Raw genomic sequence first — 115,343 nt, forward strand, 5'->3', positions numbered from 1 at the left:
CCGGAACCCGACGCCCCGGCTGCGCGCCTTGCGCTGGACAGCAAAGCGCCGCTCATCGTGCTGAACGACGGTCTGGTTTCATACAACGACCGCCCGATCATCAATCGCCTCAGTTGGACGGTCAATCCCGGCGAACACTGGCAGATCGTCGGCCCCAACGGCGCCGGTAAATCGACGCTGCTCAGCCTGATTGCCGGCGACCATCCCCAGGGATACAGTAACGATCTGACCCTGTTCGGCCGCCGCCGCGGCAGCGGTGAAACCATCTGGGATATCAAAAAACATATTGGTTACGTCAGCAGCAGCCTGCACCTTGAATACCGCGTCAGCACCAACGTGCGTAACGTGATTCTCTCGGGCTACTTCGACTCGATTGGCATCTACCAGGCCGTTTCCGATAAGCAGCACAAGCTGGTGCAAAACTGGCTGGATATTCTGGGTATCGACAAACGCACCGCCGACGCGCCGTTCCACAGCCTCTCCTGGGGGCAGCAGAGGCTGGCGCTGATCGTCCGCGCCCTGGTCAAACACCCGACCCTGCTGATTCTCGATGAACCGCTGCAGGGGCTCGACCCGCTCAACCGTCAGCTGGTGCGTCGCTTTGTCGATGTGCTGATTAGCGAAGGGGCGACGCAGTTGCTGTTTGTCTCCCACCACGCCGAAGACGCCCCGGACTGCATTACCCACCGTCTGGCCTTTGTGAGGAGTGGAGACGGTTACACTTACCAGCAGGGGCCGCTGCAAATTTAAGCCTGTACAGGGGTCTGCGGATCCCTGATTTTTTCAGAATAATAGCTATCACTCACACCATCACCCTGTTTTTACAATGAAAAAACCAAAACGGCCGGATTGAAAGTTTTAGTGTAAACGATTCCACCAATTTGGCCTGTGTCACACTTTTGGCTTCTTTGGTATGCTATCTTCTTCTCACACGATAAGCCTATTGGAGCGAATCATGAAAGTACTGGTTACAGGTGGTAGCGGTTACATTGGAAGTCACACCTGCGTTCAACTGCTATTGCAGGGACACGAAGTGATTATTCTCGACAATCTCTGCAACAGTAAACGCAGCGTATTGCCGATCATTGAACGTCTCGGCGGGAAAAGCGCCACCTTTGTCGAAGGCGACATTCGTAATGAAGCGCTGATGACGGAAATTCTTCACGATCACGCTATTGAAGCGGTGATCCATTTCGCCGGCCTGAAAGCCGTCGGCGAATCCGTCGCCAAGCCGCTGGAATACTACGACAACAACGTAACCGGCACACTGAAACTCGTTTCCGCCATGCGCGCCGCGGGCGTAAAAAACTTTATTTTCAGCTCCTCCGCCACCGTGTATGGCGACCAGCCAAAAATCCCTTATGTCGAAAGCTTCCCGACCGGGACTCCGCAGAGCCCGTACGGTAAAAGCAAGCTGATGGTCGAGCAGATCCTGACTGACCTGCAAAAAGCGCAGCCGGACTGGAGCATCGCGCTGCTGCGCTACTTCAACCCGGTCGGCGCGCATCCGTCGGGCGATATGGGTGAAGATCCGCAGGGCATCCCGAACAACCTGATGCCGTATATCGCGCAGGTCGCAGTCGGCCGTCGTGAATCGCTGGCGGTATTCGGCAACGACTACCCAACCGAAGATGGCACCGGCGTGCGCGACTACATTCACGTCATGGACCTGGCCGACGGCCACGTCGCGGCGATGGAAAAACTGGCTGATAAAGCCGGCGTGCATATCTATAACCTTGGCGCAGGCGTCGGCAGCAGCGTGCTCGACGTGGTCAACGCTTTTAGCAAAGCCTGCGGCAAACCGATTAACTACCACTTCGCGCCGCGCCGCGAAGGCGACCTCCCGGCCTACTGGGCGGACGCTGAAAAGGCCGATCGCGAGCTGAACTGGCGCGTGACGCGCAACCTTGACGAAATGGCGCAGGATACCTGGCACTGGCAGTCCCGTCATCCGCAGGGTTATCCAGACTAAGGAACCTTCATGAGCGTATTTAACCCCGTCGACCATCCACATCGTCGTTATAACCCGTTAACCGGGCAGTGGATTCTGGTTTCTCCACATCGCGCCAAGCGCCCCTGGCAAGGGGCGCAGGAAACGCCGGCAAAACAGAGTTTGCCCGCGCACGATCCGGACTGTTTCCTGTGCCCGGGTAATACCCGCGTCACTGGCGACAAAAACCCGAACTACACCGGTACGTTTGTTTTTACCAATGACTTTGCGGCTTTGATGACCGATACCCCAGACGCCCCGGAAAGCGACGACCCGCTGATGCGCTGTCAGAGCGCCCGCGGCACCAGCCGGGTCATCTGCTTCTCGCCAGATCACAGCAAAACGCTGCCAGAACTGAGCGTAGAGGCGCTGGAAGGCGTGGTTAAAACGTGGCAGGAGCAGACCGCCGATCTTGGAAAAACCTACCCGTGGGTGCAGGTTTTTGAAAATAAAGGCGCGGCGATGGGCTGCTCCAACCCGCACCCGCATGGCCAGGTGTGGGCAAACAGCTTTCTGCCTAACGAGGCGGAACGCGAAGATCGTCTGCAAAAAGCGTACTTCACCGAGCACGGCGCGCCGATGCTGGTGGATTACGCCCAGCGCGAATTAGCCGACGGTAGCCGCACCGTCGTCGAGACCGAACACTGGCTCGCGGTGGTCCCTTACTGGGCAGCGTGGCCCTTTGAGACGCTGCTGCTGCCGAAAGCGCACGTACAGCGCCTGACTGATTTAACCGACGACCAGCGCAGCGACCTCGCGCTGGCGCTGAAAAAGCTGACCAGCCGTTACGACAACCTGTTCCAGTGCTCATTCCCCTACTCGATGGGCTGGCACGGCGCGCCGTTTAACGATGAAGAGAATAATCACTGGCAGCTGCACGCGCATTTTTATCCGCCGCTGCTGCGCTCCGCGACGGTGCGCAAATTTATGGTCGGCTATGAAATGCTGGCCGAAACCCAGCGTGACCTGACGGCCGAGCAGGCTGCCGAACGTCTGCGCGCTGTGAGCGACGTCCATTTTCGCGAATCCGGAGTATAACCATGAGTCTGAAAGAGAACACCCAAGCCCTGTTTGCTGAGAAATTTGGCTATCCGGCCAGTCATGTTATCCAGGCCCCAGGCCGCGTTAACCTGATCGGCGAGCATACCGACTATAACGACGGGTTCGTACTGCCCTGCGCCATTGATTATCAGACGGTCATCGCCTGTGCGCCGCGCGACGATCGTACCGTCCGGGTGATTGCCGCCGATTACGCCAATCAGACCGATGAATTCTCTCTCGACTCGCCGATTACCAGCCACGACACCCAGCAGTGGTCGAACTACGTTCGCGGCGTGGTCAAGCACCTGCAGCAGCGGAATAACGCTTTCGGCGGCGCGGATCTGGTCATCAGCGGCAACGTGCCGCAGGGCGCAGGGTTAAGCTCCTCGGCTTCGCTGGAAGTCGCTGTCGGCACCGTGTTCCAGCAGCTGTACCATCTGCCGCTCGACGGTGCGCAGATCGCGCTGAACGGCCAGGAAGCGGAAAACCAGTTCGTCGGCTGCAACTGCGGCATTATGGACCAGCTGATCTCCGCGCTCGGTAAAAAAGATCATGCCCTGCTGATCGACTGCCGCACCTTAGGAACGAAAGCGGTGTCGATGCCGAAAGGCGTGGCGGTAGTGATTATCAACAGTAACTTTAAGCGCACCCTGGTCGGCAGCGAGTACAACACCCGCCGCGAGCAGTGTGAGACCGGCGCGCGTTTCTTCCAGCAACCCGCCCTGCGCGATGTGACTCTGCAAGAATTCAATGCCGTCGCCCACGAGCTTGACCCGGTGGTCGCCAAACGCGTTCGCCACGTGCTGACCGAGAATGCGCGCACCGTAGAAGCCGCCGTGGCGCTGGAGCAAGGCGACCTGCAGCGGATGGGCGAACTGATGGCGGAATCTCACGCTTCCATGCGCGATGATTTTGAAATCACCGTCCCGCAGATTGATACCCTGGTGGACATCGTCAAGGTGACCATCGGCGATAAAGGCGGCGTACGCATGACCGGCGGCGGTTTCGGCGGCTGTATCGTCGCGCTGGTGCCGGAAGATTTGGTCGATACCGTACAGCAGGCCGTTGCCAAAGAGTATGAAGCGAAAACCGGTATCAAAGAAACCTTCTACGTCTGCAAACCGTCTCAGGGAGCTGGACAATGCTAAACCCAACAACGGAGCTGGCGCCGGACGGCCAGCCGTGGAATCTTCTTACCCTGCGTAACGACGCAGGCATGACGGTCACGGTGATGGACTGGGGCGCGACGCTGCTCTCCGCGCGCGTGACGCTGGCTGACGGCAGCGTACGCGAAGCGCTGCTCGGCTGCGCGAACCCTGGCGACTATACCCGACAGGCCGCCTATCTCGGCGCCTCCGTCGGCCGTTACGCTAACCGTATTGCCAACAGCCGCTTTACCCTTGATGGCCACACCGTCAATCTGACGCCTTCCAACGAGGCGGGGCATCAGCTGCACGGCGGTCCGGAAGGGTTTGACAAGCGCCGCTGGCAGATTGTCAGCGCCGACGATCGTCACGCGCTGTTTTCACTCTCATCCCGCGATGGCGATCAGGGGTTTCCCGGCAATCTGACGGCAACGGCAGACTACCGCCTGACCGACGATAACCGGATCGCCATCGAGTATCGCGCCACCGTTGACCAACCGTGCCCGGTGAACCTGACCAACCACGTCTATTTTAACCTGGATGGCGTGCAGAGCGACGTGCGTAATCATAAGCTGCAAATCCTGGCCGATGTTTACCTGCCCGTCGAGAGCGATGGCATTCCGGGAGGCGATCTGCAAAACGTCACCCTGACCAGCTTCGATTTCCGCACGCCGAAGGTGCTGGCGGACGATTTCCTGCGCGATGAAGACCAGCAGAAAGTGAAAGGTTACGACCACGCCTTTCTGCTCCAGGCGCTGGGCGATGCCGGCAGACCGGCGGCTCACGTCTGGTCGCAGGATGAAAAGCTGCAGATGACGGTTTATACCTCCGCGCCGGCCCTGCAGTTCTACTCCGGCAACTATCTCGCCGGTACGCCGTCGCGCACGGCGCAGCCGTACGACGACTGGCAAGGCCTGGCCCTGGAGAGCGAGTTCCTGCCGGATTCGCCAAACCATCCGGAATGGCCGCAGCCGGATTGCGTGCTACGCCCCGGCGAAGAGTACGTCAGCCTGACGGAATATCAGTTTATTGCGCTATAACCCCCCCGCCCTCCCGATGGAGGGCTTTTTTTATCCTTTCGCTGAAAATTACGCCACTTACAGACAAAAATATAACCTCTGTTTTACAAGCACCTTACACTGAGCGACTATTTTCGCTATGGTTAGGGATAAGCATTGCCGTGAGGTAAATCACGGCAATATAATGAGAATAGTTATCAATCAATAAATATATACACTACCGCATTCGGGTCGCATCAAGGCGGCACTGGAGCGAATCCTGAGAGCATAGTCAACTATGTCGTCAGGGTGAGTAAACGTAGCCAACGATGAAGCGGCGCGAAGGATGACGTGTATTGAGGAGTAAGTGTATGGCTGTAACTAAGCTGGTACTCGTTCGTCACGGCGAAAGCCAATGGAACAACGAAAACCGTTTCACCGGTTGGTATGACGTTGACCTGTCTGAAAAAGGCGTGGGTGAAGCAAAAGCGGCCGGTAAGCTGCTGAAAGAAGAAGGCTTCAGCTTCGACTTTGCTTATACCTCTGTGCTGAAACGCGCCATCCACACCCTGTGGAACGTGCTGGACGAACTGGATCAGGCCTGGCTGCCGGTTGAGAAATCCTGGAAACTGAACGAGCGTCACTACGGTGCGCTGCAGGGTCTGAACAAAGCTGAAACCGCTGAAAAATACGGTGATGAGCAGGTTAAGCAGTGGCGTCGCGGCTTCGCGGTAACGCCGCCGGAGTTGACTAAAGACGACGAGCGCTATCCGGGCCACGATCCGCGCTACGCAAAACTGACCGACGCTGAACTGCCGACGACCGAGAGCCTGGCGCTGACCATCGACCGCGTCGTACCGTACTGGAATGAAACGATTCTGCCGCGTCTGAAAAGCGGTGAGCGCGTGATTATCGCCGCTCACGGCAACTCCCTGCGCGCGCTGGTGAAATACCTCGACAATATGGGGGAAGCAGAGATCCTCGAACTGAACATCCCGACCGGCGTACCGCTGGTGTATGAGTTCGACGAGAACTTCAAGCCTATCAAACATTACTATCTGGGTAATGCCGACGAAATCGCTGCGAAAGCCGCTGCCGTTGCGAACCAGGGTAAAGCGAAGTAATTTTCGCCGGATGTAAAAAAAGCGTGGAGATATCCACGCTTTTTTATTTTGACACTTGGCGTAAAGCTTAACCGCGACGCGCTTTTACCGCATTCGCCAGCTGACGAAGAAGCGTATCGGTATCTTCCCAACCGATGCAGGCATCGGTAATGCTTTTGCCGTAGACCAACGGCTCGCCGCTGTCGAGACTCTGATTGCCTTCCACCAGATGGCTTTCGATCATCACGCCCATAATCGACCGCTCACCGCCGGCAACCTGCTGGCATACGTCTGCACCGACCTCCATCTGCTTTTTAAACTGCTTGCTGGAGTTGGCGTGGCTGAAATCGATCATGATCTGAGCGGGCAGGCCTGCTTTCGCCAGACCGACCTTCACTTCGGCCACGTGCTGGGCGCTGTAGTTCGGCTCTTTACCGCCGCGCAGGATAATATGGCAATCGCTATTACCGCTGGTATTTACAATCGCCGAATGCCCCCATTTGGTCACCGACAGGAAACAGTGCGGCGCGCCGGCGGCGTTGATAGCATCAATCGCGACTTTGATGGTGCCATCAGTGCCGTTTTTAAAGCCTACCGGACAGGAGAGGCCGGAAGAGAGCTCGCGATGCACCTGTGACTCAGTGGTACGCGCCCCAATCGCGCCCCAGCTCATCAGGTCGGCAAGATACTGCGGGGTGATCATATCGAGGAACTCCCCGGCAGCGGGCAGACCGCTGTCGTTAATATCCAGCAGCAGCTTGCGCGCGATCCGCAGGCCATCGTTGATGCGGAAGCTGTTATCCATATGCGGATCGTTAATCAGCCCTTTCCAGCCCACGGTGGTGCGCGGTTTTTCAAAATAAACGCGCATCACGATTTCCAGCTCCCCTTTAAGCTCCTCGCGAAGCTTGAGCAGGCGTTCGGCGTACTCTTTCGCCGCCGCCGGATCGTGGATGGAGCACGGGCCAATCACGACCAGCAGCCGATCGTCGTTACCTTTCAGGATCTGGTGGATCGCTTTGCGCGCATGCGCAACGGTATTGGCGGCATTTTCGGTAGCAGGGAATTTTTCCAGGAGCGCAACGGGAGGTAATAATTCGTTGATCTCTTTAATGCGTAAATCGTCGTTCTGATAATTCATCTTATTTCCAGCGTTGCCATACTTATCTAGTTAATTGCAATCCCTCCAATCTATCTCTTCGCTCAAAAAGTGTAAACGTGATTTTACAGTAGCGGCAGAATATTCCTGGAAATAGGCTAAAAAACACCATAAAGTCGCGGAATAATGGCCACGAGCTATAATTTTTAACTGTTAGAACTTAATTTTCTTTAGCATTCAGCATTATATATTAATGCCGTTCGCTAATACCGAAGCTTTAACCACAACGAGTGGAACCTCCGGCAAATGCACTATTGGAAGAGGTAATCCGATAAATCGACATAACAGGAGCATCCAATGAAAATGAACAAGCTAACCAGTCTTCTCCTCGCAGCAACCCTGGGTCTGGCCAGCGGCGCGGCACTGGCCGCCGATACCGGGGCACAGTCGAATAACGGGCAAGCGAATGCAGCAGCTGACGCCGGCCAGGTCGCCCCAGATGCGCGTGAAAACGTGGCACCAAACAACGTCGACAACGGTAAAATCAACTCTGGTTCCACCGATACCGGCGGCACCATGCTCCACCCTGACGGCTCGACCATGAATCATGACGGCATGTCGAGCGATGAAGTGCACAAAAACTCAATGTGCAAAGATGGCCGCTGTCCGGATACTGATAAAAAGGTCGGTCAGGACGACGCAACGAAAACCGACGGTACGACCCAGTAAGCTGAGTGCCGAACACCAGGGAGGAGAGCTAAGGCTCTCCTTTTTTCATTTTATTCACCCCAAAAAGGGAATCATGTCATAAAGTAATCATCAAAATAATAATGTAGGGAAGGCACCATGGGGCAACCACACTCGCATAATTCTGCGCAAACCACTGAAGATAAAAATGCCCGTCGGCTACTGCTGGCGTTTTGCGTCACTGCCGGGTTCATGTTGGTTGAGGTAGCAGGCGGACTCATTTCAGGTTCACTGGCGCTGCTGGCCGATGCCGGACATATGTTGACGGACGCGGCAGCGCTGCTGTTCGCCTTTCTGGCAGTGCGTTTCGCCAGTCGGCCGCCAAATGCGCAACATACTTTTGGCTGGCTTCGGCTAACCACGCTGGCGGCATTTCTCAATGCCATTGCTCTGGTGGTCATTACGATCCTCATTGTCTGGGAGGCCATTCAGCGCTTTCATCATCCGCAGCCTGTTGCCGGTAAAACGATGATGGTTATTGCAGTTGCCGGGCTGCTGGCCAATATTCTGGCCTTCTGGATCCTGCATCGCGGCAGTGAGGAGCGCAACCTCAACGTGCGCGCCGCCGCCCTGCATGTGCTGGGGGATTTGCTCGGTTCGGTTGGCGCCATTATTGCCGCGATAGTGATCCTCACCACCGGCTGGACGCCTATCGATCCTATTCTGTCCGTGCTGGTGTCGTGCCTGGTTCTACGCAGCGCCTGGCGTCTGCTGCAGGAGAGCGTCAATGAACTGCTGGAGGGCGCGCCGCGTTCGCTTAACGTCGACGCATTAAAACGCGATTTGCGCCGCTCGATACCGGAAGTTCGCGACGTACACCACGTTCATGCCTGGCTGGTAGGAGAAAAAACGATGATGACGCTACACGTGCAGGTGGTACCGCCGCACGATCACGACGGTCTTCTGGACCGGATCCTGAACTTCCTGGAGCATAAGTATGAGATTGAACATATTACGGTACAGATGGAGTATCAGCCCTGTAGAGGCCCGGAGTGCCGTCTGAACATGACGCACGCCGGGCATGGACATCATCACCACCATTAACGGGAAAACGCGTGAGAACCGCGCTCACGCGCGCTGTTAATCCACATGCGGCTGCCGTTGAGCGCGATAAATGTCAGCAACAGGTATTCGAGTGACATCGCATAAACGCCCTGCAGGGCGAAAATCACCACGCTAATAACGTTAATCATCACCCACAGCAGCCAGTTTTCGACGTATTTGCGCGTCATCAGGATCATCGCCACAACGGAGAGCACCATCATGCAGGAGTCCCAGAACGGGAATGCGTCCGGCTGCAGCTCCGGCATAGCGACCTGCAGGCCCAGAATTTGCATCAGCGCCACGGCAATCCGTGTCAGAAACGCGAACACCGGGTTAATAAATATCGTCATCAGGCCAATCGCCACCACGCAGGCCGCCAGCCAGCCTAACGCTTTCGGCAGCGGCAGCCAGCGGATTTGCAGTTCCGCCTGGTTATCACTGGTTTGCCGCGACCAGGCGTACCAGCCGTAGACGTTGGCCGCGAAGAAAAAGATCTGTAGCAGAAGGCTGGCATAGAGCTGGATCTGAAAAAAGATAATGGCAAACAGCGTGACGTTGATCAGCCCGAAGGCATAGTTAGCGATCTTCTCCAGGCTCGCCAGCCAGATGCACAGCAGGCCAGCGACGGTGCCGACCGCTTCAATCCACGACAGGTCATATCCCCCGGCGCCGATAGGTATATGCACTAATATGTTCTGCGTACTAAAAAAATCCATCTTATCTCCAGCGCGTTCTGTGACGCAGTAATGATCTATCCCCGAAGTGTAGCCGCAAAATCGAGCATTCTGTTTAGCGGAACCAGCGCCCCGGTCCGCAACTGCTCATCAACGTGAATTTCATGTTGAACTCCCCCTTTCTCCAGCCCTTCAGCAATCGCCTGCAGGCCGTTCATCGCCATCCACGGACAGTGCGCGCAGCTCCGGCAGGTTGCTCCTTCGCCTGCCGTGGGCGCTTCCAGTAGCTCTTTTTCCGGTACCGCCTGCTGCATTTTGTAGAAAATGCCGCGGTCGGTGGCGACGATGAGCTGCTTGTGCGGCAGCGTTTTTGCAGCATTGATCAACTGGCTGGTCGACCCCACAGCGTCAGCCATATTAACAATCGCCTGCGGTGATTCCGGGTGAACCAGCACCGCGGCCTGGGGATAAAGCGCCTTCATTCTTGCCAGCGCTTGAGTTTTGAATTCATCATGAACTATACAGGCGCCCTGCCAGCACAGCACATCGGCGCCGGTCTGTTTTTGCACATAGCTGCCTAAATGACGGTCAGGCGCCCAGATGATTTTTTCACCTAAGCTATCAAGATGCTCAATGAGTTCCACGGCGATGCTCGACGTCACAACCCAGTCGGCGCGCGCCTTAACCGCCGCTGAAGTATTGGCATAGACCACGACTGTACGATCCGGATGAGCATCGCAGAAAGCGCTAAACGCCTCGATCGGACAGCCCAGATCGAGCGAACACTCCGCATGCAACGTAGGCATCAGGATGGTTTTTTCCGGGCTGAGGATTTTTGCCGTTTCTCCCATAAAGCGCACGCCGGCAACCAGCAGCGTTGAGGCGGAATGTCGGGCGCCGAAGCGCGCCATCTCCAGGGAATCGGAGATACAACCGCCGGTCTCTTCGGCCAGCTGCTGGATTTCGGGGTCGGTGTAGTAATGAGCCACCATCACCGCATCGCGCTCGCGCAGCAGGCGTTTAATTTTTTCGCGGTAAAAGTGTTTCTCATCGCGGTTTAACGGCATTGGCTTCGGAGGAAAAGGATAAATCGCCGCTTCCGGGTCAAACATTACGCTCATCTTGCAGTCTCGTTTCGCTGGCTTAACTTTCAGACCGTGATAATGCCTGTAGAGAGGTATTAGTCGGCCATGGTGTTTTATATGCTAAACAAGATAGCCGATTGTGGGGAAAATGTCGTGAGGAATTTTGCCCCTCAGGGAGCATTTCCCGGAGGCGATGCTGCGCATCTATCCGGGCTACCGGCCCATGCTAGCGGCGCCTACGGTGCGTACAACGATTAAGTGAAATGGCGCAGCTTGGGATGGTTGTAATAATTTAAGCAAAGGCTGGATAGCAAAAAAGCGCCTTTAGGGCGCTTTTTTACATTGGTGGGTCGTGCAGGATGACTCGCTTCGCTCGCCCTTCGGGCCGTCGCCGCAGGCGGCTCCGTTGTCTCTCTTCGTTCGACTCAAACCTGCGGCAGGTTCGAATCTTGTATATCGCAGATAGTAAAAAAGCGCCTTTAGGGCGCTTTTTTACATTGGTGGGTCGTGCAGGATGACTCGCTTCGCTCGCCCTTCGGGCCGTCGCCGCAGGCGGCTCCGTTGTCTCTTTTCGTTCGACTCAAACCTGCGGCAGGTTCGAATCTTGTATATCGCAGATAGTAAAAAAGCGCCTTTAGGGCGCTTTTTTACATTGGTGGGTCGTGCAGGATTCGAACCTGCGACCAATTGATTAAAAGTCAACTGCTCTACCAACTGAGCTAACGACCCCTTGCGGGTTTACTGCTAACTGGAACGATTCAGGATGGTGGGTCGTACAGGATGACTCGGCTTCGCCTCGCCCTACGGGCCGTTGCTGTCGCAACGTTATCCTTTACGCTTGCTACCAGTGCTCACCTAAGCATTGGTGGGTCGTGCAGGATTCGAACCTGCGACCAATTGATTAAAAGTCAACTGCTCTACCAACTGAGCTAACGACCCGAGTGGTGGGTGATGACGGGATCGAACCGCCGACCCCCTCCTTGTAAGGGAGGTGCTCTCCCAGCTGAGCTAATCACCCGATACTGCGCTGGATACATCTTTTCGCGGTGGGTCGTGCAGGATGACTCGGCTTCGCCTCGCCCTACGGCCGTTGCTGACGCAACGTTATCCTTCACGTTTTACTATCGCGTCCCACCAGAACGATTGGTGGGTCGTGCAGGATTCGAACCTGCGACCAATTGATTAAAAGTCAACTGCTCTACCAACTGAGCTAACGACCCGCTATTTTCGCCGCTTTGGGCTTGTTCGATATCCCTTGGCAACGGCGGCATATATTACTGATTTCAGAATTCAGCGCAACAACAATTTAGATAAAGATCGCTTAACTGCTTAGGATTCATGCGACAAGACCAGAAATGATGCGATTTCTGGTCATGCCATAATCATCCGAGTGCGTTAAGGCGTTTTTGCGCTTGTTTGGCCCCATCAGTGCCAGGAAATTTACTGACCACCTGCTGGTAAACCGCCTTCGCTTTTGCGGTATCGCCTTTGTCCTGCATGATAACGCCGACTTTAAACATCGCATCGGGCGCCTTCGGGGATTTAGGGTAGTTTTTCACCACGGAAGCGAAATAGTACGCCGCATCGTCTTTTTTACCCTTGTTGTAATTCAACTGACCGAGCCAGTAGTTGGCGTTCGGCTGGTAGGTTGAATCAGGATACTTTTTGACGAAGTTCTGGAAAGCCGCCATGGCGTCGTCCTGGCGGGCAGGATCCTTCACCAGCGCGATAGCCGCGTTGTAATCGGTGTTGGCATCGCCGGTTGACGCCGGAGCGCCTGACGAAGCCGCTGGCGCGCTAGCCGCAGCCCCCTGATCGCCCGTTGACGTCTGGGTTTGCGCTCCCGTTGCGCCGCCGCTGCTCAAACCATCGATCTGCAGCAGGATCTGCTTCTGGCGCTCAACAACCTGATTCAGCTGATACTGGCTTTCCTGAATTTGACCGCGCAGGGAATCAATATCGGACTGATTATCGGAGAGTTGTTGCTGGAGTTGGGTTAAAAGCTGGCTGTGCGCATTGGAAATACGCTCGAGTTGAGTGACGCGGTCTTCGACCGAGCCTGAGCCGACACTACTGATTGGCGCCTGAGCAAAAGCGGCCCAGGGGGCCGCTATGCCAACCAGTAACGACAGACTCAACAGATGATGTCTGAAGTTACTGCTCATGCAATTCTCTTAGTAAACCAGTACGGCGCGACGGTTTTTGGCATAAGCCGCTTCGTCGTGGCCCAGTACTGCAGGTTTTTCTTTACCGTAAGAAACGATGGAGATCTGGTCAGCAGAAACACCTTTGCCCTGCAGATACATCTTAACGGCGTTAGCACGACGCTCGCCCAGAGCGATGTTGTATTCCGGCGTACCACGCTCATCCGCATGACCTTCTACGGTCACTTTGTAAGACGGGTTGCTACGCAGGAAGTTTGCGTGCGCGTCCAGCATTGCAGCGAAGTCAGAACGGATATCGTATTTGTCCAGATCGAAGTAAACGATATTGTTCTGCTGCAGCTGTTGCATCTGCAGACGAGCCTGCTCTTCGGAAGACATGTTGCCGCCGTTAGCGTTACCGTCCATACCAGTGCCGGCACCCAGCATGCCTTCACCGCTCTGGTCGTTGCTGGCGTTCTTGTTAGAAGAACACGCCGCGATTGCCATAACCGGCAGAGCGATCAACAGCCCTTTCAGCACTTTGTTCAGTTGCATTTCTTTGATTCCTTTAATAATCAATTATTTATTATCACAGATACGGCGACCAGGCAGGTGATTTTACCTGTCCATCAGTTGCCGGAAGACGCGCTTTGAAACGCCCATCTGTAGAAACCAGATTCAGCACGGATCCCATCCCCTGAGAAGAGCTGTAGATTACCATAGTGCCGTTAGGTGCCAGACTTGGCGTTTCATCTAAAAACGTTGATGACAGAACCTGCACACCACCCGCTTCCAGATCTTGTTTGGCAATGTGCTGCTGACCGCCGGCCGAGCTTACCATTACCATAGTTTTACCATCAGCGCTCACGTCAGCATCCTGGTTTTGTGAACCTTCCCAGGTAATACGCTGCGGCGTGCCGCCGTTAATATTGACTTTGTACACCTGCGGACGACCCGCCTGGTCGGAAGTAAAGGCCAGGTTCTGGCTATCCGGGAACCAGCTTGGTTCGGTGTTGTTGCTACGACCGTTGGTCACCTGACGAATCTGACCAGAGCCCAGATCCATCACGTACAGGTTCAGGCTACCGGTTTTCGACAGGGCGAAGGCCAGTTTGCTGCCGTCCGGCGAGAACGCCGGCGCGCCGTTGTGCTGCGGGAACGAAGCAATCTGACGAACGGAGCCGTTAGCCAGCGTCTGCACAACCAGCGCAGAACGACCGCTTTCGAAGGTCACGTAGGCCAGCTTCGCGCCGTCCGGAGACCAGGCCGGAGACATCAGCGGCTGGGTGGAACGGTGAACGAGGAACTGGTTGTAGCCATCGTAGTCGGATACGCGCAGTTCGTACGGGAACTGGCCGCCGTTGGTCTGTACCACATAGGCGATACGGGTACGGAAGGCACCCTTGATGCCGGTCAGCTTCTCAAATACGGCGTCGCTGGCAGCATGCGCGGCATAGCGCAGATACTGTTTTGTGACTTTAAATGAGTTCTGCGCCAGCACGGTGCCCGGCGCGCCGCCGGTATCAACCAGCTGGTAGGCCACGTTGTAGGAGCCGTCAGGGTTTTGCGTCACCTGCCCCACCACGACGGCGTCAATGCCCAGCGCAGACCATGCCGCTGGCTGCACTTCCTGAGCGCTACCCGGCTGCTGAGGCAGACGCGAGCGATCGAGCGGGTTAAACTTGCCGCTGTTGCGCAGGTCAGCCGCCACGATACCGCCCACATCTTCCGGCGCAGCACCCTGCCCCGCCCACTGGAACGGCACAACGCCGATTGGGCGTGCCGAGTCGACCCCTTGGGTAATCTCGATACGTACTTCTGCGTGCAGCACTGCCGCCCACAGCATTAAAAAACCAAATGCTACTCGTAATGCCTGCTTCATCATATCTCCCTTATCCAGGCGGAAAGCCCACGATAATTTAGCAGAATGTTAACAAACTCAAATACACAAAACTACCAAAACCCTGGGACTACCGAAGTTTGTTTTCCCCGCATAAACGGGGAAAACGATTACTGAGGTTTGAAGTCCAGTGGCGCATTTTTGAATGTTTCATAAACAGCCTGCGACGGCGGTTTAGGGAACTTCGTCATCCGGCTCGTTGCCGCCAGCATTTGCTGACAGAAAGCCGGATCGCCGCCTTCCGATTTCACGCTTAACAGCGTTCCATCCTGAGCCAGATTCACACGTAAAGTACAGGTTTTACCCTTGTAGGTATCCCAGTCGTAGAGATGACCTTTAATGGCAGCCTGAACCTGTGAAATATAGCTGTTAATCTCAGCCTGGGATGCCCCACCCTGCCCCTGCTTACTTCCTTTAGCAGGAGATGAGCCCCCAGCGCTACCGCTGGTATTACCTTTCGGCGCATTCTTACCGGAGCTCAGGTCGCCGAGCAGATCGTCAACGCCATTGGCCTCTTTGGCCGCAGCGGCTTTCTTCGCGGCGGCGGCCTTAGCGGCGGCGGCTTTCGCCGCTTTGTCCGCAGCGGCTTTCTCTGCTGCTGCAGCTTTGGCTGCCGCGGCTTTCTCGGCGGCGGCTTTTTCCGCTGCAGCGGCTTTGTCGGCTGCCGCTTTCTCAGCAGCAGCTTTCTGCGCGGCGGCTTTCTCTGCTGCAGCAGCTTTGGCTGCCGCCGCTTTTTCGGCGGCGGCTTTTTCAGCAGCAGCCTGTTTCGCCGCTTCCTGCTGCGCTTTTTTCTCTGCCTGCTGCTGCGCTTTCTTCTCAGCTTCCTGCTGAGCTTTCTTCGCCGCATCGGCTTCGGCTTTCTTCTGCGCGTCCGCGGCCGCTTTCGCGGCTTCCGCTTCTGCCTGTTTCTTCGCATCCGCCGCTGCTTTCGCCGCGGCCGCTTCGGCTGCTTTCGCCTGAGCATCGGCCTTCGCTTTCGCGTCAGCGGCAGCTTTGGCGGCAGCTTCCTGCGCCTCTTTCGCCTGTGCGTCCGCTTTGGCTTTGGCCGCTGCGGCAGCTTTCGCCGCGGCTTCTTCCGCCTGTTTCCGTTGCTCTTTCGCCTCTTTAGCCGCTTCCTGCGCCTGCAGACGATCCTGTTCCAGCTGTTTCAGCCGTTCCTGCTCGGCGGCCTGTTTTTCACGTAGCTCTTCCGCCTGCTGCTGAGCCTGCTTTTCACGCTGCTCGGCGGCGCGTCGGGCGCTGGCCTGCTGCTGCTGTTGGCGGTCATAATTCTTCACAACCGCCCCCGGATCGACCATTACCGCATCAATAGAGGACCCCCCGCCGCCACCGGCAGAAGCATCCAGATGCTCGTCAAACGAACTCCAGATCAGCAGCGCTATCAATACGATGTGCAGCGCGACTGATACTATGATCGCTCGTTTAAGCTTGTCGTTTTGTTCGGTTGCCTTTGACACTATCGGTTCCCAAAAACTGTTCGCCTGTTCCCGTTATATGACGTTGGCCACGAGACGCTGTTGTCCCAAAGCCGACATGCTGGCGGGCGTGCATATTGCGAGCGATTAGATCGGCTTGGTCATCAAGCCAACCGATTTAACCCCTGCGCTATGCAACAGGTTAAGCGCTTTAATAATCTCATCGTATGGCACCTCTTTAGCGCCGCCGATCAGGAACACCGTTTTCTCATTCGCCTCAAGTCGACGCCTGGCTTCCGCAATAACCTGTTCCGGCGGCAGCTGCGATAGCGTTTCCGGGCCAACTTTCACGCTGTACTGTCCGACACCGGAAACTTCAACGATCACCGGCGGCTCATCATTGCTTTTCACCGCCTGCGATTCCGTTGCGTCCGGTAGGTCGACCTCTACGCTCTGCGTAATGATCGGCGCTGTCGCCATAAAGATCAGCAGCAGCACCAACAGGACATCCAGCAGCGGAACGATGTTGATCTCGGACTTCAGTTCGCGACGCCCGCGTCCACGTGCTCTGGCCATGGCTTACCCCTTATTGCTTTCGCTGCTGGTAAACGCCTGACGGTGCAGAATAGCGGTGAACTCTTCCATAAAGTTGTCGTAGTTCAGCTCAAGTTTGTTCACGCGCTGGTTCAGACGGTTATAGGCCATAACTGCCGGAATAGCGGCAAAAAGACCAATTGCCGTTGCGATAAGCGCTTCTGCGATACCCGGCGCCACCATTTGCAGCGTCGCTTGTTTTACCGCGCCCAGCGCGATAAAGGCGTGCATGATCCCCCAAACGGTGCCGAACAGACCGATATACGGACTGATAGAGCCGACCGTACCGAGGAACGGGATGTGGGTCTCCAGGGATTCCAGCTCGCGGTTCATCGAAATACGCATCGCGCGCGATGCCCCTTCGACAATCGCTTCCGGCGCATGGCTGTTCGCACGATGCAAACGGGCAAACTCTTTGAAACCGCTGTAGAAAATTTGTTCCGAACCGGTCAGATTATCGCGACGGCCCTGGCTTTCCTGATACAGGCGAGAAAGCTCGATACCGGACCAGAACTTATCTTCAAACGCTTCGGCTTCACGTGACGCCGAGTTAAGGATACGCGTTCTCTGAATAATGATGGCCCAGGAGGCGATGGAAAAACAAACTAAAATCAACATGATAAGTTTAACCAGAAGGCTCGCCTTCAGGAACAAATCAAGGATATTCATCTCAGTCACTGCTTAAACTCCGCGACAATAGACTTGGGAAGCGCACGAGGCTTCATTAAGAGTGGATCAACGCACACGATAAGAACCTCGGCTTCATTCAAAACGACGTTCTCGGCGTTGACGATTCGCTGCGTGAAAACCAGAGTAGCACCGCGCATTGCGGTTATCTCCGTCTGAATTTCGAGCATGTCGTCGAGTCTGGCGGGCGCAAAATACTCGAGAGTCATTTTGCGAACCACAAAGGCAACTCGTTCAGCCAGCAAAACCTGTTGGCTGAAGTGATGATGGCGCAGCATCTCTGTGCGTGCTCTTTCATAGAAAGCGACGTAGCTGGCGTGGTAAACCACACCACCGGCGTCGGTGTCTTCATAATAGACCCGAACCGGCCATCGAAACAGCGTTGTATTCACTTTACATCCCGGTAATGCAACAAAAGGTTAGTGCTTTCAAACTTCGCTACTATACGCGCGGGAATCGTGGTTTGGAATGGGGGAAAGTAAACGAGGAGTAAATTTTTATGGGCTTATGCAAGCCCATATGGTTAACAGAGATTTCTTATTCAAAAGAAGAAAAAGAACAGGCCCAAAACGAGCACAATATCAGCGATAAGCGGACAAAAAATTCCCTGCCAGTGAATGGCGCGCGGACGGAAGCCCACGCCGTGGATAACGCCGGTACAAACCGCCCACATCAGCAGGAAACCGTGCCAAATTTCCAGCTCGCTGGTTTTGGCCGCAAAGCGCGACGGATCCCAGAAGATGCAGCCCGCCAAAGCCAGCGCCATCAATAAGGAAAGCGCCCTTAACGGGCGCTTGTCCATTATCGCATACATATACTTTATCATTCACGTCGCCTCTTTGTTGGCTACGCCTGCTTACCCCAGTCACTTACTTGCGTAAGCTCCTGGGGATTCACAGACTTGCCGCCACGATGCAACCCGAATGATTTCGTATATCGCATCACGATAATACTCATCAGTGTTCTTCTTTACCTGCTTTGGTCGCTTCCACGTGTTCGAGCGCCAGCGCGGTAATCACCCCAAAGGCACAGGCAAGAAGCGTTCCCAAAATCCATGCGAAATACCACATATATAGCTCCTTACCTTAGTACAGCGAATGGGTGTTCTTTTCGATGTCTTCGCGCGTAATGCGACCGAACATTTTCCAGTAACACCAGGTGGTGTAGGCCAGAATAATCGGTACGAAGACAATCGCTACGTAAGTCATCACGTTCAGCGTCAGCTGACTGGAGGTCGCGTCCCACATGGTCAGGCTCGCGTTCATCGCCGTGCTTGACGGCATAATGAACGGGAACATGGCGATACCGGCAGTCAGAATGATGCACGCCAGCGTCAATGAGGAGAACAGAAACGCCCACGCGCCTTTGTCCGCTTTGGTCGAGATGACGGTCAGCAGCGGCAGCGCCACGCCCAGAGCAGGAATCGCCCACAGCGCCGGCATGTTATTAAAGTTCACCATCCACGCACCGGCTTCACGCGCGACTTCTTTGGTCAGCGGGTTAGACGGGCCGGTATGATCCATCACCGATTTCACCACATAACCGTCGATGCCGTAGTAGACCCAAACGCCCGCCAGCGCGAAGCAGACCAGCGTCACCAGCGCCGCTACCGTAGAAACGGAGCGGGTGCGCAGGTGCAGTTCACCCACGGTTCGCATCTGCAGGTAGGTCGCGCCCTGCGTCAGGATCATCGCCACGCTGACAATACCGGCCAGCAGGCCAAACGGATTCAGCAGCTGGAAGAAGTTACCGGTGTAGTACAGGCGGAGATATTCATCAACGTGGAACGGAACGCCCTGCAGCAGGTTGCCGAACGCCACGCCAATCACCAGCGGCGGCACGAAGCTGCCGACGAAGATGCCCCAGTCCCACATGTTGCGCCAGCGGTTGTCCTCAATCTTCGAGCGGTAGTCGAAACCCACCGGGCGGAAGAATAAAGACGCCAGCACCAGGATCATGGCTACATAGAAGCCGGAAAACGCGGCGGCGTAGACCATCGGCCAGGCGGCAAACAGCGCGCCGCCGGCGGTAATCAGCCACACCTGGTTTCCATCCCAGTGCGGGGCAATGGCGTTGATCATAATTCGACGCTCGGTGTCGTTACGACCGAGGAAACGGGTGAGCATCCCCACCCCCATGTCGAAGCCATCGGCGACAGCAAAACCAATGAGCAGAATGCCAATCAGCAGCCACCAGATAAAACGCAATACTTCATAATCGATCATTTGACGACTCCTGTCTTAGCGTGCCGACTGAATAGCCGCAGAGGGCTGTTCAAAGTGATAGCGACCGGTTTTCAGGCTGCTTGGTCCTTTACGGGCAAACTTGAACATGAGGAACAGTTCAGCCACCAGGAACAGCGTGTACAGGCCACAAATCAGCACCATTGAGAAGATCAGGTCGCCTGCGGTCAGCGACGAGTTCGCGACAGCCGTTGGCAGCACCTCACCGATAGCCCAAGGCTGGCGACCATACTCGGCAACAAACCAGCCTGATTCAACGGCAATCCACGGCAGCGGCAGACCATAAAACGCGGCACGCAGCAGCCATTTTTTCTCACCAATGCGGTTGCGAATCACGCTCCAGAAGGAGGCACCGATAATCAACAGCATCAGTACGCCGCACGCCACCATGATACGGAAGGCGAAATATAGCGGCGCAACGGCAGGAATAGAATCCTTGGTCGCCAACGCAATCTGCTCTTCCGTCGCGTCAGAGACGTTGTCGGTATAGCGCTTGAGCAGCAGACCGTAGCCAAGATCTTTCTTCACGTCGTTAAACCGATCGCGCACGGCCTGGTCGGTTGAACCGGCACGCAATTGCTCCAGCAGCGCGTACGCTTTCATCCCGTTACGGATACGCTCTTCGTGCTGAACCATCAGGTCTTTCAGGCCGGTAACCTGTTTATCCACGGAGCGGGTCGCAATGATGCCCAGCGCGTAAGGGATTTGAATCGCGAAGCGGTTCTCCTGCGCCTTCTGGTCAGGAATACCAAACAGGGTAAAGGCCGCCGGAGCAGGCTGAGTTTCCCATTCTGCTTCGATAGCCGCCAGTTTGGTCTTCTGGACGTCGCCCATTTCGTAGCCGGATTCATCACCGAGAACGATAACGGAGAGAATCGCCGCCATACCGAAGCTGGCTGCGATAGCGAAGGAGCGCTTGGCAAAAGCGAAGTCGCGGCCTTTGAGCATATACCAGGAGCTGATGGCAAGAATGAACATCGCGCCAGTCACGTAGCCTGACGCCACGGTATGAACGAACTTAACCTGAGCGACCGGGTTCAGAACCAGCTCGGAGAAGCTGACCATCTCCATACGCATGGTTTCAAAGTTGAAGTCCGACGCAATCGGGTTCTGCATCCAGCCGTTAGCGACAAGGATCCACAGCGCCGACAGGTTGGAGCCCAGCGCCACCAGCCAGGTGACAGCCATGTGCTGAACTTTGCCCAGACGATCCCAACCGAAGAAGAACAGACCTACAAAGGTAGATTCGAGGAAGAAGGCCATCAAACCTTCAATGGCCAGCGGCGCACCGAAGATATCGCCCACGTAGTGAGAGTAGTAAGACCAGTTAGTCCCGAACTGGAACTCCATGGTCAGACCGGTTGCCACACCCAGAGCAAAGTTGATACCAAACAACTTGCCCCAGAACTTGGTCATATCTTTATAAATCTGTTTGCCGGAAAGGACGTAGACCGTTTCCATGATGGCCAGCAGGAACGCCATACCTAGCGTCAGTGGCACAAAAAGGAAGTGGTACATCGCGGTCAAGGCAAACTGTAAGCGCGACAGTTCGACTATATCTAACATCATGACTCCTTGCTCATCGCATGAAGACTCCGAGAGTGAACCCCGTTAGAAAGGGTCACACGCATGCCCCAATACAAATTTATTTGCTTCTTCTCGCTACGCCCGTGTTCTCTTTCAAGAAAACGGAAGCACTGAAAAGTTACAAACATGTTAACAAAACACCCAAATTGATCCCGTGATTATATTACGCTGCAAAACCCTTACAATAAATAGGTTTTTATTGTGATAAATTTGCAGTTTTCGACAGCGATCAATTTATAGCGAAAATACCAGATTTCGGTCAATTTGATCCGCGACAATTTAACTCCTTTTCGCGTTCTTTTCCAAGTTTTAAACATTGATTTAAATCAATTTTCATTTTAAATGTTAATTATGTATACCGTGTGCCTCACAGGTAAACGTTAGGTTAACAATATGTTTTTCAACAGTATCATCGGTTACTGAAAATGATAGTCCATTTATTTCGTCGCTGAGGGGAATTTAATGAGATTAACGCTGACCACGTAAATGTGGCTATCAGTCGATAATGCCGCGTAGCTCACAGATTTTTTTTATCAAGTTAATGTCATAAATTTTTTCCTTATTAGATTTATCATTGCGTTTACTTTCGATTAACACAACTGCGCAACTATCTCATTATCAAGTAAATGCAGCGCCGCTCCTCTTTTTTCTTTTGGTGATGCAAAGCGCCCTCCTGTTTCGCGGCATCACTTACATCGCGCTCTTACCCTCGCCATGAGGCGCTTGCCGGCCCCTCTTTCCTCAACAAAAATGAAATATAAAACGCACAAATCACTATTTTATATCTTTAATCTAACAAATCGCCCGCGCCACATATAAAAACCAGCACATAAATTCCGTTACTACGCTCACAGAAAAATTTAAAGAAGTGTATTGATCGCTTATTAGCGAAGGAAAAATCAAGGCGAAATATAAAATAAGACCTTGCTCACAAACATCGCAATATATTTATTATCAGGATTCAAACGGAAATAAACCCAGACAGTGAATTAAAAATTAACCACTTGATATAAAAGAAATTTTTCAAGAAAAATCAAAAACGAGAGTTTTTTGAAAGATATTCTGAAAATAGATCAATTGCTTCCCCTGGGCGAACCACAGACACTCCAGCCCTATTAACAGGCGGCCATCTTCAACGCTGCAAATATTAGAAAATCGTTTTTATTTTTATACCATCAGCCTTACAGAGGATTACCCATGAAGAAATCAACACTTGTTATTGGCGTCATTGGTGCTGACTGCCATGCAGTAGGCAACAAAGTCCTGGACCGCGTTTTTACTGCCCATGATTTTCGCGTAATCAATCTGGGCGTGATGGTCAGTCAGGATGAATATATTGATGCCGCTATCGAAACCGGCGCGGATGCCATCGTCGTGTCGTCTATTTACGGCCACGGCGACATCGACTGCCTGGGGCTGCGCGAACGCTGCATCGAGCGCGGTATCGGCGACATCCTCCTGTACGTTGGCGGCAACCTGGTGGTGGGTAAACATGATTTTGCCGACGTCGAGGCCAAGTTCAAAGAGATGGGTTTCAATCGCGTCTTTGCCCCAAGCCACGATCTGGAAGACGTCTGCCAGCTGATGGCGAACGACATTAACCTGCGCCACGGCGTTGAGCAGCAGTGTCTGGAAGAGGCTATCTGATGCAAACCGTCTCTGTCGATATCGGCTCGACGTGGACCAAAGCGGCCCTCTTCGCACAGGAGGGGGATGAGCTGACGCTGGTAAACCACGTTCTGACCCCGACCACTACCCATCACCTGGCGGAAGGTTTTTTTGCCAGCCTGAACCAGGTGCTTAACGTTGCCGATGCGCGCCTGCTGCTGAACCGCGGTGACGTGACGCTGAAATATTCTTCATCGGCAAAAGGCGGCCTTGCCGTCGCGGCGATGGGGCTGGTGCCGTCTATTACCCTGGAATCAGCGAAAGTCACCGCCCATTCAGCGGGGGCCAAAATAGCCCAATACTACGCCTACAAACTCAACCGTCATGATATCCAGGAGCTGGAAGCCACACCGCCGGATATCCTGCTGTTTACCGGCGGAACCGACGGCGGCGAGGAGAGCTACGGCCTGGCCAACGCCCACGCGCTGGCGGAGTCAAAGCTTGACTGCGCCATTATCTATGCCGGAAACCGCGATATTCAGGACGAGGTTCAGGCCATCCTCGGCCACAAAGATTTGACTACGGTAGACAATATTCTGCCCGACCTCGATCACCCGAATCCGTACGCTGCCCGCAAGGCGATTTGCGATGTCTTCTTATCCCGCATCGTCAAAGGCAAAGGGCTGGACGTTATCGTCGCTGAAACCGGCGAAGAACCGATGCCGACGCCGTGGACCGTCTACGAGCTGGTGAAAACCATCAGCCATTACGACAGCGCGTGGAAAGAGTTCATGCTGATTGACATGGGCGGGGCAACCACCGACGTCTACTCAGCCTGCGCCAACACGCTCTCCCCGGATACCGTTCTGCACGGGGTGCCGGAACCATTTGTGAAACGGACGGTGGAAGGCGATCTCGGCATGCGCGTTTCGGCGGTCGTGGTCGGTGAAAGTACCCGGGAGCTGGTGAACGCGGTGTTTGCCCACCAGCCCCAACGTCTGGAAGCCTTTTACGGCTATTTACGCCATCTGGTCGCGCAGCCGGATTACCTGCCGGCCAACGAGGAAGAAAAATATTTCGACACCGTGCTGGCCGGGCTGTGCGTTGGCTACGCCAGCGAACGCCACGCGGGCACCAAAAAGCAGGTGTGCACCTGCGTGGGCAACGTCGATTTACAGATGGGCCGCGATCTGACCACGGTGCGCAAAGTCGTGGGTTCCGGCGGATGGCTCTCCCGCGCCAGCCGCTTCGACATCCAGAGCTGGCTGAAATATCGCGAACTGGATGACGACGGCCGACGCATTCTCTTACCGACCCGGTTTGACTATTACCGCGATGCAAAAGGCCTGCTTCCGCTGCTGGCAAACGTTGCCAGGCTCTACCCCGAGCTCGCCGCTCGCACCAGCATTCACTGTTTAACCCTATAAATGAAGGCAGCTACGAATGGAACTTCGAAATAAAAAATTAACCCATGACGAATTCATGACCGAGCGGCATCAGGTATTACAGACCTGGCATACCGGCAAGGACGTTGAGCACTTCGAAGATGGCGTGAAGTACCAGCAAACCATTCCTGAGAAAAAACGCTTTTCTCACGCTCTGCTGAAGGCCGACCAGGAAGGTAAAACCCTGAGCCAGCCGCGCGCGGGCGTGGCGCTGATGGATGAACACATTGCGCTACTCAAAACCCTGCAGGAAGAGTGCGATCTGCTGCCGAGCACCATCGATGCCTATACCCGCCTCAACCGTTATGAAGAAGCGGCGGTCGGGATCCAGAAATCTATCGAAGCGGGAACCTCCAAACTGAACGGTTTGCCGGTGGTTAACCACGGCGTCGCGGCCTGCCGGCGGATGACTGAAGCGCTGGAAAAACCGGTCCAGGTACGCCACGGTACGCCGGACGCGCGTTTGCTGGCGGAAATCTCCATGGCCAGCGGCTTTACCAGCTACGAAGGCGGCGGTATCTCCTACAACATTCCCTATGCCAAGCGCGTCACCCTGGAAAAGTCGATTCGCGACTGGCAGTACTGCGACCGCCTGATGGGCCTGTATGAAGAACACGGTATCCGCATTAACCGCGAACCGTTCGGCCCGCTGACCGGAACCCTGATCCCGCCGTTTATGTCCCACGCGGTGGCGATTATCGAAGGCCTGCTGGCGCTGGAACAGGGCGTCAAGTCGATCACCGTCGGCTACGGCCAGGTCGGCAGCCTGACCCAGGACATCGCAGCCATTCGATCTCTTCGCGAGCTCTCCCACGAGTATTTCGGCAATTACGGTTTCGACGATTATGAGCTGAGTACCGTCTTCCACCAGTGGATGGGCGGCTTTCCGGAAGATGAATCGAAAGCATTCGCCATTATCTCCTGGGGCGCGGCGGTGGCCGGGATGTCCGGCGCCACCAAAGTGATCACCAAGAGCCCGCACGAAGCGTTCGGTATTCCCACCGCGGCGGCCAACGCGCAAGGGCTGAGGGCATCCCGCCAGATGCTCAATATGGTCAGCGATCAGAAATTCCCGCCCTGCGCCGGCGTTGATCAAGAAGTGGAACTGATTAAAAGCGAAGTCCGCGCGGTACTGAAGAAAGTATTCGAGCTGGGCAACGGCGATATCGCCCGCGGTACGGTGCTGGCCTTCGAGGCGGGCGTTCTGGACGTGCCTTTCGCGCCGGCCTCCTGCAACGCGGGCAAAATTCTGCCGGTTCGCGACAATTCCGGCGCTATCCGCGTGCTTGAAGCCGGCGCGGTACCGCTGCCGAAAGACATCCTCGCCCTGCACCACGATTACGTCGCCGAGCGCGCGCAATTTGAAGGACGTAAACCCTCATTCCAGATGGTTGTTGATGACATTAACGCGGTATCCCACAGTAAATTAATAGGAAGACCATAATGAAAATTAAACAGGCCCTTTTCACCGCTGGCTACTCTTCATTCTATTTTGACGATCAGCAGGCGATTAAAAACGGCGCGGGTCATGATGGATTCATTTATACCGGTGCTCCGGTAACGCCAGGCTTCACCTCGGTACGCCAGGCGGGTGAATGCGTGTCCGTCCAGCTGATTCTGGAAAACGGCGCGGTGGCGGTCGGCGACTGTGCCGCCGTACAGTACTCGGGCGCGGGCGGCCGCGACCCGCTGTTCCTGGCGGAGAACTTTATCCCGTTCCTCAACGATCATATTAAACCGCTGCTGGAAGGTCGCGATGTCGATACGTTCCTGCCGAACGCCCGCTTCTTCGACAAGCTGCGCATCGACGGCCATCTGCTGCATACCGCCGTCCGCTACGGTCTTTCCCAGGCGCTACTTGATGCGACCGCGCTGGCCAGCGGTCGCCTGAAGGCAGAGGTGGTTTGCGACGAATGGCAGCTGCCCTGCATCCCGGAAGCGATTCCGTTATTTGGTCAGAGCGGCGACGATCGCTACATCGCCGTGGACAAAATGATCCTCAAGGGCGTTGACGTCCTGCCGCATGCGTTGATCAACAACGTCGAAGAGAAGCTGGGCCTGAAAGGCGAAAAGCTGCGTGAGTACGTGCGCTGGCTGTCCGATCGCATCCTGAGCCTGCGCGCCAGCCCCCGCTATCGCCCAACGCTGCATATCGACGTATACGGCACCATCGGCCTGATTTTCGATATGGACCCGGTTCGCTGCGCCGACTACATCGCCAGCCTGGAGAAAGAGGCGCAGGGTCTGCCGCTCTATATAGAGGGCCCGGTGGATGCGGGTAACAAACCGGACCAGATCCGCATGCTGACCGCCATTACCAAAGAGCTGACCCGCCTCGGTTCCGGCGTAAAAATTGTCGCCGACGAGTGGTGTAACACCTACCAGGATATTGTTGACTTTACCGATGCCGGCAGCTGCCACATGGTGCAGATCAAAACTCCGGATCTCGGCGGCATTCATAACATCGTGGACGCGGTGCTGTACTGCAACAAACACGCGATGGAAGCCTATCAGGGTGGTACCTGTAACGAAACCGAGATCAGCGCCCGCACCTGCGTTCACGTCGCGCTGGCCGCGCGTCCGATGCGCATGCTGATCAAGCCGGGGATGGGCTTCGACGAAGGTCTCAACATCGTGTTTAACGAAATGAACCGCACCATCGCGCTGTTGCAGGCTAAGGATTAAGAGATGGCTCGTACCTTTAAAATCTTATCGCCGACGGCAATCCTCGGCTACGGCTTCCCGGAAGAGAGCTTTCGTAAAGCCATGGAGGAGTCGCCGGATCTGATTGCCGTTGACGCCGGTTCATCCGATCCCGGCCCCCACTACCTGGGGGCAGGCAAACCCTTTACCGACCGGGCCGGGGTGAAACGCGATCTGCGCTATATGATCGTGGCCGGCGTGAAAAACAATATCCCGGTGGTGATCGGCACCGCCGGAGGATCCGGCGCCGCGCCGCATCTGGAGTGGTGCCGGCAGATAATCCATGAGATTGCGCAGGAAGAACATCTGTCGTTCTCCATGGCGCTGATCCCGTCTGATGTCGATAAAGCGATCGTTCATCAGGCGCTGGATAACGGCAAAATCACCGCCCTGGACTTTGTGCCGGAGCTGACCCACGAGGCCATCGAAGAGAGCACCTATATCGTCGCCCAGATGGGGATCGAACCCTTCCAGCGGGCGCTGAAGGCCGGCGCCCAGGTGGTACTGGGCGGGCGGGCGTACGATCCGGCCTGCTTCGCGGCGCTGCCTATCATGCAGGGCTTTGATGAAGGACTTGCTCTGCACTGCGGCAAGATCCTCGAATGCGCGGCCATTGCCGCCACGCCGGGCTCCGGCTCCGACTGCGCGATGGGGATTATCGACGACAACGGCTTTACGCTGAAGGCGTTCAATCCAAAGCGTAAGTTTACCGAAACGTCCGCGGCGGCGCATACGCTGTACGAGAAGTCCGATCCCTACTTCCTGCCCGGTCCGGGCGGCGTGCTGAACCTGAAAGGATGCACCTTTAAAGCCGTCAACGAGGGCGAGGTTTACGTCAGCGGTTCTCGTCATGAAACGACACCGTACGCGCTGAAGCTGGAAGGCGCGCGGCGGGTCGGCTTCCGCTGCCTGACCATTGCCGGAACGCGCGACCCGATCATGATTGCCGGAATCGATAATATTCTTGAAGAGGTACAGACCAGCGTCGCACGCAACCTCTCCCTGAACGATGACAGCATCCGCATGACCTTCCATCTGTATGGAAAAAACGGCGTGATGGGCAATCACGAGCCGATGAAAACCGCCGGGCATGAACTGGGCATTTTGCTCGATGTGGTTGCGCCCACCCAGGATATCGCCAACAGCGTCTGCTCGCTGGTGCGCTCTACCCTGCTGCACTACGGCTATGAAAACCGCATTGCCACCGCGGGCAACCTCGCCTTCCCGTTCTCGCCGTCCGATATTCAGAGCGGCCCGGTATATGAGTTCTCAATTTATCACCTGATTGAAGCCAGCGACGCGCTGCGCTTTGACTTCCATATCGAACAGGTGACGCCAGAAGGAGTTCAGGCATGAAACAATCCCTATGCTCACTGGCGCAGGTGATCCGTTCCAAAAACGCCGGACCGTACGAACTGGTTTTAGATATTTTATTTAAAACCCGGGAGGATTATCAGCGGGTAAAACGTTCTGAACTATTAACCCCGCAGCTCATTGCTGGTTTATACAACGTGAAGCCTGATTTTATTCATCGTATTGTCTGGTTCGATCCGGCCAACGCGGTAAAAATTGTCATGCCGCGGGATATTATTTCCGGCAACGTCGGAGACAATGATGTTTATGGTGCTCAGCAGCATGCGCCGCTATTAAGTATTGAGTTCGATTTCTAATTCTATATCCAATAGATTTCGAGTTGAGTTGAGGCGGCAACTGAGAGACAAATTCGTCAGGAACGAATTTGAACAGCCGGAGGCTGCCTTCGGTGAGGGACATGGATGTCCCTCATTCATCCCCAGGAGCGTACATCCGTACCTGACTGGGATGAGCAAAAGCAGCCAACAAAAATGCAGCTTGAAAGACAACGGATATAAAAATACAACAACATCCATTGGGGTACAGGATTTCGCTGTATCACTGTATTCCAGACAATTTATGCGGTTGGTCACCACAGGCGTACGTCTGCGCTGTTAGCTGGCGCAGGCGTACGCCGCCCTACACCCCTTCACCGACTAACCCTGTTCCGATGGAGTAAATATGAAAAAAATAAGTTTAACCAAAATGATCATATTAGGCCTGATACTCGGCATGATTGCCGGGGTGATCATTAATAATATGGCATCAGTAGATACAGCAAAATCCTATGCGCAGGATATCTCCATTTTTACCACTATATTTTTACGCCTGGTAAAAATGATTATCGCCCCGCTGGTAATATCCACGCTGGTAGTCGGCATCGCCAAAATGGGCGATGCGAAAACGCTCGGGCGTATATTCTCTAAAACCTTTTTCCTGTTTATTTGCGCCTCGCTGCTGTCAATTGCGCTGGGCCTGGTGATCGTCAATCTGTTCCAGCCAGGCGCGGGGATCAACTTTGTCCCCCACGATGCCGGAGCCGTGGCCGCCGTTCAGTCCGAACCCTTCACGCTGAAAGTGTTTATCTCGCACGCGGTGCCAACCAGCATCGTTGATGCCATGGCGCGCAACGAAATTCTGCAAATCGTGGTGTTCTCCATTTTCCTCGGCTGCAGCCTGGCGGCGATCGGCGAAAAAGCCGAGCCCATTGTGAAGGTGCTCGATTCGCTGGTCCACGTGATGCTGAAGCTAACGGGATACGTGATGCTGTTCGCACCGCTGACCGTTTTCGCCGCCATCTCCGGACTGATTGCCGAACGCGGTCTGGGCGTGATGGTCAGCGCCGGGATCTTTATGGGCGAGTTCTACCTGACGCTGGGCATGCTATGGGCGATCCTCATTGGCCTGTCGACGGTGATTGTCGGACCGTGCATCAGCCGTCTGACCAAAGCGATCCTCGAGCCCGCGCTGCTGGCTTTCACCACATCCAGCTCAGAAGCCGCTTTCCCTGGCACCCTCGATAAGCTGGAAAAATTCGGCGTCTCTTCAAAAATCGCCAGCTTCGTCCTGCCCATCGGTTACTCCTTTAACCTGGTGGGTTCCATGGCCTACTGCTCGTTCGCCACGGTATTTATCGCCCAGGCCTGCAACGTCCATCTCAGCATGGGCGAGCAGATCACCATGCTGCTGATCCTGATGCTGACCTCCAAAGGGATGGCAGGCGTACCGCGCGCGTCAATGGTGGTTATCGCCGCGACGCTGAACCAGTTCAACATTCCGGAAGCGGGCCTGATTCTGCTGATGGGCGTCGATCCGTTCCTCGATATGGGTCGCTCCGCCACCAACGTAATGAGTAACGCCATGGGCGCCGCCATCGTTGGCCGCTGGGAAGGCGAGCATTACGGTGAAGGCTGCCGCGGTACCGCCCCGGTCAAAAAACCGGAACAGGAGCGCCCTGCCAGCGAAACGTCCGAAGTGGCGATGTCCTAACAGCAAAATGGCTATGAGCCCCAGGCCGGATACGTCCGGCCCGGTTCCCTCCAATCATCCCAACAGGACACACCATGAACGTAAAATTTTTCGGCGCCTGCATCTTAACCGCCAGTTTGCTGTTTGGCGCCGCCGCGCAGGCGCAAAGCGGGCCGGACTACGCCAGTATTATCGAGCAGGCGCATCAGAAATATAAGAGCAACCACGATGGTAAAGTCGCCGACTATATCCCTGCTCTGGCGAGCTATAGCCCGGATAATTTCGCCATTACGCTCGCCACGGTCGAAGGCAAAATTTACCAGACCGGCGACGTGAAAAAAGCCTTTCCGATGGAATCCCTGAGCAAAGTCTTCACCCTGGAGCTGGCGATGGAACAGCGCGGGCCGCAGGAGGTGCTGGATAAACTTGGCGCCAATGCCACCGGCCTGCCCTTCAACTCCGGTTTAGCCGTGGAGCTCACGCAAGGCGCGCCAGAGAACCCGTTAGTCAACGCCGGCGCCATGAGTACCGTGAGCCTGATTGCGGCGAAAGACAAAACCGAACGCTGGAACAACATTCTCAACAACCTCAACGCCTGGGCCGATAGTTCGCTGCACGTTAATGAGCCGGTATTTCAATCCGAAATGGAGACCAACCAGCATAACCAGGCGCTGGCGATGCTGATGAATTCATACCACAGCTTTTATGGCGACCCTCAGGAAGCCGTTGAAATCTATACCCGCCAGTGTTCAGTGGATATCACCGTCGAGCAGCTCGCCAAAATGGGGGTCGTACTCGCCAATAAGGGCAAATCGCCGTTCAACGGCAAGCAGTTGCTTAATGAGCGTTACGTCCCGCAGGTGCTGGCGGAAATGGCGATTGCCGGACTGTACGACGGCAGCGGCAAATGGCTCTACACCGTCGGTATCCCGGCGAAATCGGGGGTTGCCGGCGGAATGGTCGCCGTCGTTCCCGGGCAATACGCTATCGCCGTCTACTCCCCTCCGCTGGATGCAGCCGGTAACAGCGTCCGCGCCCAGCAGACCATCGAGTATGTCGCGCATGCGACGCAGGCCAATCTCTTTATAGCGAAATAGTGAGAAGTAAAATGTCGAAACCCTTTGTCTGGCAGGAACTTTTTGTTCAGAGTAACGATAATACCGAATATGAATTACTAACGAATCAACATGTTAAAGTGACAGAGTTAGATGGGGAAGAGGTTATCAAGGTTGCGCCGGAGGCGTTAACATTGCTGGCTCAGCAGGCATTTTATGAGGCTTCATTTTTCCTGCGCGCCGGGCATTTAAAGCAGATCGCCAGCATCCTGCACGACCCGCAGGCCAGCGGCAACGATAAATACGTTGCGCTACAGCTGCTGCGCAACGCCGAAGTCTCAGCAAAAGGCGTGCTGCCAAACTGCCAGGATACCGGGACCGCCACCATCGTCGCGAGCAAAGGCCAGAACGTCTGGACCGGCGGTAACGACGCGGAAGCTCTGAGTCAGGGCATCTACACCACCTTTCAGGAAAACAATTTACGCTATTCGCAAAATGCTCCCCTTGATATGTATACCGAGGTCAACACCCAGACCAACCTGCCCGCGCAGATTGATATCAGCGCGGTGCCGGGCAGTGAATACCGATTCCTCATCGTTAATAAAGGCGGCGGCTCGGCGAACAAAGCCGCGCTATTTCAGGAAACAAAATCTATTCTGCAGCCGGAAAAACTCACCGCCTTTCTGATTGAAAAAATGAAGGCGCTGGGCACCGCCGCCTGCCCGCCGTACCACATCGCCTTTGTCGTGGGGGGCCTGTCGGCGGACCAGGCGTTGAAGGTGGCGAAGCTGGCTTCGACAAAATATTACGACAATCTGCCCACCAGCGGAAACGAACTGGGCCAGGCGTTTCGCGATACGTCGCTGGAAGCAGCGCTGCTCAAAGCCAGCCGCGAGTTCGGCATCGGCGCACAGTTTGGCGGCAAATACTTCGCCCACGACATTCGCGTGATTCGCCTGCCGCGGCACGGCGGCTCCTGCCCTATCGCAATGGCGCTTTCCTGCTCCGCCGACCGGAACATCAAAGCCAAAATCAACAAACACGGCATCTGGCTGGAGAAGCTGGAGCATAATCCGGGCAAGTTTATTCCTGATTCTCAGCGTATCGAAAACGGGGCGCAGACCGTTCGACTCGATCTGAACCGGCCGCTGCGCGACATCCTCCGCGAGATGTCAACGCTGCCCGTGGGCACCCGGCTGTCGCTGAGCGGTCCGATTGTCGTCGCCCGCGACATCGCCCATGCCAAAATCAAAGAGCGCCTCGATCACGGCGAGCCGATGCCGGAGTACATGCGCAATCATATCGTTTACTACGCAGGCCCGGCGAAAACGCCGAATAATCTGGCCTGCGGCTCGCTCGGCCCGACCACCGGCGGACGCATGGATGGGTATGTCGATGCTTTTCAGGCGGCAGGCGGTAGTCTGATCATGCTTTCCAAAGGCAATCGCAGCCAGCAGGTAACCGACGCCTGCCATAAACACGGCGGCTTTAATCTCGGCAGTATTGGCGGCGCGGCGGCCCTGCTGGCGCAGCAGTATGTGAAAAGTTTACGCTGCCTTGAGTATCCGGAGCTGGGGATGGAAGCGGTATGGATGATGGAAGTCGACAACCTGCCGGCGTTTGTGCTGGTTGACGATAAGGGTAATAACTTCTTCAGCCAGTTCGAGCAGCAGCATCGCTGCGCAACCTGTCCGGCGGGGCATTAAGGAGGGTTTATGCACGCGCGTGGAAATCCTGACCGCCACCGTCAGCGCCAGCAAAAGCTGAAAACGCAGGTTGATACCCGCGTGGCGGCGGCTACAGAGCAAAAAGGTATTCTGATCGTCTTTACCGGCAACGGTAAAGGCAAATCCACTGCCGCCTTTGGCACCGCAACGCGCGCCGTCGGGCATGGTAAAACCGTCGGTGTCGCGCAGTACATCAAAGGCCAGTGGGATAACGGTGAATACAACACTCTGCAACCGCTCGGCGTAGAGTTTCACATTATGGGGACCGGCTTTACCTGGGAAACGCAAAACCGGGAGGCGGATATTGAAGCGGCGTCGGCCGTCTGGCAGGAAAGCAAGCGGATGCTAGCCGACCCGGGCTACGATCTGGTGGTGCTGGATGAACTCACCTATATGCTGGCGTATCACTATCTGGATCCACAGGAAGTGATTGCCGCTATCGTCAATCGTCCGCCTGGGCAGAACGTGATTGTCACCGGCCGCGGCTGCCACGCCCGATTGCTTGAGCTTGCCGATACGGTCAGTGAGTTGCGTCCGGTGAAGCATGCCTTTGACAAGGGCATTCAGGCGCAGGTAGGAATTGACTGGTAGTTTTACCCGGCTCGCGCTGCGCTTAGCCGGGCTACCGGTTCACCGTCGGCTGCGGGCCGGTAGCCCGGACAGGTGCGCCAGCGCCGCCTCCGGGGAATGTGCCCGGCCTGATACATCGGCGCGGTTTCTTCCCGGTGGCGCTGCGCTGACCGGGCTACGGGCTCACAGTTCTCTGCAAAACGCCGTCAGGCAGCCGACACCACCGATTTTTGCAGCAGCCACTCGCGGAATACCTGTAGATGCCGGGATTCCGTTTTATCCTCCTGCCACGTCATAATAAAGCGGTTTCCGGTACGAATCGGCACATCGCAGGGGATCACCATCTCGCCGCTATCCAGGTCATGTTGAATAGCAAAACGCGGCAGCAGCGCAACCCCCAGGTTCGAACGCACCGCCGCAATCAGCATCGAGAGCAGGTCAAAACGCGGACCAATGTTGATCTGAGGGCTGGTGATGTTCGATAACGCAAACCACTCCTGCCAGCCGTGAATTCGCGTGCTTTGATGCAGCAGCGGAAACTCGCTCAGCAGTTCCTCCACCGCCAGCTTCTGCCCGGGTTCGGGCAACAGCCCGCAGCCGCACACCGGCAGAATTTCCTCTTCGAACAGATACTCAACCTCCGCCCACGGAGAGCAAAAATCCTCGCGCATAATGGCGGCATCGTACTCGCGACTAAGAAAATCGCCAATATTCGCCAGCGAATGAATATTAACGATAATGCCCGGATGTAATTTATTAAACTCGCGCAGATTGGGGATTAGCCAGTGGGTGCTAAAGGTAGGGTTGACGGCCAGCTCAAGAACCTGCACCGTCGGTTGCCATGTCATAATCGAATTGGTATCACGCTCCAGTTTGTTAAGCGTTTCCTTAACGATAGTCAAATAATGCTTGCCAGCCGCATTTAAAAAAATCCTTTTTTTAGCATGGTTAAATAATGACGTATGGAGGAAATCCTCCAGCGCCGTGACTTGTCGGAACACGGCGCTTTGTGTTAAAGCCAACTCTTCCGCTGCCCGGGTATAACTTTCGTGGCGAGCCACAACCTCAAAGGTCACCAGTAATTCAGTTTTGGGTATTTTTCCTCTCATAACGTCTTCCATTTACGCCGTGCAAAAATTGTTTAATAGATAAAAAAAGCGCGCAAGGACATCAGATTAGCCCCGAGTGTTATATTTTATTTTACCCTCAGATGTCATTGATCTATTCCATGATTAATGCATACTATAATCGATCAAATAATAACCAATGATACCCAGGCGCTACAATAAACACAATTTAAACAACGTGATTGATGCGCAATTAAAAGCATTAAGTTGTCAATATTTTTTCACGTTAACTTGTTTATTAGCGAAGACATGAAGAGAGCCGATGGGAATTAATTACATGGCCATGGGCATAATTGAAAAATTCCGCGATCGGGCACACATTATGAGTGCTCCAGGAAAAATCTGTATTACCTGAATACGAGGTTAACCGATGCGAGGTGAAGATCTCCAGAGGTTCCGTTCGCGGAACGACTGAGGAGTAGTGCGGTGAGCAGCGCGAAACACCCGGCAAAAGTAGCTGGTTTGCGCAAACTGAAGCTTACGCGCCACGCTGTCTATAGAATTAGCCGGGTCACCGAGCAACTCTCCGGCACGCTGCATTTTCTTCTGATTGACCCACACCTTAAAGTTTACGCCCTGACGCTTTTTAAAAAAACGGCTGAAGTAGTTAGCACTGAGACAAACATGGGCGGCAACAGATTCCAGAGACAGCTCATCATATAAATGTTCATCAATATAGCGCAGAGCAGCCACCAGTTTTATTTCATGCGGCGATTTTTGCGCATAATAAAAAGTGCTCTTTTGTCGCGCCAGGCTCGCACCTTCCTCCTCTGCTTCTTCCACCGCTGAGTAATGACTAACGATGAAATGCAGTAGCCTTATCGCCGCCGAGCGATGATTATTATCGGTTGCCGCTCGATGGTCAAAAATAATATACCCACATATTTTATTGCTCTGAACCAGCGGAAGGGAAAAGAACTCTGCACCCGCATAGCAATCGGGTAAGCGATCGTCTGATCCGTTAATTACCGTCGCCGCCAGCCCCGTTGCCCGGGAAAAAACATCTGCTAACGAGCTAAAAAAAACGATGCGATTATCCATTTTATTTTCCGCCATCTTATTCTCCGTAAGCTTTTGCAAGCGGTTAATATGCAAAATATTGCGGATAAAAAGGATGATGACTGACGCAAAAAATAATCTCATTTAAACAGATGAATATGATCAAAATGCACAACCGTTACGCCGGTTCAGGAAGACGATGCTAAAGAGCGGCCCGCGCTCAGGCGACCAGCGTTCTCAAACTTTAACGAATCTTCACAGAAAGCTGTGAGCATAAATTTCTGGCCGATAAAGAATTAACTATTACATTTCAATTAATTAGGCAAATTTCATGCATTTTTGTGATGTTGCTGTTTGTGAGAATCATCATGTGAATGTGAAATGCCCTCCTGAATAATAGGTTCAATGTGAAAACAACTTGAACGGAGTGGATCCATGGCCGTCACTACTGGCGTTATCGCCGACGATTTTACCGGCGCAACGGATATAGCAAGCTTTATGACTGAACAGGGCTGGCGAGTCGCGCTTCTGCCCGGTATGCCCGATATCACTCAGTGCTGGAACGAAGAGGTTGACGCTATCGTCATCTCTTTGAAGAGCCGCGCTTTACCGGCAGAACAGGCCGTCGCCCAGTCCCTGGCCTGCGCCCGCTGGCTAAGGCAAAACGTCGGCGTCCGCCAGATCTATTTCAAGTATTGCTCAACGTTTGATTCCACGCCGGCGGGCAACATCGGCCCGGTAAGCGATGCGCTGATGAACGACATTCAGGCCCCGCTAATCGTTCACTGCCCCGCCCTGCCGCAAAATGGGCGCACGGTGGTCCACGGCCATCTGTTTGTGAACGGGGTACTGCTTAACGAATCCGGTATGGAAAAACATCCGCTAAATCCGATGACCGATGCCAGCATACCGCGCCTGCTGGCCGCGCAGACGGCCAGCGCGGTTGGGCACATCGCTCTCAATACGATTCGCAGCGGTGTGGAAGCGGTCACTTACGCCTTAGAAGGCTATCAGACTGAAGGGACGCGCCACGTCATTGTCGATACGCTGGATGACACCGATCTCCATACCCTGGCTCAGGCGCTGCAGGAATATCCGCTACTGGCCGGAGGTTCCGGTCTCGGCGGCGCGCTGGCCGCTATCGCTGGCGGTCATCCTGTCGCGTCGCCGCACCGCTTTCCCTCTCCCGTCAGAGCGGTCGTGTTCTCCGGCAGCTGTTCGGCGATGAGTAACCGCCAGGTCAACCGCTATAAAGCCCAGGCGGCATCCTGTTTGCTTGACGTTGCCCGCTGCCTGTCGGATAGCGAAAGCTACAGCGATGAGCTGTCTACCTGGGCGATGGCGCATGTCAGCAACCCGCTCGCACCGCTACTTTATGCCACCCAGCCGCCAGAGGCGCTACAGCGCATTCAGCAGAAATATGGCGAACAGGCCGCCAGCCGGGCAATCGAACGCACTTTCGCCCGGCTGAGCGCCAAACTCCTGGCCGCAGGCATCAATACTTTTATTGTCGCTGGCGGAGAAACCTCCGGCACCGTCGTGGAAGCGCTAGAGGTGAAGCGCCTGGCCGTCGGCAGAGCAATCGCGCCGGGCGTGCCCTGGGTCTTCTCTTCCGGCCTGGCGCTGGCCCTGAAGTCAGGCAATTTTGGCAACGAAGATTTCTTTTTTACGGCCCAGGAGTATCCATCATGAATCCGGTGAGTGAACACCAACTCCGCGAACAGCTGGTCCATTATGGGCGCTCTCTGTTTATGCGCGGCTACAGCAGCGGCGGTTCCGGTAATCTCAGCGTGAAGCTAGCGGATGGTGGCTATCTGGTGACCCCAACCAATTCCTGTCTGGGTGAACTGCAGGCCGCCACCCTGAGTCGACTGGATGCCGATGGCGTGCATCTCAGCGGCGATAAGCCGTCCAAAGAGGTCCCTATGCATCTGGCGTGGTACCGCCACCGGCCTTCCTGCGAGGCCGTAGTACATCTGCACTCTCCGTGGCTGACCGCGCTCTCCTGTCTACCGTGCACCACGCCGGAAAACTGCCTGCCGCCGTTAACGCCGTACTACGTGATGCGCGTCGGACGGCTGCCGCTGCTGCCCTATTTCAAACCCGGACACGAGGGCATTGCCAGCGCGCTCAGTGAAATCGCCGCAGACCATACGGCGGCGCTGCTGGCTAACCACGGGCCGGTAGTGAGCGGTCGCTCGCTGCGCGAGGCGGTGTTTAACGCCGAGGAACTGGAAGACAGCGCCCGTATCTGGCTGACCTTAAAACCGCTCGGCTATGTCCCGCTCTCAGAAGCAGCGGTGGCCGAACTCGAACAATCCCGACAGGCCTGAGGTGCGATGATGATCCCGGAACAACGGCGCGACTTTATTTACCGCTACGTGCATGAAAAAAACGCCGCCTCCTTCAATGAACTGGCGGAGTTGATGAGCGTGTCGCATATGACGGTACGCCGCGACATTCAGCTGCTGGAAGAAGAGGGCAAAGTTATCGCCATTAACGGCGGCGTGAAGCTTAATAACCTGCTTAAATCCGAGTTGCCGTGGCGGGAAAAAGCGGAGTTGCATCATGATGTAAAACGCAAAATGGGCCAGCTGGCGGCGATGCTTATCGAGCCGGGTCAAACGCTCTACCTCGATGCCGGCACCTCGTTGTTTGAAGTGGCGAAAGCGGTGGCCGCCAGCCGCTGTTTTAACCTGACGGTCGTCACCAACGACTTTTCCATCAGCCACTACCTGATGGATATGCCGCATATCACGCTCTATCACACCGGCGGCCTGGTGGATCAGCGCAACCGCTCAAGCATTGGCAAAAGCGCCGCCAGCTTTCTTCGCACCATTAATATTGACGTGGCGTTTCTGAGCTCCTCTTCGTGGGATACCGAACGCGGAATGTCAACGCCGAGCGAAGGGAAAGCCTCGGTCAAGGAGGCGGTGCTCACCGTTTCCCGGCGTCGGGTACTGGTCTGCGATAGCAGCAAATTTGGGAAATACGGCATGTTCCATATCTGCGGGCTGGAGCAGTTAACCGATATTGTTTCTGATAACCGGCTACCGGAAGATGCGCAACATACTATTGCCAGCCAGGGCGTGAAGCTGCATCTGGTAGATAGCCGGGAGGGAGAGCATCATGCTGAAGCTCGCGGCTAACCTCGACTGGCTATTTACCGATTTACCGATAGCGGCACGTTTCCAGGCGGCAAAAGCGGCCGGTTTTCACGGCATTGAAGGGCTGTTTCTCTGGCAACACCCGCTAGAACAGCTGCAGGCGGCGCAACGGCAAACGTCTCTTCCGCTGGTGCTGATGAACGCTCCTGCAGGCAACTGGTCTCAGGGTGAACGCGGGCTGGCAGCGCTACCAGGGCGCGAAGAGGAGTTTCATCGCAGTCTGGAGCTGGCTCGTCATTATGCCACGGCGCTGGGCTGCCGCCGGGTTCACGTTATGGCGGGGTTGCGCTGCGACGCTCTGACGCATCAGGCCCAGCTTGAGCTCTTGCTCAACAGGCTGCGTATCGCCTGCGATGTGCTGGCTGTCGCGGGAATAGATGTGCTGATTGAACCATTAAACTCGCAGGATATGCCCGGCTATTTTATTGATAGCTTTCCGCTGGCCGCCACAATCATTCACCAGGTTGCCAGGGACAATATCGGTTTACAGTTTGATATTTATCACTGCCAGAAAATTCACGGCAACGTCGCCAAAAATATTGAACGCTATTTTACGCTTATCAAACATATTCAAATTGCTTCTGTTCCTTATCGCCATGAACCTGGGACCGGCGAATTAAATGAAGCATGGTTATTCGATTTTATTAAAAAAATGAACTATGCGGGCTGGATTGGTTGTGAATATCAACCGTCAACATCAGGCCCCGAATCATTACGCTGGATAACGCCTTACCTGGAATTTTAATCTCTCTGTACCGGAGGAAAACATGTCGGATACCGTTATTATCTCGCTGGCACCCGTTGCCGCGGATTGCCCTCGAGTCATACCCGAAGAACTGGCGCAGGAAATACTCGCCAGCGTGGAATATGGCGCGGCAATCGTTCATCTGCACGTCCGTGATAAGCAGGGGCGTCTGACGCCGGACACCGTCGATTTTCAGGCCACAATCGACCCTGTAATACGCCACTCAAACCTGATAATTCAGGCCTCTACCGGCGGAGTCTCTTCGCTGTCCATCGCCGAACGCTGCGCGCCGTTGGCCTGCTCAGGGGTGGAGATGGCATCGCTTAACGTCGGCTCCGTTAACCTTGGCGATGCCGTTTACTTTAATCCCGGTCCGGACGTCGAATATTGTGCAAAACAAATCATCACCCATAACATTATTCCCGAGTTTGAAGTTTTCGAAATTGGCATGATTAATAACATCCTTGCTCTGCAGGAAAATATTAAATTCAAAACACCGATGCTGTTTAATATTGTACTGGGGCATCGCGGTAGTACCCCCGCCACGGTTGATGCATTAATTGCCATGCGCAGTATGCTCCCCCGCGAGGCCTTATGGGGAATAACGCATTTTGGCAGAAAGAATTTCGATATTATCGCTGCCGCGGTCGCTATGGGCGCCAGCGAGGTTCGAATTGGCTTTGAGGATAGCTATTATTTAAGCGCGGAAGAAAAAGCCCACAATAACTATCAGCAGGTCGCCAAACTCGCCACCCTGATTCGCAGCATGGATAAGAAAGTCGCCACGCCCGATATTGCGCGGCAAATGTTATCTATTCCACCCCGGCAGCAATAACAACAGAAAGGACATTTCGCTATGACTATGACCACTGTTATTCACAAAACCGGTCTCGGCGTCAGCATCGCCGGCGCCGCCCTGGCGGCGGTAGGTGCGTTGATGCATTCACCCGCGATCTGGCAGCCTGGGCTGGTAATGTTCACCGCCGGTTTTGCGGCGGGAGCAGGATACTGGCCGGGGTTACGCAGTTATCAGTTTACCTTGTGGATCATCGCCGGTTTCGTTGCCGCGATGACCTGGTCTACGGATCTGATCGTCTGGGGCGGCTTTAACATCACCCATAAATGGATTGTTTTCCTGGTCATCCAGGCCACCATGTTCAGCATGGGCACCAAGCTGACGATCCAGGATTTTATCGATGTCGCCAAAATGCCGTGGGCGGTGTTTATCGGTACCTTCTGCCATTTTGTCATTATGCCCCTGCTCGGCCTGACCATTACCCTGGTCTTCAACTTTCCGCCGGAAGTCGCGGTGGGCATCCTGCTGATTGGCGCGTGTCCCAGCGGTCTCTCTTCGACGGTGATGGTTTACATCGCCAACGCTAACCTGGCGCTGGCGGTATCGATAGCGGCGGTTTCAACCCTGGCGGCTACGGTGATGACGCCGCTGTGGGTTAACCTGCTGGCGGGCTCGATGATCGACATTCAGCTGACCGCAATGGTGATGGACGTGGTGAAAATCGTGCTCATTCCTATCGGCGCGGCGATCTTACACGATTACCTGAAAACCTACGCCAGCATACGCGGCCGTCGTATTGTGCAAGGACTGGCCGGGCTCGGCGCCCTGTGGCTGCTGTATATGAGCTTCGGAGGCTGGAACACGCTGTTCGCCAGTGCCGGCGCCGAAGCGCAAATGTACGCCGTGGTTGTCAACTTCGTGGCTGGCGGTCTCGTCTGGGCGCTGTTTTACAACTGGCTGTACGGTCGCGTTGAGGGTATTAAGAAAATCATGCCGACCATCTCGATGATAGGGATTATTTTCTTCACGACCACCGCCGCCGCCGCGGGACGCGACAACCTGGTGCAGGTCGGCTTCCTGCTCTGTTTCGCCATGCTGATGCATAACCTCGGCGGTTTCCTGATTGGCTATCTGATGAGTCGCTGGATCTTCCGCATGGACGTACAGTCCGCCCGTACCGTGGCCTTTGAAGTCGGACTGCAAAACGGCGGAATGGCATCGGGGCTTGCCGCCGCGATGGGCAAGCTGGCAACGGTGGGCCTTGCTTCCGCGGTGATGACTCCGCTTGGCAACGTCAGCGGCTCGCTGCTGGCGAACTACTGGCGCAAAAAGGACGCCCGACAGGCGCAGGCCGCCGCGAAAAATCCCGCTCAATCCGTTTCTGAACATCTTTCAAAAGGATAATCACCATGACGACTCTCACTCTGAAGCAGGCTTTACGCGCCGTAGCGTTCGCGCTTGACCTCGCTGACTCCTGCTATACAAAGCGCCCGCTAAGCGTAGCGGTGTGCGACGCCAGCGGGGAACTGCTCAGCTTCGCACGCATGGACAATGCCAAATTGTTAACCATTGAACTTACTCAGCGCAAGGCGCGTACCAGCAGTCGCCTCGGCTGTACCACCCTGGCATTTTTACAGCGCCTGCAAAAAGAGCAGCTGGACATCAGTTACTTTGCCGATCCGCGTTTTACCGCCCTGCCCGGCGGGATCCCGCTTCTGTACGACGGGAAATGTCTCGGCGCCGTCGCGGTAGGCGGCCTATCGGCACAGGAAGATCACGACGCGGCGCTGGCCGTCGCGGAAAATTTGCTTGAGGAGATTACCCAATGAAAAAGATCGCTATGTTGCACACCAGTTCAGCGACGCTCGCGATGATGCAGCAGCTGATTGCCGATATCATGCCGGAAGTGGAAGTCATGCATCTGGTGGAAGAATCCATGATCAAGCAGGTCATGAAGGCCGGAGGGGTAACGCCGAATATTGCCGCCCGCATCGCCGACTACGTGCATATTGCCGAAAAAGCGGACTGCGATATTTTTATTACCGCCTGCTCTTCTATTGGCACGGCGGTGGAACAGTGCCAGTTTCTGACGCCGCTCCAGCTCGCCCGTATTGACAGCGCGATGGTCAAAGAAGCGATTGAAAAAGGTGAGCGTATCGCCGTGCTGGCAACCGTAGCGACCACGCTAAAGCCGACGTTGGATTACGTCCAGCGCAAAATACAGGAGAGCGGTAAGCCGCGCGCCGTTACCCCCATATTAATGGAAGAGGCCTTTCACGCGCTGCTGGCAGGAGAGATGGATACCCATGACCGGATTGTCGCCGACGGGCTAAAAACCGCGTTTAGCCAGGCGGATGTGGTCATGCTGGCACAGGCCTCAATGGCCCGGGTATTACAGCAGCTACCCACTCCGCCGGTTCCGGTCTTGACCTCGCCAGAAAGCGGAATTCGTTGGCTGAAAGCACTGGCGGAAAGCTGAGTTACGGGCAAAAAAAAGGCCATCATCAGATGGCCAACCATGTCGAAATTGGACCAGCCCTTAACCATGCAGAAAGTCAGGGCTGTTTTTTTACTTATTACTTAATTACGGTTTTCAGCGCTTCGCCGATATCGGCCAGGCTGCGAACGGTCTTCACGCCTGCGGCTTCCAGCGCCGCGAATTTCTCGTCCGCAGTACCTTTGCCGCCCGCGATGATGGCGCCCGCGTGACCCATACGTTTGCCTTTCGGCGCGGTCACGCCGGCAATGTAGCCGACAACCGGTTTGGTCACGTGATCTTTGATATAAGCGGCCGCTTCTTCTTCCGCGCTACCGCCGATCTCACCGATCATCACAATCGCTTCGGTCTGCGGGTCTTCCTGGAACAGCTTCAGGATATCGATGAAGTTAGATCCCGGGATCGGGTCGCCGCCGATGCCCACGCAGGTGGACTGGCCGAAGCCGTAGTCGGTGGTCTGCTTAACCGCTTCATAGGTCAGGGTACCGGAGCGGGAAACGATGCCCACTTTACCCGGCTGGTGAATGTGGCCCGGCATGATGCCGATTTTGCATTCGCCTGGGGTGATCACGCCCGGGCAGTTCGGCCCGATCATGCGCACGCCCGCTTCGTCCAGCTTCACCTTCACGGTCAGCATATCCAGCGTCGGGATACCTTCGGTGATGGTGATAATCAGTTTAATGCCCGCATCGATAGCTTCCAGGATGGAGTCTTTGCAGAACGGCGCCGGAACGTAGATCACGGATGCGGTTGCACCGGTCGCTTCTACCGCTTCGCGCACGGTGTTGAACACCGGCAGGCCCAGATGAGTGGTACCGCCTTTGCCCGGCGTTACGCCGCCAACCATTTGCGTACCGTAAGCAATGGCTTGTTCAGAGTGGAATGTACCCTGGCTACCAGTGAAGCCCTGGCAGATAACCTTGGTATCTTTATTAATTAAAACGGACATTATTTCCCCTCCACTGCGGCAACAACCTGCTGAGCTGCATCCGTCAGACTTTTCGCTGCAATAATATTCAGGCCGCTGTCAGCCAGTTTCTTCGCGCCCAGTTCGGCGTTGTTACCTTCCAGACGAACCACTACCGGGACATTAACGCCCACTTCGGCTACCGCGCCGATGATGCCGTCGGCAATCAGGTCGCAGCGTACGATACCGCCGAAGATGTTAACCAGAACCGCTTTTACGTTGTCATCAGAGAGGATGATTTTGAACGCTTCGGTGACGCGCTCTTTGGTAGCGCCGCCGCCAACGTCAAGGAAGTTAGCCGGTTCGCCGCCGTGCAGCTTAACGATGTCCATGGTGCCCATCGCCAGGCCCGCGCCGTTCACCATGCAACCGATGTTGCCGTCCAGCGCGACGTAGTTCAGTTCCCACTGCGCCGCCTGAGCTTCACGCGGATCTTCCTGAGACTGATCGCGCATTTCGCGCAGATCCGGCTGGCGGAACAGCGCGTTGCCGTCAGCGCCCAGTTTACCATCGAGGCAAATCAGGTCGCCCTGCCTGGTGATCACCAGCGGGTTGATTTCGATCAGCGCCAGGTCGCGCTCAAGGAAAATGGTCGCCAGACCCATAAAGATTTTGGTGAACTGCTGAACCTGTTTTCCTTCCAGACCCAGTTTGAACGCCAGTTCACGGCCCTGGTAAGGCATCGGACCCGCCAGCGGATCGATGGCGATTTTGTGGATCAGGTGCGGGGTCTCTTCCGCCACTTTTTCGATTTCCACGCCGCCTTCGGTAGAGGCCATGAAGACCACACGACGGGAGCTACGGTCAACGACCGCGCCGAGGTACAGCTCTTTATCGATATCGGTCGCCGCTTCCACCAGGATCTGGTTAACCGGCTGGCCGTTTGCATCTGTCTGGTAGGTCACCAGGCGTTTGCCCAGCCAGTGTTCAGCAAATGCGCGAATGTCTTCTTTGCTCTTAACTACTTTCACACCGCCCGCTTTGCCGCGGCCACCAGCGTGAACCTGACATTTCACTACCCACGGACCCGCGCCGATTTTTGAAGCGGCTTCTTCTGCTTCACGCGGAGTAGTACAGGCATAACCCACCGGCGCCGGTAAGCCATAGCGGGCAAAGAGTTGTTTTGCCTGATATTCATGTAAGTTCATGTGTTCAGTCCATCCTTCAGGGAATAATTATAAACCTGTAGGCCTGATAACGGCGCTAGCGCGTGTTATCCGGCCTACGGTAGGTAATACTCTTGCTGACTACACGTCCAGCAGCAGACGAGTAGGGTCTTCCAGCAGCTCTTTAATCGCGACCAGATAGCCTACCGATTCACGTCCGTCGATCAGACGATGGTCGTAGGAGAGCGCCAGGTACATCATCGGCAGAATTTCGACCTTACCATTCACCGCCATCGGACGATCTTTAATGGCATGCATTCCGAGAATCGCGCTCTGCGGCGGGTTGATGATCGGCGTGGACATCAGAGAACCGAATACGCCGCCGTTGGTAATGGTGAAGTTACCGCCGGTCAGGTCGTCTACGGTCAGCTTGCCGTCGCGGCCTTTTACGGCCAGCTCTTTAATTTTCTTCTCAATATCCGCCATGCCCAGCAGGTCGACATCGCGCAGAACCGGGGTCACCAGGCCGCGCGGCGTGGAGACCGCCATGCTGACGTCAAAATAGTTGTGGTACACCACGTCATCGCCATCGATAGAGGCGTTCACTTCCGGATAGCGTTTCAGCGCTTCAACCACCGCCTTCACGTAGAAGGACATAAAGCCCAGACGGATACCGTGACGTTTTTCAAACGCGTCACCATACTGCTTACGCAGATCCATAATCGGCTTCATGTTGACTTCGTTGAAGGTGGTCAGCATGGCGGTAGAGTTTTTCGCTTCCAGCAGACGCTCGGCAACGCGTTTGCGCAGACGAGTCATCGGCACGCGTTTTTCAGAACGGTGGCCCAGCTGCGGAGCCGGAGCAGCAGCGGGGGCCGCCGCCGGGGCTGGAGCTTTTGCCGGAGCGTTCGCCAGATGTTTCTCTACGTCTTCGCGGGTCAGGCGGCCGCCAACGCCGGTGCCTTTAATGGCCGCCGCGTCGAGGCTATGTTCCGCGAGCAGACGGCGAATCGCCGGGCTCAGCGCATCGTTGTTCTGTTCTTCCAGAGAAGCCTGCTGGCGCTGGGCCGGAGTAGACTCTTTGGCATCGGCTTTCGCGCCGGACTCTTTGCCCGCACTGTTGCCTTCACGCAGGCGGCCGAGGATCTGACGAGAAAGCACGGTGGCGCCTTCGTCTTCAATGACCGCGTCCAGAATGCCATCCGCTGAAGCCGGTACTTCCAGTACCACTTTGTCAGTTTCGATTTCTACCAGCACTTCGTCACGAACAACCGCATCGCCCGGTTTTTTATGCCAGGTGGCAACCGTTGCGTCAGCTACGGACTCAGGCAGGTCGGGAACCAGAATATCTACGCTACTCATTATGTATCCTTTAATTAATCGACGTTCAGCGCGTCATTGACCAGATCTTGTTGCTGTTTCTGGTGAACGGACAGGTATCCTACCGCCGGAGAGGCGGAGGCCGGGCGGCCTGCATAACGCAGAGAGGCCCCAAACGGAATCACTTCACGGAAGTGATGCTGGCTGCAGTACCACGCGCCCTGGTTGAGCGGTTCTTCCTGGCACCAGACAAAATCATGCACGTGCGCATACGGTTTCAGCGCTTCCTGTACCGCCTGGTGCGGGAACGGGTAGAGCTGCTCTATACGAACGATAGCGACATCTTTTTGCTCTTTCTTGCGGCGCTGTTCCAGCAGGTCGTAGTAAACCTTACCAGAGCACAGCACAACACGCTTCACGGCTTTCGGGTCGAGATCGTCGATTTCACCGATTGCCGGCTGGAAGGTGCCGTTAGCCAGTTCGTCCATGCTCGACACCGCCAGCGGGTGACGCAGCAGCGATTTCGGCGACATCACGATCAGCGGGCGACGCATACCGCGCAGCGCCTGACGACGCAGCATATGGTAAACCTGCGCTGGCGTGGACGGTACGCAAACCTGCATGTTCTGCTCGGCGCAGAGCTGCAGGTAGCGTTCCAGACGCGCGGAGGAGTGCTCCGGCCCCTGACCTTCATAGCCGTGCGGCAGCAGCATCACCAGACCGCACATACGGCCCCACTTCTGCTCGCCGGAGCTGATGAACTGGTCGATAACCACCTGCGCGCCGTTAGCGAAGTCGCCGAACTGCGCTTCCCAGATGGTCAGGGTGCGCGGTTCCGCGGTAGCGTAGCCGTATTCAAACGCCAGTACCGCCTCTTCCGACAGTACGGAGTCCCAGACTTTGAAATGGCCCTGGCCGTTGTGGACGTGCTGCAGCGGCGTATAGGTTGAACCATTTTTCTGGTTATGGATCACCGCATGGCGGTGGAAGAAGGTCCCGCGCCCGGAGTCTTCGCCGGACAAACGCACCGAAATGCCTTCATCTACCAGCGTAGCGTAGGCGAGGTTTTCCGCGCCGCCCCAGTCGAACAGCTTCTCACCGGCGGCCATTGCCTGACGATCGCCGTAGATTTTCGCGACACGCGACTGCATCTCAACGGCTTCCGGCACCGTACTGATGCGTTTCGCCAGCTCCTGCAGACGCTTAGGTTCAACTTTGTCCGGGTAGCTCTCATCCCACTCGTGGTTAAGGTACGGGGACCAGGTAAAGGAGTGCATGTTCATCGGACGCCACTCCTGCACCACACATTCGCCGGCATCCAGCGCGTCGCGGTAGAGGTTCACCTGCTCGGTAGCGTCTTCCAGCGTCGCGACTTTGTCGGCTTCCAGCTTGTCAGCGTAGATTTTGCGCGGGGTCGGATGCTTTTTGATTTTCTGGTACATCAGCGGCTGGGTCGCGCTCGGCTCGTCGGCTTCGTTGTGGCCGTGACGGCGGTAGCACACCAGGTCGATGAAGACATCGCGTTTGAAGGTATTACGGAAATCCAGCGCCAGGCGGGTCACGAAAGCCACGGCTTCCGGGTCATCGGCATTGACGTGGAAAATCGGCGACTGAACCATCTTACCGATGTCGGTGCAGTACGGGGTAGAACGCGCATCCAGCGGGTTGGAGGTAGTGAAGCCAACCTGGTTGTTGATAACGATGCGTACGGTACCGCCCACTTCGTAACCACGCGCTTTGGACATGTTCAGGGTTTCCTGAACCACGCCCTGGCCGGTAACCGCGGCGTCGCCGTGAATAGTGATCGGCAACACTTTGTTGCTGCTCGGTTCGTCAAGACGATCGAGACGCGCGCGTACGGAGCCGATAACCACCGGGCTGACGATTTCCAAGTGCGACGGGTTAAACGCCAGCGCCAGGTGCACCAGACCGCCTTCGGTTTCCATATCGGACGAGAAGCCCATGTGGTACTTCACGTCACCGGTACCGAGGTGCTCTTTATGTTTTCCGGCGAATTCGTCGAACAGGTCCTGCGGTTTTTTACCCAGCACGTTGACCAGTACGTTCAGACGACCGCGGTGCGCCATGCCCAGCACCACTTCGCGGGTGCCGCTCTTACCCGCGTGGCGGATAATCTCTTTGAGCATCGGGATCAGCGCATCGCCGCCTTCCAGCGAGAAGCGTTTAGCGCCCGGGAATTTCGCGCCGAGGTAGCGCTCCAGGCCTTCCGCCGCGGTCAGCTCGCTGAGGAAGCGCTTTTTCTCTTCGGCGCTAAAGCTCGCTTTGCCCGCTACCGACTCGATACGCTGCTGGATCCAGCGTTTTTCTTCGGTAGAGGTAATGTGCATATATTCCGCGCCAATGGAGCCGCAATAGGTCTGCTTCAGGGCGGAGATCAGATCGCCCAGCTTCATCGTGTCTTTACCGATGGCAAAAGAGCCTACGTTATAGATCTCCTGGAAATCGGCCTCGGTCAGATCGTGGTAAGCCGGATCGAGATCCGCCACTCTCTCTTGCTGCCAAAGTCCCAGCGGATCGAGATTCGCATGCTGGTGACCGCGGAAGCGGTATGCGTTGATGAGCTGCAGGACTTTAACCTGCTTCACATTGGTGTCAGGGTCGGAAATCGAAGAAGTGTAACGCGAGGCATCCTTCGCCAGGCGGCGGAAATAATCACGCGTTTTGGAATGAAATTGATCCGGTTTGACTCCGGTGCCAGGTAACTGCTGGAACATAGAACGCCAGTTGGCGTCAACAGAGTCAGGATCGGTTAAGAAGTCTTCATAGAGCTGTTCTATCCAGCTCTGGTTCGAACCAGAGAGGTAAGAAGAGTCCAGCCAGGCTTTCATTGCGCCGTTCTGCATCGTGATCCCTTAAGCATTTATATGCTTATTTCGCCGTAGAAACTACCACGCACAGAAGTTGTACGTGCCGGGGTTCACTTGTTGCGGATGAGTTGTGGTTTCGTCCGCTAAGGAACCTTTAAAAACTGCCATTAATCTTCGGCGTTCAGGCTGCTGTTGCGTTAGCTGCCTTCACTTACCCCGGTCACATAGTTCACTATGCTCCCGGGGATGCGTTCAGTTGCCGCCTTACCTCGCTCTGAACGCCTTGATTACTGGTACATATTTGGCGGTTTTTAAAGATTTCCTGCCATCCCCTTCATACTTCAAGTTACATGCGCGTTGGCTTTCCTCACTCACCCCAGTCACTTACTTGAGTAAGCTCCTGGGGATTCGCGGCGTCGCCGCGTGACTCGGCCTTCGGCCTCGCCCCTACGGGGCCAGCGCAAGCGCTGTTCAAAACGGCTAGCCGTTTTGTCCTGTAACTCGAATTATTTAGGGTATTCATTTCCCGGCGGCGCGAACGCTGCCGGGGCTACTGCTTTTGGTAGCCCGGATAAGCGCTAGCGCCATCCGGGACAGACCGGGTTACTTATGCACTGCGCTGCAGCAGCATCGACTTAATATGGCCGATGGCGCGCGTCGGGTTCAGCCCCTTAGGACACACACTGACGCAGTTCATAATGCTGTGACAGCGGAATACGCTGAAAGCATCGCTCAGCCCTTCGAGGCGCTCGCTGGTTTCGGTATCGCGGCTGTCGATCAGGAAGCGATACGCGGCCAGCAGGCCTGCCGGGCCGATAAACTTGTCCGGGTTCCACCAGAACGACGGGCAAGACGTTGAACAACATGCGCAGAGAATACACTCGTACAGACCATCGAGTTTCTCACGCTGCTCTGGCGACTGCAGATGCTCGCGAGCCGGAGGATTTTGCCCATTATTCAACAAGTAAGGCTTAATCTTCTCATATTGTGCATAGAATTGCCCCATGTCTACCACCAAATCACGGATAACCGGTAATCCTGGCAGCGGACGGATAACAATTTTCTTGCCCGGCTGATTCAGCGCGGAGATCGGCGTGATGCACGCCAGACCATTTTTCCCGTTCATGTTAAGACCGTCAGAACCACATACCCCTTCACGGCAGGAGCGGCGGAACGACAGCGACGGATCTTTCTCTTTCAGCTGGATTAACGCATCCAGCAGCATCATGTCACGACCTTCTTCCGCTTCGAGGGTGTAGTCCTGCATGCGCGGAGCATCGTCTACGTCCGGGTTATAACGATAAACTGAAAACTCGAGTTTCATATTCCTGTCTCCGCATTAATAAGTACGAATCTTCGGCGGGAATGCCGGACGCAGCTTCGGTTCCATATTGACGCTACGACGCGTCATGGATTCCGACTCTGGCAGATACAGGGAATGGCACAGCCAGTTTTCATCATCACGATCCGGGAAGTCGAAACGGCTATGCGCGCCGCGGCTTTCGGTACGGTAGTTCGCAGACATTGCAGTGGCGTAAGCGGTTTCCATCAGGTTATCCAGCTCCAGACACTCAACGCGCTGGGTGTTGAACTCGCTGGAAGTATCGTCCAGACGAGCGTTTTTCAGACGCTCGCGGATCGCTTTCAGCTGCTCAAGGCCCTTCGCCATCGCGTCCCCTTCGCGGAATACCGAGAAGTTATGCTGCATACACTCTTGCAGCGCTTTGCGGATTTCGACCGGATCTTCACCATTGCGGTTGCCGTTCCAGCGGTTCAGACGTTCCAGCGAAGCGTCGATCTCGTCATCCGTCGCGTCGCGCAGTACGCCCTGCTCGGCAATAGATTCTTGCAGGTGCAGACCCACCGCGCGACCAAAGACCACCAGGTCAAGCAGCGAGTTGCCGCCCAGACGGTTCGCGCCGTGTACCGATACGCAGGCGATTTCGCCTACCGCGAACAGCCCCGGAATCACCACGTCTTCGCCCTGCTCGTTGACGGTCAGCGCCTGGCCACTCACTTTGGTCGGAATACCGCCCATCATATAGTGGCAAGTCGGGATAACCGGAATCGGCTCTTTCACCGGGTCGACGTGAGCAAAGGTACGAGAGAGTTCCAGAATACCCGGCAGACGGGATTCGAGAACCTCTTTACCCAGATGGTCAAGCTTCAGCTTGGCGTGCGGGCCCCAAGGACCGTCGCAGCCGCGACCTTCACGGATTTCGATCATGATGGAACGCGCCACCACGTCACGACCCGCCAGGTCTTTCGCATTCGGCGCATAACGCTCCATAAAGCGCTCGCCGTGTTTATTCAGCAGATAGCCGCCTTCACCGCGGCAGCCTTCTGTCACCAGAACGCCCGCGCCGGCGATACCGGTCGGGTGGAACTGCCACATTTCCATATCCTGCACCGGAACGCCGGCACGGATCGCCATACCCACGCCGTCGCCGGTATTGATATGAGCATTGGTGGTGGACTGGTAAATACGGCCTGCGCCGCCGGTCGCCAGCACGGTGGCGCGGGCTTTAAAGTAAACCACTTCACCCGTTTCGATACACAGAGCGGTACAACCGACCACCGCGCCATCGGCGTTTTTCACCAGATCCAGCGCGTACCACTCGGAGAAAATAGTGGTATGGTTTTTCAGGTTCTGCTGATAAAGGGTGTGCAGCAGGGCGTGACCGGTACGGTCAGCCGCCGCAGCGGTACGTGCCGCCTGCTCGCCGCCGAAGTTTTTCGACTGGCCGCCGAACGGACGCTGATAAATCGTGCCATTTTCGAGACGGGAGAACGGCAGCCCCATATGGTCCAGCTCCAGAATCGCTTCCGGGCCGGTTTTACACATATATTCGATGGCGTCCTGATCGCCAATGTAGTCCGACCCCTTAACGGTGTCGTACATATGCCATTCCCAGTTATCTTCATGGGTATTACCGAGCGCGACGGTGATACCGCCCTGCGCGGAAACGGTATGGGAACGGGTCGGGAAAACTTTGGAGAGCAGCGCACAGGTCTGGCCGCTCTGGGAAATCTGCAGCGCCGCGCGCATACCTGCGCCACCGGCACCGATCACAACTGCATCAAATTCTCTGACAGGCAATTTCATTACACACCCCACACCACAACAAATCCATAAAGAACGTAAGCCACCAGCGCAACAACGATCAGCAGTTGCAGAATTAAGCGTACAGCCAGTGGTTTAACGTAGTCCGTTAACACCTGCCACATCCCAATCCAGGCGTGGATCAGAATGGAAACGAGAGCCAGCAGGGTGAAGACTTTAGTGAACGCGGAGGAGAAAAAGCCCGTCCAGACTTCCCATGAAATTTCACCGGTGGTGGCAAAGAAGCCCACCATATAGATGATGTAGAGGGTCAGAACGATAGCGGTAGCGCGGACCAGAATAAAGTCATGTACGCCGTTGCGTCCTAGTGCTGAGGCGTTGCTTACCATACGAGGACTCCTGCGAGAAGTGAAAGCACGACAGTAATAACAAAAGAAATTTTGGCGGAGCGTGTCCCTACTTCGAGGGTTTCTTCAAGATAGCCAAAATCCATCAGCAGGTGGCGGATACCGACTACCGCGTGATACGCCAGCGCGGTCAGGATGCCCCACATGATGAACTTCACAAAGAAGCTATCCATAATGGATGCCGCAGTGAGAAAACCTTCGGGAGAGGAAAGGCTGGTGCCCAGCAGCCAAAGCAGAATCCCGACCGCCACGAAGGTGATCACTCCGGATACGCGATGGAGAATGGACGCTATCGCCGTGATTGGGAACCGGATCGTTTGCAGATCCAGATTGACAGGTCTTTGTTTTTTCACATTTCTTACCATGAATAACGCCCACATGCTGTTCTTATTGTTTCCTTCCTCCGGTCTGCTTGCGGGTCAGACAGCGTCCTTATCTATAACTAAAAGTCATGTTAAAACGCCTTTCCAGGAGTTTAAGCGTGACAAAATAACGCTGGGTGGCTCGGGATTGCAGGGTGTTCCGGAGACCTGGCGGCAGTATAGGCCGTTCACAAAATCATTACAATTAACCTACATATAGTTTGTCGGGTTTTCTCCCGAACAGTGATCAATGTCACGATAACAACATATTTTTAATTTTTAATCATCTGATTTGACAAATATTAAACATTATTGTTACAACCATTACCAGATAAATGCAATAATACGCAAAAGTTATGGGGTCACTCTTTTACCTGAGAATAAGTTATGCAACAGTGAGAGAGTATTGACCGATGTAATCAGGACAGTTATTAGTGGTATATAGTTTTATAATATTCGGGCTGCTAAAACGCTGATTTGCTGTTGTTTCATCGTAGGCTGAAGACGTACCATCAAGCGCCCTTGCTCTGTACCCTGCCCTTTTCGCGACGCAGAGCGATGTGCAACATAACAAACTGGTAACGTCATCTGCTACGGGCCGAATGCAAATCCACCACCCGGCAGTCTTAAGCAATAAAGGCGCTAAGGAGACCATAAATGTCTGATGCTAAAGCAAAAATCACCCTGGGTGGTGATACTGCTATCGAACTGGATGTGCTAAAGGGCACGCTCGGTCAGGATGTTATTGATATTCGTAGTCTTGGTTCAAAAGGCGTATTTACTTTTGACCCTGGTTTCACCTCAACCGCATCCTGCGAATCTAAAATCACCTTTATCGACGGTGATGAAGGTATCCTGCTGCACCGCGGTTTTCCGATCGATCAGTTAGCAACCGACTCCAACTATCTGGAAGTATGCTACATCCTGCTGAACGGTGAGAAGCCGACTCAGGCCCAGTACGACGAATTCAAAACAATCGTTACTCGCCACACTATGATTCACGAACAGATTACCCGTCTGTTCCACGCGTTCCGCCGCGATTCACATCCGATGGCCGTTATGTGCGGTATCACCGGCGCGCTGGCCGCGTTCTATCACGATTCGCTGGATGTGAATAACCCACGCCATCGCGATATCGCCGCATTCCGCCTGCTCTCCAAGATGCCGACGATGGCGGCAATGTGTTACAAATATTCTATCGGTCAGCCTTTCGTTTATCCGCGCAACGACCTCTCCTACGCGGGTAACTTCCTGAATATGATGTTCTCCACGCCGTGTGAAAAATATGAAGTGAACCCGATTCTGGAACGCGCGATGGACCGTATCCTGATCCTGCACGCCGACCACGAACAAAACGCTTCGACCTCCACCGTGCGTACCGCCGGCTCTTCCGGCGCGAACCCGTTTGCCTGCATCGCAGCGGGCATTGCCTCCCTGTGGGGACCGGCGCACGGCGGCGCCAACGAAGCGGCGCTGAAGATGCTCGAAGAGATCAGCTCCGTTGAACACATTCCGGAATTCGTTCGTCGCGCGAAAGACAAAAACGACTCTTTCCGCCTGATGGGCTTTGGCCACCGGGTGTACAAAAACTACGACCCGCGCGCCACCGTTATGCGTGAAACCTGCCATGAAGTGCTGAAAGAGCTGGGCACCAAAGACGATCTGCTGGAAGTGGCTATGGAGCTTGAGCACATCGCGCTTAACGACCCGTACTTCATTGAGAAGAAACTTTACCCTAACGTCGATTTCTACTCCGGTATCATCCTCAAAGCGATGGGCATCCCATCCTCCATGTTTACCGTTATCTTCGCGATGGCGCGTACCGTGGGCTGGATTGCGCACTGGAACGAAATGCACAGCGACGGCATGAAAATAGCCCGTCCGCGTCAGCTGTATACCGGCTACGAAAAGCGCGATTTCAAAAACGATATCGCCCGCTAAGTCGGCTATCGCTACGACAAAAAACGCGCCTTCTGGCGCGTTTTTTTATTGCTGACATCCCGGACACCAGTAAAACGGCCGCGACGACAGCATCGTCCTCTCGATAATTCCGCCGCAGCGCTCGCAGGCCTCCCCTTCGCGATGAAAAACCTTAAAGCGAAACAGCGCGCCGTGGTGCTTATTCTCCTCCACCACACCGCGGGTGTTGTAGGACAAGCGCGGGATCTCCAGCAGCGCCTGCGCCAGCGCATCGAGCTGTTTCTCATCCAGTTCAGAGGCTTTATGCCGCCCGGTCAGCCCCACCTGCCAGAGGATCTCCACCCGCAGATAGTTGCCTAATCCGGCAAGAAACGCCTGATCCAGCAGCAGACCGGAGAACTGGCGGTTACGGAATTTCGCCGTCAGCAGCCGCGCTTTGACCTGTTCAACGCTAAGGCGCATATCAAGTACATCCGGCCCGACCCGCAGCAAAAACGGATGGCGGGCGAGCTGCTCGGGCGTCAGCATCTCAATCTCAGAGGCGCTATAGAGCAAAATCGCCTTGCGCGCGGTCTGCAGCCTAACGCGGAGAACGCGCGTCGTTTCAGGCTGCGACCCCGCGTCCACCACCCGCCAGACGCCGTAAAGTTGATTGTGGCTATACAGCGTTAGCCCGCCGGAGAAGTGGGTCAGCAGCGCCTTACCGCGAGTTTCAATGTGCGTCACTCGCTGGCCGACCAACTGAGATTGATAATGTTGTAACTGCGGAAAGGCGAACCACGCCCCGGTTAGGGGTTCGCCTTTAATCGCCGCTTCCAGGCTATCCGCCGCGCGGCGAATTTCCGGACCTTCCGGCATAATCTTATCCTTATGTTAATGCGTTGCGCCGCCGCCGACTTTCACGTCTCCGTCCTGCTGCAGGGCAACGGCGATAGCCGTTTCCAGCGCCGCACGCACCGTGTCTACCGCCATACTCGCTTCGCCAGGGTGAGCCGCAGCCTGCTCCGGCAAATACGGAATATGGATAAAGCCGCCCTTCGCGCCGCTGCCGTTACGCAGGCTATGCAGCAGGCCATACATCACGTGATTACAGACAAACGTTCCCGCCGTCTGCGATACCGACGCCGGGATACCTTTGCTCCGCAGGGCGGTCACGATCGCTTTGATCGGCAGCGTGCTAAAGTACGCCGCCGGGCCTCCGGCAACGATCGGCACATCGATCGGCTGCTGGCCTTTATTGTCCGGGATCCGCGCATCATCGACGTTGATCGCCACGCGTTCAACGGTGATATCGACGCGACCGCCCGCCTGGCCAATCGCCAGCGTTAAGACAGGTTTCAGCTCCTCCAGCGCGGCGTTCAGCGCCGTCAGGGCTTCGCCAAAGACGCACGGCAGCTGCCGCGCCACCACCGGCTGCCCGGCGATGATAGCGCCGTCCAACCGCTTTACCACTTCCCACGAAGGGTTAACCGCTTCGCCGCCAAACGGTTCAAAACCGGTAATCAGTACGCCAGCCATGATCCCTCCTTACAGGAACATCAGGAAATAGAGCAAAAATACGTTCACGATAAGCAGCATAACGCCGGTCGGCACCTGGGCTTTGATCACCGCATTTTTATCCGGCAGCTCCAGCAGCGCGGCCGGGACGATATTGAAGTTCGCCGCCATTGGGGTCATCAGGGTCCCGCAGTAGCCTGAGAACATGCCAATTGCCGCCATCACCGCCGGGTTACCGCCGTGCTGCAGCACCAGAATCGGGATCCCGACACCCGCCGTCACGATGGGAAACGCGGCGAAAGCGTTGCCCATCACCATCGTCAGCAGCGCCATACCCAGGGTATAGACGGCCACGGCGATAAACCGGCTGTCTACCGCCAGATAGTGCTGGGTCAGCCAGGAGATGCTATTGCCGACGCCCGCGGCGGTAAACAGCAGCCCGAGCACCGCGAGGATCTGCGGCAAAATAAACGCCCAGCCCACTGAATCCAGCAGGCGACGAGCTTCCTGCAACGGCTGCGCCGCGGTTTCATGGGTCATGCGGATAGCCATCACCAGGCCGAGCAGCGTACCTGCGGTCATTGAAAACAGCGTGATCAGCGTGGCGTGATTGCCCGGACCAAAGATAGCGACCTGCAGCGAGGGGAGATTATTAAACAGCAGCACGCCGATCACCGTCACCACCGGTATCGCCAGCGCCGGGAAAAACAGCCGGTTGCCAAGACGCGCGGCGCTGGCGGTACGTTCTTCCTGCGAGCGCTGATGATAGCGGCCGAGGCGCACGCCGCCAAAACCGGCGATCAGCGCCAGTACCACCACCACCACGCCAACGCCGATATTGACGGTGCGCTTGTCGCCAACCAGCTCATAGGTCCAGTCGCCAAACAGAAACACCAGACCATACAGTCCCCAGAACAGGCCGGTTGTCAGCCTGCGCGGATTGGCCTTATCGCGCCATGACATCACTGCTACCAACAGTAGGACAACGCCCGCCAACCAGTACAGCCAGGTTTGCTGAAAATTCATGCTGCACCGCCTTTCGCCTGACCGGCGTTAACCTTGTCCAGCTCGCGCTGGAGATGACGGTCGAGGCGCCACAGGCGGGCGGAGTGGATCAGGAAGGCGCATACCGCCGTGGGTATCCCCCACAGGGCAATATGCAGCGGCTCAGTCTGAATGCCCCCCGACTCCAGCATAAAGTTATGCATAAAGATAATCGCCCCGAAGGCAACGAATATATCTTCCCCGAAGAACAGGCCAACGTTATCGGTCGCCGCCGACATCGCGCGTAGACGATAGCGGACCTCTCCAGGCAAGGCGCCAAAGTTTTTCTCCGCCGCCCCTTCCGCCATCGGCGCCAGTAGCGGGCGCACCATTTGCGGATGTCCGCCCAGGCTGGTGAGGCCCATCGCCGCGGTTACTTCACGCACGAACAGATAGACGATAAGCAAACGACCGGCGGTGGCGCTGCGGATCTTCGCGATCCACGTCTGCGCGCGCTCTTTCAGGCCGTGCCGCTCCAGCAGGCCAATCACCGCCAGCGGCAGCAGAAGAATAAACGGCAGGTTGCGGGTATTGAGAAATCCTTCGCCCAGCTTCTCCAGAATGGTCGCGATCGGCATATGCGCCGTCAGACCCGTGATGATCCCGGAGACAATAACCACCAGCACCGGGTTGAAACGCAGAACAAATCCGACCACGATCGCGGCAATACCGATCAGTGGCCAGAGAGATAATGACTCTCCCATAATTACATCCTGTATGTTGTTGTGAGTTGTTGTCTAATGTTAATTGATTGATAATATTGTTTTTATTCTTCTACTTCCGCACTGACCTGTATATTGCGTCCGGCAAACGCCGCGCGCAGACGGCGTGCAAAATCCAGCGCGTGCTCGCCGTCACCGTGCAGGCAGACGGTTTCCGCCACTACGTGCGCCCATTCGCCGGTGATACTGCGCACCCGGCTGTGCTGCACCATTTCCAGAGTTTGCGCCAACGACTGTTCTTCGCTTTCGATCAGCGCGCCAGCCTGGGTGCGCGGCACCAGGCTGCCGTCCGCCAGATAACCGCGGTCGGCGAAGACCTCCTGACGAGTTGTCAGCTGATAACGTTGCCCGGCGCGAATCAGCTCGCTGCCCGCCAGGCCAACCAGCACCAGACCCGCGTCAACGTCATATACCGCTTTGGCGATAGCGTCGGCAAGCTGCGGATCTTTTGCCGCCTGGTTATACAGCATACCGTGCGGCTTGACGTGCCGCAGCTCGCCGCCCTGCGCGCGCACCATCGCCGCCAGCGCGCCAACCTGATACAGCGTTTGCGCATAAACCGTCTCCGGCGGCAGCTGCATCGCCGTACGGCCGAAATTTTCCCGGTCGGGAAAGCTGGGGTGCGCGCCCACCGCGACGCCATATTTCAGCGCTTCGCGAACGCACTGCAGCATCATCAGCGCATCGCCCGCATGGAAACCGCAGGCGATATTGGCGGAAGAGACCAGCTGCAGCAGCGCGCTATCGTTGGCGCAGCCTTCGCCGAGATCGGCGTTTAAATCAATCTTCATCGTTAAGTCTCCATGCCAGTTGTTCAAAGTAACGTTGCCTGTCGGCGCGCGCTTTCAGCGCTTCCTCCAGGGAACAGGGAACAAAGTGGATCGGTTGTCCCAGCGGGATCTGCGCCAACTGATACATGTCGGCTTCGATGATGGTCGCAATCCGCGGATAGCCGCCGGTGGTCTGCGCGTCGTTCATCAGTACGATGGGCTGGCCGTTATGCGGAACCTGCACCACCCCGGGCAGCAGACCGTGGGACAGCATCTCGCGATCGGTCGTTCGCTTCAGCGGTTGCCCCTGCAGGCGGTAGCCCATGCGATTGCTCTGCGGGCTAAGCTGCCAAGGCGAGCGCCAGAAGGCGTCCTGCGACACGCTATCGAACTCCTGGTACTCCGGCCCGGGCAGCGCGCGGATGCGGTTGCCGATGGGCAGCTGCTTCACGCCGCGCGGCCCGCGGAACTGCTTATCCGATTTCCCCAGCTTCAACCGGTCGCCGTCCTGTAGGCGTCGCCCTTCCAGGCCGCCAATCCCCACTTTCAGGTCAGTGCTGCGCGAACCCAGCACCTTCGGTACCGCAATTCCCCCCGCCACCGCCAGGTAGCTGCGCACGCCGTGCTGGGGATTCTTGAGCACCAGATGCTGCCCGGCCTTGACCGCCGTTCGCCAGCCCACCCATACCGGCTCGCCATCGAGCTTCGCCTCGCAGGCGGCGCCGGTCAGCGCAAACCAGCCGTTACGCTCAAACTGAATATCCACCTGGCCCAGCGTTATCTCCAGCGCCGCGGCGTTGGCGCCGTTCCCCACCAGCAGATTAGCGGTGACCAGCGCCGGCTTATCCATAGCGCCGCAGCGGCTGATGCCCAGTTGACGCAACCCTTCACGCCCACCGTCCTGCACCGAGGTATACATTCCGGCGCGGATAATTTTTAACATACGCCCTCCTTTTGCGGCACAAAACGCACCCGGTCGCCGGAACGCAGCAACACCGGCTCCTTGCGCTTCGGATCAAACAGCGCCAGCGGTGTACGCCCCAGCAACTGCCACCCACCGGGCGTCGCCAGCGGATAAATTCCGGTTTGCGCCCCGCCGATACCGACAGACCCTGCGGGCACCAGCAGGCGCGGCTCCGCCCGTCTCGGCATCGCCAGCTGCTCCGGCAGGCCGCCGAAATATGGGAAGCCCGGCTGGAAGCCGAGGAACCACACCACGTACTCCACCGACGAATGCAGCTCAACCACCTGCTTCTCGCTCAAGCCGCTATGGCGGGCAACTTCCCCCAGATCCGGTCCGTATTCGCCGCCATAAACCACCGGGACCGAAACCTGCCGCGACTCCGGTTCGAGCGTATCGCACTCCTCCCACCAGAGCTGCAGGCGTTCAATCGCATCCCACGCCGTCTGCTGCGGATTACGTAATATCACGGTAATGTTGTTCATGCCCGGGATGGCTTCCACCACCTCAGTATGGCCTACCAGACGCTGGGCTAACCGCCAGATCCGCTTCTGACTTTCCAGCGATACCGGCGGCTCAAGCTCCAGTACCACTGCCGTTTCACCTAACAAATAACAACGCGCTCGCTGCACTTTTGCCTCCGTTCATCAGGCCGGGTTCGGGATATCAATAAACGTGACGTCCAGTTCGGTATTTTCCGTTAGCCATTCGCTTAACGCGCGAATTCCGCCGCGCTCGGTAGCATGGTGCCCGGCAGCGTAAAAATGCAGCCCCTGCTCGCGCGCCGAGTGGATGGTTTGCTCTGAAACCTCACCGGTAATAAATGCGTCGACGCCAAAGCGGGCGGCGCTGTCGATAAAGCTCTGGCCGCCGCCGGTGCACCACGCCACGCGGACGACTTTGTCCGGCCCGGTGTCGCCGCACCACAGCGGTTTGCGTCCCAGCCGCGCTTCAATCCACGAAGCCAACTCCAGGCCCGATACCGCCATTGACAGTTCGCCCCACGGCACCAGCGGCTCGATTTCGCCCATCACGTTGATGCCGAGCAGCGACGCCAACTGGGCGTTATTGCCCAGTTCCGGGTGGGCATCAAGCGGCAGGTGCCAGCCGTAGAGGTTAATGTCGTTAGCCAGCAGCGTTTTGAGGCGATTGCGCTTCATGCCGCGGATCACCGGCGATTCACCTTTCCAGAAATAGCCGTGATGGACAATCACCGCATCGGCCTCCAGGCGCACAGCTTCATCCAGCAGCGCCTGGCTGGCGGTTACGCCGGTGACGATTTTTTGTATCGTCTCGCGCCCTTCCACCTGGAGCCCATTGGGGGCGTAATCACTGATGGCCGCGCTGTTCAGCTTTTCATTAATCAGTTGTTCCAGTTCACTATTTTTCATTGCCGCTCCACCAGGTCATTATTCTATGCAGAGGGATAACATAACGGTATCCGGCCGGTCAGTCGATAGTTCTGCCGCTTCGCCGTCCATTTTGACTTTTCGCGAAATCCCGCAATTTGTCTACTCCCTCCTGCGCGCATTCGTGTATATTTATGCACTATTGCAGCATATTAAATAACCAGAAAGCCTATAACGCCATGAATATCACTAGTTGATAGTTATTCATGCAGAAAGATCGAGTTTCTTTTTTTATGGCAGGACAAAGCATTACATGAACACACAATCCTCACAGCCGCGGGCGATTTATTACGTCGTCGCGCTGCAAATCTGGGAATACTTCAGCTTTTACGGCATGCGCGCGCTGCTGATTCTTTATCTCACCAATCAGCTCAAGTATGACGATAATCATGCTTATGCGCTGTTCAGCGCCTACTGTTCTTTAGTCTACGTTACGCCGATTCTCGGCGGCTTCCTGGCGGATAAGCTGCTGGGCAACCGCATGGCGGTGATGCTCGGCGCGCTGTTGATGGCCATCGGCCATCTGGTGCTCGGCGCGAGCGAAATCGCCCCCATCTTTCTCTACCTGTCGCTGGCGATTATTGTCTGCGGCTACGGGCTGTTTAAATCCAACGTCAGCTGCCTTCTCGGCGAACTGTATGAACCCACCGACCCGCGCCGCGACGGCGGTTTTTCGCTGATGTACGCGGCGGGCAACGTCGGGTCTATCATTGCGCCAATCGCCTGCGGCTACGTGCAGGAGGAGTACAGCTGGGCGATGGGCTTTGCGCTGGCGGCGGTAGGCATGATCGCCGGGCTGGTCATTTTCCTCAGCGGCAACCGCCATTTCCGCCATACCCGGGGCGTCAATCGCGAAGCGCTGCGGGCGCGGAGCTTTGTTTTACCAAACTGGGGCTGGCTGCTGGTGCTGCTGATCGCCGCGCCGCTGCTAATCACCGTGCTGTTCTGGCAGGAGTGGTCGGTCTATGCGCTGATTGTGGCGACAGTTATCGGTCTGGCGGTACTGACGCGGATCTACCTGCGCGCGGAGACCGCCGGGCAGCGTAAAGATCTGCGGCTGATTATGGTGCTCACCTGCTTCAGTCTACTGTTCTGGGCCTTTGCGCAGCAGGGTGGCAGCTCCATCAGCCTGTACATCGACCGTTTCGTTAATCGGCATTTTATGGGTTATGAAATACCGACCGCGATGTTCCAGTCGGTCAACGCCTTTGCGGTGATGCTCTGCGGAGTGGTGCTGGCGTGGCTGGTGAAAGAGAATATCAACGGCAACCGTACCGTACGTATCTGGGGCAAATTCGCGCTGGGCCTCGGCCTGATGAGCGCCGGGTTCTGCATCCTGACCCTCAGCGCCCGCTGGTCAGCCGCCTATGGCCACTCCTCGATGCCGCTGATGGTATTAGGTCTGGCGGTGATGGGCTTTGCCGAACTATTTATCGACCCGGTAGCGATGTCGCAAATCACCCGCATTCAGATCCCCGGCGTGACCGGCGTGCTGACCGGCATTTATATGCTGCTCTCCGGCGCTATCGCCAACTATCTGGCGGGGGTGATTGCCGACCAGACCTCGCAGGGGTCGTTCGACGCCGCCGGGGCCATCAACTACTCGATTAACGCCTACATTGAGGTGTTCAGCCAGATAACCTGGGGCGCGCTAGCCTGCGTCGGCCTGGTGCTGGCGATCTGGCTGTATCACTCCGTTAAGATCAGGGCTCGTCGCCTGGCGATGGAGTCTTAAGTTCTCTGGCGGCCTCCCAGGCCGCCAGCGTCTCCAGCCGCGCCTGCTTGTGGTCAACAATCGGGCGCGGATAATCCAGCCTTACGCCCTGCTTTTCCGCCCACAGCCACGGTTGATGCACCGCTTTCTCTGGCACTCCGGCCAGCTCCGGCAGCCAGTGACGAATAAACCGCCCCGCTTTATCGAAGCGTTCTCCCTGGGTCGTCGGGTTAAAAATACGAAAATAGGGCGCGGCATCGGTACCCGTGGATGCCGCCCACTGCCAGCCGCCGTTATTCGCCGCCAGATCGCCATCAATAAGCTGTTCGATAAAGTAGCGCTCGCCCAGCCGCCAGTCGATACGCAGATCTTTAACCAGGAAGCTGGCGACAATCATCCTCAGGCGGTTATGCATCCAGCCGGTCGCATTGAGCTGACGCATCGCGGCGTCAACAATCGGGAAGCCGGTCTGTCCGCGCTGCCAGGCCTGAAACGCGGATTTATCATCCAACCACGCCACGTTATCGGTCCAGTCGATAAAAGGGCGACCTTTACACAAGTTTGGGTAGTAAACCATCAGATGACGGTAAAACTCGCGCCAGATAAGCTCGTTGAGCCATACCGCCCCGGCTTCGCCATCCAGCGCCCGCGCCTGCTCAACCAGCAAACGGTGCAGACACTGGCGCGGCGAGAGCGCGCCCACCGCCAGGCATGGCGACAGCCGGCTGGTTCCTTCGACGGCGGGAAGATCGCGCTGCTGTTCATAATCGGCCGCTTTTTGCTGGCAAAAACCGCGGAGCCGGGCGATAGCGCTTTTTTCATCCGCGGCGAACAGCTCGCCGTCGAAGGGCGTCTGCGGATAGTCTATTTTCACATCAGACACGGCAGCGATGGGGCCACACGCGCGAGCTTTCGGCGCGGCGACGCACTCGGGCAGCGCTTCCTGTAAACGGCGAAGAAAGGCATTTTTAAACGGCGTAAACACCTTATACATTTCGCGATTGCCGGTCAGTACGCTGCCTGGCGGCAGCAGGACGCTGTCATCAAAACCCTGACAAGTCACGCCGGTCAGGGTTTTTTCCACCGCGGCATCGCGCTGGCGTTCGTTAATTTCGTACTGATAGTTGTAAAACAGATGTGTGACCTGCTGCTGTCCGCAGAAGCTGGCGAGCAGTTTTACGCTGGCGGCAAAATCTTCCGCCTGTTCAACGTGCAGCGGGATCCCCTTTTCCGCCAGCGCCGCTTGCAGGCTGTGAAGATGGCTAACGATAAATGCCGCCTGGCGCGCCGCCATACCGTGCTGGCGCCATTGCCCTGGCGTGGCGATAAACAACCCCAGCACCCTTGCATGGGGGTCGCGGCAGGCGGCAGCGAGCGCCAGATTATCGTGCATGCGCAAATCCGCGCGAAACCAGACCAGATGGGTGGCCATAACATTCCTTTCATCATTAAAATGGATATATACGACGTCTAAACAGCTATCCCCCCGGCTTAGCCTGCGGGAGGTTAATAAGTGTAAGCCACTCCGGGCAAAAAAAAACCGCCGGATAAACCGGCGGCGTGATTGATAACAAAATTCTTAGGCGCAGCGCCTGCGCTTCAGCAGGCTTAGCCGTTCGGCCATCTGCAAAGGTTAATAAAAATCTGCGGAGACCTTTTCCGCCTGCGCCATCCATACCGGCTGTTCGCTGGTTTTTGCCCACACACGGTGCAGCCAGCTGTAAAAACGCGCGCGGTCTTTCCAGAACAGCATTACCGGCAGCGCCAGCACGCCAGCCGTCACGGCGAAAGCGCGACGCGCAAAGATGATATGAGCAGGATAAGTTTTGTACAACGCCATAATTTCTCTCCCCTTTGTCAGGCCGGCAAGCAAAGCCGGAAAAGTTACAATGTTTCTCTGCTTAAAATAGTACCGCTTTGGCTGTAATTTTACTACTCATCCGACCACTAAAAAGCACCTATTTAGCCTTTATTTACATTCATCCGGTAACTCAGTTACAAAAAAGTTAAATTAATACTAATCATTAGTTAAATTGTGGGCTTGGTATTTTTATATTTTTTTTACACCCCCGTCGCTGATTTTTGCGAAATCTTTGCGCCCGACTGCCTATTCTCCTCGTAAATCGAAAATACACCCGGAGGTGGATTGTGACTGCAGGCGTAATCGCTGGCGTAGCGCTGGTGTTCCTGTTGCTGGTTTATCTGGTTTATGCCCTGACACACGCGGAGGCATTCTGATGGCCGCTCAAGGATTTTTGCTCATCGCGAGCTTTATTCTGCTATTGATGATCCTGGCTCGTCCGCTGGGCACGGCGCTGGCGACGATGATCAATGATGTCCCGCTACCGGGCCTGGCCGGTATCGAACGCGGTTTATGGCGGGCGGCGGGCATTCGTTCGCAGGAGATGAACTGGTATCAATACTTATTCGCTATCCTGCTGTTTAACGCGCTGGGTCTGGCGGCGCTGTTCGCGCTGCTGATGTTCCAGGGTTCGCTGCCGCTTAACCCGCAGCATCTGCCCGGTCTGTCATGGGATCTGGCGCTGAATACGGCAGTGAGCTTTGTCAGCAACACCAACTGGCAGGCCTATGCCGGTGAAGCCACCATGAGTAGCCTTAGCCAGATGGCCGGGCTGGCGGTGCAAAACTTCCTCTCCGCCGCCACCGGCATCGCGGTGATCTTTGCCCTCACCCGCGCTTACGCCCGGCAGAAGGTCAGCACCCTGGGTAACGCCTGGGTCGATCTGACCCGCATTACTCTCTGGCTGCTGCTGCCCATTTCGCTGCTGATTGCGCTGTTCTTTATTCAGCAGGGCGTACCGCAGAGTTTTGCGCCTAATCAGGGATTTACCTCCCTTGAAGGCGTACGCCAGATGCTGCCGATGGGGCCGGTGGCCTCGCAGGAAGCGATAAAAATGCTGGGGACCAACGGCGGCGGTTTCTTTAACGCCAACTCGGCGCATCCGTTTGAAAACCCTACCGCGCTGACCAACCTGGTCCAGATGCTGGCGATCTTTCTCATCCCGGCGGCGCTGTGCTTCGCCTTCGGCGAGGTGGTGGGCGACCGCCGTCAGGGACGCGCGATTCTGTGGGCGATGGCGCTGATCTTCATCGTCTGCGTGGCGGTAGTGATGTGGGCGGAGACGCGCGGTAACCCGCATCTGCTGAGCCTGGGCGCCGATAGCAGCCTGAATATGGAAGGCAAAGAGAGCCGGTTCGGCATTCTCGCCAGCAGCCTGTTCGCCGTGGTCACCACCGCCGCGTCCTGCGGCGCGGTCAACGCCATGCATGACTCCTTTACCGCCCTGGGCGGGATGGTGCCGATGTGGCTGATGCAGATAGGTGAAGTGGTCTTCGGCGGCGTGGGCTCTGGCCTGTACGGCATGCTGCTGTTCGTCATGCTGGCGGTCTTCATCGCCGGTCTGATGATTGGCCGCACCCCGGAATACCTCGGCAAAAAGATCGACGTCCGCGAAATGAAAATGATCGCGCTGGCGATCCTCGTGACCCCGACGCTGGTGCTGCTCGGCACGGCGCTGGCAATGATGACCGAGGCCGGGCGCGCGGGCATGTTCAACCCCGGACCGCACGGCTTTAGCGAAGTGCTGTACGCCGTCACCTCCGCTGCCAACAACAACGGCAGCGCCTTTGGCGGCCTGAGCGCGGCGACGCCGTTCTGGAACCTGCTGCTGGCGTTTTGCATGCTGGTCGGCCGCTTCGCGGTGATTATTCCGGTCATGGCTATCGCCGGTTCGCTGGTGACCAAGAAAATTCAGCCCGCCGGCAGCGGTACGCTCGCCACCCACGACGCGCTGTTTATCGGCCTGCTAATTGGCACCGTACTGCTGGTGGGCGCCCTGACCTTTATTCCCGCGCTGGCACTCGGCCCGCTGGCGGAACACTTTTCCTTACTTTAAGCGATTGCGGAGCAACCTGTTATGAGTCGCAAATCATTAGCCCTGCTGGAGCCGACGCTGGTGCGCCAGGCGCTGCTGGACGCCGTGAAAAAACTGAGTCCTGCCGTACAGTGGCGTAACCCGGTGATGTTTATCGTCTGGATCGGCAGCCTGCTGACCACCCTGCTCGCTATCGCCATGGCGAGCGGGCATATCGCCGGCAGCGCCGGTTTTACCGCCGCCATTAGTCTCTGGCTGTGGTTCACCGTCCTGTTCGCCAATTTCGCCGAAGCGATGGCCGAAGGCCGCAGTAAAGCGCAGGCCAACAGCCTGAAGGGGGTCAAAAAGACCGCCTTTGCCCGTAAGCTGCGCGCGCCGCAGCACGATGCGCAAATTGACCACGTGCCCGCTGAAGATCTGCGTAAAGGCGACGTGGTGCTGGTCGAAGCCGGAGATATTATTCCCTGCGACGGCGAAGTTATCGAAGGCGGCGCATCGGTGGATGAAAGCGCCATTACCGGCGAATCCGCGCCGGTTATCCGTGAGTCCGGGGGCGACTTCGCCTCGGTGACCGGCGGGACGCGTATCCTCTCCGACTGGCTGGTGATCCGCTGCAGCGTCAATCCCGGCGAAACCTTCCTTGACCGGATGATCGCCATGGTTGAAGGCGCCCAGCGCCGCAAGACGCCGAATGAAATCGCCCTGACGATCCTGCTTATCGCCCTGACCCTGGTGTTCCTGCTAGCCACCGCCACCATCTGGCCCTTCTCCGCCTGGAGCGGTAACGCGGTCAGCGTGACGGTACTGGTGGCGCTGCTGGTGTGCCTGATCCCCACCACTATCGGCGGTCTGCTGTCGGCGATCGGCGTCGCCGGGATGAGCCGCATGCTCGGCGCGAACGTGATTGCCACCAGCGGACGCGCGGTTGAAGCGGCGGGCGATGTCGACGTTCTACTGCTGGATAAAACCGGCACCATTACTCTCGGCAACCGCCAGGCTTCAGCGTTCCTGCCCGCGCAGGGCGTGGAAGAGAAAACCCTTGCCGATGCCGCCCAGCTGTCGTCGCTGGCCGATGAAACGCCGGAAGGCCGCAGCATCGTGGTGCTGGCAAAACAGCGCTTTAATCTGCGCGAGCGCGATCTGCAATCGCTGCACGCCACCTTCGTGCCATTTACCGCCCAGACCCGGATGAGCGGGATTAACATTGACCAGCGAATGATCCGCAAAGGTTCTGTGGATGCCATTCGCCGCCACATTGAGGCTAACGGCGGCCACTTCCCGGCCGATGTCGATAAACAGGTTGAAGAGGTGGCGCGTCTTGGCGCCACGCCGCTGGTGGTCGCCGAAGGCGAGCGGGTGCTGGGGATTATTTCGCTAAAAGATATCGTCAAAGGCGGCATCAAAGAGCGTTTTGCCCAGCTGCGTAAAATGGGGATTAAAACGGTGATGATCACCGGCGATAACCGCCTGACCGCCGCCGCTATCGCCGCGGAAGCGGGCGTGGACGACTTTCTCGCCGAAGCGACGCCGGAGGCCAAGCTGGCGCTGATCCGCCAGTATCAATCGGAAGGACGGCTGGTAGCGATGACTGGCGACGGTACCAACGATGCCCCGGCGCTGGCGCAGGCCGACGTCGCGGTCGCGATGAACTCCGGTACCCAGGCGGCGAAAGAGGCGGGTAATATGGTGGATCTGGACTCCAACCCCACCAAACTGATCGAGGTCGTGCATATCGGTAAACAAATGCTGATGACCCGCGGTTCATTAACCACCTTCAGTATCGCCAACGACGTGGCGAAGTACTTTGCCATTATTCCGGCCGCCTTTGCCGCGGTCTATCCGCCGCTCGCGATGCTTAACGTGATGCATCTGCATTCGCCTTCTTCGGCGATCCTGAGCGCGGTGATTTTTAATGCGCTGATCATCATCTTCCTGATCCCGCTGGCGCTGAAGGGGGTGAGCTATAAGCCGCTGACGGCTTCGGCGATGCTGCGCCGCAACCTGTGGGTCTATGGCCTGGGCGGACTGCTGGTGCCGTTTATCGGTATCAAAGCGATCGACCTGTTACTGACCCTGACCGGGCTGATGTGAGGAAAAAACCATGTCATTGATTCGTCCTGCTGTTGTGCTGTTTATTCTGTTAACGCTGCTTACCGGCGGCGTCTATCCACTATTAACCACCGCGCTAGGGCAGTGGTGGTTCCCGCAGCAGGCCAACGGCTCGCTGCTAAGGATTGACGGCGAAGTGCGCGGTTCAAGCCTTATCGGGCAGAACTTTACCGCGCCGGGCTATTTCCAGGGGCGCCCTTCCGCCACGGCGGAGATGCCGGATAATCCGTTGGCATCCGGCGGCAGCAACCTCGCCGCCAGCAATCCGGCGCTGGATAAAGCCATCAGCGAACGAGTGCAGGCCCTGCGCGCCGCCAACCCGGACGCCACGCCCAGGGTTCCGGTGGAGCTGGTCACCGCCTCGGCGAGCGGACTGGATTACAGTCTGACCCCGTCCGCCGCCCTGTGGCAGGCGCCGCGCGTCGCCAAAGCCCGGCAGCTGAGCGTGGAGCAGGTCACGCAGCTGGTCAACGAGGCAACGCAAAAACCGTTGCTCAGCTTTCTCGGCCAACCTGTGGTAAATATACTGCAGCTGAATATGTCGCTGGATGCCCTGAAGGATAAGTGAAATGAGTGACGAGCCGCTGCGTCCGGACCCTGACCGCCTGCTGCAACACACCGCCGCCCCGCATCGCGGTAAGCTAAAGGTTTTTTTTGGCGCCTGCGCAGGGGTGGGGAAAACCTGGGCGATGCTGGCGGAAGCGCAGCGGCTGCGCGCCCAGGGTCTGGATATTCTGATTGGCGTGGCGGAAACCCACGGGCGTAAAGAGACAGCGGCGATGCTTGAAGGGCTCAGTACCCTGCCCCAGCGCCGCCTCTCCCATCGCGGGCGCTACGTTAAAGAGTTTGACCTTGACGGCGCGCTGGCCCGCCGCCCGGCGCTGATCCTGGTCGATGAGCTGGCGCACAGCAACGCGCCCGGCTCCCGTCATCCTAAACGCTGGCAGGACGTCGAAGAGCTGCTGGAAGCTGGCATCGACGTGTTTACCACCGTTAACGTCCAGCACCTGGAGAGCCTGAACGACGTCGTCAGCGGCATTACCGGCGTGCAGGTCCGTGAAACCGTCCCCGATCCGTTCTTCGACGCCGCCGACGATGTGGTACTGGTCGACCTGCCTCCCGACGATCTCCGCCAGCGGCTCAATGAAGGGAAAGTCTATATCGGCGGCCAGGCCGAGCGGGCTATTGAGAACTTCTTTCGCAAGGGCAACCTGATCGCCCTACGCGAGCTGGCGCTGCGCCGTACCGCCGATCGGGTCGATGAGCAAATGCGCGCCTGGCGCGATCGTCAGGGACAGGAAAAAGTCTGGCACACCCGTGACGCCATTTTGCTCTGCATCGGCCACAACACTGGCAGCGAAAAGCTGGTTCGCGCCGCTGCCCGCCTCGCGGCCAGGCTGGGGAGCGTCTGGCATGCGGTGTATGTAGAAACCCCCTCTCTGCATCGCCTGCCGGAAGCGAAACGGCGGGCGATCCTCGCCGCGCTCAGGCTGGCTCAGGAGCTGGGAGCGGAAACCGCCACCCTCGCCGATCCTTCTGAAGAGAAGGCCGTTCTGCACTATGCCCGCGAACATAATCTCGGCAAGATAGTGATTGGCCGCCAGCAAAAAAGGCGCTGGTGGGACCGCAGCGGCTTCGCCGATCGTCTGGCCCGCCACGCGCCGGACCTCGATTTGGTAGTGATCGCGCTGGATGAAAAGGCCGCTCCCCTGCCCGCTCGCGCCAGCGATGGCCGGACCGCAATGGAAAAATGGCGTTTGCAGCTCCAGGGATGCGTCGTCGCCATCGCTCTGTGCGCGGTGATAACCGTCGTCGCCATGCAGTGGCTGATGGCTTTTGAAGCCGCCAACCTGGTGATGCTGTATCTGCTCGGCGTGGTGATTATCGCCCTCCTGTACGGCCGCTGGCCGTCAGTGCTGGCGACGGTGATTAACGTGGTCAGCTTCGACCTGTTTTTTGTCGCGCCGCGCGGCACGCTGGCGGTTTCCGATGTGCAGTATTTGTTGACCTTTAGCGTGATGCTCACCGTCGGGCTGCTTATCGGCAATCTCACCGCCGGCGTACGCTACCAGGCGCGGGTGGCGCGCTATCGCGAACAGCGCACCCGGCATCTGTATGAAATGTCAAAAGCGTTGGCGGTGGGCCGCAGCCGTGAGGATGTGGCCGCCACCAGCGAGCGCTTTATCGCCTCGACGTTTCAGGCGCGCAGCCAGCTGCTGCTGCCCAATGAAACAAACCGGCTCTCTCCGCTAACTCAGCAAACGGCGGCCATCACCTGGGATGACGCCATTGCCCGCTGGAGCTTCGATAAGGGACAGCCCGCCGGCGCGGGTACCGATACGCTACCCGGCGTACCGTACCAAATCCTGCCGCTGAAAAGCGCCGCCCGCACCTGGGGGTTGCTGGTTGTGGAACCCGCCAACCTGCGCCAGCTGATGATCCCCGAACAGCAGCGCCTGCTGGAAACCTTCACCCTGCTGGTCGCCAGCGCGCTGGAGAGACTGACGCTTACCGCCAGCGAAGAGCAGGCGCGGCTGAACAGCGAACGAGAAAGCCTGCGTAACTCGCTACTGGCGGCGCTGTCCCACGATCTGCGGACGCCGTTAACGGTGCTGTTCGGCCAGGCGGAAATCCTGACGCTCGATCTCGCCAGCGAAGGGTCGAAACACGCGCCGCAGGCCAATGAGATTCGCCAGCACGTGCTCAACACCACCCGGCTGGTGAATAATCTCCTCGATATGGCGCGGATCCAATCCGGCGGCTTTAATTTGCATAAAGAGTGGCTAACGCTGGAAGAGGTGGTCGGTAGCGCGCTGCGTATGCTGGAGCCGGGGCTTGGCGGCCGGCATATTCAGCTCGCGCTGCCGGACCCGCTGCTGCTGGTTCACGTCGACGGGCCGCTGTTTGAACGGGTACTGATTAATCTGCTGGAAAACGCGGTGAAGTACGCGGGAGCAGAGGCGCAAATCGGCATTACCGCGCATGTCGACACGCACAATTTGCTGCTTGAGGTTTGGGATAACGGACCGGGTATTCCTGCCGGGCAGGAACAGGCTATCTTTGATAAATTCGCCCGCGGTAATAAAGAGTCGGCGATCCCCGGCGTCGGTCTGGGTCTGGCGATTTGCCAGGCGATCGTTGAGGTGCACGGCGGAACGATTAGCGCCGCGACGCGCCCGCAAGGCGGCGCCTGTTTCCGTGTTACACTGCCGAGAGAAGCGCCCCCTGAACTGGAAGAGTTAGCCGAGGAAATGTGATTAACGTTCTGATCATCGAAGATGAGCATGCTATCCGCCGCTTTCTGCGCACCGCGCTGGAAGCCGACGGCATGCGCGTATTTGAAGCGGAAACGCTGCAGCGCGGGCTGATCGAAGCCGCGACCCGCAAGCCGGATTTAACCATTCTCGATCTCGGCCTGCCCGATGGTGACGGTAACGCGTTTATTCGCGAGGTTCGCCAGTGGAGCCAGATGCCGATTATCGTCCTCTCGGCGCGCACCGAAGAGCAGGACAAAATCGCCGCGCTTGACGCCGGCGCCGATGATTATCTCAGCAAACCCTTTGGTATCGGTGAACTGCAGGCGCGGCTGAGGGTGGCAATGCGCCGCCATGCCGGCGCCCAGGCCGATGAGCCGCTGGTGCGTTTTGCCGATGTCGAAGTCGATATCCCCTCCCGTCGCATCGTTCGCGGCGACGAAGAGATCCATCTGACGCCAATTGAATTTCGCCTGCTGGCGGTACTGCTCAATAATCCCGGAAAGGTGCTGACCCAGCGGCAGTTGCTCAACCAGGTCTGGGGGCCGAACGCGGTGGAACACAGCCACTATCTGCGGATCTATATGGGACATCTGCGACAGAAGCTGGAGGCCGACCCGGCGCGCCCGCAACATCTGCTGACCGAAACCGGGATCGGCTACCGGTTTATGCCTTAGCGGATCCCCGGCTCGCGCTTAGCTTAACCGGGCTACAGGCCCGTCGTCGTCTATAAATCGGTAGCCCGGATAAAGCGTTTACGCCGCCATCCGGGGAATGCCGGCGATTATTGTCCGTAGTAGGCCCCTGCCCCGTGTTTACGCAAATAGTGTTTATCCAGCAGCGTCGTAGAGACCGGCTGTTCGTCAATGCTCAGCTGACGGGTCCACATATTCATATAGGCAATCTCCTCCAGCACCACCGCATTATGCACCGCGTTCGCCGGATCTTTTCCCCATGCAAATGGGCCGTGGCCGTGGACCAGCGCGGCGGGTACGCTGAGCGGATCGGTATGCTGCGCGCCCAGCGTTTCGATAATCACGTGACCGGTATTGGTTTCATAATCACCGCGGATTTCATCATCGCTGAGCGGGCGGGTACAGGGGATCGGCCCATAAAAATAGTCGGCGTGGGTGGTGCCCATCGCCAGCAGCGGCCTGCCCGACTGCGCCCAAATCGTCGCGTGACGCGAATGGGTATGCACAATTCCGCCCACGCCGCTAAACGCCTTATACAACTCAAGATGGGTCGGCGTATCCGACGAGGGCTTATAGCGCCCCTCCACCACCCTGCCGGTCGCCAGCTCCACCACCACCATATCCTCGGCCGTCATCACGGCATATTCCACGCCGGAGGGTTTGATCACCACCAGCCCGGCCTCGCGATCGATACCGCTGACGTTACCCCAGGTAAAGGTCACAAGATTAAATTTCGGCAGCGCCAGATTGGCATCAAGAACCGCCTGCTTGAGGTTATCCAACATACTTCACTCCTGAATTCGCAATGCCTTCATACTGGGGCGGACGAAACGCCTGCTGGTATTTATCCGTTAGCCACGCTTTCGCCTCGGCGATTCGCTGGCTATCCAGGCCATCATTTTTTGCCCACATCTCAATCAGCCAGGCGCCGCGATAGTTCAGCGCCGAGAGCGTGCGAAATATCTCGGTAAAATCGACGCAGCCGGTCCCGAATGGCACATCGCGAAACTGCCCCAGCGAAGCGTGCGAAACGGGCTGGGTATCCTTCAAATGAATGGCGGTGATTTTATGAATGCCCTTACTCAACTCTTCGGGAACGTCGTTTTGCCAGGCGCTTAAGTTGCCAACGTCCGGGTAGACACAAAACCACGGACTGCAAACCTTACGTTCGAGATCCAGCCAGCGGGAGATATTGCTCATAAAGGCGGTATCCATAATTTCCATCGACAGCATCACCTGCGCTTTCGCCGCTTCGGCCACCGCCCAGTTGATGCCCTCAATAAAGTATTCCCGGGTCTGCGCCGAAGAGGATTCGTAATAGACGTCATAGCCTGCCAGCTGGATGTTGCGGATCCCGACATGGCTGGCAAAATCCAGCGCATCCAGCATCAGTTCCCGCGCCTTGAGCCGTGTATCGCGATTGACGCTACCAAAGGGATGGCTGCGGTGCGCGGAGAGGCACATGCTCGGCACATCAATGCCGCTGTTGATTTTGTCCGCCACGAACGCCAGCCGCTGCCCCCGATTCCAGTGCAGCCTGGCCTGCCGCTCGGGGCTTTCGTCAACGGAGATTTCGATAAAATCAAACGCCAGGCCGGCCGCCATTTCGAAGCGTTTCGGCCAGTCCAGCGCCGTGGGGAGCGCTTTTTCGTAGATGCCAAGTCTGGGTTTCATTGCGCCGCTCCCGTCGCCCTGGAGAGGCTTTGCGCGACCGCTAAGTAACGGGCGTAGCCTTCGCGCAGCTGCTGATGCCGATTGCCGTCGGGTTGATAGCAGACCACCTCGGGCTGCGTGGCGGCAATCGCTTCGCTGAAGTTAGCATAGGCTCCGCTACCGGCCGCCGCGCACAGCGCGGCGGCTCGACAGCCGGCCTGTTCGATATCTACCACTTCCAGCGGAAGATTGGCTGCATCGGCATACATCTGCGTCCAGCCTCTCGACTGGCTCGGCCCGCCGGTAAAGCGAATTTTTTGAATATCCCGATTGAGTTCAATAATGCGGTCCTGATGTACCAGGTGAGAAAAAACGATCCCGCGATAGATGGCCGCAATAATATCCTTTTTCGTATGATGCCCCGCGAGGCCCACCAGCGCGCCGGGCAGATCCATCGCCAGATTGGAACCGAACAAATAGGGTAAAAAAATGAGGTTGCTGTCGGTATCTTGCGCGATCCAGCTTTCGAAATGGTCGTAGCAGCGGTCATCGTCAGGGAAAAACTGCTTCACAAACCAGGAGAGATTGCTCGCCGAAGTGGGGCTGCCCTCGTGAACGAAATATTTGCCCGGAATGCAGTATTTCCCCCAGATGTAGGGAAAGTCGCTGGCAATAATACTATCCGTCACCGAGGTGGCGATACTCCAGGTTCCGGCCACCGCGCTCAGAGTATCCGCCCGATCAATGCCCGAGGAGACGGCGGAGGCGACCACGTCGAAAAAGCCGCCGAAAACCGGCGTCCCCGGGCATAAACCGCAGTCCAGCGAGGCCTGCAGGGTAATGTGGCCCACGCAGTCCGTCGAGTTCACCACCGGCGCGGTTTTATCCGCCACTTCCTCAATGCCAAACAGCGCCATCATGTCGCGGTCATAGCGGGCGGTAAACTGGTTATAAAAATTGCTGCCGGAAATATTGGTGATCTCCGCCGTCGCCTCGCCGGTCAGGCGGAAACGAACGTAGTCGTGCACCATTAAAACGGCATCGATCTTGTCATAATTGGCCGGTTCATGCGCTTTCAGCCACGCCAGTAGCGATACCGGATGTCCGGTCCACAGCTGCTGCAATCCTTTTGGGTATGCCAGCTTGTCTATACCTTCGCGATACCATTTTTTGACAAACGCCAGCGCCCGGGTATCGGATGAGATAATCCCGTTGCGCACCGGTTCGCCTTTTTTGTCAATCGCGTAGAGCCCTTTGCCGTGCGAGGAGAAACCGATCCCGCCGATGCTTAGCGGCGGCACCTGGCTTTCATACAGCGCTTTTTTTATCACGCGACAAACGGTGTCCCATAGTTCATGCATGTTCCGCTCAGTAAAGCCCGGCTGCTCGGATAATACCTGCGCATATTGCGACGCCACGTGAATCTCTTGCCCTAACTCATTATATATACCGGCTTTGGTGACCGTACCACCGATATCAACCCCGATAAAATTCATATCCCTTCGCCTCATATTTAAAATAAGTTAACGTCTGGCTGAGCTAATAAAGGTGGCGCCCCAAATAATAAGCCCTTTCACCACGTACTGAACGTAGGGTGAGATCCCAAGAAGGTTTAAACCATTATTCAGTACGCCGAGCATCATGGCGCCAATCAGCGTGCCGATAATCATTCCGCGACCGCCAGCAATGGATGCCCCGCCGAGTACCACTGCGGCAATGGCATCCAGTTCAAATCCGACGCCGGCATTCGGCTGGCCGCTCATCACCCGCGAGGTGAAAATAAGACCGGCAAAACTGGCAGTAAAGCCGCTGATCACGTAAACCAGCAATTTATAATATTTCACCCGCAGGCCGCTCAGACGCGCCGCTTCTTCATTACCGCCGAGGGAATAAACATAGCGACCAAACGGCATATGATTCAGGACGATATAAAAGATGAGATATAAAACCGCCATCAGAATAATAGGCACCTGAATACCGAACAGATATTCGCGGCCCCAAAAAGCGAATGAATCCGGTAAGCCGGAAATGGGATAGCCACCGGTATAGATTAGCGCCAGCCCCTTCGCAATAATCATTGCCCCGAGGGTCACGATAATCGGCGGCATTTTACCGTAGGCGGTTAAAAAGCCGTTCAGCGCGCCAAAGGCGACGCCAGAACACAGGCCGATAAGAATGGCTAACCACGGATCTAAACCGTAGTACTTCATTAATCCCGCCATCAGGGTACCGGCCAGGGCCATGACCGCGCCGACGGAGAGGTCGATCCCGCCGGTCAGGATGGCAAAGGTCATCCCAATAGCAATGATGGCATTAATCGAGACCTGACGGGCGACGGTCGATAAGTTATCGACCGTTAAAAAGTAGTCATTAAAAATAGCCATACAGGAGAACAGGAGTACCAGACCAACAAACGGCAGGAACGCGGGCATTTTTAATAAACCATGGAGCATCTTTTTATTTTTATCAGGAGATGCGGCGGGCGCTAATGACACGTTTTCATTACTCATTTAATACTCCCTAAATAATATTACCGGCAGCGTGCAGCATAATCACTGTGGAATTGATTTGGTCGCTCTCGAGTTCGGCAACGATATTACCGTCGCGAAAAACCATCACCCGGTCGCTAACGCCAATCACCTCTGGTAGCTCAGATGAAATCATAATTATTGAAATACCCTGGGCGGTGAGGTCGCGCATAATCTGATAGATTTCTGATTTCGCTCCGACATCAATACCGCGAGTCGGTTCGTCAAAAATAAGAATATTGACATCATGATTCAACCAACGGGAAATAACGACTTTCTGCTGGTTACCGCCGCTCAACGTTCCCACCGCGGTCCCGGCATCCGGCGTTTTCACGCCAACGTGACTAATTAAGCGCTCGGCGGTCAGGCGCTCTTCGTTATCGCGGATAAGCGAGAACTGGCAGGCGTGTTTGTTAAGCCAGATATTATCTTTGACCGAAAAAGGCAGCACCAGCCCCTGCGTTTTTCGGCTTTCCGGCAACAGACCAATGCCCAGACGCAGAGCCCGGTCGGTGGATTTTATCGTCACCTCTTTTCCGGCCAGGCGGACGCGTTTTTTGAAGCATTTATCCGCGCCGGTCAGAGCCAGGATCGCTTCGGAACGCCCCGATCCCACTAGCCCAGCGAGGCCTAAGATCTCCCCTTTGCGCAGCGTCAGCCGATTGACCTGGCTACTTTCGGTAAGCTGAATTTCCGCCTCCAGTAGTATGTCATCATGCGCCAGCGTCCGCCGTTCGGGATAGATATTCTCCACCTCACGGCCGACCATCATCTGGATCATCTCGGCGATATCGATATTGTCGACCTGTGCCGACCCGATATATTTGCCGTCGCGGAGTATGCTCAGGCTGTCACAGATCTCATATATCTCCTCTAGATGGTGAGAAATAAAGAACATCCCGACGCCTTTGGCCTTTAAATCGCGCATCACGCGGAAAAGATGCTCCGCTTCGCTCGGGGTTAAGGTCGCGGTGGGCTCATCCAGAATGAGAATTCGCGCATCCAGCGACAGCGCTTTGGCAATTTCCACAAACTGCTGCTCGGCGACGCTGAGATGGCAAATTTGCTCATCGGGATCGAGGGTCACGCCAAGATCTTTAAAAATCCGCAACGCCTCGCGGCGCATCGCTTTACGATCTAACAGGCCAAAACTATTTACCTTTTCGCGATTAAGGAAAATATTCTCATAAGCGTTCAGATAGGGAATAAGAGAAAACTCCTGAAAGATAATCCCTACGCCGCAGGCAATCGCGTCACGATAGTTATGAAAATGCTGTTGCTTACCATCAATAAAAATATTACCAGCGTCAGGTTGATATATCCCGCAAAGGATTTTCATTAACGTCGATTTACCCGCGCCGTTTTCACCTAATAAAGCATGCACCTCCCCTCGGCCAAGGGTGATATTGACATTATCCAGCGCCTTGACCCCGGGGAAGCTTTTACTGACGTTTTTGACTTCCAGTAAGCTGGGCATAAACATCGCTCCATAATGGCTCGGTAAAATAGCGAGCCATACTTTAATAAGAATCCGGCACGGCTCACCTGAATTAGCGAGAGCCGCTGTGGCGTAATAAGGCGATTACCAGTGGAAATCTTTGGCGTTGGTTTTATCGATAAGCTTCACATCAACAGGGATCTCCTTAGGAATATTCGCGCCCCAATGTTTGGCCAGAGCAATGCCTAAACCAATACGCAGCTGATCGCGCGGGAACTGAGCGGCGGTGGCAATAAACGGCGTATTACCTTTAGCAATTTCAGCGACCGCTTCCGGAGAACCATCAACGCTCACTAGCTTCACATCGCGTCCTGATGCCTGAATCGCCGCCAGAGCGCCAAGTGAGCCAACATCATTCACGCTAAAAATACCGTTGAGCGTCGGGTTAGATTGCAGCATATTTTCCGTCACGCTCATGGAGGTATCGCGCTCTTGTTTACCATTCAGTTTGGTAATCACTTTAATATTGGGATGCTTTTTCATCGCATCTTCAAAGCCGCGCACACGCTCCAGAATAGGCACTACCGGAATCCCGTCGAGAATCGCTACGTTGCCTTTATCACCCAGCGCTTTGGCTAAGTGCTCCCCGGCAATAAAGCCCGCATCATAGTTTTTTGAGCCGACAAAAGAATCTATCGGACCATTAGCCTGAGCATCTATCGCCACCACCACCACGCCGGCTTTTTTAGCGGCCAGTACGGCGGTTTCCGCACCGACGCTATCAGCTGGGTTAATCAGCAAAATATCTATTTTCTTTTGCAGCATATCCTCAACGTCGCTAATCTGCTTGGAGACATCATGCGCCGCATCCGCTGTATAGACGGTGGCATTAATATCTTTTGCCGACTGCTCAAGCGACTCTTTCATGGTGACGAAATATTCGTTATTCAATTCCTGGAACGACATACCAATAGTCAAAGGTTTGGCATTAACGCAGGCAACCAGGCTCATCGCAAGAAGTCCTGAGAGTATTGCTTTAGTCTTAAATTTTACAGGCATTCACTATCTCCTTATTGAGTAATGCGCTGAGAAATAAAAATTATTTATCAGCGTTTTCATGGTACGGATGCTGCCTGATATACTGAGCAATAAATCCACCGCTGACGGATAGCCAGAAGCCACCGATATTGATCTCAGTTATCCCCATGATTGAAATGCAGTATTTAATGAACAGCCATCGACGGTCATTAGCGTAATAATTAAAAATGGCGAACTTAACTAGTTAAAAATTTTTATGGCTTAATGACGACCTTAATGGAATCGAGCGATTTAGCCATCTCAAAAGCGGCTTTCCATTCATCAATAGAATAGAAATGCGTCACCACGCCTTTGGCGGTCAGCAGACCGCGCGCAAAGAGATCGATGGCGATTTCATAGCTGTAAGGTCCCAGATGCGCGCCGCGGATATCCAGCTCTTTACGGTCGCCAATAATCGACCAGTCGGCGGTCGTTTCTTTACCAAACACGCTGAACTCAACGAAGCGTCCCAGCTTACGAATCATCTCCAGACCCTGGGTCACGCCAATGGGGGCACCCGTCGCTTCGATATACACATCGCAGCCGTAGCCATCGGTCATGGATTTTACGATAGCGATGGCGTCCTCTTGCGCCGCATTGATGACCACGTCGGCGCCAAACGCTTTCGCCAGCGCCAGGCGGTCGTCCATCGTGTCGATGACCACCAGTTTCTTCGGCGTTTTCAGATGAGCGACCTGTACCATACACAGCCCCAGCGGCCCAGCGCCGGCGATAACAACCACATCATCCAGTTCGATATCTCCGCGGCGTACCGTATGGATTGCGCAGGCCATAGGTTCGATCAGCGCAGCATCTTCTTCACTTAATGATTCAGGAATTTTATGAATAATCGCGCGTTCGGAGAAACGCATATATTCAGCCATACCACCATCGGCGACATCTTTCTGGAAGCCGTAAATATCATGGGTTTCGCACATCCAGTATTTTCCGGTTTTACAGAAACGGCATTCATGGCAGGGGACAATCTGTTCGGCCAGGATGCGATCGCCAATTTTTAATTGATATTTTTCAGCGGAGCCCGGGCCTAACTCGGCAACCCGACCGTAAAACTCATGGCCGGGCACTACCGGCGTTTTTACCCACGGATTATCGCCCCAGAACATCGGCGCGCCGTCCTGGGCCTTGCAGTCGCCGGCGCAGATTCCACACCCGTCAACCTTAATAACCACTTCCTTTTCTTTGGCGACCGGGCGGGGAATTTTCTCAAAGCGATAATCCTGGGGGCCATGGCAGACAACCGCTTTCATACCTTCAGGTAATTGTTCCATCGTAAACCTCTTTTTCGGATAAATAATGAAGAGGAATAGTATTGCTAGCGCAATACTCCTCCATTTGGCACAAGGACTATTAAATAATAATGCCTGTAAAATATCTGGCAGAACGGCTATTTAGTCTCGACAATATGTACCTGGTGCTGGCGATAGATATCAGCTGGTAATTCGTTAGTGATCAACACATCAATATCCGCCAGATCGCATATTTTATAGAGTGAATAGCGTTCAAACTTACTGCTATCGACCATCAGGATTTTTTGATCGGCAACTTTGAGCATCTCCTGCTTCAGCCGGACGTTAACTTCATTGCTGTCTTTTATTTCCAGCCCGGCGTCGAGCCCCTGGCAAGAAAAAAACAGCTTATTGACCTTAAAGTTGTTGATAATGAACTCGGCGACCGGACCGTGAAAATCACCGTGGCGCTCAGAATATTCACCCCCAACGCTGACTATTCTTATTTTCTTACGACAGGCTAAGGTTTGAATAATATTCAAAGAATTGGTAATCACCGTCAGCTCGATGTCAGGCAGCTGACGTGCTAAAAACCAGCAGGAGCTGCTATTATCCATGATAATGCACTCATGCTCATGAATAAACTGCAGCGCACCTTTAGCGATGCGCATCTTACGTTCTGGCTGCTCTTTGGTACGCTTAATAAAGGCCTCGGCTTTATCGACAAAGTTCCCGTGATTTGTCGGCGTATCGGCAGCTAAAAATGATGCGTTATTTTCAGAAATCATTGCGCCGCCAAAACTGCGAACTATTTTTTTATTTTTCGCCAGCGAGGTTAAATCTCGACGAATAGTTTCTGGAGATACGCCAAATATCTGTGAGAGTTCATTAACTCTGGCACATCCTTTTTCTACGACATATTCCACAATTAATGAATGACGTTTCACTTGTAACATAGACGTTCTCAAGAAAGCATTCAGGATTTAATGACATAAATATAACAAAATCGTCCATATCAGTAAGTGACATAAATCATACAAAATCAAAACAAGTTTTTAGCTTTTTTTAGTTTGAAGTTGATCATATATATCAGGTAACTTTCATTTTGGATGGAATAAAATTGTGATTAAAATCGCAGAATTAGCCGTGATTGTTCGTTTGCTTTAGCAGCATATTCACTAAAACGGGCAAACCCGGTCAAAGCTATAATACCCGTTTATGCCCGATTCAGTCAGCGTAATACCCGGCAACCCTGTGTCGTCTTGATAACACGTAAGGTCAAACCTTGCGGCATCGCCATAATGTCACGACTTTTGCCGCTTCTGAAACCAGCAGCAGAGCAATAAAGAAGGCCGCGCTTTTAAATGCCATCGCCTGTGCCAGCCAGACCACCAGCGAAAGCGACGGGAGCATAAAGGCCAGACGCAGCGGCGTCTGCGCATAGGCCAGCCATGGCGCATAGCGGCTCTGGCGCCAGAAGAGAATCATCGACGCGGGAATACTGACAGTCAGAATAAAATGAAGTGAAAACAGCCAGGCGGCCGCGGAGCCCCAGGTTTGCAGCAGCGGTAAAAAGGAGAGGATATCGTCGTAAAGCGGCACTCGCTGGTGGTAGATGTTCCAGCCAATAAACTGCAAGAGATAAAAGAGATCCATCCCGCCCCAAAACCAAAAAACGTTTTTTTGTTCCAGTTTCATCGCTATCCCTGCGAAAAAAATCAGGCCCTGAAAAGGGCCTGATTATCATCATGTCACTTACGCGTTTTTCAGCACTTCGCTGACAATTTCCACCGCTTCTTTCTCAATCTGCTGACGGTGCTCAGCGCCAAGGAAGCTTTCACAGTAGATTTTATAGGCGTCTTCGGTACCTGAAGGACGCGCGGCGAACCAGCCGTTGTCGGTCATCACCTTCAGGCCGCCAATCGCCGCCCCGTTACCCGGCGCCGCGGTCAGACGCGCGGTAATCGGGTCGCCCGCCAGGGTGCTGGCGCTGACCATTTCCGGAGAGAGCTTAGACAGCGCCGCTTTCTGGGCAGAGGTCGCGGAGGCCTGCAGACGGTTGTAGCTCGGCGCGCCGAAGCGCTCTGCCAGCTCGTCGTAGTGCTGCTGCGGGTTTTTCCCGGTGACCGCGGTGATTTCCGCCGCCAGCAGGCACATGATGATGCCGTCTTTGTCGGTGGACCACGGAGTGCCGTCAAAGCGCAGGAACGAAGCGCCCGCGCTCTCTTCGCCGCCGAAGCCGAAGCTGCCGTCAAACAGACCATCAACAAACCACTTAAAGCCGACCGGCACTTCCACCAGCTTACGGCCGAGGTCGTTAACCACGCGGTCAATCATCGCCGAGGAGACCAGGGTTTTACCCACAGCGACATCTTTGCCCCACTGCGGGCGATGCTGGAACAGGTAGTTAATCGCCACCGCCAGATAGTGGTTCGGGTTCATCAACCCGGCCGGCGTGACGATACCGTGACGGTCGTAATCCGGGTCATTCGCGAAGGCCAGGTCAAATTTGTCGCGCAGCGCCAGCAGGCCCGCCATCGCGCACTCGGAGGAGCAGTCCATGCGGATTGCGCCGTCTTTATCGAGATGCATAAAGCGGAAGGTCTGATCGACATGGTCGTTGACGATGGTTAGATTGAGGTTGTAATGCTCAGCGATACGCTTCCAGTATTCGATACCGGAGCCGCCCAGCGGGTCAACGCCGAGGGTCAATCCGGCTTTCTGGATCGCCGCCATATCGACGATATCCGCCAGCCCTTCAATAAACGGCTGCACCAGATCCTGTTCTTTAACGTGGCCGGAGGCCAGCGCCGCATCAAGAGAAATACGCTTGACGCCCTGCAGACCGGCAGCGAGCAGTTCATTGGCGCGATTTTCGACAACCTTGGTCACGTTGGTATCCGCCGGGCCGCCGTTTGGCGGATTGTACTTGATACCACCGTCTTCCGGTGGGTTGTGGGACGGCGTGATCACAATACCGTCAGCCAGCGGACCGCCCTTTTTGTTATGCACCAGAATCGCATTGGAAATCGCCGGCGTCGGGGTGAAGCCGTTGTTTTCCTGAACGATGACGTCAACGCCGTTTGCCGCCAGCACTTCCAGTACGGAAATGAAAGCCGGTTCGGAGAGTGCGTGCGTGTCCTTCCCGACATAGCATGGGCCGGCGATCCCGTTCTTCGCGCGGTCTTCCGCAATTGCCTGAGCAATCGCCAGAATGTGCTGCTCGTTGAAGTTGTGGCGCGCCGCGCTGCCGCGGTGACCGGAGGTGCCAAACTTCACCGCATGTTCCGCGTTGCCGACTTCCGGCTTCAGCACATAGTACTGGGCAGTCAGCTGGGCGACGTTAATCAAATCACTCTGTTGCGCAGGTTGACCCGCGCGCTTATCGATTGCCATTGCCTGATCCTTCTGGTGCAAAAGTTAATTAACTAGATTGTACCGCAAACCTTTTCGATCAATTCCGCAGGGAACTGCATAGACTGCATGATATGTTCGATCATGCTGCATTTGCGACCGGTATTGGTATTTGTAATGACCCACCACGGTGTACCAGGAACCTGCTTAGGTTTCGTCTGATTACCGTTTTTCTGCAGCGTGCGCTCATCCTCAGCGAAATAAACGCGGGTGCGGCCGTGCAGGGACTCGGTCGCCTCCGCGAACGCTTTGCTGTCTAAGGAGTAGAGGGTAGTCAGAACCAGCATGAAACGGTTTACCGCGCGCTTTTGTTCAGCGTACTCATCAGATAACAGCAGCTCACGCATCGCGCGGACTTTATCTTTCAGAGGATTAGCGGGCTTCACTTCAGCGGCAGGCGTTGGCGCAGGGGCCGGAGCGGCTTTCGCTACCGGTGCGACAGGCTGGGAAACGGCGGAAAACTTCAACATACGCCGTAAAATGTCGGATGCGCTCTCGCCAATATGCTTGGTATGGCTGGCAATATAGCTATAGAGTTCATCATCAACTTCAATTGTTTTCATCTTAATCCAGTGCGATATCTTTTTCTGAATACAAGTTGTCGGGATTATAGGGTCAAATCCCAACCGCGGATAGCGTCAAACCAGGATGGCGGTAAAACTCGGAAATCTTCCGGGTCTTGCAGCCGGATGGCAGAATGTCCAACATAATACCCTAACCCGACGGAGCGAAAAAAAGAACTTTGCCATGAAATTAAATAGCCGAGCGCAATCTGCACAGAATCCGCACAATAATCCCCCTATCGTCCTGGTCCACGGCCTTTTTGGCAGCCTGGATAACCTTGGGATCCTCGCCCGCGACCTGGTTCACGATCGCGATATTTTACAGGTCGACATGCGAAACCACGGTCTTTCGCCGCGCTCGCCGGAAATGACCTATGCCGCGATGGCCCAGGATCTGCTTGATACTCTCAATGAATCACAGATTGAGAAAGCTACCTTTATTGGTCACTCCATGGGCGGTAAAGCGGTGATGGCGCTGAGCGCGCTGGCGCCGGAGCGCATCGCGGGCCTGATCGCCATTGATATCGCCCCGGTGGATTATCAGGTTCGCCGTCATGATGAAATCTTCGCCGCCATCAACGCCGTCACCGACGCGGGCGCCGCAACGCGTCAACAGGCGGCGGCAGTCATGCGTCAGCACCTTAACGAAGAGGGCGTGATTCAGTTTCTGCTGAAGTCCTTCGTAGACGGCCAGTGGCGGTTTAACGTACCGGTGCTGTGGGAGCAGTACGATAATATCGTCGGCTGGCAAACCGTTCCGGCCTGGCCACATCCGGCGCTGTTTATCCCCGGCGGTAACTCCCCCTACGTCACCGACGCATACCGTGACGCACTATTGGCGCAGTTTCCCCAGGCGCGTGCGCACGTTATCGCCGGCGCCGGGCACTGGGTGCATGCCGAAAAACCGGAGGCCGTGATCCGCGCAATTCGTCGTTATTTAACCTCTATCGCCGCCTGACTGGCTAAAATCTGCCCGACCGCGCGGCTTAATGCCCGCGGTCGTTGGCGCAGCCCGTCGCCTGATGTATTATGGCGCGCTGTCTGCGTCGGCTATGCCCGATAGCTTGTTTCCCCCGAAGTCACTCTGAATCATGGCAAAAGAACAAACGGACCGTACGACATTAGATTTGTTCGCAACCGAGCGTCGGCCGGGTAGACCGAAAACCAATCCGCTTTCGCGTGATGAACAGCTGCGCATCAACAAACGCAATCAGCTTAAACGCGACAAGAGTCGCGGTCTTAAGCGCGTGGAGCTAAAGCTGAATGCCGATGCGGTCGATGCGCTTAATGAGCTGGCGGAAGCCCGTAATATGAACCGCAGCGATCTTATCGAAGAGATGCTGATGAGCCAGCTGGCGGCCCTGCGCGGCCAGGATAAAGCCTAAAACCCTCAAAAAATAAGCTTTCATGTAGCAGAGTGTGCAGTTGGGCGTGATTGCTGTTTCCGCGGCCTTCTCTGTTCTGCTATCATTGCCCCTATCTGCGGGCATTATGCCACTACCACATCATTAAGTTTCAAGAGGTTATTTTACTCATGGCAATCATCGGCATCTTTTTTGGCAGCGACACCGGCAACACCGAAAATATTGCAAAAATGATCCAAAAGCAGCTTGGTAAAGATGTTGCTGATGTTCACGACATTGCCAAAAGCAGCAAAGAGGATCTGGAAGGTCACGATATCCTGCTGCTCGGCATTCCGACCTGGTACTACGGCGAAGCCCAGTGCGACTGGGACGATTTCTTCCCGACGCTGGAAGAGATCGATTTCAACGGCAAACTGGTCGCGCTATTTGGCTGTGGCGATCAGGAAGACTATGCTGAATACTTCTGCGATGCGCTTGGTACCATCCGCGATATCATCGAACCGCGCGGCGCAACTATCGTTGGCCACTGGCCGACCGCGGGCTACCATTTTGAAGCCTCTAAAGGCCTGGCCGATGACGATCACTTTGTTGGCCTGGCCATTGACGAAGATCGTCAGCCAGAATTGACTAACGAACGCGTGGAAAAATGGGTAAAACAGATTTCTGAAGAGCTGCACCTCGAAGAAATCAAGAATGCCTGAGTCTAAACGACGAAATCATCAGATTTCGTCGAATTGATAGATAAAAGCAATCAAAGTTATAGCTACAAGTTTTTAACTTTTAATCACATATCTGTACAATGTCCTCTGATTTAACGGGGTCGCGTGAAGCACTTTGTAGCGAGTGCCTCGTTTTTGACAGCATACAAGGCCCGATGCTTGCAGTTTTCATTTCACCATGGCAGTTCTATAATGAGACGCATTACATCGGGTGATTCTCTGTATTACTTCCGCTGATGGAAGTAGATCGTTTAGCAACAGGACAGATTCCGCATGACTGACAACAATACCGCATTAAAGAAAGCTGGCCTGAAAGTGACGCTACCGAGATTAAAAATCCTGGAAGTGCTGCAAGGACCGGATAACCATCATGTCAGTGCGGAAGACTTATACAAACGCCTGATTGATATGGGTGAAGAGATTGGCCTGGCCACCGTCTACCGCGTACTGAACCAGTTCGACGACGCCGGCATCGTCACCCGTCATAATTTTGAAGGCGGTAAATCCGTTTTTGAACTGACGCAGCAGCATCATCACGATCACCTGATTTGCCTCGACTGCGGCAAAGTGATCGAATTTAGCGATGATTCCATCGAAGCGCGCCAGCGTGAAATTGCCGCAAGGCACGGTATTCGCCTGACCAACCACAGCCTGTACCTGTACGGTCACTGTGCGGAAGGCGACTGCCGCGAAGATGAACATGCCCACGACGCGGCAGAGAAATAATCACCGCATCGTATCCCGCAAAAAGCCAACCTGAAGGTTGGCTTTTTTTTGCCCGGAATTTGCTGCCTCTTTCTCTCACGCTGCAATACGTTTACTGTCAGTACATCCTGACGTGTACGGAGAGTCGACATGGAGCTTCGCCAGCTACGCTATTTTGTCCGCATTATTGAAACCGGCAGTATGGGCCGCGCCGCGCTTGATCTGAATATCGGCGTCTCCGCGCTGAGCCAACAGATGGCGCGCCTTGAGAACGAACTCGCCATCCGTCTGCTGCAGAGGACTTCGCGCGGCGTAATGCCGACCAGCGCTGGTCTCGCCTTCTACTCCCAGGCGCAGCTCGCACTGCGTCACGCCGACGATGCGGTTCTCGCCGCGCGCGAGGCGCGCCTTTCCGGCCACGTCAGCGTCGGTATGGCCCCCAGCACCGCCTCTGTGCTTGGGGTCCCTTTTATTCACGCGATGCGCGAAAGCTATGCCGACGTCCGCCTGCATTTGGTCGAGAGCCTCTCCGGTAATCTGGAACGCATGATCAACACCCGCCAGCTTGATTTAGCTATCGTGTTTCAGAAGGAGAAGCTTGTGCGCTGGAGCGCCAGGCCTATTCTCGAGGAGCGTCTGTTTCTGCTTGGCACCCATGACGTGCTGGCCCCCCTTCCCGAAGCGAGCATCTCGCCTGGCCAGCTGGCCGCTATCCCGCTGATAATGCCAAGCCTGGGGCATGGACTGCGCGGCAGGCTGGAAGCAATCTGCCAGGAGCACGCCCTCAACGTTGATGTGGTGGCTGAAATCGACGGTCTGGCCCTGCTGATGCGCGCCGTCCGCGACGGACTGGGCGCCACGCTGCAACCGGGGGCGGCGATTTCCCATCTCGACGGCGAGTCCCTGAGAGTGATCGGCGTCGAGAATCCAATACTCAGTCGGCCAAACTTTCTCGTCAGCCTTTCAGATGATGAACTGACCCCAGCGGGCCTTGCCGCGCGGGTAATACTGGCGAAAGTCATGCGTCAGCTCGTGGAGTCAGGCCGCTGGCCCGGCGCCAGCCTTTACGCGCACTAAACCCCCCTTTAGCAATACGCCATAGCGTTCTCACGGCCAAAACACATACATTTCCATTACAAATTTAACAATCAAGCAAAGCGTAATGGAGCCAAAAATGGTGGATGTACTGGTGATTGGCGGCGGCAATGCCGCGCTATGCGCCGCGTTAACCGCCCGGGAAGCCGGCGCGTCCGTGCTGCTGCTGGAGGCTGCGCCGCGAGAATGGCGAGGCGGAAACTCTCAGCACACGCGGAATCTTCGCTGTATGCACGATGCTCCGCAGGATGTTTTAATCGACAGCTATCCGGAAGAAGAGTACTGGCAGGACCTGCTGCGCGTCACCGAGGGTAACACCAACGAAGCGCTGGCGCGCCTGGTGATCCGCACCTCATCGCAATGCCGGGACTGGATGCGCCAGCACGGCGTTAACTTTCAGCCGCCGCTCTCCGGCGCCCTGCACGTTGCCCGCACCAACGCTTTTTTTATGGGCGGCGGCAAAGCCCTGGTCAACGCCTATTACCGCAGCGCGGAGCAGATGGGCGTACAAATCCGCTACAACACGCCGGTACAGGCGCTCGAATTATCTAATGGCGAATTCGTTGCTGCGCTGGCGGGCGAAGAAAGGATCGTCGCCAAAACCTGCGTCCTCGCCGCCGGCGGATTTGAATCTAACCGCGAGTGGCTGCGAGAAGCATGGGGACAGAATGAGCGTGGCGAATGGCCAGCCGATAACTTTCTCATCCGCGGCACCCGCTTCAACCAGGGCGTGTTACTCAAATTTATGATTGACGCCGGGGCTGACATCATCGGCGATCCTTCGCAATCCCACTGCGTCGCCATTGACGCCAGGGCGCCGCTGTACGATGGCGGGATCTGTACGCGCGTGGATTGCGTGTCGCTGGGGGTGGTCGTCAACCGTGACGCCGGGCGCTTTTATGACGAAGGGGAAGATTTCTGGCCCAAACGTTATGCCATCTGGGGCAGGCTGGTCGCCCACCAGCCCGGCCAAATCGGTTACTCGATCATCGACAGCAAAGCGATCGGCCACTTTATGCCGCCCGTTTTCCCCGGCGCCCAGGCCAATACCATCGAAGAATTGGCTCGCCAGCTGGGGCTGGACGCGGAGCGCTTGTCGCAAACTATCGCCCGCTACAACGCCGCCTGCGCGCCCGGCCAGTTCGATCATACCCGCCTTGATAACTGCGCGACATCCGGCCTGACGCCGCCGAAAACCCACTGGGCGCGGCCCATCGATACGCCGCCTTACTACGGCTATGCCCTACGACCGGGGATCACTTTCACCTACCTGGGGCTCTACGTCAATGAACACGCCGCCGTCCATTTTGCGGGCAAGCCGAGCCGTAGCCTGTTCGTTGCCGGTGAGATGATGGCCGGCAACGTATTGGGCAAAGGCTATACCGCCGGCGTGGGCATGTCCATCGGGACGACATTCGGCCGCATTGCCGGCCAACAAGCCGCCCGCGCGGCACTGCAGGAGAGACACCATGAAGTCGCTTGAAAAGCTGATCATTGACGCGCAAATCATCACCGAGCCGGAAGCGGAAGTCGAACGAGTGATGCAGGTCTGTAACGCCTGCCGCTACTGCGAAGGTTTTTGCGCCGTATTTCCGGCGATGACCCAGCGCCTGGCTTTTGGTAAAGCGGATATAAACTATCTGGCTAACCTGTGCCATAACTGCGGCGCCTGTCTACATGCCTGCCAGTACGCGCCGCCGCACGAGTTTGCCATTAATGTCCCGAAGGCGATGGCGGAAGTGCGGCTGGAAACCTATCAACATTATGCCCAGCCCGCGGCTTTCGGCAGCCTGTATCGTCGGGCCGGCGTGACCACGGCGCTGGCGCTGGTCGGTGGGTTGATCCTCTTTCTGCTGCTGGCGATGGGGCTCAAAGGCTCTCTGCTACATCCGCCGCTGGCAGGAGATTTTTACCAGATTTTTCCCCATAACCTGCTGGCGTGGATGTTTGGCACGGTCTTCATGCTGGCCATGGGGTTACTGATGGCCGGGGTGATCCGTTTCTGGCGCGAGATCTCGCCGGGTCAGCCCCAGGCCATAGACATCGCTAAAGCCTCACATGATGCGCTCACGCTGAAGTATCTCGACGGCGGGCACGGTAAAGGCTGCAACGAGGCTGATGACGCGTTTACCCTGATGCGCCGTCGTTTCCATCACTTTACCTTCTACGGTTTTCTACTCTGTTTCGCCGCCACCGTGGTGGCTACGGGTTATCACTATATCGCCGGTTGGGAAGCCCCATACCCGTTCTTCAGCGTACCGGTTGTGCTGGGTACGCTCGGCGGCATCGGACTGCTGGTGGGCCCGGCGGGTTTGCTATGGCTGAACCTGCGCCGCTCACCGCTGCACGGCGACCCGCGGCAAAAACCGATGGATCGCGCCTTTATCCTGCTGCTGCTGCTGACCAGCTTCACCGGTCTCGCCCTGCTGGCAGGACGGGACACCTCGTGGATGGGCATTCTGCTTGCCATTCATCTCGGCGTGGTGATGGCGCTGTTTTTAACCCTTCCTTACGGAAAATTTGCCCACGGATTTTATCGCTGTGCGGCGTTACTCAAGTGGGCGGTTGAGAAACGGCGCGGAAAACAGGCGGCAGTCGCAGGCGACTAGTCCGCTCCTCTTACCTCTATAAAAACAAGATAAAGACAATGGAGAGCAAACCCTATGACGCAACCCTCATCGCGCGCCGGTACCTTTGGCGCCATTCTCCGCGTGACCAGCGGTAATTTTCTCGAACAGTTCGACTTTTTTCTGTTTGGTTTTTACGCCACCTACATCGCCAGAACTTTCTTTCCGGCGGAGAGCGAGTTTGCGGCGTTAATGCTGACCTTCGCCGTGTTTGGTTCGGGCTTTCTGATGCGCCCCATCGGCGCGATAGTGCTGGGGGCCTATATCGACAGGATCGGACGGCGTAAAGGGCTAATGGTGACGCTGGCGATTATGGGCTGCGGGACGCTTCTGATAGCGCTGGTTCCCGGCTATCAAACCATCGGCATTCTCGCCCCCATTCTGGTGGTTGTCGGGCGGCTGTTGCAGGGTTTTTCGGCGGGCGTCGAACTCGGCGGCGTATCGGTCTATTTATCGGAAATCGCCACGCCGGGGAACAAGGGGTTCTACACCAGCTGGCAATCCGCCAGCCAGCAGGTGGCTATCGTCGTCGCGGCGCTGATTGGCTACGCGCTGAACGAAACGCTTGGCCACGATGAGATCGCCGAATGGGGATGGCGCATTCCCTTCTTTATCGGCTGTCTGATCATTCCGCTGATTTTTGTGCTGCGGCGTTCGTTACAAGAAACCGAAGCCTTCCTGCAGCGTAAACATCGTCCTGATACGCGAGAGATTCTGAGCACAATTGTCAAAAACTGGCGCATCATCACGGCGGGGACCTTGCTGGTGGCGATGACCACGACCACTTTTTACTTTATTACCGTCTATACCCCAACCTACGGGAGAGCCGTGCTGCACCTGAGCGCCCGCGACAGTCTGCTGGTGACCATGCTGGTCGGCATCTCTAACTTTATCTGGTTACCGATCGGCGGGGCAATTTCTGACAAAATAGGCCGTCGACCGGTGCTGATGGGCATTACCCTGCTGGCGCTACTCACGACCTGGCCGGTAATGAACTGGCTCACCGCCGCGCCGGATTTCACCCGCATGACGCTGGTCCTGCTCTGGTTCTCATTCTTCTTTGGTATGTATAACGGCGCGATGGTGGCCGCCCTGACGGAAGTGATGCCGGTCTACGTCCGTACCGTCGGCTTTTCACTGGCCTTTAGCCTCGCCACCGCGATCTTTGGTGGCCTGACGCCAGCAATTTCCACCGCGCTGGTAGAGATAACGGGCGATAAAAGTTCGCCGGGCTGGTGGCTGATGTGCGCCGCGCTATGCGGCCTGGCCGCTACCGCGATGCTCTTCGTACGCCTGAGCCGCGGCTACCAGCCGGCAGAAATACCACGCTAAAATAGCAACGGGCGGAGTTTACGCTCCGCCCGTTGCCCGCCTCGGTCAGGCTTAACGCGGCGTATTGTTACTACGGATCTCTTTCCAGATCTGGTCGCAGCGCGCCTCTACAGCCTGATCGTTACCGGTTTTCCGCGCCTGGATGCACTGCTGATAATCCAGCACCCGCACGCTTTCCTGGGTCGCGAACTGCTGATGCTGTTTCTCCTGCTTCAGCACGTTCAATACGCTCTGACAGGCTTCCACTTTATCCGGATTGCCCTCAGCGCTATTGATGCAGGCGCTGTAGGCATCTTTTAACTTTGAGTCTTCCTTAGGCGCTGGCGACTGGGAACAGGCAACCAGACCTGCTGCCATAAAGGCGACAAGTATTAACTTTTTCATCATGAACCTCGGGAAATTGCGGCGGGTTTTCCCCGCCGCAGTGGCATCAGAAAATGGTGAACGGAGCGATAACCATGAACTTCACGTCGCGCTCATCCTGGAAGATGTTGCCGTAGCCGCCGCTCCAGCTTGGGATATCGGAGTGGTTGTCGTATTGCGTAAAGTGGAGTTTGAACAGCGTGCCCTTCGCGCGTCCTTCCTGAACGGTGTACATGGCATCCAGGCTATAGGCGGACTCTTCCAGGCGTTTATCCGGATTGTAGTACGCATCAGGCGAGGACATTCTCCCCGGCTTTGCATCCCACGCATAAACGTAGGATGCGCCAAAGGCCCAGCCCGGCATGTTCCAGTTCTTCATGTCATACATCGCGCCGAAGAACACCGCTTTTTCACCGTTGGCGTTGAAGTCCGAACGGTTATCCCACCAGATATCCAGTCGCCCGTTAGACGATGCGTAAGTTGGCGTCATACGCTGCAGGAAGTAGCCCTGCTGACCATCAGCTTTAACCCAGGTTCCTTCCAGACGCAGGTCCAGAACGTCGGCAACCTTATAACCAAAGGTCAATGCCTGCAGCCACGCGGTGCCGTCATAGATGTCGTTAACCCCGCCGTTGCTGACTTTATCGCGGGTGCCGTAGAACTGATAGCTGGTGGTTAACGGCGTGCCTGCAACATCAAACTTATAGCTGGCCTTGGCAAAATACTGGTCGATGTAACCCTGTGCCTGACCAAACGCCGCTTCCAGCACAAGATCGTTTTTAAAATCATATTTGGCGCCGAGAGAGTGAAGGTAATCCACCTTGGTTTTCTTGTCGTTCTGGTAGAACTCATCCATCTCAATGTGCCACGGCGCTTTATATTCGTTCGTCCACATATAGGAGAAACTCAGCGCGCCCGCATCGCCGTAGTCAAAGTTCGCACCGGCTTCAGCCCCCTGATAGGTCCCCGGCATAAAGCTCCAGTGCGGCGCCAGCAGCGTCTGGCCGGTTGGCTGAATATAGCCCGCGCGCGCCCAGGTCGGACCAAATTTAAATTTTGCGGCTGCTTTATACAGGCTGATCCCGCTCTTATCGCCGGAATAGTCTTCATCGTAGGTTTTATTGCGCGAGGAGAAAGCGATTTCGTTCGGGTGACCGCTCTCGCTGCTTTCGCCCATTTCGATGGCGGTAAAGGCAGCAACGTCAATACCGAACATGTCGGCGGCATAGCCGGACTGGAAGTCGAGGTTGGCGTTCCAGGTGGAGTGCGACAGGTTAGTTTTATATTTATCACCGTCGGTCACATCTTTACGGTCGCGTTCACGCTGCCAGTAATAGATGCCGCCGGTTAACGTTGAATCATCAATGAACCCTTCTGCTTTTGCATCCGGCACCATTGCAAATCCTGACAGGGCTGTGACACCGGCAATAGCCAGCGCCAGCGTACTACGTTTGCCACTAAACGTACGCATATGCATATCCTCTTTGACGTTTTAAAAGTGCGGTTACCAAAGGCAACGCGCAAAAAAATAAAATAAGACAGCTTAAAAAGTGGTGCGGTAAAAATTCGCATAACCACTGGGTATAGACTATTTTTCGTGACGCGAATTATCAATCTCTTTTGCCGACCAAAGATGAAGATTATGACAAAGCGCACATAATTTATGTCTTTATGTTTCAGTCTTAGACATCACACATTTAGCGTGGAAGTGCTTGCAAAAACAGAGAAAACAAATGGAAATGAAAGCGATTAGCTGATTTCAGGTGATATACAGGAAGGATTAAAAATAACGCTTATTACAATCTGTAAACAAGATTAATTCGCATCGCGAAAATATGGTAATTTAATTCGCTGATTCTGAATAAAAAAAACGCCGCAGTAAGCGGCGTTCTTAATGATGGCGAGTAGCTACGCGCCGACTTTCGTCCAGGTATCACGCAGGCCGACGGTGCGGTTAAACACCAGATGGCTTGCGGTGGCATAGCGGCTATCCAGGCAGAAATAACCTTCACGCTCGAACTGGTAGGCTTTTTCCGCCTGCGCCTGCGCCAGGCTCGGCTCGGCAAATCCCTGTTTGATCACCAGCGATTCCGGGTTCATCACCGCGAGGAAATCTTCCGCCGCGCCCGGGTTCGGTACGCTAAACAGACGATCGTAGAGGCGGATTTCTACCGGCAGCGCGTGCGCCGCGCTCACCCAGTGAATCACACCCTTCACCTTGCGGCCGTCGGCCGGATCTTTGCTCAGGGTATCGGCATCGTAGGTGCAGAAGATAGTGGTGATGTTGCCTTCCGCATCTTTCTCCACGCGCTCCGCTTTAATTACGTAGGCGTTACGCAGGCGAACTTCTTTACCCAGCACCAGACGCTTGTACTGCTTGTTCGCTTCCTCACGGAAGTCGGCGCGATCGATCCAGATTTCGCCACTGAACGGCACCTCACGGCTGCCCATCTCCGGCTTGTTCGGATGGTTCGGCATGGCCACCATTTCGCTTTCGCCCTGCGGATAGTTTTCGATAACCAGCTTAACCGGGTCGATAACCGCCATCGCGCGCGGGGCGTTTTCGTTCAGATCTTCACGAATGCAGGATTCCAGCGACGCCATCTCGATAGTATTGTCCTGCTTGGTCACGCCGATGCGTTTGCAGAATTCGCGGATAGACTCAGCGGTGTAGCCGCGGCGGCGCAGACCGGAAATGGTCGGCATACGCGGGTCATCCCAGCCTTCAACGTGCTTCTCAGTCACCAGCTGATTCAGCTTACGCTTGGACATCACGGTGTATTCGAGATTCAGGCGCGAGAATTCATACTGGCGCGGATGCACGGGAATGCTGATGTTATCCAGCACCCAATCGTACAGGCGGCGGTTGTCCTGGAACTCGAGGGTACACAGCGAGTGGGTAATCCCTTCCAGCGCATCGCTGATGCAGTGGGTGAAGTCGTACATCGGATAGATGCACCATTTGCTTCCGGTCTGGTGGTGATCGGCAAACTTAATGCGGTACAGCACCGGATCGCGCATCACGATAAACGGAGAAGCCATATCGATTTTCGCGCGCAGGCAGGCTTTACCTTCGGCAAATCCGCCGGTACGCATTTTTTCAAATAGCGCCAGGTTCTCTTCCACGCTGCGATCGCGGTACGGGCTATTTTTACCCGGCTCTTTCAGCGTGCCGCGGTACTCACGGATCTCTTCTGCTGACAGTTCGTCAACGTAGGCCAGGCCTTTATTAATTAGTTCAACCGCATACTGGTGCAGCTGATCGAAATAATCAGACGAGTAGCAAACATCCCCGGACCAGTGGAAACCTAACCACTGCACGTCGTTTTTAATCGACTCAACATATTCGATATCTTCCTTCACCGGGTTGGTGTCATCGAAACGCAGGTTGCATTGGCCCTGGTAATCCTGGGCGATGCCAAAGTTCAGGCAAATAGACTTCGCGTGGCCAATGTGCAGATAGCCGTTCGGTTCCGGTGGGAAACGGGTATGAACGGTGGTGTGCTTACCAGTAGCCAGATCTTCATCAATGATCTGACGAATAAAGTTAGTCGGGCGGGCTTCTGCCTCACTCATCGTGGGTTCCTCAAAGCGTAAACAACGTATAACGGCACATGATCTTACAAGCAGGGCGTAGAGACAACTATTAGTTACGCAAAATAGCGATCAGAAGGAGATTATGGGGGTGTTTGCGGTAAAAAAAAGCGGCGCAGCTTTCGCTGCGCCGCTGAGGCATAAACGCCACTCAGGAGTCTTATTTGCCTTTAATTTCGTACAACGGTGTCTGGCCAGCAACCACTTTACCGGTTGCCTGGATAACCAGCGCGCTGTAGTCGTCGCTGTTGCTGCAGACGACCGGGCTAATCATCGAACGCGCGTTAGCATTCAGGAACTCAAGATCCAGTTCCAGAATCGGCTCACCCGCTTTCACTTCCGCGCCCTCTTCCACCAGGCGTTTAAAGCCCTGGCCGTTAAGCGCGACGGTATCGATGCCCATATGGACGACGATTTCCGCACCGTTTTCAGTTTCCAGACAGAAGGCATGGTTGGTGTTGAAAATCTTCACCACGGTACCTGCCGCCGGCGCAACAACAATCTTATCGGTCGGTTTAACCGCCACGCCGTCGCCGACCGCTTTGCTGGCGAAGGCTTCATCAGGTACCTGCTCCAGCGCCACAATGTCGCCGGTAATCGGCGAAACCAGCGCTTCAACGGTTTTCGCGTTAGCAACAGCCTGTGGTTTAACAGCCTGAGCGGCTACGGGTGCGCTATGAGACGCTGCAGTCGCTGCAGCAACCGGGCCACGGGCAACCACTTTCTTCATTTCATCGCCGACGGATTCCGCTTTCGCGCCCACGATAACCTGGATGGTCTGCTTGTTCAGTTTAACCACACCGGAAGCGCCGAGGCGCTTACAGGCCGCATCGTTAACCAGCGCAGAGTCCGCCACGGTCAGACGCAGACGGGTAATACAGGCATCAATCGCTTTCAGGTTATCCGTACCGCCGACCGCCGCGATGTAGTTGGTCGCCAGCTGGGTTAAACCTTCTTCGGTATTACTGTTGGCCTCTTCAGTGACCACGTCATCCACTTTATCCTCACGACCCGGCGTTTTCAGATTGAACATGCGGATAACCGCGCTGAACAGCAGGAAGTAAATAACGAAGAACACAACGCCCATCACAATCAGCATCCAGACGTTTTTACTGGCTGCCGGCAGGCTGTACATCAGAACATAGTCGATGGCACCTGCAGAGAAGGAGAAGCCCGCGTGGATACCCAGCGCCGTCGCAACAAACAGGCTGATACCGGTCAGGATGGCGTGCAGGAGATACAGCAGCGGCGCCAGGAACATGAACAGGAATTCCAGCGGCTCGGTCACACCGGTCAGGAACGCGGTGATCGCGACCGACAGCAGCATACCGCCAACCATCGGACGACGCTCTTTCGGGGCCGCGAAATACATCGCCAGCGCCGCACCCGGCAGACCGAACATCATGATCGGGAAGAAGCCGGACATGAACATCCCCGCGGTGCCGTCACCCGCATAGAAGCGGTTGATGTCACCGTGGAACACGGCGCCAGCAGCGTTGGTGAATTCACCAATCTGGAACCAGGCGATGGTGTTCAGCACCTGATGCAGACCCGTCGGGATCAGCAGACGGTTGATGAAACCAAAGATACCGGAGCCGAGCGCGCCCGCCCCCACAATCCATTCACCGCCAGCATGGATGGCGTTCTGCACCGGCGGCCAGACGTAGCCGAAGATGGCTGCCAGCACCAGACAGAAGAAGCCGGTGGCGATGGGCACAAAGCGTTTGCCGCCGAAGAAGCTCAGGAAGTCAGGCAGTTTGATACCTGACCAGCGGTTATACACGGCACCGCCGACCAGACCGGTAATGATACCCGCCAGCACGCCCATGTTAATGGCAGGGTTGATGGTGACCATCGCTTTGGTCAAAACGAAGTAACCTACCGCCCCCGCCAGCGCTGCGGCGCCGGCGCTGTCTTTCGACCAACTGGATGCGACGCCGATAGCGAAAATCAGCGCCAGGTTGTCAAAGATTGCCCCGCCCGCCTGGGCGATAAACGAAATGTTAAGCAGATCCGGTTGACCGAATCGCAGCAGCAGCGCCGCGACCGGTAGCACTGCGATAGGGAGCTGTAACGCCCTACCGAGTCGCTGAAAAAAACCTAAAATATTCATCTTATTCCCCCTATGAGACCCCGATAAGGCTCATTAAAGCCACTTTATTATTGTGTAACCTGGTTAATTTTTTAACTTACCTGCAAAGTGTCTGAAAAATTAATTCGTCTCGCAAATTAAATGGGTATTTTTTGTGACAATAGTCACCAAATATCGTATTCACCTCCGTCTTTGACTGGCTAACAATGAAAACTTATTTTATCATTCAAAAAATCAACACGGATTGACCCCGGTCGGCGCAGTTGCTGCGATACTCTTAATAGTATGCTGGCGCCAATCCGCCAGGTTCTAATTTAACTATAGAGGTGAACAATGAGACTGATCCCCCTGGTAACAGCTGAACAAGTCGGTAAATGGGCTGCCCGGCATATCGTTAACCGCATCAATGCGTTCAAACCGACTGCGGACCGTCCGTTTGTCCTCGGTCTGCCCACCGGCGGCACGCCTCTAACCGCTTATAAAGCCCTGGTTGAGATGCACAAAGCAGGCCAGGTTAGCTTTAAGCATGTTGTCACCTTCAACATGGATGAGTACGTTGGCCTGCCGAAAGAGCACCCGGAAAGCTATCATAGCTTTATGCACCGCAACTTCTTTGATCACGTTGATATCCCGGCGGAAAATATTAATCTGCTGAATGGTAACGCGCCGGATATTGATGCAGAATGCCGTCGCTATGAAGAAAAAATTCGTTCTTACGGTAAAATCCACCTGTTTATGGGCGGCGTGGGTAACGATGGCCACATCGCTTTTAACGAACCTGCCTCTTCTTTGGCTTCACGCACACGCATCAAAACCCTGACCCACGATACTCGCGTAGCGAATTCCCGTTTCTTCGACGGTGATGTTGACCAGGTGCCTAAATACGCGCTGACCGTTGGCGTAGGCACGCTGCTCGACGCGGAAGAAGTGATGATTCTGGTGCTGGGTCATCAGAAAGCGCTGGCGCTGCAGGCGGCGGTGGAAGGCAACGTAAACCATATGTGGACCATCACCTGTCTGCAGTTGCACCCGAAAGCGGTTGTCGTCTGCGATGAGCCATCCACTATGGAACTGAAAGTTAAGACACTGAAATATTTCAACGAATTAGAAGCCGAAAATATCAAAGGTCTGTAATGTAGTCTCGTCCCGCAGCAGACCCTGCGGGACAACCATTTTTGACAACCGGGGGTCGTAATGTATGCATTAACCCAAGGCCGGATTTATACCGGTCATGAAATTCTGGATGACCATGCGATTGTTATCGCCAATGGCCTTATCGAACGTATCTGTCCGCAGACTGAGCTGCCCACCGGGATCGAACAGCGCTCGGTTAATGGTGCGATCCTTTCCCCCGGTTTTATCGACGTCCAGCTTAACGGCTGCGGCGGCGTGCAGTTCAACGACACGGCGGATGCGGTCACCGTTGAAACGCTGGAAATTATGCAGAAGGCGAATGAACGCTCCGGCTGCACCAGCTATCTGCCCACGCTCATTACCGCCAGCGATGACCTGATGAAACAGGGTGTCCGCGTGATGCGCGAGTATTTGCAAAAGCATCCCAACCAGGCGCTGGGCCTGCATCTTGAAGGTCCGTGGCTGAATATTGTCAAAAAAGGCACCCATAACCCGGATTTCGTCCGTAAACCGGACGCCGCGCTGGTCGATTTCCTGTGCGAAAACGCGGATGTGATAACCAAAATCACTCTCGCGCCTGAACGCGTAGAACCAGAAGTTATTCGCAAACTGGTGGCCGCAGGTATCATCGTCTCCGCCGGTCATTCCAACGCGACGCTAAAAGAAGCGAAAATCGGTTTCCGCGCCGGGATTACCTTTGCCACCCATCTGTTTAACGCCATGCCGTATATTACCGGTCGTGAGCCGGGCCTGGCTGGCGCGATTTTCGACGAGCCGGATGTCTACTGCGGCATCATCGTCGATGGCCTGCACGTCGATTACGCTAACGTGCGCCTCGCTAAACGCTTGAAAGGCGACAAGCTGTGTCTTGTTACCGACGCAACGGCGCCAGCGGGTGCCAATATTGAGCAGTTCATTTTTGCTGGTAAAACAATATACTACCGGAACGGCCTGTGCGTAGATGAGAACGGCACCCTCAGCGGCTCTTCATTGACCATGATTGAAGGGGTGCGTAACCTCGTTGAGCATTGCGGCATTGCGCTGGATGAAGTGTTGCGTATGGCGACGCTCTACCCTTCCCGCGCCATTGGCGTAGACAAACAGTTAGGCAGCATTGCCCCGGGGATGGTCGCTAACCTGACCGCATTCACCCGCGATTATAAAATCACCAAGACCATCGTTAATGGTAACGAGGTCGTCACTGAGTAAGTAAAAGTATGACAGCAGGCGGACAAGCTCAAATTGGTAACGTCGATCTCGTAAAACAGCTGAACAGCGCTGCCGTTTACCGGCTCATCGATCAGCACGGCCCCATCTCGCGTATCCAGATTGCGGAACAAAGCCAGCTTGCCCCTGCCAGCGTAACCAAAATTACGCGTCAGCTTATTGAACGCGGACTGATCAAAGAAGTCGATCAGCAGGCCTCCACCGGGGGCCGCCGCGCCATCTCGATTGTTGCCGAAACCCGCAGCTTTCACGCCATCGGCGTACGTCTTGGCCGCTATGACGCTACCCTGACGCTCTATGATTTAAGCAGTAAGACCCTCGAAGAAGAGCACTACCCGCTGCCGGAAAGAACCCAGGAAACGCTGGAACACGCCCTGCTCAACATCATCGCCTCCTTTATGGAGAGCTGTCAGCGCAAAATCCGCGAGCTAATCGCCATTTCGGTGATCCTGCCGGGACTGGTCGATCCGGAAAGCGGCGTCATTCGCTATATGCCGCATATTCAGGTGGAGAACTGGGGGCTGGTTGAAGCGCTGGAAAAACGCTTTAAAGTCACTTGCTATGTCGGCCACGATATTCGTAGCCTGGCGCTGGCGGAGCACTACTTTGGTGCGAGCCACGACTGTGAAGACTCCATTCTGGTGCGCGTACACCGCGGGACCGGTGCGGGGATCATCTCCAACGGCCGGATTTTTATTGGCCGTAACGGAAACGTCGGGGAAATCGGCCATATCCAGGTCGACCCGCTGGGTGAGCGCTGCCACTGCGGCAACTTCGGCTGTCTGGAAACCGTCGCCGCCAACGCCGCCATTGAACATCGGGTTCGTCATCTGCTGGCGCAGGGTTATCAGAGCAAGATCCCCCTCGATGACTGTACGATCAAAACGATCTGTAAAGCCGCGAATAAAGGCGATGCGCTGGCCTGCGAGGTGATCGAGCACGTTGGCCGTCATCTGGGTAAAACTATCGCCATCGCCATTAACCTGTTTAATCCGCAAAAAGTGGTGATTGCCGGTGAGATCGTCGAGGCGGAAAAAGTGCTGTTACCGGCTATTGAAGGCTGCATTAACACCCAGGCGCTGAAGGCATTTCGTAAAAATCTGCCGGTAGTCCGTTCTACGCTCGATCATCGTTCTGCCATCGGCGCTTTTGCCCTGGTCAAGCGTGCGATGCTTAACGGGATCCTGCTCCAGCGTTTGCTGGAAAGCTAAAGCCGCTTTATAGTTTCGCCTTTCTTTAACGATGTCGGACAGTCCATGACCATTCAAAACGTAATTTGTGATATTGACGGTGTGCTGATGCACGACAATGTGGCCGTACCGGGCGCCGCCGAATTCATCAAGCGCATTCTCGAAAAAGAGATGCCGCTGGTGATGCTGACTAACTACCCTTCGCAGACCGGCCAGGACCTGGCGAACCGCTTTGCGACCGCCGGAATCGATGTTCCTGATACCGCCTTTTATACCTCAGCGATGGCCACTGCCGATTTTTTGCGCCGTCAGGAAGGCAAAAAAGCCTATGTGGTTGGCGAAGGCGCGCTGATTCACGAACTGTATAAAGCAGGCTTTACCATCACTGACGTCAATCCTGATTTCGTTATCGTCGGTGAGACCCGCTCCTTTAACTGGGAAATGATGCATAAGGCGGCGTTTTTTGTCGCCAACGGTGCGCGCTTTATCGCAACTAACCCGGATACGCACGGCCGCGGCTATTACCCGGCCTGCGGCGCGCTGTGCGCCGGTATTGAAAAAATCTCCGGCCGTAAGCCGTTCTACGTCGGTAAACCAAGCCCATGGATTATCCGCTCTGCGCTGAATAAAATGCAGGCGCATTCGGAACAAACGGTTATCGTCGGCGACAACCTGCGCACGGATATTCTGGCGGGCTTCCAGGCCGGTCTGGAAACCATTCTGGTGCTTTCCGGGGTTGCCACGCTCGACGATATCGACAGCATGCCGTTCCGCCCGTCCTGGATTTATCCATCGGTTGCAGAAATCGATATTTTCTAAATAAAACCACGTCCTGCGACGTGGTTTCTTATTTCCAAGCCTCTTCTGAACGCTTTTATCTAAAAGAAAAGCACTATTACTGAATATTCATCAACAAAAGCGCTCAAAACATACTCTTTTTTCACTATTCGACAATCACAATTGCATTATTTTCTTTTGCTGGCGTAAACCCCTTGCGCCCTTCGCCCCTTTGCGGCATTTTCTAAAGCATGCACTGAGGCTTCGCGTTTAGACGAAGCCTGCACAACATCAAACAAGACAGGGTAACGGAGAAGGCTATGTGTTCGATTTTTGGCGTACTGGATATTAAAACTGACGCGGGTGAACTGCGTAAAAAGGCACTGGAGCTTTCCCGCCTGATGCGCCACCGCGGCCCGGACTGGTCAGGCGTCTATGCCTGTGATAAAGCCATCCTGGCGCATGAACGCCTGTCAATCGTCGACGTGAACGCCGGCGCGCAGCCGCTGTATAACGCTGCAAAAACTCACGCCCTCGCCGTTAACGGTGAAATCTACAACCACCAGGCGCTGCGCGCGGAATACGGCGACCGCTATGCGTTCCAGACCGGTTCCGACTGCGAAGTTATCCTCGCGCTGTATCAGGAAAAAGGTCCGGACTTCCTCGACGATCTGCAGGGGATGTTTGCTTTTGCTCTCTACGACAGCGAAAAAGACGCGTATCTGATTGGTCGCGACCACATCGGCATCATCCCGCTGTATATGGGTCACGATGAACACGGCAACTTCTACGTTGCTTCAGAAATGAAAGCGCTGGTTCCGGTATGCCGTACGATTAAAGAGTTCCCGGCAGGCAGCTACCTGTGGAGCAAAGATGGCGAAATCCGCGAGTACTATCAGCGCGACTGGTTCGATTATGACGCCGTCAAAGACAACGTCACGGACAAAAATGAACTGCGTCAGGCGCTGGAAGAGTCGGTGAAAAGCCACCTGATGTCCGATGTCCCGTACGGCGTCCTGCTCTCCGGCGGCCTGGATTCATCGGTGATTTCCGCCATCACCAAAAAATATGCCGCGCGCCGCGTCGAAGATCAGGAAAAATCAGAAGCCTGGTGGCCGCAGCTGCACTCCTTCGCCGTCGGTCTGGAAGGCGCGCCCGATCTGAAAGCCGCGCAGGAAGTGGCTAACCATCTGGGCACCGTTCACCACGAAATCCACTTTACGGTGCAGGAAGGCCTGGACGCGATTCGCGATGTTATCTATCACATTGAAACCTACGACGTGACGACAATTCGCGCGTCAACGCCGATGTACCTGATGTCGCGTAAAATCAAAGCGATGGGCATCAAAATGGTGTTGTCTGGCGAAGGTTCTGATGAAGTATTTGGCGGCTACCTTTATTTCCATAAAGCGCCAAACGCTAAAGAGCTGCACGAAGAGACCGTACGCAAGCTGCAGGCGCTGCATATGTTTGACTGCGCTCGCGCCAACAAAGCGATGTCCGCATGGGGCGTTGAAGCGCGCGTGCCGTTCCTGGATAAGAAATTCCTCGACGTGGCAATGCGTATCAACCCGCAGGACAAAATGTGCGGCAACGGTAAAATGGAAAAACATGTCCTGCGTGAATGTTTTGAATCTTACCTGCCGGCAAGCGTCGCCTGGCGCCAGAAAGAACAGTTCTCTGATGGCGTAGGTTACAGCTGGATCGATACTTTAAAAGAAGTGGCCGCTGAACAAATTTCCGATCAGCAACTGGAAACCGCCAGCTTCCGCTTCCCGTACAACACGCCATCATCGAAAGAAGCGTATCTCTACCGTGAGATCTTCGAAGAGCTGTTCCCGGTTCCAAGCGCGGCTGAATGCGTGCCTGGCGGCCCTTCCGTCGCATGCTCTTCAGCAAAAGCGATTGAGTGGGACGAATCTTTCAAAAAAATGAACGATCCGTCGGGACGCGCGGTTGGCGTACACCAGTCGGCCTACTAACCGGCGCTGTTTTCAAAACGGACTCTGCGGAGTCCGTTTTTGTTTTGTGCCTTATTTAAGCCGTTAAAAACGATAAATAACCAATAATTGACGATTATTGCGCCACGCTGTTCGCAACCTAACCAAACAGTTACGTTCAGCCCATTTTCGATGAAAAAGGGGTTGACGCTTCAAGGCTCAATACGCATAATGCGCCCCGCAACGCCGATAAGGTAACGCGAAAAAAAGATGGCTACGTAGCTCAGCTGGTTAGAGCACATCACTCATAATGATGGGGTCACAGGTTCAAATCCCGTCGTAGCCACCATCTTTTTTGCGGGAGTGGCGAAATTGGTAGACGCACCAGATTTAGGTTCTGGCGCCGCAAGGTGTGCGAGTTCAAGTCTCGCCTCCCGCACCATTTACTCTTTCGCGTTGGCAGTAAAAGGTTTTTGTTGGGGTATCGCCAAGCGGTAAGGCACCGGTTTTTGATACCGGCATTCCCTGGTTCGAATCCAGGTACCCCAGCCATATTTTCGATGTTTGCGGTTCACCGCGACGGTATTGGGGTATCGCCAAGCGGTAAGGCACCGGTTTTTGATACCGGCATTCCCTGGTTCGAATCCAGGTACCCCAGCCATCGAAAAAAGAGTAAGATTTTGGCTACGTAGCTCAGCTGGTTAGAGCACATCACTCATAATGATGGGGTCACAGGTTCGAATCCCGTCGTAGCCACCATACAAAGGAATTATTGATTCAGTTCGATAAATCCAAAAAAATTGTTGGGGTATCGCCAAGCGGTAAGGCTCTGGTTTCTGATACCAGCATTCCGAGGTTCGAATCCTCGTACCCCAGCCAATTTCAAAAGTCGCTCACGCTGTGTGCGCACCCGTTGGAGTATCTCCAGGCACTAAGCCACCGGTTTGACCCCGGTACGAAATGGTCAACGTAAAATTGGGGTATCGCCAAGCGGTAAGGCACCGGATTCTGATTCCGGCATTCCGAGGTTCGAATCCTCGTACCCCAGCCAACAAAAGCAAAAAGCTCGCTTCGGCGAGCTTTTTGCTTTTTGGCGTTTACGCTATGCACATTACCGTTCCGCACCCCGGCCTCACCTTTGCAAGCCGGGGTCGTTCTCGTTATAAACCTAACGCGTATTTCAACGCCTGACGCTTCAGTCCGCCGGCGCGCTCGGCCGCCATCAGCCCAATATTTCTCAGCATACGCACCGGCGGCAAATCGTTGCTAAATCCGGCGTAAAACAGATCCATTCCCGACTGCATAATAAAGTTGTCCGCCTGACGCCGCGTCTGGTAGCGCTTAAGTACCGGCAGGCTGGCCCACTCCTCACCGTGCGCTTTTGCTCTGCCAAGAATATCGAGCAGCGCATCGACATCGCGATAGCCGAGGTTAACCCCCTGCCCCGCCAGCGGATGGATGGTGTGTGCAGCATCGCCCACCAGCGCCAGCCCCGGCTTAACATACTGCAATGCGTGACGGCGGGTAAGCGGGAAAGCGCCCGCGCTCAGCGGCGTAATCTCTCCCAGCCGCGACGGGAAGTGGCGAGTAATTTCCTGCTGTAGCTGAGCCATACTCATTCCCTGCAACTGACGGATCCTCGCTGGCGCGTCGTACCACACCAGCGAAGCCCAATGATCGAACAGCGGTAAAAACGCGCGCGGCCCCGTCGGAGTGAACTGCTGCCAGGTACTGTCGCCGGGATCGTCCGCACACTGTACGCTGATCAACATACAGGATTGCTGGTACTGCCACGCGTGGATGCCGATTCCGGCCAGCTGACGCACCTGCGAACTGGCGCCGTCCGCGCCCACCACCAGCCGCGCATCAAGCTGGCTGCCGTCGGTCAGCGTTAAGGAGGTGTACGTTTCTCCACGCCGCATCTCCTGAAGCGATGTCCCCACCTGCAGCGATATGCGTTCATGGGCTTCCAGCGCCTGCCACAGGGCTCGCTGCAGAACGTTATTCTCCACCATATAGCCCAGTTCCGGCAGCTTCAGCTCCGCGGCGTTGAAGACAACATGGGCGCTTTCCCACTCCCAGGTTTCTAGCTGGCGGTACGCATGGGCGCGCATGGACCGCACGCTGTCCCAGACGCCGAGGCCTCTCAGCAGCCCTACCGATGACGCGCTGATTGCCGAAATACGTACGTCAGGCGGTGAAGAAGCATCGAAAACCGGAGGCGCGTTTTTTTCAATGACCGTCACCGTAAAGCCCTGCTGCGCCAGGCCAAGCGCGAGGGCGCCGCCAACCATCCCGCCGCCGACGATAACGACATCTGTTGCATGAATTGTCATGGCTATTATCCTTAAACCCGAATCCCCTCAGTTTACCGGATTTTTATTCGGCTTGTGGTGATTACGGTCGTACTGGTCAGGGCGCGGTCAAAGCATTACAATACGCGCCCTGCAATCCTGGCTTTATATCCGTCACCCTTCACATTGCAGAGCAACATCCGGTGAAGACGCTGACTTTGGGTATACCTAATTAAGCATGAGCAAGTCGATGACAAAAAAACTCCATATTAAAACCTGGGGCTGTCAGATGAACGAATACGATTCATCAAAGATGGCCGATCTGCTGGATGCCACCCACGGGTATCAACTCACTGAAGTGGCGGAAGAAGCGGATGTGCTGCTGCTCAATACCTGCTCAATCCGTGAGAAGGCTCAGGAAAAAGTATTCCATCAGCTAGGACGCTGGAAGCTGCTGAAAGAGAAGAATCCCAACCTGATCATCGGCGTTGGCGGCTGCGTGGCCTCTCAGGAAGGCGACCATATTCGCCAGCGCGCCCACTATGTCGATATTATTTTTGGGCCGCAGACCCTGCACCGCCTGCCGGAAATGATCAACTCGGTACGAGGCAACCGCAGCCCGGTCGTCGATATCAGCTTCCCGGAAATCGAAAAATTCGACCGCCTGCCGGAACCGCGCGCCGAAGGCCCAAGCGCCTTTGTTTCCATCATGGAAGGCTGCAACAAGTACTGCACCTACTGCGTGGTGCCTTATACCCGCGGTGAGGAAGTGAGCCGCCCAAGCGACGATATCCTGTTTGAAATCGCCCAGCTTGCGGCTCAGGGCGTACGTGAAGTTAACCTACTCGGGCAGAACGTGAACGCCTGGCGCGGGGAAAACTATGACGGCACCAGCGGTAGCTTTGCCGATCTCCTGCGCCTGGTTGCGGCGATCGACGGTATCGACCGGATCCGCTTTACCACCAGCCATCCCATCGAGTTCACCGACGATATCATCGAGGTTTACCGCGATACGCCGGAGCTGGTCAGCTTCCTGCACCTGCCGGTGCAGAGCGGTTCCGACCGCGTGCTGAACCTGATGGGCCGAACCCACACGGCGCTGGAATATAAAGCGATTATCCGCAAACTGCGCGCGGCGCGTCCGGATATTCAGATCAGCTCCGACTTCATCGTCGGCTTCCCTGGCGAAACCACGCAGGATTTCGAACAAACCATGAAGTTGATCGCCGATGTGAATTTCGATATGAGCTACAGCTTCATCTTCTCCGCGCGTCCGGGCACGCCGGCGGCCGATATGGTCGACGACGTACCGGAAGAGGACAAGAAACAGCGTCTGTATATTCTGCAGGAGCGCATCAACCAGCAGGCGATGGCCTGGAGCCGCCGTATGCTCGGCACCGTGCAGCGCATTCTGGTGGAAGGCACCTCACGTAAGAGCATTATGGAGCTGTCTGGCCGCACCGAAAATAACCGCGTGGTGAACTTCGAAGGCTCGCCTGAGATGATCGGCAAGTTTGTCGATGTCGAGATCACCGACGTCTGGACAAACTCCCTGCGCGGTAAAGTGGTGCGCACCGAGGACGAAATGGGTCTGCGCATTGCGGAAACCCCGGAGTCGGTGATTGCCCGCACTCGTAAAGAAAACGATCTTGGCGTCGGTATCTACCAGCCATAATCCGTTCAGGCCTGCCGGCTCCGGCAGGCCTTGTATTTCCTCTCCTGAACCCAATATCAATAGCGATGCTTGCGCCATATTCCGATGACGTGAATAATTTCCTGACCGGCTACCTTCCGGCTATCTATGTATAAGAGGAACAGCTTGAATACAGACACTCGCGAAATCACCCTTGAGCCCGCGGACAACGCCCGTTTGCTGAGCCTGTGCGGCCCGTTTGATGACAATATTAAACAGCTGGAACGCCGTCTCGGCATCGAGATTAACCGTCGTGACAACCACTTTAAACTGACCGGTCGGCCGATTTGCGTCACCGCTGCGGCGGATATCCTGCGCAGTCTGTACGTCGATACCGCGCCGATGCGCGGCGAAATTCAGGATATTGAACCGGAACAAATTCATCTGGCGATCAAAGAAGCCCGCGTGCTGGAGCAGAGCGCCGAAAGCGTACCGGACTACGGTAAAGCCATCAATATCAAAACCAAGCGTGGCGTGATTAAGCCGCGTACGCCGAATCAGGCGCAGTACATCGCCAATATTCTCGACCACGACATTACCTTCGGCGTCGGCCCTGCCGGGACCGGGAAAACCTACCTGGCGGTCGCCGCCGCGGTAGACGCGCTGGAGCGTCAGGAGATCCGCCGTATTCTTCTGACCCGTCCGGCGGTTGAGGCTGGCGAAAAACTGGGCTTCCTGCCCGGCGATTTAAGCCAGAAAGTCGATCCGTATCTGCGTCCCCTGTACGACGCGCTGTTCGAGATGCTCGGCTTCGAGAAAGTCGAAAAGTTGATTGAGCGCAACGTGATTGAAGTCGCGCCGCTGGCCTATATGCGCGGCCGTACGCTGAACGATGCGTTTATCATTCTCGACGAAAGCCAGAACACCACCATTGAACAGATGAAAATGTTCCTGACCCGTATCGGCTTTAACTCTAAGGCGGTCATTACCGGCGACGTCACGCAGATTGACCTGCCGCGCAGCACCAAATCGGGCCTGCGCCACGCGATTGAAGTGCTGGCGGAAGTCGATGAGATCAGCTTCAACTTCTTCCATAGCGAAGACGTCGTGCGCCACCCGGTGGTCGCCCGCATCGTTAACGCCTATGAAGCCTGGGAAGAAGCAGACCAGAAACGTAAAGCAGAACTGGCCGCCGAGCGCAAGCGCGAAGCCCAGGAACAGGAGCATAAATGAGTCAGGTCATTCTCGATTTACAGCTGGCTTGCGAAGATAACAGCGGAATGCCGGATGAAGCCCTGTTTCAGCGCTGGGTCGATAGCGTTATCCCGCAGTTTCAGGAAGAGTCGGAGCTGACGATTCGCCTGGTTGATGAAGCGGAAAGCCACGAGCTAAACCTGACCTATCGTGGGAAGGACAAGCCAACTAACGTGCTCTCTTTCCCGTTCGAAGCCCCGCCGGGCATCGAAATGCCGCTGCTTGGCGACCTGGTTATCTGCCGTCAGGTGGTTGAACAGGAGGCGAAAGAGCAAGGTAAACCGCTGGAAGCGCACTGGGCGCATATGGTGGTCCACGGTAGCCTGCATCTTTTGGGCTATGACCATATCATCGACGAAGAAGCGGAAGAGATGGAATCCCTCGAAACAGAGATAATGCTTGCTCTGGGCTATGAGGATCCGTACATTGCCGAGAAGGAATAACCCGTTGCCGGCTTTGCCGGCGACTGGCCGCTATGCCGGGCGCTGAGTATACGCGTGACGAGCGACTATTTAACTAACATGAGAACCCATACGACGCCATGAGCGACGACAATTCACACAGTAGCGACACAGTAAACAGCAAAAAGGGATTCTTCTCCCTGTTACTCAGCCAGCTCTTTCACGGTGAACCCAAAAATCGTGACGAACTGCTGGCGCTGATCCGTGATTCCGGGCAAAACGACCTTATCGACGAAGATACGCGCGATATGCTCGAAGGGGTAATGGATATCGCCGACCAGCGCGTCCGCGACATCATGATCCCCCGCTCGCAGATGATTACCCTGAAACGCAACCAGACGCTGGACGAGTGCCTCGATGTGATCATCGAATCCGCCCACTCGCGTTTCCCGGTGATCAGCGAAGATAAAGATCACATTGAAGGGATTCTGATGGCCAAAGATCTGCTGCCGTTTATGCGCAGCGATGCTGAAGCCTTCAGCATGGAAAAAGTGTTGCGCCCGGCGGTTGTCGTGCCTGAGAGCAAGCGGGTCGACCGCATGCTGAAGGAGTTCCGTTCCCAGCGTTATCATATGGCTATCGTTATCGATGAGTTTGGCGGCGTCTCGGGTCTGGTGACCATTGAAGATATCCTTGAGCTGATCGTCGGTGAAATTGAAGACGAATACGACGAAGAGGAAGACATCGATTTCCGTCAGCTAAGCCGCCATACGTGGACGGTGCGCGCACTGGCCTCAATCGAAGACTTCAACGAGGCGTACGGCACCCACTTCAGCGATGAAGAGGTCGACACCATCGGCGGCCTGGTGATGCAGGCGTTTGGTCATCTGCCTGCCCGCGGCGAGTCTATCGACATTGATGGTTACCAATTCAAGGTCGCAATGGCTGACAGCCGACGTATTATTCAGGTACATGTAAAGCTTCCTGATGATGCCCCGCAGCCGAAGCTGGAAGACTAATCCAACGGGACGATTAACCTAAATGGTATTTGCCTCTCTTATTGAACGCCAGCGCGTACGCCTGCTGCTGGCGCTGCTATTCGGAGCCAGCGGAACGCTGGCTTTTTCACCTTATGACTTCTGGCCTGCGGCGATTATTTCGCTAATTGGCCTGCAGGGTTTAACCCTCAACCGCCGCCCTTTACAAAGCGCCGCGATTGGCTATTTCTGGGGACTCGGGCTATTCGGTTCGGGTATAAACTGGGTCTACGTGAGTATCGCGCAGTTCGGCGGCATGCCCGGACCGGTCAACGTTTTCCTGGTGATTCTGCTGGCCGCGTATCTCTCCCTCTATACCGGGTTATTCGCCGGTATTCTTTCGCGCCTGTGGCCGAAAACCAGCTGGATACGCGTGGCCATCGCCGCACCGGTGGTCTGGCAAATCAGCGAATTTCTGCGCGGCTGGGTGCTCACCGGCTTCCCGTGGCTGCAATTCGGTTACAGTCAAATCGACGGCCCGCTTAAAGGCCTGGCTCCCGTGATGGGCGTTGAGGCGATTAACTTCCTGCTGATGCTCGTCAGCGGCCTACTGGTACTCGCTATCGCGCAGCGTAACTGGAAGCCGCTGATCGCCGCCGTCGTGCTGTTCGCCCTGCCCTTCCCACTTCGTTATATTCAGTGGTATCAACCGCTGCCGGAACGCGCAACCACGGTTTCGCTGGTACAGGGCGATATCCCCCAGGCGATGAAATGGGACCAGAATCAGTTGCTCAACACCCTGAAAACCTATCTGGATCTCACCCAACCGCACATGGGTAAATCGCAGCTGATCGTCTGGCCGGAGTCCGCGATTCCCGATCTGGAAATCAATCAGCAGCGTTTCCTGAGTATGATGGACGATCTGATGCGGTCGAAAAACAGCTCGCTGATTACCGGTATCGTCGACGCGCGCCTGAACGCGCAGAATCGCTACGATACATACAACACCATTATTACGCTGGGCAAAGATAACCCGTACAGCTACGACTCAAAGAATCGCTACAACAAGAATCATCTGGTGCCGTTTGGTGAGTTTGTGCCGCTGGAATCGATTCTGCGTCCGCTGGCGCCGTTCTTCGATCTGCCGATGTCCTCTTTCAGCCGCGGGCCTTACGTGCAGCCGCAGCTGGTTGCGCATAATATGCGTCTGACGGCGGCTATTTGCTACGAGATCATTCTTGGCGAGCAGGTGCGGGATAACTTCCGCCCGGATACGGATTTTCTGTTAACCATCTCTAATGATGCGTGGTTCGGCAAATCTATCGGTCCGTGGCAGCACTTTCAGATGGCGCGGATGCGCGCGCTGGAGCTGGCCCGTCCGCTGCTGCGCAGCACCAATAACGGCATTACCGCGGTCATCGGCCCACGCGGTGAAATACAGGAGATGATCCCGCAGTTCACCCGCGCCGTATTGACCACTAAAGTGACCCCGACTTCAGGACTGACGCCGTACGCGCGTACAGGGAACTGGCCGCTGTGGGCGTTAACCGCGCTGTTTGGCTTTGCGGCGCTGCTGATGAGCCTGCGCCAGCGCCGTCGCTAATTGCTTCTCCCGCGGCGGCATTCGTCGCCGCGGTCACCTCTCCTTCTTGTCCATTTTGGCACGACCATTGCTTAATAAATTGATGTAGTAGCGCGATCCTTGAGGGTACAACCTGGTTGCACCACCACCGATCGCCCTGCTGCGCTATTTTGGTGCAATGGGGGATTTTTGCCTTTAAATGGTGCGGTGCGCTTCGCAAATATCAACAATTTAAGAGCAAAATCTTTACATTAAGCCAAACTAAATGCTAACAAACACATACAAATGCTGCACGCAAAGACGGCAGCAATAAAAAAGCACACACATTCACAATGGGTATCAATAGCGTCTGATGGCGCTGAGGATAAGGAGTCGGATATGCAATTACGTAAACTGGCCGCAGCAATGCTGGTCATGGGACTGACCGCCGGTGCGGCGCATGCAGAAGATGCAGCATCCACCGCTGGCCAGAGCACTCTGGATAAAATTGCCAAAAACGGCGTTATCGTCGTCGGTCACCGTGAATCATCCGTTCCGTTCTCTTACTATGACAACAAGCAGCAGGTCGTCGGCTATTCTCAGGACTACTCGAACGCGATCGTTGATGCCATTAAGAAGAAGCTGAACAAACCGGATCTGCAGGTCAAACTGATCCCGGTAACCTCACAAAACCGTATTCCGCTGCTGCAAAACGGCACTTATGACTTCGAATGCGGTTCCACCACCAATAACCTTGAGCGTCAAAAACAGGCAGCCTTCTCCGACACCATTTTCGTTGTCGGTACCCGTCTGCTGGTGAAAAAAGGCGGCGCGATTAAAGATTTCCCGGATCTGAAGGATAAAGCCGTCGTCGTCACCTCCGGCACCACCTCGGAAATTCTGCTGCACAAGCTGAACGACGAGAAAAAAATGAATATGCGTATTATCAGCGCAAAAGATCATGGTGACTCCTTCCGAACTCTGGAAAGCGGTCGCGCGGTGGCCTTTATGATGGATGACGCGCTGCTGGCGGGCGAACGTGCGAAAGCGAAGAAACCGGATAATTGGGAGATTGTCGGTACCGCTCAATCTCAGGAAGCCTATGGCTGCATGCTGCGCAAAGACGATCCACAGTTCAAAACGCTGGTGGACGACACGGTTGCCCATGTCCAGACCTCCGGTGAAGCCGAAAAATGGTTCGATAAGTGGTTTAAAAATCCAATTCCGCCAAAGAATCTGAATATGAACTTTGAACTCTCTGACGAAATGAAAGCGCTGTTCAAATCACCTAACGACAAAGCTCTTAACTAATTAAAAAAACAAAGGGCGGGGAATCCTGCCCTCCCGATTGTTGCCACGGCGCGGACAGACTATACGGCAGCTGGTCGTTCCCCAGCGGCCGCGAATACCGAAACAGGCTGAGCAACAATCTTCGAGGGTAGCGCTGCTACCCTTTTTTTTCCAGGAGTCATTTATGTCAATAGACTGGAACTGGGGGATATTCCTGCAACAGGCCCCGTTCGGCAACACCACCTATTTAGGCTGGCTGTGGAGTGGTTTTCAGGTCACCGTCACCCTGTCGGTAACGGCCTGGATTATCGCGTTCTTTGTGGGGTCGCTCTTCGGTATTCTCCGTACGGTCCCGAACCGTCTGCTGTCGACTATCGGCACCTGTTACGTTGAGCTTTTTCGTAACGTTCCGCTTATCGTTCAATTTTTCACCTGGTATCTGGTGGTGCCTGAACTGCTGCCGGAAAACATTGGCATGTGGTTTAAGTCCGAGCTGGATCCCAATATTCAGTTCTTCGTTTCCTCGATGCTCTGTCTGGGATTGTTTACCGCC

104 protein-coding genes, 11 tRNA genes and 2 other RNA genes (2 of these 117 only partly in view) are annotated in these 115,343 nt (G+C 55.6%); 61 read left to right on the forward strand and 56 right to left on the reverse strand.

All coding sequences use genetic code 11. The features are described from left to right. The 6 genes from modF to gpmA form a co-directional block, all read left to right on the forward strand. A protein-coding gene (gene modF / locus EGY08_RS06320) for a molybdate ABC transporter ATP-binding protein ModF (protein ID WP_049116000.1) crosses the window boundary here: on the forward strand, window positions 1-750 show its 3' portion. Its footprint begins 726 nt before the window's first position; the window shows 750 of its 1,476 coding nt (coding positions 727-1,476); its start codon lies beyond the left edge, outside the window; it ends in the stop codon at window positions 748-750. A 205-nt stretch (window positions 751-955) separates the two neighbouring features. Further along, entirely contained in the window at window positions 956-1,972 is a 1,017-nt protein-coding gene (gene galE, locus EGY08_RS06325; RefSeq protein WP_004130603.1) for a UDP-glucose 4-epimerase GalE, read from the forward strand. Between the two features lie 9 nt (window positions 1,973-1,981). Next, on the forward strand, window positions 1,982-3,028 hold the full coding sequence (galT, locus tag EGY08_RS06330; protein ID WP_004130601.1) for a galactose-1-phosphate uridylyltransferase: 1,047 nt from the start codon (window positions 1,982-1,984) through the stop codon (window positions 3,026-3,028). Window positions 3,029-3,030: 2 nt separating this feature from the next. Then, complete coding sequence (galK, locus tag EGY08_RS06335; protein WP_004130599.1) at window positions 3,031-4,179, forward strand: galactokinase; 1,149 nt, start codon at window positions 3,031-3,033, stop codon at window positions 4,177-4,179. Beyond that, window positions 4,173-5,216, forward strand: a complete 1,044-nt coding sequence (gene galM, locus EGY08_RS06340) for a galactose-1-epimerase (RefSeq protein WP_004130598.1) — start codon at window positions 4,173-4,175, stop codon at window positions 5,214-5,216. Before galK ends, galM begins: the two co-directional genes overlap by 7 nt. Window positions 5,217-5,545: 329 nt before the next feature. Continuing rightward, window positions 5,546-6,298: a 2,3-diphosphoglycerate-dependent phosphoglycerate mutase gene (gene gpmA, locus EGY08_RS06345; RefSeq protein WP_004100351.1), complete on the forward strand. Its 753-nt coding sequence runs from the start codon at window positions 5,546-5,548 to the stop codon at window positions 6,296-6,298. 67 nt (window positions 6,299-6,365) lie between these two features. Here the strand turns inward: gpmA and aroG are convergent, their stop codons facing one another. Next, a complete protein-coding gene (gene aroG, locus EGY08_RS06350; RefSeq protein ID WP_004130596.1) occupies window positions 6,366-7,418 on the reverse strand; it encodes a 3-deoxy-7-phosphoheptulonate synthase AroG in 1,053 nt (350 codons plus the stop codon). A gap of 315 nt (window positions 7,419-7,733) precedes the next feature. Here aroG and EGY08_RS06355 point away from each other — a divergent pair, with 315 nt between their 5' ends. Together EGY08_RS06355 and zitB are read left to right on the forward strand one after the other, a co-directional pair. Further along, on the forward strand, window positions 7,734-8,105 hold the full coding sequence (locus tag EGY08_RS06355) for a YbgS-like family protein (RefSeq protein ID WP_004130594.1): 372 nt from the start codon (window positions 7,734-7,736) through the stop codon (window positions 8,103-8,105). A 117-nt stretch (window positions 8,106-8,222) separates the two neighbouring features. Beyond that, window positions 8,223-9,167: a CDF family zinc transporter ZitB gene (gene zitB / locus EGY08_RS06360; protein ID WP_123828332.1), complete on the forward strand. Its 945-nt coding sequence runs from the start codon at window positions 8,223-8,225 to the stop codon at window positions 9,165-9,167. Here zitB and pnuC read toward each other — a convergent pair. The 19 genes from pnuC to cydA all read right to left on the reverse strand — a co-directional run bounded on the left by pnuC (window position 9,164) and on the right by cydA (window position 21,475). Further along, on the reverse strand, window positions 9,164-9,883 hold the full coding sequence (gene pnuC, locus EGY08_RS06365) for a nicotinamide riboside transporter PnuC (RefSeq protein ID WP_004130591.1): 720 nt from the start codon (window positions 9,881-9,883) through the stop codon (window positions 9,164-9,166). The genes zitB and pnuC overlap by 4 nt on opposite strands. A 35-nt stretch (window positions 9,884-9,918) precedes the next feature. Beyond that, complete coding sequence (nadA, locus tag EGY08_RS06370; RefSeq protein WP_004130589.1) at window positions 9,919-10,962, reverse strand: quinolinate synthase NadA; 1,044 nt, start codon at window positions 10,960-10,962, stop codon at window positions 9,919-9,921. A 307-nt stretch (window positions 10,963-11,269) separates the two neighbouring features. Then, window positions 11,270-11,395: non-coding RNA, RtT sRNA (locus EGY08_RS06375), on the reverse strand. Window positions 11,396-11,424: 29 nt separating this feature from the next. After that, window positions 11,425-11,550: non-coding RNA, RtT sRNA (locus EGY08_RS06380), on the reverse strand. Window positions 11,551-11,579: 29 nt separating this feature from the next. Next, window positions 11,580-11,655: transfer RNA gene (locus EGY08_RS06385), tRNA-Lys, on the reverse strand. Between the two features lie 134 nt (window positions 11,656-11,789). Next, window positions 11,790-11,865: transfer RNA gene (locus EGY08_RS06390), tRNA-Lys, on the reverse strand. A 3-nt stretch (window positions 11,866-11,868) separates the two neighbouring features. Then, window positions 11,869-11,944 (reverse strand) — tRNA-Val (locus EGY08_RS06395). 126 nt (window positions 11,945-12,070) lie between these two features. Continuing rightward, window positions 12,071-12,146, reverse strand: a tRNA-Lys gene (locus EGY08_RS06400). Between the two features lie 162 nt (window positions 12,147-12,308). Then, the gene (cpoB, locus tag EGY08_RS06405; protein WP_004130587.1) at window positions 12,309-13,091 is read right to left on the reverse strand and encodes a cell division protein CpoB; all 783 of its coding nucleotides are present in this window, start codon (window positions 13,089-13,091) and stop codon (window positions 12,309-12,311) included. A 9-nt stretch (window positions 13,092-13,100) separates the two neighbouring features. After that, window positions 13,101-13,625: a peptidoglycan-associated lipoprotein Pal gene (gene pal / locus EGY08_RS06410; RefSeq protein ID WP_004100337.1), complete on the reverse strand. Its 525-nt coding sequence runs from the start codon at window positions 13,623-13,625 to the stop codon at window positions 13,101-13,103. 34 nt (window positions 13,626-13,659) lie between these two features. Next, entirely contained in the window at window positions 13,660-14,952 is a 1,293-nt protein-coding gene (tolB, locus tag EGY08_RS06415) for a Tol-Pal system beta propeller repeat protein TolB (protein WP_004130584.1), read from the reverse strand. Window positions 14,953-15,080: 128 nt separating this feature from the next. Then, complete coding sequence (gene tolA / locus EGY08_RS06420; RefSeq protein ID WP_123828333.1) at window positions 15,081-16,427, reverse strand: cell envelope integrity protein TolA; 1,347 nt, start codon at window positions 16,425-16,427, stop codon at window positions 15,081-15,083. A gap of 105 nt (window positions 16,428-16,532) precedes the next feature. After that, window positions 16,533-16,961 (reverse strand): colicin uptake protein TolR, encoded by a 429-nt coding sequence (gene tolR, locus EGY08_RS06425; protein WP_004130580.1) that lies wholly within the window; start codon window positions 16,959-16,961, stop codon window positions 16,533-16,535. Between the two features lie 3 nt (window positions 16,962-16,964). Beyond that, the gene (gene tolQ, locus EGY08_RS06430) at window positions 16,965-17,657 is read right to left on the reverse strand and encodes a Tol-Pal system protein TolQ (protein WP_004100332.1); all 693 of its coding nucleotides are present in this window, start codon (window positions 17,655-17,657) and stop codon (window positions 16,965-16,967) included. Beyond that, complete coding sequence (gene ybgC / locus EGY08_RS06435) at window positions 17,654-18,058, reverse strand: tol-pal system-associated acyl-CoA thioesterase (protein WP_004130578.1); 405 nt, start codon at window positions 18,056-18,058, stop codon at window positions 17,654-17,656. Before ybgC ends, tolQ begins: the two co-directional genes overlap by 4 nt. A gap of 149 nt (window positions 18,059-18,207) precedes the next feature. Continuing rightward, window positions 18,208-18,492 (reverse strand): cyd operon protein YbgE, encoded by a 285-nt coding sequence (ybgE, locus tag EGY08_RS06440; RefSeq protein WP_004130577.1) that lies wholly within the window; start codon window positions 18,490-18,492, stop codon window positions 18,208-18,210. Between the two features lie 130 nt (window positions 18,493-18,622). After that, the gene (gene cydX, locus EGY08_RS06445; RefSeq protein WP_004100325.1) at window positions 18,623-18,736 is read right to left on the reverse strand and encodes a cytochrome bd-I oxidase subunit CydX; all 114 of its coding nucleotides are present in this window, start codon (window positions 18,734-18,736) and stop codon (window positions 18,623-18,625) included. Window positions 18,737-18,751: 15 nt separating this feature from the next. Further along, a complete protein-coding gene (gene cydB / locus EGY08_RS06450) occupies window positions 18,752-19,891 on the reverse strand; it encodes a cytochrome d ubiquinol oxidase subunit II (protein ID WP_004130575.1) in 1,140 nt (379 codons plus the stop codon). Window positions 19,892-19,906: 15 nt separating this feature from the next. After that, on the reverse strand, window positions 19,907-21,475 hold the full coding sequence (cydA, locus tag EGY08_RS06455; protein WP_123829411.1) for a cytochrome ubiquinol oxidase subunit I: 1,569 nt from the start codon (window positions 21,473-21,475) through the stop codon (window positions 19,907-19,909). Window positions 21,476-22,693: 1,218 nt separating this feature from the next. On the opposite strand from cydA, the gene glmS reads away from it, so the two are divergent. The 10 genes from glmS to cobO all read left to right on the forward strand — a co-directional run bounded on the left by glmS (window position 22,694) and on the right by cobO (window position 33,946). After that, a complete protein-coding gene (gene glmS / locus EGY08_RS06460) occupies window positions 22,694-23,143 on the forward strand; it encodes a methylaspartate mutase subunit S (protein WP_004130572.1) in 450 nt (149 codons plus the stop codon). After that, the gene (glmL, locus tag EGY08_RS06465; RefSeq protein ID WP_123828334.1) at window positions 23,143-24,531 is read left to right on the forward strand and encodes a methylaspartate mutase accessory protein GlmL; all 1,389 of its coding nucleotides are present in this window, start codon (window positions 23,143-23,145) and stop codon (window positions 24,529-24,531) included. The genes glmS and glmL overlap by 1 nt, the downstream gene beginning before the upstream one ends. 16 nt (window positions 24,532-24,547) lie before the next feature. Next, window positions 24,548-25,993, forward strand: coding sequence for a methylaspartate mutase subunit E (locus EGY08_RS06470; protein ID WP_123828335.1), 1,446 nt, complete (start codon window positions 24,548-24,550; stop codon window positions 25,991-25,993). After that, a complete protein-coding gene (locus EGY08_RS06475) occupies window positions 25,993-27,234 on the forward strand; it encodes a methylaspartate ammonia-lyase (RefSeq protein ID WP_004130566.1) in 1,242 nt (413 codons plus the stop codon). Before EGY08_RS06470 ends, EGY08_RS06475 begins: the two co-directional genes overlap by 1 nt. A 3-nt stretch (window positions 27,235-27,237) precedes the next feature. Continuing rightward, complete coding sequence (locus EGY08_RS06480; protein ID WP_004130564.1) at window positions 27,238-28,608, forward strand: acyclic terpene utilization AtuA family protein; 1,371 nt, start codon at window positions 27,238-27,240, stop codon at window positions 28,606-28,608. Then, entirely contained in the window at window positions 28,605-28,922 is a 318-nt protein-coding gene (locus EGY08_RS06485) for a DUF4387 domain-containing protein (RefSeq protein ID WP_004130562.1), read from the forward strand. The genes EGY08_RS06480 and EGY08_RS06485 overlap by 4 nt, the downstream gene beginning before the upstream one ends. A gap of 364 nt (window positions 28,923-29,286) precedes the next feature. Next, window positions 29,287-30,594 carry a dicarboxylate/amino acid:cation symporter gene (locus EGY08_RS06495; RefSeq protein WP_004130560.1) on the forward strand — a complete coding sequence of 436 codons (1,308 nt, stop codon included), beginning with the start codon at window positions 29,287-29,289 and terminating at the stop codon, window positions 30,592-30,594. Window positions 30,595-30,668: 74 nt separating this feature from the next. Next, the gene (gene glsA / locus EGY08_RS06500; RefSeq protein ID WP_123828337.1) at window positions 30,669-31,670 is read left to right on the forward strand and encodes a glutaminase A; all 1,002 of its coding nucleotides are present in this window, start codon (window positions 30,669-30,671) and stop codon (window positions 31,668-31,670) included. Between the two features lie 11 nt (window positions 31,671-31,681). Continuing rightward, the gene (locus EGY08_RS06505; RefSeq protein WP_049123201.1) at window positions 31,682-33,334 is read left to right on the forward strand and encodes a class I fumarate hydratase; all 1,653 of its coding nucleotides are present in this window, start codon (window positions 31,682-31,684) and stop codon (window positions 33,332-33,334) included. A gap of 9 nt (window positions 33,335-33,343) precedes the next feature. Then, window positions 33,344-33,946 (forward strand): cob(I)yrinic acid a,c-diamide adenosyltransferase, encoded by a 603-nt coding sequence (gene cobO, locus EGY08_RS06510; protein ID WP_049112464.1) that lies wholly within the window; start codon window positions 33,344-33,346, stop codon window positions 33,944-33,946. A gap of 185 nt (window positions 33,947-34,131) precedes the next feature. Here the strand turns inward: cobO and EGY08_RS06515 are convergent, their stop codons facing one another. Together EGY08_RS06515 and EGY08_RS06520 are read right to left on the reverse strand one after the other, a co-directional pair. Beyond that, window positions 34,132-35,034, reverse strand: a complete 903-nt coding sequence (locus tag EGY08_RS06515) for a LysR family transcriptional regulator (RefSeq protein ID WP_049112043.1) — start codon at window positions 35,032-35,034, stop codon at window positions 34,132-34,134. A gap of 381 nt (window positions 35,035-35,415) precedes the next feature. Beyond that, the gene (locus EGY08_RS06520; protein ID WP_004130551.1) at window positions 35,416-36,108 is read right to left on the reverse strand and encodes a helix-turn-helix transcriptional regulator; all 693 of its coding nucleotides are present in this window, start codon (window positions 36,106-36,108) and stop codon (window positions 35,416-35,418) included. Window positions 36,109-36,486: 378 nt separating this feature from the next. On the opposite strand from EGY08_RS06520, the gene otnK reads away from it, so the two are divergent. From otnK to EGY08_RS06560, 8 genes are read left to right on the forward strand one after another with little or no spacing between them, the layout of a single operon-like run. Further along, the gene (gene otnK / locus EGY08_RS06525; RefSeq protein WP_087828658.1) at window positions 36,487-37,743 is read left to right on the forward strand and encodes a 3-oxo-tetronate kinase; all 1,257 of its coding nucleotides are present in this window, start codon (window positions 36,487-36,489) and stop codon (window positions 37,741-37,743) included. Continuing rightward, a complete protein-coding gene (locus EGY08_RS06530) occupies window positions 37,740-38,384 on the forward strand; it encodes an aldolase (protein ID WP_087828659.1) in 645 nt (214 codons plus the stop codon). Before otnK ends, EGY08_RS06530 begins: the two co-directional genes overlap by 4 nt. A gap of 6 nt (window positions 38,385-38,390) precedes the next feature. Continuing rightward, entirely contained in the window at window positions 38,391-39,200 is an 810-nt protein-coding gene (locus EGY08_RS06535; protein WP_177447613.1) for a DeoR/GlpR family DNA-binding transcription regulator, read from the forward strand. After that, the gene (locus EGY08_RS06540) at window positions 39,181-39,963 is read left to right on the forward strand and encodes a hydroxypyruvate isomerase family protein (RefSeq protein ID WP_004130543.1); all 783 of its coding nucleotides are present in this window, start codon (window positions 39,181-39,183) and stop codon (window positions 39,961-39,963) included. Before EGY08_RS06535 ends, EGY08_RS06540 begins: the two co-directional genes overlap by 20 nt. Before the next feature lie 22 nt (window positions 39,964-39,985). After that, window positions 39,986-40,798 (forward strand): 3-keto-5-aminohexanoate cleavage protein, encoded by an 813-nt coding sequence (locus EGY08_RS06545; protein ID WP_004130541.1) that lies wholly within the window; start codon window positions 39,986-39,988, stop codon window positions 40,796-40,798. Window positions 40,799-40,819: 21 nt separating this feature from the next. Beyond that, complete coding sequence (locus EGY08_RS06550) at window positions 40,820-42,163, forward strand: bile acid:sodium symporter family protein (RefSeq protein ID WP_004130539.1); 1,344 nt, start codon at window positions 40,820-40,822, stop codon at window positions 42,161-42,163. Between the two features lie 5 nt (window positions 42,164-42,168). After that, a complete protein-coding gene (locus EGY08_RS06555) occupies window positions 42,169-42,588 on the forward strand; it encodes a GlcG/HbpS family heme-binding protein (RefSeq protein WP_004130536.1) in 420 nt (139 codons plus the stop codon). Further along, entirely contained in the window at window positions 42,585-43,238 is a 654-nt protein-coding gene (locus tag EGY08_RS06560) for an aspartate/glutamate racemase family protein (RefSeq protein ID WP_004130535.1), read from the forward strand. The genes EGY08_RS06555 and EGY08_RS06560 overlap by 4 nt, the downstream gene beginning before the upstream one ends. Before the next feature lie 97 nt (window positions 43,239-43,335). On the opposite strand, the gene sucD is transcribed toward EGY08_RS06560, so the two are convergent. The 8 genes from sucD to sdhC all read right to left on the reverse strand — a co-directional run bounded on the left by sucD (window position 43,336) and on the right by sdhC (window position 53,328). Beyond that, window positions 43,336-44,205: a succinate--CoA ligase subunit alpha gene (sucD, locus tag EGY08_RS06565; RefSeq protein ID WP_004100288.1), complete on the reverse strand. Its 870-nt coding sequence runs from the start codon at window positions 44,203-44,205 to the stop codon at window positions 43,336-43,338. Then, window positions 44,205-45,371 carry an ADP-forming succinate--CoA ligase subunit beta gene (sucC, locus tag EGY08_RS06570; RefSeq protein WP_004130532.1) on the reverse strand — a complete coding sequence of 389 codons (1,167 nt, stop codon included), beginning with the start codon at window positions 45,369-45,371 and terminating at the stop codon, window positions 44,205-44,207. The genes sucD and sucC overlap by 1 nt, the downstream gene beginning before the upstream one ends. 99 nt (window positions 45,372-45,470) lie before the next feature. Beyond that, window positions 45,471-46,691 carry a 2-oxoglutarate dehydrogenase complex dihydrolipoyllysine-residue succinyltransferase gene (gene odhB, locus EGY08_RS06575; RefSeq protein WP_049122804.1) on the reverse strand — a complete coding sequence of 407 codons (1,221 nt, stop codon included), beginning with the start codon at window positions 46,689-46,691 and terminating at the stop codon, window positions 45,471-45,473. Window positions 46,692-46,705: 14 nt separating this feature from the next. Further along, window positions 46,706-49,513, reverse strand: a complete 2,808-nt coding sequence (gene sucA / locus EGY08_RS06580) for a 2-oxoglutarate dehydrogenase E1 component (RefSeq protein ID WP_004130528.1) — start codon at window positions 49,511-49,513, stop codon at window positions 46,706-46,708. 571 nt (window positions 49,514-50,084) lie between these two features. Continuing rightward, the gene (gene sdhB, locus EGY08_RS06585) at window positions 50,085-50,801 is read right to left on the reverse strand and encodes a succinate dehydrogenase iron-sulfur subunit SdhB (RefSeq protein ID WP_004130526.1); all 717 of its coding nucleotides are present in this window, start codon (window positions 50,799-50,801) and stop codon (window positions 50,085-50,087) included. A 15-nt stretch (window positions 50,802-50,816) separates the two neighbouring features. Continuing rightward, window positions 50,817-52,583, reverse strand: coding sequence for a succinate dehydrogenase flavoprotein subunit (sdhA, locus tag EGY08_RS06590; RefSeq protein ID WP_009651647.1), 1,767 nt, complete (start codon window positions 52,581-52,583; stop codon window positions 50,817-50,819). Further along, the gene (gene sdhD, locus EGY08_RS06595) at window positions 52,583-52,930 is read right to left on the reverse strand and encodes a succinate dehydrogenase membrane anchor subunit (RefSeq protein ID WP_004100278.1); all 348 of its coding nucleotides are present in this window, start codon (window positions 52,928-52,930) and stop codon (window positions 52,583-52,585) included. Before sdhD ends, sdhA begins: the two co-directional genes overlap by 1 nt. Then, complete coding sequence (gene sdhC, locus EGY08_RS06600) at window positions 52,924-53,328, reverse strand: succinate dehydrogenase cytochrome b556 subunit (RefSeq protein WP_004130523.1); 405 nt, start codon at window positions 53,326-53,328, stop codon at window positions 52,924-52,926. Before sdhC ends, sdhD begins: the two co-directional genes overlap by 7 nt. 639 nt (window positions 53,329-53,967) lie before the next feature. On the opposite strand from sdhC, the gene gltA reads away from it, so the two are divergent. After that, a complete protein-coding gene (gltA, locus tag EGY08_RS06605; RefSeq protein WP_004100276.1) occupies window positions 53,968-55,251 on the forward strand; it encodes a citrate synthase in 1,284 nt (427 codons plus the stop codon). A gap of 45 nt (window positions 55,252-55,296) precedes the next feature. On the opposite strand, the gene nei is transcribed toward gltA, so the two are convergent. The 8 genes from nei to ybgI all read right to left on the reverse strand — a co-directional run bounded on the left by nei (window position 55,297) and on the right by ybgI (window position 61,615). Next, a complete protein-coding gene (gene nei / locus EGY08_RS06610; RefSeq protein WP_049114984.1) occupies window positions 55,297-56,088 on the reverse strand; it encodes an endonuclease VIII in 792 nt (263 codons plus the stop codon). Between the two features lie 15 nt (window positions 56,089-56,103). Next, a complete protein-coding gene (gene pcp, locus EGY08_RS06615) occupies window positions 56,104-56,748 on the reverse strand; it encodes a pyroglutamyl-peptidase I (RefSeq protein WP_004130519.1) in 645 nt (214 codons plus the stop codon). 9 nt (window positions 56,749-56,757) lie between these two features. After that, entirely contained in the window at window positions 56,758-57,753 is a 996-nt protein-coding gene (locus tag EGY08_RS06620; protein ID WP_004130517.1) for a DUF979 domain-containing protein, read from the reverse strand. Further along, window positions 57,750-58,475, reverse strand: a complete 726-nt coding sequence (locus tag EGY08_RS06625; RefSeq protein WP_004130515.1) for a DUF969 domain-containing protein — start codon at window positions 58,473-58,475, stop codon at window positions 57,750-57,752. Before EGY08_RS06625 ends, EGY08_RS06620 begins: the two co-directional genes overlap by 4 nt. A gap of 62 nt (window positions 58,476-58,537) precedes the next feature. Further along, complete coding sequence (pxpA, locus tag EGY08_RS06630) at window positions 58,538-59,284, reverse strand: 5-oxoprolinase subunit PxpA (RefSeq protein WP_004130514.1); 747 nt, start codon at window positions 59,282-59,284, stop codon at window positions 58,538-58,540. Continuing rightward, window positions 59,274-60,206, reverse strand: a complete 933-nt coding sequence (pxpC, locus tag EGY08_RS06635; RefSeq protein ID WP_049122802.1) for a 5-oxoprolinase subunit PxpC — start codon at window positions 60,204-60,206, stop codon at window positions 59,274-59,276. Before pxpC ends, pxpA begins: the two co-directional genes overlap by 11 nt. Beyond that, a complete protein-coding gene (gene pxpB, locus EGY08_RS06640; RefSeq protein ID WP_004130512.1) occupies window positions 60,200-60,856 on the reverse strand; it encodes a 5-oxoprolinase subunit PxpB in 657 nt (218 codons plus the stop codon). Before pxpB ends, pxpC begins: the two co-directional genes overlap by 7 nt. A 15-nt stretch (window positions 60,857-60,871) precedes the next feature. Further along, window positions 60,872-61,615, reverse strand: coding sequence for a radiation resistance protein YbgI (ybgI, locus tag EGY08_RS06645; protein ID WP_004130511.1), 744 nt, complete (start codon window positions 61,613-61,615; stop codon window positions 60,872-60,874). 271 nt (window positions 61,616-61,886) lie between these two features. Between ybgI and dtpD the strand changes: the two genes are divergently transcribed. Further along, complete coding sequence (gene dtpD / locus EGY08_RS06650) at window positions 61,887-63,368, forward strand: dipeptide permease DtpD (protein WP_049115030.1); 1,482 nt, start codon at window positions 61,887-61,889, stop codon at window positions 63,366-63,368. Here dtpD and phrB read toward each other — a convergent pair. Together phrB and EGY08_RS06660 are read right to left on the reverse strand one after the other, a co-directional pair. After that, window positions 63,337-64,779: a deoxyribodipyrimidine photo-lyase gene (gene phrB, locus EGY08_RS06655; RefSeq protein WP_049115031.1), complete on the reverse strand. Its 1,443-nt coding sequence runs from the start codon at window positions 64,777-64,779 to the stop codon at window positions 63,337-63,339. The genes dtpD and phrB overlap by 32 nt on opposite strands. Window positions 64,780-64,980: 201 nt before the next feature. After that, entirely contained in the window at window positions 64,981-65,190 is a 210-nt protein-coding gene (locus tag EGY08_RS06660) for a YbfA family protein (protein WP_177447615.1), read from the reverse strand. Window positions 65,191-65,495: 305 nt separating this feature from the next. Between EGY08_RS06660 and kdpF the strand changes: the two genes are divergently transcribed. From kdpF to kdpE, 6 genes are read left to right on the forward strand one after another with little or no spacing between them, the layout of a single operon-like run. Continuing rightward, window positions 65,496-65,585, forward strand: coding sequence for a K(+)-transporting ATPase subunit F (gene kdpF, locus EGY08_RS06665; protein WP_077252547.1), 90 nt, complete (start codon window positions 65,496-65,498; stop codon window positions 65,583-65,585). Continuing rightward, entirely contained in the window at window positions 65,585-67,264 is a 1,680-nt protein-coding gene (gene kdpA / locus EGY08_RS06670; protein ID WP_049115032.1) for a potassium-transporting ATPase subunit KdpA, read from the forward strand. Before kdpF ends, kdpA begins: the two co-directional genes overlap by 1 nt. Before the next feature lie 21 nt (window positions 67,265-67,285). Beyond that, window positions 67,286-69,334 carry a potassium-transporting ATPase subunit KdpB gene (kdpB, locus tag EGY08_RS06675; RefSeq protein ID WP_087828665.1) on the forward strand — a complete coding sequence of 683 codons (2,049 nt, stop codon included), beginning with the start codon at window positions 67,286-67,288 and terminating at the stop codon, window positions 69,332-69,334. A 10-nt stretch (window positions 69,335-69,344) separates the two neighbouring features. Next, complete coding sequence (gene kdpC / locus EGY08_RS06680; protein WP_004130505.1) at window positions 69,345-69,920, forward strand: potassium-transporting ATPase subunit KdpC; 576 nt, start codon at window positions 69,345-69,347, stop codon at window positions 69,918-69,920. A gap of 1 nt (window position 69,921) precedes the next feature. Continuing rightward, window positions 69,922-72,609 (forward strand): two-component system sensor histidine kinase KdpD, encoded by a 2,688-nt coding sequence (kdpD, locus tag EGY08_RS06685; RefSeq protein WP_123828339.1) that lies wholly within the window; start codon window positions 69,922-69,924, stop codon window positions 72,607-72,609. Next, window positions 72,606-73,283 (forward strand): two-component system response regulator KdpE, encoded by a 678-nt coding sequence (gene kdpE, locus EGY08_RS06690; RefSeq protein WP_049115036.1) that lies wholly within the window; start codon window positions 72,606-72,608, stop codon window positions 73,281-73,283. Before kdpD ends, kdpE begins: the two co-directional genes overlap by 4 nt. Window positions 73,284-73,390: 107 nt before the next feature. Here kdpE and araD read toward each other — a convergent pair whose 3' ends face one another. The 11 genes from araD to seqA all read right to left on the reverse strand — a co-directional run bounded on the left by araD (window position 73,391) and on the right by seqA (window position 85,221). Beyond that, window positions 73,391-74,086 carry an L-ribulose-5-phosphate 4-epimerase gene (gene araD / locus EGY08_RS06695; protein WP_004130499.1) on the reverse strand — a complete coding sequence of 232 codons (696 nt, stop codon included), beginning with the start codon at window positions 74,084-74,086 and terminating at the stop codon, window positions 73,391-73,393. Next, window positions 74,076-74,975 carry an L-ribulose-5-phosphate 3-epimerase gene (locus EGY08_RS06700; RefSeq protein ID WP_004130498.1) on the reverse strand — a complete coding sequence of 300 codons (900 nt, stop codon included), beginning with the start codon at window positions 74,973-74,975 and terminating at the stop codon, window positions 74,076-74,078. The genes araD and EGY08_RS06700 overlap by 11 nt, the downstream gene beginning before the upstream one ends. Beyond that, a complete protein-coding gene (locus tag EGY08_RS06705) occupies window positions 74,972-76,450 on the reverse strand; it encodes an FGGY-family carbohydrate kinase (protein WP_049115039.1) in 1,479 nt (492 codons plus the stop codon). The genes EGY08_RS06700 and EGY08_RS06705 overlap by 4 nt, the downstream gene beginning before the upstream one ends. Before the next feature lie 27 nt (window positions 76,451-76,477). After that, entirely contained in the window at window positions 76,478-77,407 is a 930-nt protein-coding gene (locus tag EGY08_RS06710) for an ABC transporter permease (RefSeq protein WP_049115043.1), read from the reverse strand. 67 nt (window positions 77,408-77,474) lie between these two features. Beyond that, window positions 77,475-78,959, reverse strand: a complete 1,485-nt coding sequence (locus EGY08_RS06715) for a sugar ABC transporter ATP-binding protein (protein ID WP_004130495.1) — start codon at window positions 78,957-78,959, stop codon at window positions 77,475-77,477. Between the two features lie 105 nt (window positions 78,960-79,064). Further along, window positions 79,065-79,931 carry an ABC transporter substrate-binding protein gene (locus tag EGY08_RS06720; RefSeq protein ID WP_224325664.1) on the reverse strand — a complete coding sequence of 289 codons (867 nt, stop codon included), beginning with the start codon at window positions 79,929-79,931 and terminating at the stop codon, window positions 79,065-79,067. A 281-nt stretch (window positions 79,932-80,212) separates the two neighbouring features. Further along, complete coding sequence (locus EGY08_RS06725) at window positions 80,213-81,286, reverse strand: erythritol/L-threitol dehydrogenase (RefSeq protein ID WP_004130493.1); 1,074 nt, start codon at window positions 81,284-81,286, stop codon at window positions 80,213-80,215. Between the two features lie 116 nt (window positions 81,287-81,402). Continuing rightward, a complete protein-coding gene (locus tag EGY08_RS06730) occupies window positions 81,403-82,200 on the reverse strand; it encodes a DeoR/GlpR family DNA-binding transcription regulator (RefSeq protein ID WP_004130492.1) in 798 nt (265 codons plus the stop codon). A 322-nt stretch (window positions 82,201-82,522) separates the two neighbouring features. Next, window positions 82,523-82,942 carry a hypothetical protein gene (locus EGY08_RS06735; RefSeq protein ID WP_004130490.1) on the reverse strand — a complete coding sequence of 140 codons (420 nt, stop codon included), beginning with the start codon at window positions 82,940-82,942 and terminating at the stop codon, window positions 82,523-82,525. Window positions 82,943-82,999: 57 nt separating this feature from the next. Next, a complete protein-coding gene (gene pgm / locus EGY08_RS06740; protein ID WP_004130488.1) occupies window positions 83,000-84,640 on the reverse strand; it encodes a phosphoglucomutase (alpha-D-glucose-1,6-bisphosphate-dependent) in 1,641 nt (546 codons plus the stop codon). A 32-nt stretch (window positions 84,641-84,672) separates the two neighbouring features. Further along, window positions 84,673-85,221, reverse strand: coding sequence for a replication initiation negative regulator SeqA (gene seqA, locus EGY08_RS06745; RefSeq protein WP_004130486.1), 549 nt, complete (start codon window positions 85,219-85,221; stop codon window positions 84,673-84,675). Between the two features lie 184 nt (window positions 85,222-85,405). Here seqA and ybfF point away from each other — a divergent pair, with 184 nt between their 5' ends. The 8 genes from ybfF (at window position 85,406) to EGY08_RS06785 (ending at window position 93,063) form a co-directional block, all read left to right on the forward strand. Continuing rightward, window positions 85,406-86,179, forward strand: coding sequence for an esterase (ybfF, locus tag EGY08_RS06750; RefSeq protein ID WP_004130483.1), 774 nt, complete (start codon window positions 85,406-85,408; stop codon window positions 86,177-86,179). Window positions 86,180-86,312: 133 nt separating this feature from the next. Further along, on the forward strand, window positions 86,313-86,606 hold the full coding sequence (ybfE, locus tag EGY08_RS06755; RefSeq protein WP_004130480.1) for a LexA regulated protein: 294 nt from the start codon (window positions 86,313-86,315) through the stop codon (window positions 86,604-86,606). Window positions 86,607-86,755: 149 nt separating this feature from the next. Next, a complete protein-coding gene (gene fldA / locus EGY08_RS06760) occupies window positions 86,756-87,286 on the forward strand; it encodes a flavodoxin FldA (RefSeq protein ID WP_004130478.1) in 531 nt (176 codons plus the stop codon). A gap of 291 nt (window positions 87,287-87,577) precedes the next feature. Further along, a complete protein-coding gene (gene fur / locus EGY08_RS06765; protein ID WP_004130476.1) occupies window positions 87,578-88,030 on the forward strand; it encodes a ferric iron uptake transcriptional regulator in 453 nt (150 codons plus the stop codon). A 129-nt stretch (window positions 88,031-88,159) separates the two neighbouring features. Next, window positions 88,160-89,086 carry a tricarballylate utilization LysR family transcriptional regulator TcuR gene (gene tcuR, locus EGY08_RS06770; protein ID WP_004130473.1) on the forward strand — a complete coding sequence of 309 codons (927 nt, stop codon included), beginning with the start codon at window positions 88,160-88,162 and terminating at the stop codon, window positions 89,084-89,086. Window positions 89,087-89,183: 97 nt separating this feature from the next. Next, a complete protein-coding gene (gene tcuA / locus EGY08_RS06775; RefSeq protein WP_004130471.1) occupies window positions 89,184-90,587 on the forward strand; it encodes an FAD-dependent tricarballylate dehydrogenase TcuA in 1,404 nt (467 codons plus the stop codon). After that, window positions 90,574-91,713, forward strand: a complete 1,140-nt coding sequence (gene tcuB, locus EGY08_RS06780; protein WP_004130469.1) for a tricarballylate utilization 4Fe-4S protein TcuB — start codon at window positions 90,574-90,576, stop codon at window positions 91,711-91,713. Before tcuA ends, tcuB begins: the two co-directional genes overlap by 14 nt. 54 nt (window positions 91,714-91,767) lie before the next feature. After that, window positions 91,768-93,063 (forward strand): MFS transporter, encoded by a 1,296-nt coding sequence (locus EGY08_RS06785; protein ID WP_004130467.1) that lies wholly within the window; start codon window positions 91,768-91,770, stop codon window positions 93,061-93,063. A gap of 51 nt (window positions 93,064-93,114) precedes the next feature. Here the strand turns inward: EGY08_RS06785 and chiQ are convergent, their stop codons facing one another. The 4 genes from chiQ to nagE all read right to left on the reverse strand — a co-directional run bounded on the left by chiQ (window position 93,115) and on the right by nagE (window position 99,133). Beyond that, window positions 93,115-93,447 carry a ChiQ/YbfN family lipoprotein gene (chiQ, locus tag EGY08_RS06790; protein ID WP_004130466.1) on the reverse strand — a complete coding sequence of 111 codons (333 nt, stop codon included), beginning with the start codon at window positions 93,445-93,447 and terminating at the stop codon, window positions 93,115-93,117. Window positions 93,448-93,493: 46 nt separating this feature from the next. Then, window positions 93,494-94,897, reverse strand: a complete 1,404-nt coding sequence (gene chiP, locus EGY08_RS06795) for a chitoporin ChiP (RefSeq protein ID WP_004130464.1) — start codon at window positions 94,895-94,897, stop codon at window positions 93,494-93,496. A gap of 437 nt (window positions 94,898-95,334) precedes the next feature. Continuing rightward, window positions 95,335-97,002 (reverse strand): glutamine--tRNA ligase, encoded by a 1,668-nt coding sequence (glnS, locus tag EGY08_RS06810; protein ID WP_049114179.1) that lies wholly within the window; start codon window positions 97,000-97,002, stop codon window positions 95,335-95,337. A gap of 178 nt (window positions 97,003-97,180) precedes the next feature. Next, the gene (gene nagE / locus EGY08_RS06815) at window positions 97,181-99,133 is read right to left on the reverse strand and encodes a PTS N-acetyl glucosamine transporter subunit IIABC (RefSeq protein ID WP_004130459.1); all 1,953 of its coding nucleotides are present in this window, start codon (window positions 99,131-99,133) and stop codon (window positions 97,181-97,183) included. A 312-nt stretch (window positions 99,134-99,445) separates the two neighbouring features. On the opposite strand from nagE, the gene nagB reads away from it, so the two are divergent. The 12 genes from nagB (at window position 99,446) to EGY08_RS06875 (ending at window position 106,431) form a co-directional block, all read left to right on the forward strand. Further along, window positions 99,446-100,246, forward strand: a complete 801-nt coding sequence (gene nagB / locus EGY08_RS06820; protein ID WP_004130458.1) for a glucosamine-6-phosphate deaminase — start codon at window positions 99,446-99,448, stop codon at window positions 100,244-100,246. Between the two features lie 60 nt (window positions 100,247-100,306). Beyond that, entirely contained in the window at window positions 100,307-101,455 is a 1,149-nt protein-coding gene (nagA, locus tag EGY08_RS06825; protein WP_004130456.1) for an N-acetylglucosamine-6-phosphate deacetylase, read from the forward strand. 8 nt (window positions 101,456-101,463) lie between these two features. Beyond that, window positions 101,464-102,684 carry a DNA-binding transcriptional regulator NagC gene (gene nagC, locus EGY08_RS06830; RefSeq protein WP_004130454.1) on the forward strand — a complete coding sequence of 407 codons (1,221 nt, stop codon included), beginning with the start codon at window positions 101,464-101,466 and terminating at the stop codon, window positions 102,682-102,684. Window positions 102,685-102,729: 45 nt separating this feature from the next. Next, window positions 102,730-103,482, forward strand: coding sequence for an HAD-IIA family hydrolase (locus EGY08_RS06835; RefSeq protein ID WP_004100215.1), 753 nt, complete (start codon window positions 102,730-102,732; stop codon window positions 103,480-103,482). 278 nt (window positions 103,483-103,760) lie between these two features. Next, the gene (asnB, locus tag EGY08_RS06840; protein ID WP_004130452.1) at window positions 103,761-105,422 is read left to right on the forward strand and encodes an asparagine synthase B; all 1,662 of its coding nucleotides are present in this window, start codon (window positions 103,761-103,763) and stop codon (window positions 105,420-105,422) included. Between the two features lie 230 nt (window positions 105,423-105,652). Then, window positions 105,653-105,729 (forward strand) — tRNA-Met (locus tag EGY08_RS06845). An 8-nt stretch (window positions 105,730-105,737) separates the two neighbouring features. Continuing rightward, window positions 105,738-105,822, forward strand: a tRNA-Leu gene (locus tag EGY08_RS06850). 35 nt (window positions 105,823-105,857) lie between these two features. Beyond that, window positions 105,858-105,932, forward strand: a tRNA-Gln gene (locus EGY08_RS06855). Between the two features lie 34 nt (window positions 105,933-105,966). Continuing rightward, window positions 105,967-106,041 (forward strand) — tRNA-Gln (locus EGY08_RS06860). Between the two features lie 21 nt (window positions 106,042-106,062). After that, window positions 106,063-106,139: transfer RNA gene (locus tag EGY08_RS06865), tRNA-Met, on the forward strand. Between the two features lie 45 nt (window positions 106,140-106,184). Continuing rightward, window positions 106,185-106,259: transfer RNA gene (locus EGY08_RS06870), tRNA-Gln, on the forward strand. A gap of 97 nt (window positions 106,260-106,356) precedes the next feature. After that, window positions 106,357-106,431, forward strand: a tRNA-Gln gene (locus tag EGY08_RS06875). Window positions 106,432-106,540: 109 nt separating this feature from the next. Here the strand turns inward: EGY08_RS06875 and ubiF are convergent. Further along, window positions 106,541-107,716, reverse strand: coding sequence for a 3-demethoxyubiquinol 3-hydroxylase (ubiF, locus tag EGY08_RS06880; RefSeq protein ID WP_049123141.1), 1,176 nt, complete (start codon window positions 107,714-107,716; stop codon window positions 106,541-106,543). A gap of 208 nt (window positions 107,717-107,924) precedes the next feature. Here ubiF and miaB point away from each other — a divergent pair, with 208 nt between their 5' ends. The 7 genes from miaB to EGY08_RS06915 form a co-directional block, all read left to right on the forward strand. Then, a complete protein-coding gene (miaB, locus tag EGY08_RS06885) occupies window positions 107,925-109,349 on the forward strand; it encodes a tRNA (N6-isopentenyl adenosine(37)-C2)-methylthiotransferase MiaB (protein ID WP_049114269.1) in 1,425 nt (474 codons plus the stop codon). 144 nt (window positions 109,350-109,493) lie between these two features. Then, window positions 109,494-110,540 carry a PhoH family protein gene (locus EGY08_RS06890; RefSeq protein WP_004134159.1) on the forward strand — a complete coding sequence of 349 codons (1,047 nt, stop codon included), beginning with the start codon at window positions 109,494-109,496 and terminating at the stop codon, window positions 110,538-110,540. Continuing rightward, the gene (gene ybeY / locus EGY08_RS06895) at window positions 110,537-111,004 is read left to right on the forward strand and encodes an rRNA maturation RNase YbeY (protein WP_004130446.1); all 468 of its coding nucleotides are present in this window, start codon (window positions 110,537-110,539) and stop codon (window positions 111,002-111,004) included. Before EGY08_RS06890 ends, ybeY begins: the two co-directional genes overlap by 4 nt. A 98-nt stretch (window positions 111,005-111,102) precedes the next feature. Then, complete coding sequence (corC, locus tag EGY08_RS06900) at window positions 111,103-111,981, forward strand: CNNM family magnesium/cobalt transport protein CorC (RefSeq protein ID WP_004130445.1); 879 nt, start codon at window positions 111,103-111,105, stop codon at window positions 111,979-111,981. Window positions 111,982-112,003: 22 nt separating this feature from the next. Continuing rightward, a complete protein-coding gene (gene lnt, locus EGY08_RS06905; RefSeq protein WP_004130442.1) occupies window positions 112,004-113,542 on the forward strand; it encodes an apolipoprotein N-acyltransferase in 1,539 nt (512 codons plus the stop codon). A gap of 357 nt (window positions 113,543-113,899) precedes the next feature. Continuing rightward, window positions 113,900-114,811, forward strand: coding sequence for an amino acid ABC transporter substrate-binding protein (locus tag EGY08_RS06910; RefSeq protein ID WP_004130441.1), 912 nt, complete (start codon window positions 113,900-113,902; stop codon window positions 114,809-114,811). 163 nt (window positions 114,812-114,974) lie between these two features. Then, a protein-coding gene (locus tag EGY08_RS06915; RefSeq protein WP_004111387.1) for an amino acid ABC transporter permease crosses the window boundary here: on the forward strand, window positions 114,975-115,343 show its beginning. It continues 372 nt past the right edge of the window; only the first 369 of its 741 coding nucleotides appear in the window; its start codon is at window positions 114,975-114,977; the stop codon falls past the right edge of the window.

It is taken from the genome of Klebsiella sp. FDAARGOS_511 (genome assembly GCF_003812845.1).
Classification (GTDB): Bacteria; Pseudomonadota; Gammaproteobacteria; order Enterobacterales; family Enterobacteriaceae; genus Klebsiella; species Klebsiella grimontii.

Excerpts from the sequence above, each read along its gene's own strand:
- galE (WP_004130603.1), top strand. The coding sequence starts at position 956 with ATGAAAGTACTGGTTACAGGTGGTAGCGGTTACATTGGAAGTCACACC.
- galT (WP_004130601.1), top strand. The coding sequence starts at position 1,982 with ATGAGCGTATTTAACCCCGTCGACCATCCACATCGTCGTTATAACCCG.
- galK (WP_004130599.1), top strand. The coding sequence starts at position 3,031 with ATGAGTCTGAAAGAGAACACCCAAGCCCTGTTTGCTGAGAAATTTGGC.
- galM (WP_004130598.1), top strand. The coding sequence starts at position 4,173 with ATGCTAAACCCAACAACGGAGCTGGCGCCGGACGGCCAGCCGTGGAAT.
- gpmA (WP_004100351.1), top strand. The coding sequence starts at position 5,546 with ATGGCTGTAACTAAGCTGGTACTCGTTCGTCACGGCGAAAGCCAATGG.
- aroG (WP_004130596.1), bottom strand. The coding sequence starts at position 7,418 with ATGAATTATCAGAACGACGATTTACGCATTAAAGAGATCAACGAATTA.
- EGY08_RS06355 (WP_004130594.1), top strand. The coding sequence starts at position 7,734 with ATGAAAATGAACAAGCTAACCAGTCTTCTCCTCGCAGCAACCCTGGGT.
- zitB (WP_123828332.1), top strand. The coding sequence starts at position 8,223 with ATGGGGCAACCACACTCGCATAATTCTGCGCAAACCACTGAAGATAAA.
- pnuC (WP_004130591.1), bottom strand. The coding sequence starts at position 9,883 with ATGGATTTTTTTAGTACGCAGAACATATTAGTGCATATACCTATCGGC.
- nadA (WP_004130589.1), bottom strand. The coding sequence starts at position 10,962 with ATGAGCGTAATGTTTGACCCGGAAGCGGCGATTTATCCTTTTCCTCCG.
- cpoB (WP_004130587.1), bottom strand. The coding sequence starts at position 13,091 with ATGAGCAGTAACTTCAGACATCATCTGTTGAGTCTGTCGTTACTGGTT.
- pal (WP_004100337.1), bottom strand. The coding sequence starts at position 13,625 with ATGCAACTGAACAAAGTGCTGAAAGGGCTGTTGATCGCTCTGCCGGTT.
- tolB (WP_004130584.1), bottom strand. The coding sequence starts at position 14,952 with ATGAAGCAGGCATTACGAGTAGCATTTGGTTTTTTAATGCTGTGGGCG.
- tolR (WP_004130580.1), bottom strand. The coding sequence starts at position 16,961 with ATGGCCAGAGCACGTGGACGCGGGCGTCGCGAACTGAAGTCCGAGATC.
- ybgE (WP_004130577.1), bottom strand. The coding sequence starts at position 18,492 with ATGATAAAGTATATGTATGCGATAATGGACAAGCGCCCGTTAAGGGCG.
- cydX (WP_004100325.1), bottom strand. The coding sequence starts at position 18,736 with ATGTGGTATTTCGCATGGATTTTGGGAACGCTTCTTGCCTGTGCCTTT.
- cydB (WP_004130575.1), bottom strand. The coding sequence starts at position 19,891 with ATGATCGATTATGAAGTATTGCGTTTTATCTGGTGGCTGCTGATTGGC.
- cydA (WP_123829411.1), bottom strand. The coding sequence starts at position 21,475 with ATGTTAGATATAGTCGAACTGTCGCGCTTACAGTTTGCCTTGACCGCG.
- glmS (WP_004130572.1), top strand. The coding sequence starts at position 22,694 with ATGAAGAAATCAACACTTGTTATTGGCGTCATTGGTGCTGACTGCCAT.
- glmL (WP_123828334.1), top strand. The coding sequence starts at position 23,143 with ATGCAAACCGTCTCTGTCGATATCGGCTCGACGTGGACCAAAGCGGCC.
- EGY08_RS06470 (WP_123828335.1), top strand. The coding sequence starts at position 24,548 with ATGGAACTTCGAAATAAAAAATTAACCCATGACGAATTCATGACCGAG.
- EGY08_RS06475 (WP_004130566.1), top strand. The coding sequence starts at position 25,993 with ATGAAAATTAAACAGGCCCTTTTCACCGCTGGCTACTCTTCATTCTAT.
- EGY08_RS06480 (WP_004130564.1), top strand. The coding sequence starts at position 27,238 with ATGGCTCGTACCTTTAAAATCTTATCGCCGACGGCAATCCTCGGCTAC.
- EGY08_RS06485 (WP_004130562.1), top strand. The coding sequence starts at position 28,605 with ATGAAACAATCCCTATGCTCACTGGCGCAGGTGATCCGTTCCAAAAAC.
- EGY08_RS06495 (WP_004130560.1), top strand. The coding sequence starts at position 29,287 with ATGAAAAAAATAAGTTTAACCAAAATGATCATATTAGGCCTGATACTC.
- glsA (WP_123828337.1), top strand. The coding sequence starts at position 30,669 with ATGAACGTAAAATTTTTCGGCGCCTGCATCTTAACCGCCAGTTTGCTG.
- EGY08_RS06505 (WP_049123201.1), top strand. The coding sequence starts at position 31,682 with ATGTCGAAACCCTTTGTCTGGCAGGAACTTTTTGTTCAGAGTAACGAT.
- cobO (WP_049112464.1), top strand. The coding sequence starts at position 33,344 with ATGCACGCGCGTGGAAATCCTGACCGCCACCGTCAGCGCCAGCAAAAG.
- EGY08_RS06515 (WP_049112043.1), bottom strand. The coding sequence starts at position 35,034 with ATGAGAGGAAAAATACCCAAAACTGAATTACTGGTGACCTTTGAGGTT.
- EGY08_RS06520 (WP_004130551.1), bottom strand. The coding sequence starts at position 36,108 with ATGGCGGAAAATAAAATGGATAATCGCATCGTTTTTTTTAGCTCGTTA.
- otnK (WP_087828658.1), top strand. The coding sequence starts at position 36,487 with ATGGCCGTCACTACTGGCGTTATCGCCGACGATTTTACCGGCGCAACG.
- EGY08_RS06530 (WP_087828659.1), top strand. The coding sequence starts at position 37,740 with ATGAATCCGGTGAGTGAACACCAACTCCGCGAACAGCTGGTCCATTAT.
- EGY08_RS06535 (WP_177447613.1), top strand. The coding sequence starts at position 38,391 with ATGATGATCCCGGAACAACGGCGCGACTTTATTTACCGCTACGTGCAT.
- EGY08_RS06540 (WP_004130543.1), top strand. The coding sequence starts at position 39,181 with ATGCTGAAGCTCGCGGCTAACCTCGACTGGCTATTTACCGATTTACCG.
- EGY08_RS06545 (WP_004130541.1), top strand. The coding sequence starts at position 39,986 with ATGTCGGATACCGTTATTATCTCGCTGGCACCCGTTGCCGCGGATTGC.
- EGY08_RS06550 (WP_004130539.1), top strand. The coding sequence starts at position 40,820 with ATGACTATGACCACTGTTATTCACAAAACCGGTCTCGGCGTCAGCATC.
- EGY08_RS06555 (WP_004130536.1), top strand. The coding sequence starts at position 42,169 with ATGACGACTCTCACTCTGAAGCAGGCTTTACGCGCCGTAGCGTTCGCG.
- EGY08_RS06560 (WP_004130535.1), top strand. The coding sequence starts at position 42,585 with ATGAAAAAGATCGCTATGTTGCACACCAGTTCAGCGACGCTCGCGATG.
- sucD (WP_004100288.1), bottom strand. The coding sequence starts at position 44,205 with ATGTCCGTTTTAATTAATAAAGATACCAAGGTTATCTGCCAGGGCTTC.
- sucC (WP_004130532.1), bottom strand. The coding sequence starts at position 45,371 with ATGAACTTACATGAATATCAGGCAAAACAACTCTTTGCCCGCTATGGC.
- odhB (WP_049122804.1), bottom strand. The coding sequence starts at position 46,691 with ATGAGTAGCGTAGATATTCTGGTTCCCGACCTGCCTGAGTCCGTAGCT.
- sucA (WP_004130528.1), bottom strand. The coding sequence starts at position 49,513 with ATGCAGAACGGCGCAATGAAAGCCTGGCTGGACTCTTCTTACCTCTCT.
- sdhB (WP_004130526.1), bottom strand. The coding sequence starts at position 50,801 with ATGAAACTCGAGTTTTCAGTTTATCGTTATAACCCGGACGTAGACGAT.
- sdhA (WP_009651647.1), bottom strand. The coding sequence starts at position 52,583 with ATGAAATTGCCTGTCAGAGAATTTGATGCAGTTGTGATCGGTGCCGGT.
- sdhD (WP_004100278.1), bottom strand. The coding sequence starts at position 52,930 with ATGGTAAGCAACGCCTCAGCACTAGGACGCAACGGCGTACATGACTTT.
- sdhC (WP_004130523.1), bottom strand. The coding sequence starts at position 53,328 with ATGTGGGCGTTATTCATGGTAAGAAATGTGAAAAAACAAAGACCTGTC.
- gltA (WP_004100276.1), top strand. The coding sequence starts at position 53,968 with ATGTCTGATGCTAAAGCAAAAATCACCCTGGGTGGTGATACTGCTATC.
- nei (WP_049114984.1), bottom strand. The coding sequence starts at position 56,088 with ATGCCGGAAGGTCCGGAAATTCGCCGCGCGGCGGATAGCCTGGAAGCG.
- pcp (WP_004130519.1), bottom strand. The coding sequence starts at position 56,748 with ATGGCTGGCGTACTGATTACCGGTTTTGAACCGTTTGGCGGCGAAGCG.
- EGY08_RS06620 (WP_004130517.1), bottom strand. The coding sequence starts at position 57,753 with ATGAATTTTCAGCAAACCTGGCTGTACTGGTTGGCGGGCGTTGTCCTA.
- EGY08_RS06625 (WP_004130515.1), bottom strand. The coding sequence starts at position 58,475 with ATGGGAGAGTCATTATCTCTCTGGCCACTGATCGGTATTGCCGCGATC.
- pxpA (WP_004130514.1), bottom strand. The coding sequence starts at position 59,284 with ATGAAGATTGATTTAAACGCCGATCTCGGCGAAGGCTGCGCCAACGAT.
- pxpC (WP_049122802.1), bottom strand. The coding sequence starts at position 60,206 with ATGTTAAAAATTATCCGCGCCGGAATGTATACCTCGGTGCAGGACGGT.
- ybgI (WP_004130511.1), bottom strand. The coding sequence starts at position 61,615 with ATGAAAAATAGTGAACTGGAACAACTGATTAATGAAAAGCTGAACAGC.
- dtpD (WP_049115030.1), top strand. The coding sequence starts at position 61,887 with ATGAACACACAATCCTCACAGCCGCGGGCGATTTATTACGTCGTCGCG.
- phrB (WP_049115031.1), bottom strand. The coding sequence starts at position 64,779 with ATGGCCACCCATCTGGTCTGGTTTCGCGCGGATTTGCGCATGCACGAT.
- kdpA (WP_049115032.1), top strand. The coding sequence starts at position 65,585 with ATGGCCGCTCAAGGATTTTTGCTCATCGCGAGCTTTATTCTGCTATTG.
- kdpB (WP_087828665.1), top strand. The coding sequence starts at position 67,286 with ATGAGTCGCAAATCATTAGCCCTGCTGGAGCCGACGCTGGTGCGCCAG.
- kdpC (WP_004130505.1), top strand. The coding sequence starts at position 69,345 with ATGTCATTGATTCGTCCTGCTGTTGTGCTGTTTATTCTGTTAACGCTG.
- kdpD (WP_123828339.1), top strand. The coding sequence starts at position 69,922 with ATGAGTGACGAGCCGCTGCGTCCGGACCCTGACCGCCTGCTGCAACAC.
- araD (WP_004130499.1), bottom strand. The coding sequence starts at position 74,086 with ATGTTGGATAACCTCAAGCAGGCGGTTCTTGATGCCAATCTGGCGCTG.
- EGY08_RS06700 (WP_004130498.1), bottom strand. The coding sequence starts at position 74,975 with ATGAAACCCAGACTTGGCATCTACGAAAAAGCGCTCCCCACGGCGCTG.
- EGY08_RS06705 (WP_049115039.1), bottom strand. The coding sequence starts at position 76,450 with ATGAATTTTATCGGGGTTGATATCGGTGGTACGGTCACCAAAGCCGGT.
- EGY08_RS06710 (WP_049115043.1), bottom strand. The coding sequence starts at position 77,407 with ATGCTCCATGGTTTATTAAAAATGCCCGCGTTCCTGCCGTTTGTTGGT.
- EGY08_RS06715 (WP_004130495.1), bottom strand. The coding sequence starts at position 78,959 with ATGCCCAGCTTACTGGAAGTCAAAAACGTCAGTAAAAGCTTCCCCGGG.
- EGY08_RS06720 (WP_224325664.1), bottom strand. The coding sequence starts at position 79,931 with ATGAGCCTGGTTGCCTGCGTTAATGCCAAACCTTTGACTATTGGTATG.
- EGY08_RS06725 (WP_004130493.1), bottom strand. The coding sequence starts at position 81,286 with ATGGAACAATTACCTGAAGGTATGAAAGCGGTTGTCTGCCATGGCCCC.
- EGY08_RS06730 (WP_004130492.1), bottom strand. The coding sequence starts at position 82,200 with ATGTTACAAGTGAAACGTCATTCATTAATTGTGGAATATGTCGTAGAA.
- EGY08_RS06735 (WP_004130490.1), bottom strand. The coding sequence starts at position 82,942 with ATGAAACTGGAACAAAAAAACGTTTTTTGGTTTTGGGGCGGGATGGAT.
- pgm (WP_004130488.1), bottom strand. The coding sequence starts at position 84,640 with ATGGCAATCGATAAGCGCGCGGGTCAACCTGCGCAACAGAGTGATTTG.
- seqA (WP_004130486.1), bottom strand. The coding sequence starts at position 85,221 with ATGAAAACAATTGAAGTTGATGATGAACTCTATAGCTATATTGCCAGC.
- ybfF (WP_004130483.1), top strand. The coding sequence starts at position 85,406 with ATGAAATTAAATAGCCGAGCGCAATCTGCACAGAATCCGCACAATAAT.
- ybfE (WP_004130480.1), top strand. The coding sequence starts at position 86,313 with ATGGCAAAAGAACAAACGGACCGTACGACATTAGATTTGTTCGCAACC.
- fldA (WP_004130478.1), top strand. The coding sequence starts at position 86,756 with ATGGCAATCATCGGCATCTTTTTTGGCAGCGACACCGGCAACACCGAA.
- fur (WP_004130476.1), top strand. The coding sequence starts at position 87,578 with ATGACTGACAACAATACCGCATTAAAGAAAGCTGGCCTGAAAGTGACG.
- tcuR (WP_004130473.1), top strand. The coding sequence starts at position 88,160 with ATGGAGCTTCGCCAGCTACGCTATTTTGTCCGCATTATTGAAACCGGC.
- tcuA (WP_004130471.1), top strand. The coding sequence starts at position 89,184 with ATGGTGGATGTACTGGTGATTGGCGGCGGCAATGCCGCGCTATGCGCC.
- tcuB (WP_004130469.1), top strand. The coding sequence starts at position 90,574 with ATGAAGTCGCTTGAAAAGCTGATCATTGACGCGCAAATCATCACCGAG.
- EGY08_RS06785 (WP_004130467.1), top strand. The coding sequence starts at position 91,768 with ATGACGCAACCCTCATCGCGCGCCGGTACCTTTGGCGCCATTCTCCGC.
- chiQ (WP_004130466.1), bottom strand. The coding sequence starts at position 93,447 with ATGAAAAAGTTAATACTTGTCGCCTTTATGGCAGCAGGTCTGGTTGCC.
- chiP (WP_004130464.1), bottom strand. The coding sequence starts at position 94,897 with ATGCGTACGTTTAGTGGCAAACGTAGTACGCTGGCGCTGGCTATTGCC.
- glnS (WP_049114179.1), bottom strand. The coding sequence starts at position 97,002 with ATGAGTGAGGCAGAAGCCCGCCCGACTAACTTTATTCGTCAGATCATT.
- nagE (WP_004130459.1), bottom strand. The coding sequence starts at position 99,133 with ATGAATATTTTAGGTTTTTTTCAGCGACTCGGTAGGGCGTTACAGCTC.
- nagB (WP_004130458.1), top strand. The coding sequence starts at position 99,446 with ATGAGACTGATCCCCCTGGTAACAGCTGAACAAGTCGGTAAATGGGCT.
- nagA (WP_004130456.1), top strand. The coding sequence starts at position 100,307 with ATGTATGCATTAACCCAAGGCCGGATTTATACCGGTCATGAAATTCTG.
- nagC (WP_004130454.1), top strand. The coding sequence starts at position 101,464 with ATGACAGCAGGCGGACAAGCTCAAATTGGTAACGTCGATCTCGTAAAA.
- EGY08_RS06835 (WP_004100215.1), top strand. The coding sequence starts at position 102,730 with ATGACCATTCAAAACGTAATTTGTGATATTGACGGTGTGCTGATGCAC.
- asnB (WP_004130452.1), top strand. The coding sequence starts at position 103,761 with ATGTGTTCGATTTTTGGCGTACTGGATATTAAAACTGACGCGGGTGAA.
- ubiF (WP_049123141.1), bottom strand. The coding sequence starts at position 107,716 with ATGACAATTCATGCAACAGATGTCGTTATCGTCGGCGGCGGGATGGTT.
- miaB (WP_049114269.1), top strand. The coding sequence starts at position 107,925 with ATGACAAAAAAACTCCATATTAAAACCTGGGGCTGTCAGATGAACGAA.
- ybeY (WP_004130446.1), top strand. The coding sequence starts at position 110,537 with ATGAGTCAGGTCATTCTCGATTTACAGCTGGCTTGCGAAGATAACAGC.
- corC (WP_004130445.1), top strand. The coding sequence starts at position 111,103 with ATGAGCGACGACAATTCACACAGTAGCGACACAGTAAACAGCAAAAAG.
- lnt (WP_004130442.1), top strand. The coding sequence starts at position 112,004 with ATGGTATTTGCCTCTCTTATTGAACGCCAGCGCGTACGCCTGCTGCTG.
- EGY08_RS06910 (WP_004130441.1), top strand. The coding sequence starts at position 113,900 with ATGCAATTACGTAAACTGGCCGCAGCAATGCTGGTCATGGGACTGACC.